This window comes from Chlorobium sp. (assembly GCF_049593655.1).
Taxonomy (GTDB): Bacteria; Bacteroidota; Chlorobiia; order Chlorobiales; family Chlorobiaceae; genus Chlorobium.
Map to the genome: position 1 here is coordinate 1 of NZ_JBAWHG010000014.1, position 91,351 is coordinate 91,351.

85 protein-coding genes, 3 tRNA genes and 1 other RNA gene are annotated in these 91,351 nt (G+C 55.6%); 47 read left to right on the forward strand and 42 right to left on the reverse strand.

The genetic code is table 11. The annotated features are described in order from the left end of the window. Positions 1-15: 15 nt before the first annotated feature. Positions 16-129: a DUF1615 family protein gene (locus WBP50_RS01790; RefSeq protein WP_423931434.1), complete on the forward strand. Its 114-nt coding sequence runs from the start codon at positions 16-18 to the stop codon at positions 127-129. Positions 130-441: 312 nt separating this feature from the next. Here the strand turns inward: WBP50_RS01790 and bchH are convergent, their stop codons facing one another. The 4 genes from bchH to lpdA all read right to left on the reverse strand — a co-directional run bounded on the left by bchH (position 442) and on the right by lpdA (position 9,032). Further along, on the reverse strand, positions 442-4,272 hold the full coding sequence (gene bchH / locus WBP50_RS01795; RefSeq protein ID WP_423931352.1) for a magnesium chelatase subunit H: 3,831 nt from the start codon (positions 4,270-4,272) through the stop codon (positions 442-444). Between the two features lie 136 nt (positions 4,273-4,408). Further along, complete coding sequence (gene bchD, locus WBP50_RS01800) at positions 4,409-6,271, reverse strand: magnesium chelatase ATPase subunit D (protein WP_423931353.1); 1,863 nt, start codon at positions 6,269-6,271, stop codon at positions 4,409-4,411. Beyond that, a complete protein-coding gene (gene bchI, locus WBP50_RS01805) occupies positions 6,271-7,431 on the reverse strand; it encodes a magnesium chelatase ATPase subunit I (RefSeq protein ID WP_423931354.1) in 1,161 nt (386 codons plus the stop codon). Before bchI ends, bchD begins: the two co-directional genes overlap by 1 nt. Before the next feature lie 194 nt (positions 7,432-7,625). Next, positions 7,626-9,032 (reverse strand): dihydrolipoyl dehydrogenase, encoded by a 1,407-nt coding sequence (lpdA, locus tag WBP50_RS01810; RefSeq protein ID WP_423931355.1) that lies wholly within the window; start codon positions 9,030-9,032, stop codon positions 7,626-7,628. Positions 9,033-9,104: 72 nt separating this feature from the next. Here lpdA and WBP50_RS01815 point away from each other — a divergent pair, with 72 nt between their 5' ends. The 4 genes from WBP50_RS01815 to WBP50_RS01830 all read left to right on the forward strand — a co-directional run bounded on the left by WBP50_RS01815 (position 9,105) and on the right by WBP50_RS01830 (position 14,384). Further along, entirely contained in the window at positions 9,105-10,157 is a 1,053-nt protein-coding gene (locus tag WBP50_RS01815) for an RluA family pseudouridine synthase (protein ID WP_423931356.1), read from the forward strand. Positions 10,158-10,438: 281 nt separating this feature from the next. Beyond that, the gene (locus tag WBP50_RS01820) at positions 10,439-11,362 is read left to right on the forward strand and encodes a hypothetical protein (protein WP_423931357.1); all 924 of its coding nucleotides are present in this window, start codon (positions 10,439-10,441) and stop codon (positions 11,360-11,362) included. Between the two features lie 72 nt (positions 11,363-11,434). Then, positions 11,435-11,947 carry a hypothetical protein gene (locus tag WBP50_RS01825; protein WP_423931358.1) on the forward strand — a complete coding sequence of 171 codons (513 nt, stop codon included), beginning with the start codon at positions 11,435-11,437 and terminating at the stop codon, positions 11,945-11,947. A gap of 244 nt (positions 11,948-12,191) precedes the next feature. Continuing rightward, positions 12,192-14,384 carry a prolyl oligopeptidase family serine peptidase gene (locus WBP50_RS01830; RefSeq protein WP_423931359.1) on the forward strand — a complete coding sequence of 731 codons (2,193 nt, stop codon included), beginning with the start codon at positions 12,192-12,194 and terminating at the stop codon, positions 14,382-14,384. Between the two features lie 58 nt (positions 14,385-14,442). Here WBP50_RS01830 and WBP50_RS01835 read toward each other — a convergent pair whose 3' ends face one another. Together WBP50_RS01835 and WBP50_RS01840 are read right to left on the reverse strand one after the other, a co-directional pair. Beyond that, the gene (locus WBP50_RS01835; RefSeq protein WP_423931435.1) at positions 14,443-15,147 is read right to left on the reverse strand and encodes a DNA alkylation repair protein; all 705 of its coding nucleotides are present in this window, start codon (positions 15,145-15,147) and stop codon (positions 14,443-14,445) included. Positions 15,148-15,243: 96 nt separating this feature from the next. Further along, a complete protein-coding gene (locus WBP50_RS01840; RefSeq protein ID WP_423931360.1) occupies positions 15,244-17,136 on the reverse strand; it encodes an ABC-F family ATP-binding cassette domain-containing protein in 1,893 nt (630 codons plus the stop codon). Between the two features lie 225 nt (positions 17,137-17,361). On the opposite strand from WBP50_RS01840, the gene WBP50_RS01845 reads away from it, so the two are divergent. Further along, on the forward strand, positions 17,362-17,916 hold the full coding sequence (locus tag WBP50_RS01845) for a hypothetical protein (protein ID WP_423931361.1): 555 nt from the start codon (positions 17,362-17,364) through the stop codon (positions 17,914-17,916). Positions 17,917-18,136: 220 nt separating this feature from the next. Here the strand turns inward: WBP50_RS01845 and WBP50_RS01850 are convergent, their stop codons facing one another. The 4 genes from WBP50_RS01850 to WBP50_RS01865 all read right to left on the reverse strand — a co-directional run bounded on the left by WBP50_RS01850 (position 18,137) and on the right by WBP50_RS01865 (position 23,860). Further along, a complete protein-coding gene (locus WBP50_RS01850; RefSeq protein ID WP_423931362.1) occupies positions 18,137-19,234 on the reverse strand; it encodes a hypothetical protein in 1,098 nt (365 codons plus the stop codon). Positions 19,235-19,329: 95 nt separating this feature from the next. Continuing rightward, positions 19,330-19,710, reverse strand: a complete 381-nt coding sequence (locus WBP50_RS01855) for a hypothetical protein (protein ID WP_423931363.1) — start codon at positions 19,708-19,710, stop codon at positions 19,330-19,332. 259 nt (positions 19,711-19,969) lie between these two features. After that, positions 19,970-21,028, reverse strand: coding sequence for a cytochrome-c peroxidase (locus tag WBP50_RS01860; RefSeq protein ID WP_423931364.1), 1,059 nt, complete (start codon positions 21,026-21,028; stop codon positions 19,970-19,972). 63 nt (positions 21,029-21,091) lie between these two features. Beyond that, entirely contained in the window at positions 21,092-23,860 is a 2,769-nt protein-coding gene (locus tag WBP50_RS01865; protein ID WP_423931365.1) for a PAS domain S-box protein, read from the reverse strand. Positions 23,861-24,072: 212 nt separating this feature from the next. Here WBP50_RS01865 and WBP50_RS01870 point away from each other — a divergent pair, with 212 nt between their 5' ends. The 11 genes from WBP50_RS01870 (at position 24,073) to WBP50_RS01920 (ending at position 35,274) form a co-directional block, all read left to right on the forward strand. Continuing rightward, positions 24,073-24,774 (forward strand): SDR family oxidoreductase, encoded by a 702-nt coding sequence (locus WBP50_RS01870; RefSeq protein ID WP_423931366.1) that lies wholly within the window; start codon positions 24,073-24,075, stop codon positions 24,772-24,774. Positions 24,775-24,909: 135 nt separating this feature from the next. After that, entirely contained in the window at positions 24,910-25,773 is an 864-nt protein-coding gene (locus tag WBP50_RS01875) for an alpha/beta fold hydrolase (protein WP_423931367.1), read from the forward strand. Then, entirely contained in the window at positions 25,764-26,423 is a 660-nt protein-coding gene (gene tmk / locus WBP50_RS01880) for a dTMP kinase (RefSeq protein WP_423931368.1), read from the forward strand. The genes WBP50_RS01875 and tmk overlap by 10 nt, the downstream gene beginning before the upstream one ends. Positions 26,424-26,559: 136 nt before the next feature. Then, positions 26,560-27,822, forward strand: a complete 1,263-nt coding sequence (locus tag WBP50_RS01885) for a trehalose 6-phosphate synthase (protein WP_423931369.1) — start codon at positions 26,560-26,562, stop codon at positions 27,820-27,822. 43 nt (positions 27,823-27,865) lie between these two features. After that, on the forward strand, positions 27,866-31,027 hold the full coding sequence (locus WBP50_RS01890; protein ID WP_423931370.1) for a beta-phosphoglucomutase family hydrolase: 3,162 nt from the start codon (positions 27,866-27,868) through the stop codon (positions 31,025-31,027). A gap of 117 nt (positions 31,028-31,144) precedes the next feature. Further along, on the forward strand, positions 31,145-32,185 hold the full coding sequence (gene queA / locus WBP50_RS01895) for a tRNA preQ1(34) S-adenosylmethionine ribosyltransferase-isomerase QueA (RefSeq protein WP_423931371.1): 1,041 nt from the start codon (positions 31,145-31,147) through the stop codon (positions 32,183-32,185). 28 nt (positions 32,186-32,213) lie between these two features. Beyond that, positions 32,214-32,963: a 2-C-methyl-D-erythritol 4-phosphate cytidylyltransferase gene (gene ispD, locus WBP50_RS01900; protein WP_423931436.1), complete on the forward strand. Its 750-nt coding sequence runs from the start codon at positions 32,214-32,216 to the stop codon at positions 32,961-32,963. A 57-nt stretch (positions 32,964-33,020) separates the two neighbouring features. Next, a tRNA-Met gene (locus WBP50_RS01905) sits at positions 33,021-33,094 on the forward strand. Between the two features lie 80 nt (positions 33,095-33,174). Next, positions 33,175-33,247 (forward strand) — tRNA-Gly (locus WBP50_RS01910). 52 nt (positions 33,248-33,299) lie between these two features. Further along, the gene (locus WBP50_RS01915) at positions 33,300-33,743 is read left to right on the forward strand and encodes a hotdog fold thioesterase (RefSeq protein ID WP_423931372.1); all 444 of its coding nucleotides are present in this window, start codon (positions 33,300-33,302) and stop codon (positions 33,741-33,743) included. A gap of 121 nt (positions 33,744-33,864) precedes the next feature. Continuing rightward, positions 33,865-35,274, forward strand: a complete 1,410-nt coding sequence (locus tag WBP50_RS01920) for a B12-binding domain-containing radical SAM protein (protein WP_423931373.1) — start codon at positions 33,865-33,867, stop codon at positions 35,272-35,274. Here WBP50_RS01920 and WBP50_RS01925 read toward each other — a convergent pair. Then, positions 35,268-35,726, reverse strand: coding sequence for a thioesterase domain-containing protein (locus WBP50_RS01925; RefSeq protein WP_423931374.1), 459 nt, complete (start codon positions 35,724-35,726; stop codon positions 35,268-35,270). The genes WBP50_RS01920 and WBP50_RS01925 overlap by 7 nt on opposite strands. Before the next feature lie 377 nt (positions 35,727-36,103). On the opposite strand from WBP50_RS01925, the gene WBP50_RS01930 reads away from it, so the two are divergent. Then, entirely contained in the window at positions 36,104-37,324 is a 1,221-nt protein-coding gene (locus tag WBP50_RS01930) for an MFS transporter (protein ID WP_423931375.1), read from the forward strand. A gap of 78 nt (positions 37,325-37,402) precedes the next feature. Here WBP50_RS01930 and aspS read toward each other — a convergent pair whose 3' ends face one another. From aspS to WBP50_RS01985, 11 genes are all read right to left on the reverse strand, one after another. After that, the gene (aspS, locus tag WBP50_RS01935) at positions 37,403-39,223 is read right to left on the reverse strand and encodes an aspartate--tRNA ligase (RefSeq protein WP_423931376.1); all 1,821 of its coding nucleotides are present in this window, start codon (positions 39,221-39,223) and stop codon (positions 37,403-37,405) included. Positions 39,224-39,331: 108 nt separating this feature from the next. Beyond that, a complete protein-coding gene (locus tag WBP50_RS01940; RefSeq protein ID WP_423931377.1) occupies positions 39,332-39,754 on the reverse strand; it encodes a DNA polymerase III subunit gamma/tau in 423 nt (140 codons plus the stop codon). Positions 39,755-39,903: 149 nt separating this feature from the next. Beyond that, positions 39,904-41,088: a DNA polymerase III subunit gamma/tau gene (gene dnaX, locus WBP50_RS01945; protein ID WP_423931378.1), complete on the reverse strand. Its 1,185-nt coding sequence runs from the start codon at positions 41,086-41,088 to the stop codon at positions 39,904-39,906. Continuing rightward, positions 41,085-42,347, reverse strand: a complete 1,263-nt coding sequence (locus tag WBP50_RS01950; RefSeq protein WP_423931379.1) for a YihY family inner membrane protein — start codon at positions 42,345-42,347, stop codon at positions 41,085-41,087. Before WBP50_RS01950 ends, dnaX begins: the two co-directional genes overlap by 4 nt. 53 nt (positions 42,348-42,400) lie before the next feature. Next, a complete protein-coding gene (locus tag WBP50_RS01955) occupies positions 42,401-43,666 on the reverse strand; it encodes an MFS transporter (RefSeq protein ID WP_423931380.1) in 1,266 nt (421 codons plus the stop codon). Between the two features lie 20 nt (positions 43,667-43,686). After that, positions 43,687-44,394, reverse strand: coding sequence for a phosphoribosylformylglycinamidine synthase I (gene purQ / locus WBP50_RS01960; protein WP_423931381.1), 708 nt, complete (start codon positions 44,392-44,394; stop codon positions 43,687-43,689). A 14-nt stretch (positions 44,395-44,408) separates the two neighbouring features. Beyond that, positions 44,409-44,663 (reverse strand): phosphoribosylformylglycinamidine synthase subunit PurS, encoded by a 255-nt coding sequence (gene purS / locus WBP50_RS01965; RefSeq protein ID WP_423931382.1) that lies wholly within the window; start codon positions 44,661-44,663, stop codon positions 44,409-44,411. A 27-nt stretch (positions 44,664-44,690) separates the two neighbouring features. After that, positions 44,691-45,491, reverse strand: a complete 801-nt coding sequence (gene pssA / locus WBP50_RS01970) for a CDP-diacylglycerol--serine O-phosphatidyltransferase (RefSeq protein ID WP_423931383.1) — start codon at positions 45,489-45,491, stop codon at positions 44,691-44,693. A 141-nt stretch (positions 45,492-45,632) separates the two neighbouring features. After that, the gene (gene panB, locus WBP50_RS01975) at positions 45,633-46,466 is read right to left on the reverse strand and encodes a 3-methyl-2-oxobutanoate hydroxymethyltransferase (RefSeq protein ID WP_423931384.1); all 834 of its coding nucleotides are present in this window, start codon (positions 46,464-46,466) and stop codon (positions 45,633-45,635) included. A gap of 15 nt (positions 46,467-46,481) precedes the next feature. After that, the gene (locus tag WBP50_RS01980; protein WP_423931385.1) at positions 46,482-47,291 is read right to left on the reverse strand and encodes a lipoate--protein ligase family protein; all 810 of its coding nucleotides are present in this window, start codon (positions 47,289-47,291) and stop codon (positions 46,482-46,484) included. Between the two features lie 38 nt (positions 47,292-47,329). Then, positions 47,330-47,932 carry a DUF4136 domain-containing protein gene (locus WBP50_RS01985; RefSeq protein WP_423931386.1) on the reverse strand — a complete coding sequence of 201 codons (603 nt, stop codon included), beginning with the start codon at positions 47,930-47,932 and terminating at the stop codon, positions 47,330-47,332. A 345-nt stretch (positions 47,933-48,277) separates the two neighbouring features. Between WBP50_RS01985 and WBP50_RS01990 the strand changes: the two genes are divergently transcribed. The 7 genes from WBP50_RS01990 to WBP50_RS02020 all read left to right on the forward strand — a co-directional run bounded on the left by WBP50_RS01990 (position 48,278) and on the right by WBP50_RS02020 (position 55,983). Continuing rightward, on the forward strand, positions 48,278-49,363 hold the full coding sequence (locus tag WBP50_RS01990; RefSeq protein ID WP_423931387.1) for a D-alanine--D-alanine ligase family protein: 1,086 nt from the start codon (positions 48,278-48,280) through the stop codon (positions 49,361-49,363). Between the two features lie 38 nt (positions 49,364-49,401). Then, positions 49,402-49,977, forward strand: a complete 576-nt coding sequence (locus WBP50_RS01995) for a hypothetical protein (RefSeq protein WP_423931388.1) — start codon at positions 49,402-49,404, stop codon at positions 49,975-49,977. A gap of 109 nt (positions 49,978-50,086) precedes the next feature. Beyond that, positions 50,087-51,508 carry a TolC family protein gene (locus tag WBP50_RS02000; protein ID WP_423931389.1) on the forward strand — a complete coding sequence of 474 codons (1,422 nt, stop codon included), beginning with the start codon at positions 50,087-50,089 and terminating at the stop codon, positions 51,506-51,508. 23 nt (positions 51,509-51,531) lie between these two features. Beyond that, positions 51,532-52,779 carry an efflux RND transporter periplasmic adaptor subunit gene (locus WBP50_RS02005; RefSeq protein ID WP_423931390.1) on the forward strand — a complete coding sequence of 416 codons (1,248 nt, stop codon included), beginning with the start codon at positions 51,532-51,534 and terminating at the stop codon, positions 52,777-52,779. Between the two features lie 9 nt (positions 52,780-52,788). Beyond that, positions 52,789-53,475, forward strand: coding sequence for an ABC transporter ATP-binding protein (locus tag WBP50_RS02010; RefSeq protein WP_423931391.1), 687 nt, complete (start codon positions 52,789-52,791; stop codon positions 53,473-53,475). Then, on the forward strand, positions 53,472-54,737 hold the full coding sequence (locus WBP50_RS02015) for an ABC transporter permease (RefSeq protein WP_423931392.1): 1,266 nt from the start codon (positions 53,472-53,474) through the stop codon (positions 54,735-54,737). Before WBP50_RS02010 ends, WBP50_RS02015 begins: the two co-directional genes overlap by 4 nt. Beyond that, complete coding sequence (locus tag WBP50_RS02020) at positions 54,730-55,983, forward strand: ABC transporter permease (protein WP_423931393.1); 1,254 nt, start codon at positions 54,730-54,732, stop codon at positions 55,981-55,983. Before WBP50_RS02015 ends, WBP50_RS02020 begins: the two co-directional genes overlap by 8 nt. Before the next feature lie 26 nt (positions 55,984-56,009). On the opposite strand, the gene WBP50_RS02025 is transcribed toward WBP50_RS02020, so the two are convergent. Then, positions 56,010-56,951 carry a DUF2515 family protein gene (locus tag WBP50_RS02025; RefSeq protein WP_423931394.1) on the reverse strand — a complete coding sequence of 314 codons (942 nt, stop codon included), beginning with the start codon at positions 56,949-56,951 and terminating at the stop codon, positions 56,010-56,012. A 340-nt stretch (positions 56,952-57,291) separates the two neighbouring features. Here WBP50_RS02025 and WBP50_RS02030 point away from each other — a divergent pair, with 340 nt between their 5' ends. Together WBP50_RS02030 and WBP50_RS02035 are read left to right on the forward strand one after the other, a co-directional pair. Further along, positions 57,292-57,981 (forward strand): OmpA family protein, encoded by a 690-nt coding sequence (locus tag WBP50_RS02030; protein WP_423931395.1) that lies wholly within the window; start codon positions 57,292-57,294, stop codon positions 57,979-57,981. Positions 57,982-58,128: 147 nt separating this feature from the next. Further along, positions 58,129-58,521, forward strand: coding sequence for a DUF4440 domain-containing protein (locus WBP50_RS02035; RefSeq protein ID WP_423931396.1), 393 nt, complete (start codon positions 58,129-58,131; stop codon positions 58,519-58,521). Positions 58,522-58,591: 70 nt separating this feature from the next. Here the strand turns inward: WBP50_RS02035 and lpxD are convergent, their stop codons facing one another. After that, positions 58,592-59,644, reverse strand: a complete 1,053-nt coding sequence (lpxD, locus tag WBP50_RS02040; RefSeq protein WP_423931397.1) for a UDP-3-O-(3-hydroxymyristoyl)glucosamine N-acyltransferase — start codon at positions 59,642-59,644, stop codon at positions 58,592-58,594. Positions 59,645-59,829: 185 nt separating this feature from the next. Between lpxD and WBP50_RS02045 the strand changes: the two genes are divergently transcribed. From WBP50_RS02045 to WBP50_RS02070, 6 genes are all read left to right on the forward strand, one after another. Continuing rightward, positions 59,830-60,801 (forward strand): ribose-phosphate pyrophosphokinase, encoded by a 972-nt coding sequence (locus WBP50_RS02045; RefSeq protein WP_423931398.1) that lies wholly within the window; start codon positions 59,830-59,832, stop codon positions 60,799-60,801. A 31-nt stretch (positions 60,802-60,832) separates the two neighbouring features. Continuing rightward, positions 60,833-61,426, forward strand: a complete 594-nt coding sequence (locus WBP50_RS02050) for a 50S ribosomal protein L25/general stress protein Ctc (RefSeq protein WP_423931399.1) — start codon at positions 60,833-60,835, stop codon at positions 61,424-61,426. Between the two features lie 303 nt (positions 61,427-61,729). After that, positions 61,730-63,175, forward strand: a complete 1,446-nt coding sequence (locus WBP50_RS02055; protein WP_423931400.1) for an ABC transporter permease — start codon at positions 61,730-61,732, stop codon at positions 63,173-63,175. Beyond that, positions 63,172-63,732, forward strand: coding sequence for an NUDIX hydrolase (locus WBP50_RS02060; protein WP_423931401.1), 561 nt, complete (start codon positions 63,172-63,174; stop codon positions 63,730-63,732). Before WBP50_RS02055 ends, WBP50_RS02060 begins: the two co-directional genes overlap by 4 nt. A 24-nt stretch (positions 63,733-63,756) precedes the next feature. Next, positions 63,757-64,032, forward strand: coding sequence for a hypothetical protein (locus WBP50_RS02065; protein WP_423931402.1), 276 nt, complete (start codon positions 63,757-63,759; stop codon positions 64,030-64,032). A gap of 30 nt (positions 64,033-64,062) precedes the next feature. Continuing rightward, positions 64,063-64,440: a hypothetical protein gene (locus WBP50_RS02070; RefSeq protein WP_423931403.1), complete on the forward strand. Its 378-nt coding sequence runs from the start codon at positions 64,063-64,065 to the stop codon at positions 64,438-64,440. Here the strand turns inward: WBP50_RS02070 and WBP50_RS02075 are convergent. Continuing rightward, positions 64,418-64,594 (reverse strand): hypothetical protein, encoded by a 177-nt coding sequence (locus WBP50_RS02075; protein WP_423931404.1) that lies wholly within the window; start codon positions 64,592-64,594, stop codon positions 64,418-64,420. The genes WBP50_RS02070 and WBP50_RS02075 overlap by 23 nt on opposite strands. A gap of 198 nt (positions 64,595-64,792) precedes the next feature. Beyond that, positions 64,793-66,997, reverse strand: a complete 2,205-nt coding sequence (locus WBP50_RS02080; protein WP_423931405.1) for a ComEC/Rec2 family competence protein — start codon at positions 66,995-66,997, stop codon at positions 64,793-64,795. A gap of 110 nt (positions 66,998-67,107) precedes the next feature. On the opposite strand from WBP50_RS02080, the gene metF reads away from it, so the two are divergent. Beyond that, a complete protein-coding gene (gene metF, locus WBP50_RS02085; RefSeq protein WP_423931406.1) occupies positions 67,108-67,980 on the forward strand; it encodes a methylenetetrahydrofolate reductase [NAD(P)H] in 873 nt (290 codons plus the stop codon). A 56-nt stretch (positions 67,981-68,036) separates the two neighbouring features. Here the strand turns inward: metF and lysA are convergent, their stop codons facing one another. Continuing rightward, positions 68,037-69,290 carry a diaminopimelate decarboxylase gene (gene lysA, locus WBP50_RS02090; protein WP_423931407.1) on the reverse strand — a complete coding sequence of 418 codons (1,254 nt, stop codon included), beginning with the start codon at positions 69,288-69,290 and terminating at the stop codon, positions 68,037-68,039. 151 nt (positions 69,291-69,441) lie between these two features. Here lysA and rpmG point away from each other — a divergent pair, with 151 nt between their 5' ends. The 4 genes from rpmG (at position 69,442) to rnpB (ending at position 71,203) form a co-directional block, all read left to right on the forward strand. Beyond that, positions 69,442-69,624 carry a 50S ribosomal protein L33 gene (rpmG, locus tag WBP50_RS02095; RefSeq protein WP_423931408.1) on the forward strand — a complete coding sequence of 61 codons (183 nt, stop codon included), beginning with the start codon at positions 69,442-69,444 and terminating at the stop codon, positions 69,622-69,624. Between the two features lie 66 nt (positions 69,625-69,690). Then, positions 69,691-69,772 (forward strand) — tRNA-Leu (locus tag WBP50_RS02100). A gap of 156 nt (positions 69,773-69,928) precedes the next feature. Beyond that, positions 69,929-70,729: a zinc ribbon domain-containing protein gene (locus WBP50_RS02105; RefSeq protein ID WP_423931409.1), complete on the forward strand. Its 801-nt coding sequence runs from the start codon at positions 69,929-69,931 to the stop codon at positions 70,727-70,729. A gap of 37 nt (positions 70,730-70,766) precedes the next feature. Beyond that, positions 70,767-71,203: RNase P RNA component class A (gene rnpB / locus WBP50_RS02110), an RNA gene on the forward strand. 7 nt (positions 71,204-71,210) lie between these two features. Here the strand turns inward: rnpB and WBP50_RS02115 are convergent. From WBP50_RS02115 to WBP50_RS02135, 5 genes are all read right to left on the reverse strand, one after another. Beyond that, complete coding sequence (locus WBP50_RS02115; RefSeq protein WP_423931410.1) at positions 71,211-71,402, reverse strand: CPXCG motif-containing cysteine-rich protein; 192 nt, start codon at positions 71,400-71,402, stop codon at positions 71,211-71,213. A 45-nt stretch (positions 71,403-71,447) separates the two neighbouring features. Next, positions 71,448-72,272, reverse strand: coding sequence for a hypothetical protein (locus WBP50_RS02120; protein ID WP_423931411.1), 825 nt, complete (start codon positions 72,270-72,272; stop codon positions 71,448-71,450). 112 nt (positions 72,273-72,384) lie between these two features. Next, on the reverse strand, positions 72,385-73,551 hold the full coding sequence (locus WBP50_RS02125) for a pyridoxal phosphate-dependent aminotransferase (protein WP_423931412.1): 1,167 nt from the start codon (positions 73,549-73,551) through the stop codon (positions 72,385-72,387). A 46-nt stretch (positions 73,552-73,597) separates the two neighbouring features. Beyond that, a complete protein-coding gene (locus WBP50_RS02130; RefSeq protein ID WP_423931413.1) occupies positions 73,598-73,825 on the reverse strand; it encodes a hypothetical protein in 228 nt (75 codons plus the stop codon). 72 nt (positions 73,826-73,897) lie between these two features. Next, positions 73,898-74,383: a DUF456 domain-containing protein gene (locus tag WBP50_RS02135; protein WP_423931414.1), complete on the reverse strand. Its 486-nt coding sequence runs from the start codon at positions 74,381-74,383 to the stop codon at positions 73,898-73,900. A 233-nt stretch (positions 74,384-74,616) separates the two neighbouring features. Here WBP50_RS02135 and WBP50_RS02140 point away from each other — a divergent pair, with 233 nt between their 5' ends. Then, positions 74,617-75,228 carry a DUF3793 family protein gene (locus WBP50_RS02140; RefSeq protein WP_423931415.1) on the forward strand — a complete coding sequence of 204 codons (612 nt, stop codon included), beginning with the start codon at positions 74,617-74,619 and terminating at the stop codon, positions 75,226-75,228. Positions 75,229-75,308: 80 nt separating this feature from the next. Here the strand turns inward: WBP50_RS02140 and WBP50_RS02145 are convergent, their stop codons facing one another. From WBP50_RS02145 to hflX, 5 genes are all read right to left on the reverse strand, one after another. Continuing rightward, positions 75,309-76,373, reverse strand: coding sequence for a DUF4332 domain-containing protein (locus WBP50_RS02145; RefSeq protein ID WP_423931416.1), 1,065 nt, complete (start codon positions 76,371-76,373; stop codon positions 75,309-75,311). A 64-nt stretch (positions 76,374-76,437) separates the two neighbouring features. Beyond that, on the reverse strand, positions 76,438-77,271 hold the full coding sequence (locus tag WBP50_RS02150) for a DUF4412 domain-containing protein (protein ID WP_423931417.1): 834 nt from the start codon (positions 77,269-77,271) through the stop codon (positions 76,438-76,440). Positions 77,272-77,316: 45 nt separating this feature from the next. Continuing rightward, positions 77,317-77,889, reverse strand: a complete 573-nt coding sequence (locus WBP50_RS02155; protein WP_423931418.1) for a hypothetical protein — start codon at positions 77,887-77,889, stop codon at positions 77,317-77,319. 20 nt (positions 77,890-77,909) lie between these two features. Next, positions 77,910-78,335 (reverse strand): rRNA maturation RNase YbeY, encoded by a 426-nt coding sequence (gene ybeY, locus WBP50_RS02160; protein WP_423931419.1) that lies wholly within the window; start codon positions 78,333-78,335, stop codon positions 77,910-77,912. Beyond that, positions 78,316-79,620: a GTPase HflX gene (gene hflX / locus WBP50_RS02165; RefSeq protein ID WP_423931420.1), complete on the reverse strand. Its 1,305-nt coding sequence runs from the start codon at positions 79,618-79,620 to the stop codon at positions 78,316-78,318. Before hflX ends, ybeY begins: the two co-directional genes overlap by 20 nt. Positions 79,621-80,042: 422 nt before the next feature. Between hflX and WBP50_RS02170 the strand changes: the two genes are divergently transcribed. Further along, positions 80,043-80,972: a phytoene/squalene synthase family protein gene (locus tag WBP50_RS02170; RefSeq protein WP_423931421.1), complete on the forward strand. Its 930-nt coding sequence runs from the start codon at positions 80,043-80,045 to the stop codon at positions 80,970-80,972. A 69-nt stretch (positions 80,973-81,041) separates the two neighbouring features. Next, positions 81,042-82,562 (forward strand): lysine--tRNA ligase, encoded by a 1,521-nt coding sequence (lysS, locus tag WBP50_RS02175; RefSeq protein WP_423931422.1) that lies wholly within the window; start codon positions 81,042-81,044, stop codon positions 82,560-82,562. Between the two features lie 125 nt (positions 82,563-82,687). Here lysS and WBP50_RS02180 read toward each other — a convergent pair whose 3' ends face one another. Together WBP50_RS02180 and WBP50_RS02185 are read right to left on the reverse strand one after the other, a co-directional pair. Continuing rightward, positions 82,688-82,954: a DUF5763 domain-containing protein gene (locus WBP50_RS02180; RefSeq protein ID WP_423931423.1), complete on the reverse strand. Its 267-nt coding sequence runs from the start codon at positions 82,952-82,954 to the stop codon at positions 82,688-82,690. A gap of 4 nt (positions 82,955-82,958) precedes the next feature. Continuing rightward, positions 82,959-83,294 carry a hypothetical protein gene (locus tag WBP50_RS02185; RefSeq protein ID WP_423931424.1) on the reverse strand — a complete coding sequence of 112 codons (336 nt, stop codon included), beginning with the start codon at positions 83,292-83,294 and terminating at the stop codon, positions 82,959-82,961. Positions 83,295-83,583: 289 nt separating this feature from the next. On the opposite strand from WBP50_RS02185, the gene WBP50_RS02190 reads away from it, so the two are divergent. Further along, entirely contained in the window at positions 83,584-84,273 is a 690-nt protein-coding gene (locus WBP50_RS02190) for a helix-turn-helix domain-containing protein (RefSeq protein WP_423931425.1), read from the forward strand. Here the strand turns inward: WBP50_RS02190 and WBP50_RS02195 are convergent. Then, positions 84,258-85,268, reverse strand: coding sequence for an NAD-dependent epimerase (locus tag WBP50_RS02195; RefSeq protein ID WP_423931426.1), 1,011 nt, complete (start codon positions 85,266-85,268; stop codon positions 84,258-84,260). The genes WBP50_RS02190 and WBP50_RS02195 overlap by 16 nt on opposite strands. Before the next feature lie 246 nt (positions 85,269-85,514). On the opposite strand from WBP50_RS02195, the gene WBP50_RS02200 reads away from it, so the two are divergent. The 3 genes from WBP50_RS02200 (at position 85,515) to rimO (ending at position 88,391) form a co-directional block, all read left to right on the forward strand. Further along, positions 85,515-85,850: a tetratricopeptide repeat protein gene (locus WBP50_RS02200; protein ID WP_423931427.1), complete on the forward strand. Its 336-nt coding sequence runs from the start codon at positions 85,515-85,517 to the stop codon at positions 85,848-85,850. Between the two features lie 109 nt (positions 85,851-85,959). Further along, positions 85,960-87,099, forward strand: a complete 1,140-nt coding sequence (tgt, locus tag WBP50_RS02205; protein ID WP_423931428.1) for a tRNA guanosine(34) transglycosylase Tgt — start codon at positions 85,960-85,962, stop codon at positions 87,097-87,099. A 2-nt stretch (positions 87,100-87,101) separates the two neighbouring features. Further along, positions 87,102-88,391 (forward strand): 30S ribosomal protein S12 methylthiotransferase RimO, encoded by a 1,290-nt coding sequence (rimO, locus tag WBP50_RS02210; RefSeq protein ID WP_423931429.1) that lies wholly within the window; start codon positions 87,102-87,104, stop codon positions 88,389-88,391. A 21-nt stretch (positions 88,392-88,412) separates the two neighbouring features. Here the strand turns inward: rimO and WBP50_RS02215 are convergent, their stop codons facing one another. After that, positions 88,413-88,727, reverse strand: coding sequence for a carboxymuconolactone decarboxylase family protein (locus WBP50_RS02215; RefSeq protein WP_423931430.1), 315 nt, complete (start codon positions 88,725-88,727; stop codon positions 88,413-88,415). Positions 88,728-88,764: 37 nt separating this feature from the next. Next, complete coding sequence (locus WBP50_RS02220; RefSeq protein ID WP_423931431.1) at positions 88,765-89,328, reverse strand: NADPH-dependent FMN reductase; 564 nt, start codon at positions 89,326-89,328, stop codon at positions 88,765-88,767. Between the two features lie 301 nt (positions 89,329-89,629). Here WBP50_RS02220 and WBP50_RS02225 point away from each other — a divergent pair, with 301 nt between their 5' ends. Next, positions 89,630-89,977: a helix-turn-helix domain-containing protein gene (locus WBP50_RS02225; protein WP_423931432.1), complete on the forward strand. Its 348-nt coding sequence runs from the start codon at positions 89,630-89,632 to the stop codon at positions 89,975-89,977. Between the two features lie 3 nt (positions 89,978-89,980). Further along, on the forward strand, positions 89,981-91,285 hold the full coding sequence (locus tag WBP50_RS02230) for a type II toxin-antitoxin system HipA family toxin (protein ID WP_423931433.1): 1,305 nt from the start codon (positions 89,981-89,983) through the stop codon (positions 91,283-91,285). Positions 91,286-91,351 lie beyond the last annotated feature (66 nt).

Sequence of the window (91,351 nt, forward strand, 5' to 3'; positions counted from 1 at the left end):
GCCATCCATGCAGGAATGCCTGAAATCCCCCTGAAAAGCGACAAGTTTTCGGGCAGGAACCTTTCCACGAAGTGGTTCGCAGACAAGGTGAAATCGCGCTTCGAGCGCTGCATGCGCACGAAGTTGTGAAAAGGAGATAAGGGGCTGAGAGGGCAAAAAAAAGCAGGGCGGCCCTGCGCTGCAAAGACAGACACAGAGATCTGCCCTTGCAGGAAACAGGTTCACTCGTAAATGCCGGTGTCGCTAAAACAAGCTCCGTTGAGGAGCGCGAGTGTAAAAAGACATTACATCAGCATGGACGGCTCGTTCCGTTGTCGTGAGCGGTTCGACAGCAAGGCGGATGGAGCGCAGAAACCGGAGCGTACACGAAGTACGTGAGGATTTCGAGCACCACCCAACGCAGCTGACGGATCGCGCAACAAACGGAACGTGCCATACACCTCATTCGTCGTCGGTCATCCCTTCGAGCCTGTCCTCCAGATCGGCGTAGATCTCCTGCAGCTCGTCGATCATGCTCTCGTCGGCCTTCCACATTCCCCTGCCATGCGCCTCGAGCATGCGACCAACGATGTTCTTGATGGCCTGCGGATTGAGCGTGGCAAGCCGTTCGCGCATCTCGGGATCGAGTGCGTAGGTCTCTGCGGTTTTCTTGTACACCCAGTCATCGACGCTCTTGGTCACGGCATCCCATCCGAGCATGTAGGTCACCCTGTTGCTGATTTCGCCGGCGCCGCTGTGGCCATGCTTGAGCATGCCCTCGAACCATTTCGGGTTGAGCAGCTTGGAGCGGTACTCGACACGCAGCGACTTTTCGGCGTCGTCCACCTTGATGTCCGAGGTGAAGGACTCGACATAGTTCAGCTTCACGTCGCTTGTGCGGGTGTTGCGGCGTCTTGCGGCAAGCTGCAGCGAGCCCGAGGATGAGAAGTAGTGGTCGATATCGGAAATGCCGAACTCCGTGGAATCGACCTGATGCACCACCCGATCGACCGATCCGAGCAGGTTTTTGAGAATTTCGGTCTCCTTCTCCCCTTTGCGGCCGCCTCCGTAAGCGCTGCTGTTGCGGCGGATGAAGAGGTCGTCGAGGTCGCTTTCCGACTCCCAGGCGGAATCTTCGATCATATCATCGACATAGGTGCCGTAAGCTCCGGGCGACTGGGTGAACTGCCTGGCGGTAGCGCTGTCGAACTCCACGCCGGTAGCGAGGGCCTCGTCGACATGTTTTTTCACATAGTTCATTTCGATGGACTCGTCGGCTTTCGCGGCTTCCTTGACGAGGCGGTCGAGCTGGTCCATGAGAATGCCGAACGCATCGCGGAAGATCGGACTGAGCTGCATGAGCACGTCGATTCGCGGCCTTCCGAGCCTTTCAAGCGGCACCAGAGAGTAGTGGCTGATCTTGCCTGAACCGTCGTAGGAGGGCTCGCCGCCGAGCAGCCTGATGACAACAGCTACAGCCTCGCCTTTGGTTTTGATGGTATCGAGGCCCCAGAGCACCTGCGCGATGGTTTCAGGATAGTTGCCGTCGTTCTCTTCGAGATGCTTTTTGACGATGCTGTCGGCGATGAGCGTACCGCGCTTGAATGCCAGCTCCGAAGGAATTCTCCACGGATCGATGGAGTGGATGTTGCGGCCCGAAGGGAGCACGTTGATGCCGTCACGCACCAGATCGCCGCCGGGACCTGAAGGGATATAACGTCCCCGAAGCACCTTCATGAGCGACTCCATCTCTCCGGTGTTGTCGCGAAGCGCATGGAGAAGCTGGGAACCCTCGGTGGTGAGGCGTTCGACAAGGGGCGCATACTCGGCAGCAAGCTGGGCTCCGCCGGTTATCGAAGCGAACGACGACGAAACGCTTTTACGGTCGAACAGCACCTGCTGCACGAAATCACGGCAGGCCTGCTCAACCCACTCGCGCAGGCGAATCGCCTCTTCATCGCCCTTTCTGGATCGGCTGGTAAGCTCCTCGTAGCTCCGGTAGTGGCCGTTCCTGCCTGAAGAGGTCATGAGGATATAGGGCAGGGTTTTTCCGTCATCTCCCCGGTTCTTGAGGGTTTCGGTAATGGTGATGATCTGCGATTCCAGCGGGCTGGCCTCGCCGAATACGTGCAGGGAGTTGGAAATCAGCCGGTTCTCCAGCTCCGAAATGTAGATATAGAGCCGGCTGACGTAGTCGCCGAACCCTTCCCCTTCGCGACGGGGACAGTCGTCGGTAAGGTTGAGCAGTTCGGCTTTCTCCATGATCGCCTCCTCCATGCCGGTTCTGTCGTCGTTGCCGTCGGACGAGATGGCCAGATTGCGTTCACGGAAATCCGTAAGCAGGTCCTTGAGAGCGGGAAGCTCCTTGTAGAGGCCTGCACGCGCGAGCGGAGGCACCACATGAGAAACCATGGTGGCCAGTCCCCTTCGTTTTGCAATCGAGGACTCGCTGGGGTTGTTGACCGGATAGATGTAGATATGCGGCACCTCGCCGAGCAGCGCATCGGGCCAGCAGTCACCGGTCAGGCCGGACTGCAGGCCGGGCATCCATTCGACCGATCCGTGCATGCCCACATGCACCAGGGCGTGCGCCTGAAACTCGCGGCTGATCCAGCGGTAAAATGCGATATACTGGTGGTGCGGTGTGTTGGCCTTGTCGAAAAGCAGGCGCATGGGGTCTCCCTGCACGCCGATCCGCGGCTGCACGCCGATAAAGATGTTGCCGAATCTTATGCCGCCGACAAACACCTCCTCGGTGCCGATCGGCACGATTTCGCCGGGAAAACCCTGCCAGCGCTCCTCGATGCGTTCCCGTTCGCGGGCCGAGGTCAGCTCCTTGAACTTCTCGTAATTGACCTTCACGGCGTCGGGGCGCTGCTGCTGTATCTGGTAGTCGGTCGCACGGTCGAGCGCATGGAACAGCTCGTCGGCACTTTCGGGAAGCTGCCCGACGTTGTACCCTTCCTTTTTCAGGCGCTGCAGAATGACGAAAAGCGTTCTCGGCACATCGAGCAGGGCTGCCGTGGCTTTCTTGCCGAGTCCCGGAGGATAGTCGTACACGACAAAAGCGAGTTTCTTGTCGCGGTTGGAAGCCTCCCGCAGACGGAGCCACTGCCTGACGAGCAGGGCAAGCCGCTCGAGGCGTTCCTGAACGGTCTCGATCTTGCCGTCCCTGAGCGCTCCCAGAATGACCGGGCATATCGCTCCGTCCATTTCGGGAATGGAGTAGGTAAAGGTAATCTGCATGGGGGAGACGCCGTAATCCTGCCATGACTCGAAATCCTGGGTCAGCAGCGGCTGCGCCACCATATAGGGCGCATCGAGCTTCGCCATGATCTCCTGACGGGCCTCGGACGCGGTGCCGGGCTTGGTCGAACCTGCCGGACCGCCGACAAGACCGAATCCCATCATGTTCAGAAGCAGGTCCAGATTCTCCCTGAGCAGCCAGTCCCTGACCAGCACGTGTCCCTCGACGCCCATCACGAAAGCGGGAAAAACATGGATTCCCTGTTTTTCGAGCACACGGATCGTGTTGTCGATATAGGTTTTTTCCTGAATGAGGTGCTTGCGGAAAAAGAGAACGCCTATTTTCTGGCCTTTATCGAAGTTGATGCCGCGCTTTTTCGACCAGCTCTTGAAGCTTTTGACATCCTTGAAGTAGGCCGGAGCGTCGGGGTGGTAGAGCCCCATGTTCGGCACGTCCACTATGGCGCCTACCGTCACCGGCTCGTTGTAATACTCCCGGAGAATCAGCCGGAACATGTTGGCGATATTTTCCGGTGTGGGCTGCATCCAGTAGGAATAGACCGTCAGCCAGTTCTTGAAGTCCTTCGCCTTGCTGGGCACGAGCGGCAGAATGGTGCGCATGATCTTCATGAGCTTCATGTAGCCGTAGAGGGCATCCTCGTCGCGCCCCTTGACCAGCATCTTGGCCACCTTTTTCACCATGTCCGGCATGCCGGCTTTCCCGTCGCCGACGGCATAATTGCCGACCTTGGTAAGCGACATGGCTTCGGGCATGGACTCGAAAACAAAAACCGTTTTGTCAGGCTTGCCCTGTTCGAGCTGCAGCTTGAACCAGTCGACCTGTTCCTTGAACTGGATCATGCTCATGAAGACGCAGTCGGCGTCCTGAATGGCCTCGGCCGCTTCAGGGGTCTGCTTTTCAAGATCGACATCACTCAGTTGGGTAAGTTCGGCTTCGTTCTGGAGAAGCCCCTTGATTTTTTTCCAGAGACCGGCATTGTACTGCTCAAGCCCTACAATAGCGGCGATTTTGCGGCGAGTTGACATGATGTAACTGATAGGTGAGCATTAGACGAAATCATCTGCTTTTTCCGGAGAAACTTGTGCATCTAATGTGATTTGAAGGCAAACCATTCCTTTCTGCCTCCTGTATACACAAGATACACAGGAGGCGGAAGAAAAACTAAAAACTGAGTGCGGCTTCGACAATCTGTTCCGCCTTGGCATTGGGGAGGTAGAAGTAACGGCCTCCGAGTTTCTGGGCGAGTTTGGGAGCCTCGCCCCTCGAAAGGTAGTTCATCTGGGTATCCACCACAATTGCCGCGATTCCGTCGGCGCATATGGAACCGGAAAGCGCTTCGATCTCTTTTTCAAGTTCCTCCTTGGAGGGTTTCGGAGCTTCGGGATCGAACGCCGACTGCAGACCGATATTGCCGCGTCCGTCGGTAATGAGTACGAACATGATCTGCGAAATGCCTTTGGTGCGAGCCTGCTTGGCGGTTTCCCAGCCAAGGTAGAGCGCGGAGGCGAGAGGAGTTCCTCCACCCGTAGGCAGCACATCCAGCTCGCGTTTGGCGCGGTCTACGCTCTGCGATGGAGGCAGGAGCACCTGTGCCTGTTTGCCCCGGAACGAGATCAGCGAAACCTGGTCGCGATGCACGTAGGCATTCTGCAGCAGGCTCGCCACGGCGCCCTTGGCCTGCCGCATGCGGTTCAGCGCCATGGAGCCGGAGGCGTCTACCATGAAGATGAAAAGCGTGCCCGATTTGTCGCGGAACCGCTTGATCTTGACGTCGTCCTTGCTGATGATGAGCGCGGTTTTCGGCCTGCCTGCCATTTTCTTGTCGCGCTTCCGGGTCTCCTGCCACGGTGCGGCGGAAATGAGCGTCGGAATAAGGGCAACCTTTCCGCTGCGCATTTCGCCGGGCTGAGCCCGCACGAAACGACCGCGCCGGTTGTTGAGCGCTTCACCCCGGCTGCCGGACTTGCTCTTTTTCTTGGAAGCGAGCGAGATATTGAGAATGTTGTCGGGCAGCTCGGTTTCTACGGCGTCCATCATGAGCTCCTCGATCATGTCGGGAGTATCCTTCTGCTCCTCGTCGGATTCCGCATCCGAATCGGGAGTGTCGGCCGGCGCCTCCTCGTCCTCTGCTTCGGGCTCCTCCTGCGGCGGAGGTTCCTCCTGCGGCGGCATGTCGTCGGCATCGGGCTCCCTTTCAGGCATGCGCGTGGCGCGGGGAATCAGCACGATCTTGATGGCGAGCTTCATGTCCTCCTCCTCGACATCGGTGCGCTGGGCGAGCGCCGCGCTTGCAAGAGCCGCACGGACGGTGAAGATGTCGGACCGGTTTCCCTCGACCCCGAGGCTGAGTGCGGTCTGGATGAGCGCCTTTACCTGATCGCCGGTTATGGAGACGTGCGGAAGCTGCTCCCTTGCGGCCTGGATAAGGCCCTTGAGCATGTTCAGCTCATCCTGCGTATCCTCCGCATCCCGTTTGCCGAGCACGGTATTGACGATTTTCTTGCGCGCCCGGAAATCGTTCTGGGCGGTAAAGGGAACGATGATGCCGATCCGGTCGAGCAGCCCCATGCGCACCTCTCCGTCGCTGGGATCGTAGGTGCCGACCAGCATGAAGTTGGCCGGATGCACCTCGCTGAGGCCCTCGCGTTCGACGAGCACTTCGCCCCGCGACATGGCGTCCATGATGTGCGACACGGCTGAACTGTCGAGCAGGCTGAGCGAATCAACATAGAGGACGCCGCCATGGGCTTTGGAAAGCACCCCGTGCTGGACGACGCGGACGCCCGATGCAAGGGTGGCTTCGAGATCGACACCGCCGATCAGGCGGTCTTCGGTTACATTCAGAGGAAGCTCGACAAATGGAGTTCCTTCAGGAAGGATGCCCGAAAATGCACGGGCAAGCGTTGACTTTCCGGAACCGACCGCCGAGGGAATAACCACCCCTCCGAGTGAAGGATCGACGGCCAGCAGCATGAGCGCCTGCTTGGCCAGATCCATTCCAACTATATCGGTAAAAGCTATCATTATACTGCTTCTGCTTCTCCAAGGACTTTTGCGAGTTCACGTTCGATTTTTTCACCGGCGTCGAGAGTTTCAAGCGGGTCCTTGCGCAGGCGGTGCCGGAGACAGAGTCCTGCAATTTCCCTGACATGCTTCATGGTCACCTCCTTGTCGCCGAGGAAAGCTGCATGGGCGTGGGCGGTGCGGGTAATGGTAAGCTCGCCGCGGTGGCCGTCGATGCCGAGATTCATGCAGAGCCTGGCGATATCGGTCAGCACGCTGTCGTTCATGCTCACCTGGGGAAGCAGTTCCTTGGCCTGCTGGATCTTTTTCTGAAGCTTCAGCTGTTCGCGGTTGTATTTCTTCATGAAAGCGTCCGGATCCTCGTCGTAATCGCGGCGGCGCTTGACGATATCGACACGTTTGGCGACGTCGAGAATGGTGATGATGCGGGCATGCAGACCGAAACGGTCAAGCAGCTGGGGACGAAGCTCGCCCTCTTCGGGGTTGCCGGAACCGACAAGCACGAAACGGGCCGGGTGGCGGATGCTGATACCTTCGCGCTCGACGACGTTCTTGCCGCTGGCGGCAACGTCGAGCAGCACGTCGACCAGGTGGTCGTCAAGCAGGTTGACCTCGTCGATGTAGAGGAAGCCGCGGTTCGCCTGGGCAAGCAGTCCGGGCTCGAAAGCCTTGACGCCGCTGGTGAGGGCCTGTTCGATATCGATGGTTCCGCAGACGCGGTCCTCGGTGGCTCCGAGCGGAAGATCGACGACGGGTACCGGAATTTTTTCGATTTTGATGGATGCCGGATCGATTGCCTTGCGGCCCTTCCTGGCGTCCTCGCCTTCAAGGTACTGCTCGGGAGTGCGGTTGTAGATATCGTCCTTGACCCTGTCGATAAAGGGAAGCACTTCGGCAAGAGCCCTGACGGTGGTACTTTTTCCGGTACCCCTGTGTCCCATGACCAGCACGCCACCAATCCTCGGATCGATAATATTGAGAATCAGACTGAGTTTCATTTCCTCCTGACCGACAATGGCCGTAAACGGAAATGCCAGGCCTGACTTCTTTTTGCCAGCTGGCTTTGTCGCTTTCTTCGGTTCCTGGGTTGCCGGCGCATCCGAACCTGCTTTTGCCTTGGCTGCGGCACTCTTTTTTGCAGCTGTTTCAGTCTGAGTCATAATTGATCTTTTGGTTGTTACTCCGCCTGCTGAAGGGTGAACTTATTCAGAGGAAAAGGCTTACTGTTTTTTTTTAAAACTCAAATAATAAACTCTGAATTTATGCTTTTAAGGAGACAATCGAAAATAGTTCTCGCACTTCGGAAAGGTTTTTGTCGTTCCCTGGCAATTCCCGCGTAAACGGCCCCGAAGGCCTATTGCCCGAGCGCATGTTCGGCAGCCTCCCTGATGGTTTCCGAGAGCGTGGGATGGGCGTGAACGGCATACGCCATATCTTCGGCCGTCGCTTCAAGATGGCGGGCCAGAGCGATTTCGCCGACAAGCTCCACCGCACCGTGGCCGAGAATGTGCGCACCGAGAAGACGATGATTCCCCGCATCGAATACCAGCTTCACCAACCCTTCGAGATGACCGTAGGCGTTGGCTTTGCCCGAGGCGGCAAACATCGAGCGTCCGGTGATGACCCTGTAGCCTGCGGCTGCAGCCTGCGCTTCGGTAAGTCCTACGCTGGCGACTGCCGGCTCGGCATAGACGCATCTCGGAATTTTCGTCTCGTCGAGACCGGGAAGCGGTTTTCCCGCAATGGAGGCAACGGCGATTGCCGCTTCGGCAGATGCCTTGTGGGCAAGCAGCATGCCTCCCCGGACGTCGCCGATGGCATAAATATGGGGAACCCTCGTCCGGCATTGGGCATCGGTGAGGATAAAGCCTCCGGAAATTTCCACGCCCGCCTCCTCGAGTCCCAGCCCTTCGGCATTGCCCGCCACCCCTACGGCAACCAGGAGGCAGTCGGCCTTGACCGGCCGGGGCTCTTCGCCCTCCCTCGTGATGACGCCCTGAACTCCCTCATCACCGCAGACAACCTCCTGAAGCCTTGCCCCGGTGAGTATTTCGATGCCCGCCTTTTCGAACGAACGGGAGAGAGCTTCCGAAATTTCGGTCTCCTCGAGCGGAAGGATACGGGGCATCATTTCAACGATGGTGACCTTCGTGCCGGCTTTTGCGTAAAACCAGGCCATTTCAACCCCTATGGCTCCTCCGCCCAGCACCAGCATCGAACGGGGCGCCTCCTTCAGGGCGAGCGCTTCCCTGCTGGTGATGATGCGCCGTCCGTCGGGCATCAGGCCCGGCAGCTCCCTGGAACGTCCGCCGGTGGCGATGATGATATGCCGGGCGGAAAACGCGGAAGCGGAAGCGTGCTGGCGATTGACCGATATTCCGTGCTCTCCGGAGAGGCGGGCTTCGCCCTGCCGGTACTCGACACCGGCTTTCCTGAGCATGAACTCGATGCCTTTGGAGAGCTTCAGCACCACATTGCGGCTGCGCTTGACGGCCTGCGCCAGATCGAATGAAGCATGTTCAACATGCACGCCGTACACCCCGGCTTTGGGAAGTTCATCGAACAGATCCGCGCTGCGCAGCAGGGCCTTGGTGGGAATGCAGCCCCAGTTCACGCAGACGCCGCCCGGAGCGGCCTTTTCGACAAGAACCACCTTCATGCCGCTGCGGGCGGCCCTGAGGGCGGCCTCGTATCCGCCGGGGCCCGAACCGATAACGGCAACATCGACATCGTAAAGCCCGCTTTCCCTTTGTTCCTGCATATGAAAGAAATCTGCTGGTTTTATTATACCTTATCCGGAACAGAACCCCCGGAGGCCGTCAAGTTTCACAAAATGCAAAATCACTCCATAAAAAACGAATCGTTCCAGCCGGAAGAGGAGAAGGCCGAGCCTAAAAAACTTGCGCTCCAGGTCAGCAAGGTGCAGATACCCATGAGGATCGACAAGTACCTTACCCAGCAGGTTGAAAACGCCACGCGGAACAAGGTGCAGGAGGCTATCGAGGAGGGGCGTGTGCTGGTAAACGGCCGACCGGTCAAATCGAACTACCGCATCAAGTCGTGCGACGCCATCCAGATAACCTTTCTCCGTCCGCCAGCTCCGGAACTTGCCCCTGAAGACATTCCGGTCAGCATCGTTTACGAGGACTGCGATCTTATGGTCGTCAACAAGGAGCCGGGCATGGTGGTGCACCCCGCATTCGGCAACTGGACCGGCACTCTGGCCAACGCCATCCTGCACCACATAGGAAAGGACGCCGGAACGCTCGATCCCTCTGAACTCAGGCCGGGCATCGTCCACAGGCTCGACAAGGACACCTCCGGCCTCATCATTATCGCCAAAAATCCGACGGCCCTGCACCGGCTTGCCCGGCAGTTCGCGCAGCGGCAGGTGGAAAAGAGTTACAAGGCCATTGTCTGGGGAGTGCCCGATCCCGTGTCGGGCACCATCCTGACCAACATCGGAAGATCGAAAAAAAACCGGAAGGTGATGGCCAACTACCCCTACGAAGGGGCTGACGGCAAACATGCCGTTACCGACTACCTTGTCGGGGAGAACCTGCTCTGGTTCTCGGCCGTCTCGCTCACCCTGCATACCGGCCGCACCCACCAGATCCGGGCGCACATGCAGCATATCGGTCATCCGATCCTCGGGGATGAAACTTACGGAGGACGGGTTTTGAGAACACTCGCCTTCAGCCGGAGCGAAAGCTTCGTAAAAAATCTGCTCGAAATCATGCCCCGGCAGGCGCTGCATGCCGAAAAACTGCGTTTCAGCCAGCCCACGACCCATGAAACGCTCTCCTTCAGCGCTCCCCTGCCCATCGACATGCTCCGTACGCTCGACAGGATCAGAACCGTGCTTGCAAGCCAGCTCCACAGCTGACCTCCAATCGCCCGTATTTATCCTTATTCACCCACACCCCTGCTCCCGACCCAATTTCCCTCTTACCGCATACCGCTCACCGCCCACAATCTTTCACCGCCTCCCCGTTCCCGACTCCTTTTCCCGCTCACTGCTCACCGCATACCGCCCACAATCTTTTACTGCCTCCCCGCTCCCGAATTTTTTTCCGCAGGAATCCGGAGGAATTGGACGTCTGAACTGGTAGAAACGATGCAGAACGGAGTCTGAACAACTGATAAAAGCAAATCAGGAGCAAACGAATGAAAAAACAGATATGGGTGGCCGCCGGAATCGCAGGAATGCTGCTCGGCAATACTCCATCCGACGCCCGTGCCGATATCAACGTCAATATCGGAGTCAACAGCCGGCCCCCGATAGCCATCGATGTCTGGCCTGAATTCATCTATGTACCGGATCTCGGATTTTCGGTAGCCGAGGGAAATCAGTGGGATATCGTAAGGTACGACAACTACTACTACGTCTATCGCGACAACTACTGGTACCGGGCTTCCCATCAGCGTGGCCCCTGGGTTATCGTCGAGCGCGACCGGCTGCCCGACAGGGTCCGCAGACACAGCTGGGTGGATATCCGCCGGTTCCGCGACAACGAATACCGGCGTCATCGCGATAGCGGGTGGCGAGAGAGCGCGGAACGGTATGATTTCATCTACATTCCGGCCCTCGGATTCTCCGTCGCTGTGGGAAGCCCCTGGGATATCGTGATGTACGACAACTACTACTACGTCTACCGCAACAACTCCTGGTACCGCTCATCCCATAAACGCGGTCCCTGGATGATCGTGCAGCACGACAGGATACCCGGAAAAATCCGCAGACACAACTGGGTGGATATCCGGCGGTATCGCGATGTCGAATACCGCAAACACGAGAGAAGCCGCCAGTTCAACCAGGGACCCCGCATCGATGACCGGAGGGACAATCGCGATGAACGCCGCTTCGACGACGACCGGAGAAGCGAAGGTGAGCGTCGTCCAGCCAATTACGTCCAGGTTATCGAAAAACGGCGCTCCGACGACAAAGCCGGCAATGGCCGCAACAAAAAAGAGGAGAAACAGGATAGTCGCAGCGACAAACGCAGCCGTGACGACAACGGGCCCGACAGGAACGACCGGAACCGGGACGGCAACAGCTACGACGAATGGCGGGATGGCTACAGAAAATGAACGGAGCAAGCGATCACAATCACGCGGCTCATGTATCTAAAACGCTCAATGTGTAACAAAAGAACTATCACCATGAAAAAACAGATCTGGATAACGGCGGGAATTGCAGGAATGCTGCTTGGCGCAGTGCCTCAGGCTAACGCGGAGGCGGATGTCATCGTACAGGTAAGGACCGCCGACCGGCCGGCATTTGTCATCAACTCCTGGCCGGAGTTCATCTACGTGCCGAAACTCGGTTTTTCGGTATCGACCGGCAACGCCTATGACATTATCCGTTACGGAAACTACTACTACGTCTACAGGCAGGGCTACTGGTACCGGTCATCATCACACCGGGGTCAGTGGGCAGTGGTACGCGAAAACCGGCTGCCCGGCCAACTCAGAAAATACCGCTGGGCCGAGATCAGAAAGCACCGCGACACCGAGTACCGCAAAAAGCACGGGAACCGCTGGGTAAAAAAGGAGATCCGGTCTCCAGAGGACAAAAGGATGGAGAACCGTGACGACCAGCGGTTCGAGGAGAAGCGGAATGACCGGAATGACCGGAATGACAACGGCAACCGGGGCGGAGACGACAGAAGATAGGGAATGATGAATACCCGCCATTACGGCGGGATGTCGCACCGGGTCTGCCGGTCCGGCATCCCGCCGTTCTCTTGTTCGCCACTTTCCGGGGAACCCCCCCGTGAATTGGTCAAAAACGCTGTTTTCGATACCGGAGATCGTATATTCAGGCTTGCAGGGCCGCAAAAACCGGCGTCCTCAAGCACTCCCGTACTGCAGGGGACACTATGCTCCCGACAACACATTTTATTTCATCTGGACCGTTATGACTTTTTGCAAAAACCTGATCTCGCTCTCGATTCTGTTTGTTTTGCCGGGGACTGCCTCCGCCCTTGACCGTTCGGGGTCTCTTTCGAACCCTCCGTCACCGGCACTGGCAACATCCTTTCAGGAAACCCTCTGCGATACCACCCTGGCCGATCCTTACCGCTATATGGAAAAGCCCAGGGCTCCTGAAGTCCTCAAATGGATGAAAGAGCAGTCGGCATTCGCGCGAAAAGTCCTGGACGGCATTCCGGGCCGAAAGGAGCTGCTGAAAAAGATGCAGGAGTTCGACGGACGAAAATCCGCGAAAATCTACAATCTCGCCATTACCGACAACGACCGGTACTTCTACCTGAAACAGACGCCCGGCGATGAAACCGGAAAACTCTGCTGCCGGGACGGATACAACGGAAAGGAAACCCTGCTGTTCGATCCCGGGGTTTACTCGGGCGACAGAAAAGGCAGCTATGTCATCGGTACGATAGCGCCCTCCGACGACGGCTCGAAGGTGGCGTTCACCGTTTACCCCAATGGCTCGGAAAACGCCAGTCTCCTGATCATGGAAACCGGAACCGTTCGGCTCTACCCTGAAACCATAAGCCGCTGCCGTTTCGCTTCGCCCTCATGGACGCCCGACGGCAGTGCGTTTCTGTACAATCGCCTCGAAGCTCCCTCAAAAAAGGAAAACAGTCCCCAGTACGCCAGCAAAACCTGGCTGCACAAGGCAGGAACCGATCCGGCTGCGGACAGGGAAATCTTTTCAAGCACCCTGAACGCCGAGCTTGCCATCAATCCTGACGACATTCCCGAGGTGTCCTACGACAAGGAGAGCGGCTCGCTTTTCGCTTTCGTGTCCAATGTCGACCGGCGTCTGACGGTCTATTACGCGCCGGTCTCCGAACTGGAAAAGGAAAAAATCGCCTGGAAAAGACTTTTCAGGCCTGAAGATGAAATCCACGATTTCGCCGTAACGGAAAAAGATCTTTACCTCTACACCCCGAAAAACGCGCCGGGATTCAGACTGCTGAAAACCTCCCTGCAGAAACCCGACCTGAAAGGTGCTGAAGTCGTCGTACCCGAATTCCGCGGGGCCATGCTGACCGGATTCGTCCTCTCCAGAAGCGGCATTTTCTACACCCTTTCACGGAACGGGGTACAGGAGGAGCTTTACCACCAGAAGTACGGAAGCGTTCTTTCCGAAAAACTCACGCTCCCCTTCGGCGCAGGCACCATAACACTCTCCTCGAAAGGGTTCAGATACCCGGAGGTCTGGGCGGTGCTTGCCGGATGGAACCGCGACTACCGCCGGTTCCGCTTCGACGCCGAAAGCGGTTCATTCGTCAACGAAACCCTCTCCTCTCCGGCAGCCTATCCGGAATACGACGATCTTGCCGTCGAGGAGCTGATGGTGCCGTCGCACGACGGCGTCGAGGTGCCGCTCTCGCTCATCTACCGAAAAGGAGTCCAGCGGAACGGGTCGAATCCCGTCCTGCTTTACGGCTACGGGGCTTACGGTAACTCCATAACCCCGTTTTTCAGTCCGTCGATGCTGCTGTGGACATGGAAAGGGGGCATTCTGGCGGTGCCGCACGTACGGGGAGGAGGAGAACTCGGATACCGGTGGCACACGGCAGGCATGAAAACCACCAAGGCCAACACATGGAAAGATGCCATCAGCATGGCGGAATATCTGGTTAAAAACGCCTACTCTTCGCCCGGCAATATCGTCATCAATGGCGCAAGCGCGGGCGGCATCATGGTCGGCCGGGCAATGACCGAACGCCCCGATCTCTTCGCCGCTGCCATTCCGCAGGTGGGCGCCATGAATCCGCTGCGGGGTGAGACCACCGCCAACGGGCCGGTCAACGTCCCGGAGTTCGGCACCATGAAAATTCCCGCAGAGTGCAGGGCGCTGATTGCCATGGACCCCTATCTCAACCTGCGTCAGGGAGTGAACTACCCGGCAGCGCTTGTTACGGCAGGAATAAACGATCCGAGGGTCATCGCCTGGCAGCCGGCAAAATTCGCAGCACGTCTCCAGAATGCAACCGCTTCAGGCAAACCGGTGCTCCTGTTCACCGATTTCGAAGCCGGTCATGGGATGGGAAACTCGAAAACGAAAAACTTCGAAGCGCTGGCAGACGTCCTGAGTTTCGGGCTGTGGCAGACCGGACATCCGGAATTTCAGCATTGAGACGACAGAGTAGCCGGAGGGAACGGAAGACTTCAGCTCCGCTGGAGCGGCCAGCGGCTCAGATCCGGCCCTTGAGCCAGTCCTGGCGGCGAGGCTCCGGCAGTTTTTCGATAGCATAGCGAAGCATCGTTCTCGGCATGCCTCTGTAATATTCCGAAAGGAACCCTTCCAGCACATCGACGTCCCGTTTGCCGACTTCGCGGAGCATCCAGCCTGTTGCCTTGTGTATCAGATCCTCTGCGTCGCCCATCAGCTTTTCGGCTATGGCAAGCGTATCGCCGAAGTCACCGGCCCTGATGAAATGAAACGTCGAGACGATAGCGATGCGGCGCTCCCAGAGGCTCTCCGAAAGTGCGAAGCGGTACAGCGGCAAGCGGTCGCGCTCCTGCAGGTGGCAACCGACAATCCTCGGACAGGAAAGATCGACGAGATCCCAGTTGTTGATCCTGTCGGTACGGGAACAGTAGTGATTGAAAATCAGGGTTCTCTGTGCTTCATCCGGCTGTTTGTACCGCTCGACGAGCATCAGGAGACCCAGCAGCCGGTCTTCATGCCACCCGGATGCAAGCAGTCCGACGGCATCGTCGACACTCGCATGGGAAAACTCGCGGCACAGCTTGCGAAGCACGGGCACACGGATTCCGCGAAACATGTCCCCTTCTCCATACTCGCCGGGTCCGGTCTTGAAAAACCACCGGAGAATTTCCGCCGTTTTGTGATCGGCAAGCTCTTCGAGCCTTCCGCGTATTTCAGTTCCCAACATATTGGCGATCATTACCTGCTGTTCACCCGGATCCGGAATCCGGAATCTCCCCCATTGCCTTCAACCGGCACTTCTGCCCACACGTCCTCCTTCCCCCTAAAGAAACTCGGCAAGCTCCGTCCAGCGGCGCATCTTGCCGTCCATCTCCTGCTGGATGGTGCGCAGTTCTTCGGTCAGTTTCTGCACCAGCGCGAAGTCGCCGGATGCGGCGTTCAGTTCATCACCGATAGCGGACTGGCGGGCCTCGGCTTTCGCGATCCACTCTTCGAGCTGTTCGAGCTCACGCTTCTCCCTGCTGTTGAGTTTGCGCTGTTTCGACGAGACAGCGACAGCCGGAGCGTCTTTCTTCGGCTCTTTCGCGTCCGTTTTCGGCACAGGTTTTTCCTGGTACTTCGACTTCATTTCAAGATAGACGCTGTAATTGCCGGGGTAGCGTCTGATCCGTCCATTCTCTTCAAAAACGAACACATGCTCGACCGTGCGGTCAAGGAAGTAGCGGTCGTGGCTCACCACGAGAAGACACCCCTGATAGTTGTCGAGATAATCCTCGAGCACCCGGAGGGTCGGAATGTCGAGGTCATTGGTGGGCTCGTCGAGCAGCAGCACGTTTGGCGAGCCGATAAGCTGGCGAAGCAGGTAGAGCCTGCGGCGTTCGCCCCCTGAAAGGGTTCTGATATAGCTGTACTGCGTCGAGGGGCTGAAAAGAAAACGCTCCAGCATTTTCGATGCCGAAAAAACCTGTCCGTCCTTCAGCTTTATCTGTTCGGCCTCCTCCTGGATGAACTCGATCACCCGTTTGTCGTCGTCGAGTTCACGGCTCTCCTGATCGTAGTAGCCGATCTTTACGGTCTTGCCGATATCGATGCGCCCGCTGTCTGGCTCTACCCGACCGGTGATCATGTCGAAAAGCGTCGTCTTTCCCGAACCGTTGGGACCGATAATACCGATACGGTCACCCTTCTGCAGCATATAGTCGAACGAGTGCAGCAGATTTTTCGAGCCGTACGATTTGGAGACCTGATGAAACTCGATAATCATGCCGCCCAGCCGATCCGCGCCGAAACCGATCTCGAGCGCCTTCTGCTGCTCCTTTCCGGGAGCGTAGACCAGCTCTTCAGCCCGCTGCATGCGGGCCTTCTGCTTGGTGGTGCGGGCCTTGCAGCCGGTTCTCATCCAGTCGAGTTCCTGGCGGATCAGCGCCTGCCGCTTGCGATCCTCCCGCTGCTCCTGCTGCTCCAGCTCGTCCTTCTGCTGCAGGTAGCTGGCGTAACCGCCCGAAAAGGTCCGCGCCGTGCGACCATCGAGTTCGAACATGCGGTTGGCGACCCGGTCGAGAAAATACCGGTCGTGCGTGATGAGCAGAACCGCTCCCTGGTAACGGCGGATATAGTTTTCAAGCCACTCGACGCTGTCGGCATCGAGATGGTTGGTGGGTTCGTCGAGAATCAGGGCATCTGAAGGGGTAACAAGCGCATGAGCCAGGGCGGCCCGTTTGCGCTGCCCTCCGGAAAGCTCGCCCATTCTGGCCGTCACGTCGTTCAGTCCGAGTTTGCCGAGCACCACCGTAGCGTTCGATTCGAGATCCCAGGCTCCTGACGCATCGAGTTCATGCGACAGATGGCTGAAACGTTCAAGCAGCCCGGGATCGTCGCTGTGACCGGCTTCAAGTTCCCGGCAGGCGAGCTCGTAATCGAGAATGAGCTGCATGACGTTGTCGCCCGATTTCAGAACGGCCTCGAGCACCGTATCCTCGGGGTTATAGGGCGACTCCTGCGGCAGATAGGCGATTTTCCGGTTATTGGTCACCGTCACCCGGCCCGTATCGGGTGTTTCAACCCCTGCAAGAATTTTAAGGAGCGTGCTCTTGCCGCTGCCGTTAGCCCCGATAATACCGATCTTGTCCTTGTCGTCTATTCCGAACGAGACATCTTCGAAAAGCTTCTTGAGGCCATACTGTTTGCTGAGACCTTCCACCGTTAAGAGCACCATACCGTTCCACCTGTTATGTTATTCGGGGCATCACATCCGCGCGATAATCTTCACATCCAAAAACCGCTCAATATAGCCAATCAACCCATGGTTTTTCGTTGTTCATTGCCGTTTTAATCCTGAAGAGACCCAAGGGGTTCATTCTTCGGTTTTTTTTTGATAAACTGCAGGTTCTATCTCAAACTGCAAACCCGAAAACGGCGACGTCTTAAAGAGTACAATCCCATGAGTGAACTGCAGGAAGCGCTGGCATGGACCGACATTCCCGTACCCGAAGATCTCCGTCATCTGCCGGCAAACCAGCAGCAGAGCGTTGCCGCCTATGTCAGGGCGGTGGTAAGCCGTAAAACCGACGGCTTCGAAGATCTCTACCATGCCATCGGCATGATCGTGAAATACATCCCGCATTTCGTGGTGATCCCGCTCATGGTCGAGCATATCAAACCCCCCATCGCCGCTGGTGTCTGCCGGAAAATGGGCGTTGACCAGGCCACCGGCTACGCCAACGACCTTCCGCTCGAGTATTTCAGCGAGGTTTCCCGCCACATCGAGCCCTCCATGATGGCCGAACTGCTCGCCAGGATGAAAAAGCATCATGCCGAAAAGTTCATTCACTACGAACTGCAGCACCATCTCACCCATATACTCGACATCGCCGAGCATCTCGAAAAGCGCATGCTCGAAGTGGTTGCCCGGCACGTCACCCTGCCGGAACACGACGACGACCTCCTGAAGCACCCGCATCACAACATCATCGAAAAGATCCGGGCCCTGCAGTAAAAAAACCATACGCTCCCCCGTACCGCTGAAAACCGGCACCGGAAAAACGCATCTATGCTGCCGTCTGCAAAAAGCGCCGGATCGTGGCAGCGGGGCGCGGCGCGCAAGCGATGCCGCCTGTTGCGAAAGGATGGAAGATGTGGCCGTTGCCGGCTGAAAACCGGTTCCGGCCTGCCCTGTATCGGCAGACCGGAACGGCTGAAAGAAAAGAAAATGCGGATCAGAACGTCATGGTGCTGTAGAGCTCCACTCGCAGACGGCTGTTGTCGATGTCCGAACTGCCTGCTTCACGCGAGGTAGTCAGATAGCGGACCGTCGGAGTCAGGTTGAACGTGCCGGCAGCGGATTCGTAGACCGGAATCCGGTACTGCGCCCAGAGAAAGGTATTGCTGTAATCGACATCCACCGAAGAGCTTTTGTCCGTTGCCGCACTGTAGTCGAACCATGCCGTAAAAGGACCTTTTTCGGCCTTGATACGAAGCAGATAGCCGCTGTAGTCGACATTCTCGTTGGTGTTCGGAACCTTGTCGTCGGCCCTGGTGTAAAAGGCGCTCAGCCCGATGGTGGCGTCGTCGAGAGGAACCGACACATTTGCGCCGAAAGCCATCGGGGTTACCGACTGCTTGAAAACCGTACCGTACTCGTTGACCGGCGAACAGTTTGTCAGAAGCGTGACGAACTCCGGTTCGATGACAACTTTTCCGATATGCGTCTTGTATGCGGCCAGGAAAGCATAGCCGTCGTTGAAGATACCGTCGCCTTCAGCGGCGCTGTCGTCCCGGGAGTTGTTGTCGATCACGACGAGGGTGGTGCTGAACATGCCGGGACCTATTTTCGTCTTGTAATTGCCGCCGAAGAAACGGTCGAGATTGTAGGTCGCAACGGGAATATCCGAAGGGAGCGTAGGATAGAGCAGCACGTCGTAAATCGGGTTTTCCACACTGCTGAGGGGAAGGCGTCCCAGGATGTACATGCTGTTTTCAAGAGCGCGCCCGAAAATGAAATTCGACACATCGAGCCCGTAGGACTCGGTGTTGTTCTCCCCTACGGTCTGCCAGCCGCCCGACATTCCGGCCTCGTTCTGGATCAACGCCTTGAAAAAATATCCCGAACCGAGATCTGCTGCGGCATGAAGACCGATACGGTACTGGAAGCTCAGATCGTCCTCACTGTCCTTGAAACCGTTGAAATCGGTGTCGGTGAATTCGCCTCTCAGACGGAGGCCGACTTCACCGCCGAAACGAAGTTCCGCAGCGGCGGGAGCCGAAGGAGCCAGCAGAACAAGCGCAACCGCCAGCAAAAGATTTTTTTTCTTCATGGTGTTGAATTGATATGATTTTGATGATGCTGTGTCAACGAAAAACAAAAACAGAACGGCCGGTACTCCCTTCTGCGGATACCGGCCCCGAAACTTCAGAACGATGCAGCCCGGCAAGAGCAGACCGTCAGAAAAAAAACGCCCCCATTTCTGCGGAAAACCATGAAAAACAAAACAGCCGTTCCCGCGATCAATGCCCCAGCATGATCGGCGGGTACGCTGAACCATGTACCGAAAGGCACCTCTGTTAAAAACCGCATTGATATCATGGAGGGGGTACCATGAAAAGCGAAGAAAATTAGTATTACAGCTATTCTCAAGCTAACTGCATGTAAAATAATCAAATGACCGATCAAAAAAAGCCAGCCTCCCGAAAAACGGCAGGAAGGGATAACAAACAGGGAAAAAATACAAACCGCTGCAAAATGGGCAATTCCTGCCTGAGCGACGAAGAGTGCCGCTTTCCGCGCAAACATCCGGATCCGCTCGCCCCTTCGAACCCCTCTGCCACCGGCGCAGCAACTGCTCAGAAAGAAGCCGGAGGATATCTTCCTGTTCGGCTATGCGCTCTGCCAGGACTCTGTTTTGCCCGTTGACGGGGTCCCGAAGAGCCGCGAAGTCAGGCATGACGAATCATTCCCTCCCGATGGGCGCATATTTCATGCGTTAAAAAAAAAGGCGCACCTACAGATGTGCGCCCTTGGCCGATTTCCGTGAAGAAACGATATGGGGGCATCATTTCCCGAAAGGCTCCGGAGCCGGGGTTCTGTCTGAAGAGGGAGGAAGAATCGGCAGTTCGAAGACAGGCTGGATTCCGGTAAGCGTTTTCATGAAGGCCACGATTTTGGCATTCTCTTCAGGGGAAAACTTCTTTCCAAGCTGTATCTGTCCCATCACGTCGATGGCTTCGGCAAGCGTAGCGGCTTCACCATCATGAAAATAGGGATAGGTCAACTCGACATTGCGCAGCGTGGGCACCTTGAAGTTGAATCGGTCGGCGTCCTTGCCGGTTACTGCCGAACGTCCCTCTGCGGAACTCGTTGCCCTGTATGGCTCGACGACACCCATTTTCTGATAGGAATTGCCGCCGAGAGCGGGTCCGTTGTGACAGGCAGTACAGCCGCTCGACTTGAAGAGTGCATACCCGTCAAGCTCCTCTTTCGTTATGGCGGCGTCATCTCCCAGAAGCCATTTGTCAAAACGGGATCCGGGAGTGACAAGCGTTTCCTCGAAAGCCGCTATTGCCCGGGTGACCTGGTCGATGGTTATGGAATCGGTCCCGAATACCTTTCTGAACTCCCCGACATAGCCGGGGATTGACTGCAGCATGCCGACGGCAAGCTCGTGGGTGAATGCCATTTCGCCCGGATTTGCGATAGGGCCGCCCGCCTGTTCCTGGAGGTCTTTGGCCCTGCCGTCCCAGAACTGGGCGAGGTTCATCGACGAGTTCAGCACCGTCGGCGAGTTTACAGGTCCCTTGTTCCATTTGTGACCCACCGAGGATTTCAGGTTGTCGCTGCCCCCCATGCTGAGATTGTGGCAGGAGTTGCAGGAGATGATGCCGGATTTTGAAAGCCGGGGGTCAAAAAAAAGTTTCTTACCGAGTTCGGCCATAGCGGGACTGGAGACCGATCCCGCTGCAATGGGCGCAACGGGTTCTCCCTGCCTCGGCTGGAGTGGTTCGACGATCAGGGTTTCAGCCGGCTGGCTTTCCTTGCCCGCCTGCGGCGCAGGTGCGCAGGATGCGGATGCTGCAAGCAGGAGTGTTCCGGCAATCAGGATTTTGAGCTGCATGGATTGCTCCTTTGGCTTCGGTTTGTAAAGGAAATACGTGCTGTTAACGGCCATACTGAAAGTTCATTCCGTGAAACGGCGAATCAGACCAAACAGCTCATCGATATTGACCGGTTTTGTAAGAAACGCGTCAAAACCGGCATCCAGCGCGTTTTTTTTATCTTCGGGCAAAGCAAAGGCCGTATGGGCGATAACCGGCAGTTCCGGCCTGGCCCCCTTGATCTCCCGCAGCGCTTCATATCCGTCCATGCCCGGCATGCGGATGTCCATAAGCACAAGATTTATCCGGGGGTTTTGCCGAACCTCCCGAACGGCCTGGCAGCCGTCGACCGTTGCAACGACATCGATATGTTTGCCGCCGAGCACTTTCTCAAGCAATATCCGGTTGACGTTGTCGTCTTCGGCAACCAGAATGCACAGGTCTTGTTTGAATTTTTGTCCGGGTGGCGCCGAGAGAGGCTTCCGCTCTTTCTCCTGACGCCGGACCTTTCGGTAGGGGTGCGTGAAGTAAAAGACGCATCCCTTCCCTTCGGAAGATTCAAGCCGGATCGACCCTTCGAGCAGTTCCACAAGCGATTTTGAAATGCTCAGGCCAAGACCTACGCCGTCATGCTTGCAAGCGACATCGGCATGCCCTTGGAGAAACCGGTCGAAAATCCTCTCTTTCAGATGGTCGGGAACGCCGATGCCGGTATCCCTGACATAAAATTCGAGCTGGTCGTTTTTTTTCGTGCAGCCGAACTCGATGCCTCCGGAAAGGGTGTATTTGAGGGCATTCTGCAGGAGATTGGTCAGTATCTGGGTAAGGCGGACCCGGTCGGTCTCGATATGAAAGTCGGAAAAATCGAGCTGCTTGCCGCAACGCAGATAGAGGCCCTTCCGGGTAGCCTGCGGTTCGAAAAAAGCCTGCAGGTCATGAAAAACTTCATTGAGACATACGTCCGTATACTGCAGGGTAATCTCCCCTGCCTCTATTTTTGAAATATCGATAAGGTCGTTCAGAATGCAGAGCATTCTCCTTCCGCTCTGGCCTATAAGCTCGATATATTCGTCTTTCTTGCTGCCGCTGAGCAGCGGATCTTTCAGCAGTTCCGAAAAACCCAGTATCCCGTTCATGGGTGTACGGATCTCATGGCTCATATTGGCAAGAAACGCCGTTTTCAGCCGGTCGCTCTCCTCGGCTTTTTCCTTGGCGGCAACAAGTTCGCTCCAGAGCCTTTTCTGTTCGGTGATATCCTCGGCCAGTGCGACATAGTTGGCAATGACCCCCTGATCGTTTTTTACCGGCGCGATAATGATGTTTTCCCAGTAGGGTTCACCGCTTTTTTTCCTGTCGAGCAGCTCTCCCCGCCATACCCTTCCCCTTTTGAGGGTCTTCCACATCCGGTTGTACTGATCACGGGGTATCATACCTGCCTGCATAATGGCGGGATATTTCCCTAAAACCTCACTGGCTCTGTAACCGGTCAATTCCGTATATCTCGGATTGACATACTCGATTTCGGCCTCGGCGTTCATCATGACGACAACCGTGGGACTCTGCTGCACTGCGGTTGCGATCTTCCTCAGCTCTTCATGGGAGCGTTTTCTGCCGGTTATGTCGCGAACTGTTGAAATGGTGCACTCCCTGCCTGAAAGTTCTATTCTCGATGTCCTGACCTCGACAGGTACCCTTGTGCCGTTTTTGTGAACCAGAACCGCTTCGAATAACTGGCTTCCGGAATGGTCGAGAAGGCTCATCTCAAGGGCGATGCCGGCATCCGGAGAGACCGGGGCATAGATATCTTCAGGGAACATCCCGAGCAGTTCCTGCTCGCTGTAGCCGAGAATCTCCGATGCCGACCGGTTGACCATTTCAAAAACGCCATGCGATCCGCTATCGGTCACGGCATGAACGAACAGTCCGTCCCGGATATTGTCGAACAGTTTTTTCAGCTTCTCGCCGCTCTCGAGCAGCTCTTCTTCGGCATATTTCCTTTCGCTGATATCGACCATGACGGTCTGCGTCGCAGGAGCCCCCTCATAGAAAATGGTGGTTCCGAACAGCTCGACCCAGCGCACCTGGCCGTTTTTGTGGATCATCCTGAACTCCCGGCGAATCTGCTGCAGCCGACCGGCAATCCGTTCGCGAAAGGTCCTGTAATAGATCTCCCGCTCGTCAGGATGAACCATGGAGAGCAGCTCCTCGGAAGAAAAGGCCATAAGCTCGCCGGGGGTATAGCCGATAATGGATTCCATGGGCTTGCTTGCAAAACAGATGCGCGGCGGATTGTCCCGGCCGATGATCATCCCCTGTATCGATTGCTCGACAAGACTGCGGTATTTCTCCTCGCTCTCGCGAAGCCGTATTTCAGCCTGTTTGCCTGCGGTAATATCGAGAACGGTGAAGGTGACGCCTTTGAGAAGATCGCTGCTATCGATGGGGGAAGAGCTGAGCAGCACGTCGATGACGCGGCCATCCCTGCACTGCATGCGGGTTTCGACGGTTCCGGTACCGTATTCGGCTATCTGGCGGTATTTTTCGCGGCCGACATACCGGTAATCCTCGTCGGACGCGTAGAGTATCCGGGAGTTCCTGCCCAGAAGCTCCTGGCGACGGTAGCCGAGAATATCGCAGAGTCGAGGATTGACATCCCTTATGACCCTGTTGACGACCACACCGATACCTACGGGTACGGCGCGAAGGACGCTTTGCTGATAAGCTTCACGCTCCCCGTCCAAGGGACTTCCGGCATGGGCAAAGTCCGATCCGGGCTTCCCGGCGTGATGCGCCTGTTTTTCGGGAAGCTGTTGACCGGCGTCTTCCAGCCAGGATTCTTCTGAGTCTTTCATTATTCAGCCAAGATGTTTTAGCGAAACAACCCGAATTTTCCGTCAATAGAGGAGAAAAACCCCAAGGCTTGCGCCGAACAACCCGCTTCATGAAAAACGAAAAACAACTGCCGCATAGCAATCCTGCCCGGATTATCTCAGTTTAAGGAAAAATTCTGCAATTATTTCTATGTTTACAAGTACTTTTCTTTTAACGCAAGAACACAGAAACCATGGCTGAGAACAGGGTATTTCTCATTACCGGAGCATCGACCGGAATCGGGGCGGCGACGGCGCGACTGGCTGCAGATGCCGGGTACCGCGTCGTACTGGCCGCACGCTCCATCGCAAAACTCGACCTGCTTGCCGGAGAAATCGGTCCGGAGCGGGCTTTCGCCGTTCACTGCGACGTTGCGGACTGGTCGTCGCAGGAGCGTATGATCGCCGCGACCCTTGACCGGTTCGGCCGTATCGACGCCGTGTTCGCCAATGCGGGGTTCTCGAAAGGTTCGCCATTTCTGGGGGGGGAGGACAGACCGGATGAATGGCGGGAAATGGTAATGGTCAACGTGTTCGGTGCCGCAGCAACAGCCCGACTGTCGCTGCCGGAACTGGTAAAAACGAAGGGCCATTTTCTGCTGACGGGTTCCGTGGTCGGCAGGGTCACCTCGATCAGGAACCTCTACTCGGCCACAAAATGGGCGGTTACCGGAATGGCGCAGGCCATACGCAACGAAATGGCCGGAACCGGAGTACGCGTTACCCTCGTAGAACCGGGAGTGGTCGATACCCCGTTCTGGGACCATCTGAAAAAACCCGGCACGCCGGAACTTCAACCGGAAGATGTCGCCGGAGCTGTACTTTACGCACTTTCACAACCGCCTCATGTCGATGTTAATGAAATCGTCATCCGGCCATCGGGACAGCCGCACTGAATTCCCCGAAGAGGAAAAAACAGCACACGATCGAGGAAAAAAACGGTTCACGGCGATATTTTTGCCTGCGGATATTATTTTAGTCGGGATATGATGAGTATTTCCCGCAATCGCCTGTAAACCCATTCCCCGGTCATGGCTCCTCAAAACAGGTATATCACCCTTGGAGGTCACCGTCACCACTATATCGAAACCGGGCGTTCCGGACACACCATGCTGCTCCTGCACGGGCTCTCGTCCTCGCTCGATTTTTACGAGCAGGTCATTCCATCCCTGGCGCGCTCTTTCAGGGTTCTCGCCCTTGACTTTCTCGGTTTCGGACTTTCCGACAAACCGCGCAATACGGATTACAGCCTCGAGCTCTACGCCTCGCTGATCCGCGAATTTCTTGAAAAGACCGACAGCATCGGCGAACCCCTCTACGCCACGGGACACTCCATGGGCGGCAAATACCTGCTTGCCTCGGCGCTGCTCTACCCCGGCACATTCCGGAAGCTGGTGCTCAGCAATACGGACGGGTTCATCCACGTCCCTGCCCTGGTCCGAGGCATAAGCCTTCCCGGCGTGCGGCAGATTCTCAAAAAGATCCTGACCGGAGAAAAAATGGCTGAAAAAATGTTCTCCTCGGCATTTTACCGTACAGAGAACGTCGATCCCCTCTCGTTCCGCAAAAATCTCGCAGCCGTCAGAGACGGCGAGGCTTTCGACACGGTCATGAGCCTGAACCGGAACCTCGTGAAACTCGATATGAACCGCACCGGCCTGCGCAAACGCCTCGGAGAGCTTCGCATACCTGTTCTGGTCATCTGGGGCGACCGCGACCGTTACTTTTCTCCGAAAATAGCCGAATCGGTAAAAAGAGAGCTCCCCTGTTCCGACCTGGTCATGTTTGCAGAGTGCGGCCACGCGCCGATGCTTGAATACCCTGAAAAATTTTCAGAAACCGTCAGGGAGTTCATTCTTTCTGAACATCCTTATCCTGGAACACCATGCTCATAACTTTCGAAGGCATCGACGGCGCCGGCAAGTCCACACAGATCAGAAAACTGCAGAAGCTGCTTGCCGGGAAAAAGTGCGAACCGATCGTGCTGCGAGAACCGGGAGGGACCGAAATCGCGGAAAAAATCCGGCACATCCTGCTGGAAAGCCGCCACGACATCAGCCCGGTCGGCGAACTGCTGCTCTTTTCGGCCAGCCGGGCCGAACTGGTGCAGCAGGTCATCCTTCCGGCTATCGCCGAAGGAAAAACCGTAATCCTCGACCGTTTTTTCGACTCCACGACGGCATATCAGGGTTACGGCAGAGGTCTCGACGCCGAAATGCTCCAGTCCATCATCAGGCTCTCCACCTTTTCGCTGCGCCCCGACGTCACCTTCTATCTGGATATTTCGCCGGAGGACGCCCTGTTGCGGAAATTTTCCGAAAAATCGCTCCCGCTGGCTTTCGACGAAAACGAACTTGACCGGATGGAACGGTCGGGATCGGATTTCTACCGGAGAGTGCGGGAGGGGTACCGCCGTATCATCGAAAAGGAAAAAAACCGTTTCGTCGTGCTCGATGCGCTCGACGATCCCGAAAAGCTGCACAAAGCGATTGTGGCCTCGCTCGGTGAACGGTTTCCGGCGTTCTCGGCCATCGGAAAATCCTGATACGGAAAAGCTTCGGGAAGCGGGAACTGCCGGAGGATATTCAGGCGTTAATAGAAAAGTTTTTTCAAGCTTTTATTGCGTTTTTGCTTAGATTGGTTATCGACCTACTCTATCCACATCTCCTTACCGGCTACGCATGCACGAAACGATTCTCAAAGAGCACCAACTCACCACCTGCATCTCTCCGATCACGCTGCAGGATATCCGGACTCTGAAGGAACTCTACCGTCTGAAAGCTGAAACACGGGAACTGCGGGAACCGATTGTCAGAAACATCATCAAGCAGCGGGTCGTCGGCCGCTCCTGCGTGGAATCGCTTAAAAACGCGCTCTACTCCCTCGAAACCATCTACATCGACGACGACACCGGACAGCGGCTTCTGCGCATCGACGGCATGAGAGAGATCGAGGTCGATCTGACCTACGAAATACGCGAGCTCCAGAAAGACATCTACTATCTGGAATACGGCGAAGACAAGTTCATCGACTATCTGGCCAAATTCATTCCCGGCTTCCGCGGTTATGTCAACCACGGCATCGACATGTTCCGGGGAAAACGGTTCAACGCCTTCGTGACCGACCGCGACGGAACGACCAACAACTACTGCGGCCGTTACCGCTCTTCGGTGCAGCCGATCTACAACTCCGTCTTCATCACCCGGTTCGCAAAAAACTGCTGCCGCTTTCCGATTTTCATCACCTCTGCGCCGCTGAAGGATTTCGGTATTCTCAACGTATCGATCAATCCAAGCAACACCTTTGTGTATGCCGGTTCCAAGGGTCGAGAGTTCATCGACCTCGATGAGCATTTCAACAGTTATCCCATCGAGGAAAACAAGCAGAAGATGATCCGTCTGCTGAACGACCGTCTTCACGTGCTGCTCCAGGATCCGAATTTCGAAAAGTTCAACTTTATCGGATCGGCCATGCAGATCAAGTTCGGGCAGACAACGGTAGCCCGGCAGGACATAAGCAAATCCATCAGGGACGATGAATCCTCGGCATTTCTTGAAAAAGTAAAAAGCATTGTCAGGGAAATCGACCCGCAAGGCCGTAATTTCCGCATCGAGGACACCGGACTGGATATCGAGATCATTCTCACCATAGACGTCAACCGCGACAGCTCCTCCATCAAGGATTTCGACAAGGGGGACGGTCTTGCCTTCATCAGCGGCAAGCTCGGCATCGACACCGCAACAGGACCCAACCTTGTCTGCGGCGATACCGCATCGGACATTCCCATGCTGAAGAAAGCCGTGGAAATGTACGAAGATGTCTGGGCGGTCTTTGTAACGCGGGATGAAAAACTGAAAAAACAGGTGGAAGAGATCTGTCCCAACAGCTACACCGTTCCTTCTCCCGATATTCTCCTGACCATTCTCGGCCTTCTGTCACTGTAAAAACATAGTTCGGCAAACTCTCGCAAACATTTAATGTGTAGTAATGAGCAACGTATTTAAAGGCGCAATATTCGATCTCGACGGAGTAATCACAGGTACGGCCAAAGTGCACAGCCTTGCCTGGGAATCGATGTTCAACTCCTTCCTGAAAAGTTATGCTGAAGTGAACAACGAACCGTTTGTGCCTTTCGATCCGGTTCACGACTATCACAAATATGTTGACGGAAAACCACGCATGGAGGGAGTCAAAAGCTTTCTTGCATCCAGGGATATAGAACTGCCCTTCGGAGAGCTTGACGACACTCCCGAAAAAGAGACCGTCTGCGGTCTCGGCAACCGGAAAAACACGCTCTTCACCGAAATCCTCGTCAGGGAGGGGCCCGATGTGTATACAACCTCGGTTGAACTGATCGAAAAACTCATAGCCAAAGGCATCCGGATCGGCATAGCCTCATCGAGCCGCAACTGCCAGGTGATCCTTCAGCTTGCCGAACTGGAGCATCTTTTCGAAACCAGGGTCGACGGAGAGGTTTCCATCGAAATGAACCTTAAAGGCAAACCCAACCCGGACATTTTCATCACCGCAGCTCACAATCTCGGGCTGGAACCACATGAGTGCGTCGTGGTCGAGGATGCCATTTCGGGCGTTCAGGCCGGCTCACGGGGTAATTTCGGCCTGGTCCTCGGCATTGCACGCGAAATCGAAGGCTCGAAACTCAGGGATGAGGGCGCCGATATCGTCGTCCGGGACCTCGGGGAAATCACGATTGAGGATATCGAGGCATGGTTCAGTGAGGGACTCGAAAAAGAGGGCTGGAACCTGACCTACAACAGCTTCTCCGCCCGGGACGAAAAACTCAGGGAGGCGCTCACTTCGTCGGGAAACGGCTATCTCGGCGTCAGAGGAACCTATGAAGGCTCGAAAAACTCCCGGCATCACTACCCTGGCACCTATATCGCAGGAATTTACAACCGTCTCCCGTCGGATGTGCACGGCCAGACCGTATTCAACAACGATTTCGTGAACTGCCCGAACTGGCTGCCGCTGGAGTTCAGTATCGGTGGCGGCGAGTTCACCGACCCTTTCGCCGAGAAAATTCTCAGCTACCGGCAGAACCTCGATCTCCGGAACGGCGTCATGGAACGGGAGATGGTCATACAGGACAATCTCGGAAGAATAAGCAGAATCAGCAGCCGGCGTTTTGCAAGCATGGCCAACCCGCACCGCTGCGCCCTCCGCTTCAACCTCCGCCCGGTCAACTACACCGCATCGGTTGCATTCCGTTCGGCAATCGACGGCACCATTGAAAACAAGGGGGTCGCCCGATACAGCGAGCTGGCCTCCGATCATCTCGAGCATATCGAGGCATGCAGCGACAATGAAACGATCTTTCTTCATGTCCGCACCAGCCATTCGCATTACGGCATCGCAACCGGAGCCCGGACAAGGGTGGTCTGCCACGGGCAGCCTCTCGAGGCGGACCGGACGCTTACATCCACGGAGCGCTTCATCGGGCAATCCTTCAGCATGCTGCTGAGCCCGGAGAAAAGCTGCACCATCGAAAAACTTGTAGCCATCCACACCTCACTCGACAGCGATGGCGTCGGCAACCCGCTCGAAGCGGCAAAAGCCTCCCTGCAGCAGGAGGAGACCTTCGACGGACTGCTTCAGGCGCATACCGAAGCGTGGGAAACTATCTGGAGGAAAAACGGCCTCGTCATCGAGGGCGACCGGTTCAGCCTGAAGGTGCTGCGCCTGCACATCTACCACCTGATGGGTACGGCATCGCCGCACAACACCGGCATCGATGCCGGTATCACGGCAAGAGGCCTCAACGGAGAGGCTTACCGGGGACACATCTTCTGGGATGAAATTTTCATTCTTCCGTTCTTCAACAGAACCTTCCCGGATATCTCCAGAGCCCTGCTCATGTACCGCTACAACCGGCTCAATGCGGCAAGGAACTACGCAAGGGAGAATGGTTACCGGGGAGCGATGTTCCCCTGGCAGACCGCCGACGACGGAGAGGAGGACACCCAGGTCATCCATTTCAATCCGACAAGCGGCTCCTGGGGCCCCGATCTCAGCCGCAAGCAGCGGCATGTCTCCATTGCGGTATTCTACAATACCTGGCGATACATCTATGACTCGGGCGATACCCGGTTCCTCAACGAATACGGAACGGAAATGATGTTCGAAATTGCTCGATTCTGGGCAAGCATCGCCTCGCTCTCTCCGGAAACCGGCAAATACCATATCGAAGGGGTCATGGGCCCCGACGAGTTCCATGAAACGCTCCCCGGCAGCGGCATGGAAGGAGTAAAGGACAATGCCTACACCAACATCATGGCTGCCTGGCTTTTCGAAAAAGCCGTCGAAATCAGCGAAACCATTGATGAGGCTGTTTTGAGGAACCTGCTCGAAAAAATCCACCTCGGATTCGACGAACTGCAGAAATGGCGGGATATCAGCAGCTCCATGAATATTCCGTTCGGCAGCAAGGATATTCTGGAACAGTTCGAAGGATACATGTCGCTCCAGGAACTCGACTGGACGCACTACCGCTCGAAATACGGCAATATCCACCGGATGGACCGCATTCTCAAGGCTGAAGGAGACTCTCCCGACTATTACAAGGTTGCAAAACAGGCCGACGTGCTGATGACCTTCTACACGCTTTCGCCTGCGGAAGTGGCCCGGATCCTCGAAAAAAACGGTTATGCCGTACCCGACCCGGTAAAGCTGGTGCGCGACAACTACGCATACTACGAACCGAGAACGAGCCACGGCTCGACACTGAGCAAGGTTGTCCACTCGATTATTTCGAGTTACCTCGACGACGGCCACGAAACGGCATGGAAATGGTTCATGGAAGCCCTGAAAAGCGATATAGGCGACACCCAGGGCGGCACGACACAGGAAGGCATCCACTGCGGTGTGATGGCCGGCACGCTCGATACCGTGGTCCGGTATTTTGCCGGAATTTCGTTCGACAACGCCATGCTCAACGTGCATCCGAACCTGCCCCCTCACTGGAAAAAGCTTGAACTCAACGTCAGCTTCCGCAGGAACAACTACAGGGTTTCCCTTGCCCCCGGCAGCGTAACGGTCACACTCGACGCTTCCGAGGAGGATGAAACTCCGGCATGCATCAACGGGCACATGGTCACGCTTCCAAAAGGCATCGCCGTGGAAATGGCATGAATCCCTGAACCGCTGCACCGGCAACGCTCCGGCGTGCCGGCGTATTGTTCTTTTAGATGGAAAAGCGTATTATTTTTATTTTTTTACTTTTTCTGACGACCTATTGCATCACCGCTTATGCGCCTGTCCAATTTCAGATACAATCTGCCCAAAACAAAAATCGCCGATCATCCGGTTTCGCCCCGCGACAAGTGCAAGCTCATGGTGCTCAACAGGCGGAAAAAAGAGATCGAGCACAAGGTTTTTGAGGATATCGCTTCGTATTTCAAAAAAGGAGATCTGCTTGTCGTCAACAACAGCAGGGTATTCCCTGCCAAGATTTTCGGACAGAAAGAGAAAACCGATGCCAAAATCGAGGTATTTCTCCTGCGGGTGCTCAACAAGGAGGCCGGATTGTGGGATGTACTGGTCGACCCCGCCCGAAAGGTCCGTGTTGGCAATAAAATCTACTTCGAAGAGGATGTTGTCGCCGAAGTGGTTGACAACACCACCTCAAGAGGCAGAACCATCCGGTTCCTGAACCCGGAAATCGATGTATTCTCCCTGGTCGAACGGATCGGTCATGTACCGCTTCCCCCCTACTTCCTGAGAAAACCCAAGGAAGTCGACAAGGAGGACTACCAGACGGTTTACGCATCCCAGACCGGTGCAGTCGTCGCCCCGATGGCCGGGATGCATTTCACGATGCCCCTCCTCCAGAAAATCCAGAAAATGGGCGTCAAGATCCTTCCGATCACCCTCCATCCGAGCCTGAGCACCTTCAGCGCCATCGAAGTTGAGGATGTATCGAAGCACAAAATGGATTCGGAATACTTCAATATTCCCTACCAGACCGCAATGGAGATCAACGAAACCAAGGTCAACAAGTCCGGAAGGGTGATCGCCGTGGGCACGACGACCTGCAGGGTGCTTGAAGCCAACGCCACCGTAGACGGAAAAATCAAGTTCGGCCGGGGCTGGACGGACAAGTTCATCTACCCTCCCTACCAGTTCAAGGTAACCGATGCGCTCATCACCAACTTTCAGCAGCCCGAAACAACGCTGCTCATGGTCGTCAGCGCTTTCGCCGAACACCGTCTTCTCATGGAAGCCTATAAAATGGCCCTGAAAAGCGACTACCAGTTCCTTGCGTACGGTGATGCCATGCTCATTCATTAAATCAACAGCCGTTTTCTCCCCTATGACCATCAATGCCTGTGCCATCATTGCCGCCAGCGGTATCGGTAAACGCATGCAGCTCTCCGACGGCCGCAGCAAGCAGCTGCTCGAGATCGGCGGGCTGCCGGTGATCTATCATACGCTCAGGGCTTTCGAGTGTGCATCCACGATTCAGGAGGTCTACATCGCCACCCGGCAGGAAAACATCGCCACCCTCTGCGCCATGGCCGAAGCGTTCGGATTCAGCAAGGTCAAGGGAGTCATCGAAGGGGGAAAGGAACGGCAGGACTCGATCAGGAACTGCATCCGCGCCATCGAAAACGAAATGGCAGAAAGGGAGAGCAGGCCCGACATCATCATGGTGCACGACGGAGCCCGACCGTTTATCCGGCCCTCGGAAATCGACGACATCTCCCGGCTCACCATGCAGTACGGAGCATGTGTGCCGGCGACAAAACCCAAGGACACCATCAAATTCATAGCAAGCGATCCGGGATTTTTCGGAGAAACTCCCGACAGGAATCGCCTCCTTCAGGTTCAGACTCCCCAGAGCTTCATGAGCGCCCTGCTCATCCAGGCTCACGAACAGGCCGAACTGGAGCAGTGGTACGGTACCGACGATGCTTCGCTGGTCGAACGGTTTTTTCCCGAACAGCCGGTCAGGGTTTATGAAACCGGCTATCACAACATCAAGATAACCACTCCGGAAGACATTGCGGTGGCCGAAGCGATCTACCGGAAACTCCAGGCCGGTGAAGAGATGGCCAGCGAAAAATAAATTGTGAACCCGGTTGTTTTTTTTTCAATAGTTTCCTATACTTACAGCCCGTTAACTGGTGAGGTAGCTCAGTTGGTTAGAGCACAGGATTCATAACCCTGAGGTCGAGGGTTCAACTCCCTCTCTCACCACTTCCGAGTGAAGCTCTGTTGATGGTCGCAGGAAGCGACCCGGAATTCCATGGTGCATCAATAGAGCTTCGCTTGTTCACGCGGGTGTAACTCAGTTGGTAGAGTGTTTGCTTCCCAAGCAAAATGTCGCGAGTTCGAATCTCGTCACCCGCTCTCAAGTCACTACCGGACCACTATCGGAAACACCCTTCCATCAATCCCGCTCATGCAAACATCTTCGATTTTTTCCATCGCCATTTCACCTGAAGAGATCAACGAAACCCAGATTATCGACGGCCAGATGGCGCGCCATCTCGGAATCGAAATGACCGAGGTCGGCCCCGATTACATGACGGCAAAGATGCCGGTAGATCATCGTACGATCCAGCGCATCGGCATCCTGCACGGAGGCGCCTCGCTCGCACTTGCCGAAACGGTAGGGAGCATCGCAGCCTCCTACTGCGTCGACCGGGAACGCAGCTACATTGTCGGCCAGGAGATCAATGCCAACCATATACGGCCGGTCCGGGAGGGCTTCGTCTACGCTACGGCAACCCCGCTGCATCTCGGAAAAAGCTCGCAGGTCTGGGACATAAAAATCCGCAACGAAGAAAATAAACTCGTCTGCGTCAGCCGCTTTACGGTAGCCGTTCTGCGGAAACCCGACTGAAATCCGGAGGTCGCCGGGGAAACTCGTTTTTTCGAATCAGCCGGACGTTTTTTTTTGAAAACTTTTCATACCTTGTTCTTTCGCAGTTTCAGTTTTAAACATTTTTGCCGTCCACAAGGGTATGCAGACAGAACAATCCGACGCTGTGATATCAACGTTTGCCCCCGCCGCAGGTTATTCCGAAGAACTTCTGCAGCAGCTCGCTTCCCGTCAGAAATCAAGAAAGAAATGGCTGCTGGTTCAGCCGGTGAGCAATACCAGCATGATGGTGGACTCGGGAACGGTCAGCATGCCGCTCAACCTCATCATGGTCGCCACGATTGTCGGAAAGCTTTTCGATGTCACCTTTATCGATGAACGGCTCGGCGAAAGTGTTCCCGAAGACCTTTCAGGCTTCGACGTCATCGCCATCACCTCGCGCACGCTGAACGCAAAGAAGGCTTACCGGATCGGCGATACGGCGCTCAAACAGGGGAAAACCGTCATTCTCGGCGGCGTTCACCCCACCATGCTGCACGACGAAGCCTCACAGCACTGCACCAGCGTGGTATACGGCGAAATAGAGTCGATCTGGACGGAACTGGCAACCGATGTGCTCAACGGCAGGATGCAGCCCGTCTACCGGGCAAAGATGCTCAAGCCGATGGGCGACATGCACCGCCCGGATTTCAGTTATGCCCTCAACTCCGGAAATGCGAAAAAGTACAGTTCGCTGATCCCCATCCTTGCAACAAAGGGGTGCCCGGTCGGCTGCAACTTCTGTACGACGCCGACCATATACGGCAAGAACTACCGGTATCGTGAACTCGATCTGGTGCTCGACGAGATGCGCTACCATCAGGAGAGGCTGGGAAAGCGGAAGATCAACTTCTCCTTCATGGACGACAACATCAGCTTCAGGCCGAAGTATTTCATGACGCTGCTCGAAGAGATGGCAAAGCTCGGCGTGCACTGGAATGCCAACATCTCCATGAACTTCCTCGACAAGCCGGAAGTGGCCGAACTGGCCGGACGCTCGGGCTGCGACCTCCTGAGCATCGGCTTCGAATCGCTCAATCCGGAAACCCTGAAAAGCGTCCAGAAGGGCTCCAACCGCCTCGGCAGCTACGAGAAGGTGGTCAGCAACCTGCACAACAACGGCATAGCGATCCAGGGCTACTTCATGTTCGGTTTCGACAACGATACCGAAGAGAGCTTCCAGCTCACCTACGACTTCATCATGAAAAACCGCATCGAGTTCCCGGTTTTCTCGCTGGTGACGCCGTTCCCCGGCACGCCCTACTTCGACGAGATGAAGTCGCGCGTGCGCCACTTCGACTGGGACAAGTACGACACTTACCACTACATGTTCGAGCCCAGCAGGATGAGCGGAGAGAAACTGCTCGAAAACTTCGTGAAGCTGCAGAAGGAGGTCTACAGGGGCCGTTCGATCATGCAGCGCATGAAGGGAAAGCCGCTGAACTGGGTCTGGTTCGTGAACTACATGATGCACCGCTTCACCAAAAAGCTCTCGCCCGAATACTACTACTGAGAGGATTGCGGCATCCGCACCAGCGCGAACTCGCCCTCGAACCTCACTGCAGGACCTCCGCCTGCGGCCTCGATAACCGAACGGAGGGTGATTTTCGCCTTGCCTTTGACGCTGTAGCTGTCGAGAAAACGGCTGAACTCCTCTTCCGGAGGCATCGTCCCGGTGGCGATAATATCGCCCGTAACCGGACTGAGGTATTCGACACACCCCTTTCCTATGACGATACTCCCCTTCACCCCTTTCTCCCGAAGCCTCAGATAGAGCAGACCCCAGCAGGAGAGCACGCAGGCAATGTAGAGACTGCCACCGAACGCCGTTCCGAGATGGTTGAAGTTATTGGCAAGCGGCGCCAGAATCGTCAGTTCCCTTCCACTGTAGCGCTCGACGGTGATGCCCATCGCCTGCGTCAGCGGAATGGCTTTGGTGAGAATATCCTGCAGTTTCTTTTCCATACCTGATCATCTTTCGTTGACAAGAGCCCGGTTCAGGGCGGCCCCGGCGGTTTTCGCGAAACGCGCCTTCTCCAGTAACATACTGCTTTCGGCAAAAGAAACGACCCTCAGGGCACAGCAATGCCGGGATATCTGAAGAATGTGCCGAAAAAAGGCTTTGCCTGTCGGACATTTCGTTATTTTGAAAGACATTCTTTCGAAAATGTCAGCCTTATTTCGATGAAAAGCACGGATTCTTTACGAACTTGCGGCACATTTTCCAACAAGCCTGACACCCATACCCTCGAGACGGGAAACGACGTCAAGGCGCATCGGCGCAAATGCAGGACAATCCGCCCCGCCGTCACAGCCGGAAAAAGAGAGCATATCCTGTATACATGATCCAGCCGCATTCAAGCAAGAACAGTTCATTTTCACGTCTGCTGGCCTTCCGCATTCTCGTTGTACTGGCCTATCAGGTAATTGCCGTCGTTGCCGGATGGCACATCTACGAACTCTCGCGGGATCCTCTCTCGCTGGGACTTGTCGGACTGGCCGAGATCGTACCTTACTTCTGCATGGCCCTCTTCGCCGGCCATGCCATCGACCGTCATTCCAGAAAACTTTTCGGAGTGGCGTCCTGCCTGCTCATCGTCCTCAACGCCCTCATGCTGGCAGGCGTTTCCGACGGGATAATCCGGGGCAACCCGGTCATATGGATCTACGGAGCTATCGCCATAGGCGGTGTTGCCCGGGCGTTCATCGGCCCGACCTACAGCGCCATGTTCGCCCAGGTCCTGCCGAGAAGCGGCTATGCCCGTGGCGCGGCTGCAGGGAGTACCGTATTTCAGCTCGGCCTCGTCGCAGGACCTGCCCTCGGAGGCATCATGACGGCCAGCATCGGAAAAACCGCCAGCTATGCCGTAGCAGCCGTTTTCGGCCTCGGCGCGGCGGCGGTACTGCTCTCCATCAGGACCGAAGCCAGGGCGCCCGCTGAAAATTCTCCGATGATCAGCAGCATTGTCGAAGGCCTTCGGTTCGTGCGCAACAACCGCATCGTTCTTGGCGCCCAGATGCTCGACATGTTTGCCGTGCTCTTCGGAGGCGCGGTCTCGCTGCTGCCGGCTTTCGTCCAGGATGTCTTCAGCACTGGTCCGGAAACGCTCGGATTGCTGCGTGCGGCGCCGGCGCTCGGCGGTATGGCAACCGGTATCATGCTTTCTCGTTGCCCGATCAGCAGGAACAACGGACATTGGATGCTCGGAACCGTCGCCGGTTTCGGGATATGTATCATCGGATTCGCCCTGTCGGGTGATCTTCTGACGGCAGCGATGTTCCTGCTCCTTTCGGGAATTTGCGACGGCGTATCGATGGTCACCAGGACAACGATCATCCAGCTCGTCACTCCGGATGCCATGCGCGGACGTGTGGCAGCAATCAACGGCATCTTCATCGGTTCATCGAACGAGCTCGGCGCGTTCGAGTCGGGGCTTGCCGCAAGGTTCCTGGGGCTGGTGCCCTCGGTGGTGTTCGGAGGGGTGATGACGCTGATCGTAGTGGGCGTAACCGGCTGGTTTGCGCCGGAACTGCGACGCTTCGATCTGAAGCAGCTCGACTGATCACCCCTTCAAAACGCAAAAAGAGGCCTGAAAGCCTCTTTTTGTCACCGTAACTATTCGGGCCCTCTCGCGATGTCCCTACTTTTTCTCCTCTTTTGCGGGCGGAAGCTCGATCTTCAGGCAGAGCTCCTTCAACTGCTGCTCCATGACCTCCGAAGGTGCGGACATCATAAGATCCTGGGCTGACTGGTTCATCGGGAAAGCGATCACCTCGCGGATGTTCTGCTCGTCGCGCAGGATCATGACGAGACGGTCGAGGCCGGGAGCTATGCCTCCGTGCGGCGGAGCGCCAAGTTTGAAAGCATCGATCATGTGCCCGAAACGGCTGTTGACCTCATCTTTCGAATACCCGGCTATCTCGAAGGCGCGGTACATGATGTCGGGGCGGTGGTTGCGGATCGCGCCGCTGGAAAGTTCGATACCGTTGCAGACGATGTCGTACTGGTAGGCCAGGATGTCGAGCGGCTGCATGGTGTCGAGCGCCTCCATCTCGCCCTGCGGCATGGAGAAGGGGTTGTGCGAAAAGTCGATCTTTTTGGACTCTTCGTTGTACTCGTACATGGGAAAATCCACGATCCAGCAGAAGGAGAGCTCGTCGCGATCGAGTTCGAAAAGGTCCCCGAAATACGTGCGCATGCCCCCCATGATCCTGCAGGTTGATTCCCACTTGCCGGCTCCGAAAAACACCACATCGCCGGTCTCCAGGCCGAGCTCGGTTTTCAGGCGCTCCATCTCCTCCTCGCCGAGAAACTTCACCACGGGGCCTTTCGGGCCTTCCTCCCTGAACTGGATGTAGGCAAGACCTGCCGAACCGAGCTCACGGGCGCGTTTTTCTGCCTTGTCGTAGAACAGCCTCGATTCGCCGCCGCGACCCTTGAGCACCAGCGCCTTGACGCACGAACCCTCCCGGGTGTTGGAAGCGAACACCTTGAACGACGAGTTGACAAAAAGCGATGTCACATCCCTGATTTCAAGCGGTATTCTCAGATCCGGCTTGTCGGTTCCGAACCGGTTCATCACATCCTTGTAGCTGATGCGGGGAAACGGATACGCTGTGATCCGCTTCTTCGACATGGTTTCGGTGAGGTGCCGGAACATCCCTTCGAGAATCTCGAAAAGATCATCCTGCTCGATAAAGGCCATTTCCATATCGATCTGGTAAAACTCGCCGGGACTGCGGTCGGCACGGGCGTCTTCGTCCCTGAAACAGGGCGCTATCTGGAAATAGCGGGGAAAGCCCGCAACCATGAGCAGCTGCTTGAACTGCTGGGGAGCCTGCGGCAGCGCATAGAACTTGCCCGGGTGCAGACGGCTCGGCACCAGAAAATCCCTTGCGCCTTCGGGAGAACTCGATGTAAGAATGGGAGTCTGGATTTCGATGAAGCCGCGCTCGACGAGGTAGCTGCGCACTTCGGCAGTGAGGCTGCTGCGGAAAATGATGTTTTCGTGGAGTTTTTCGCGGCGAAGGTCGATAAAGCGGTACTTCAGCCGGAGCTCCTCGGAAGTCTGCACATCGTCGGCTACGGGAAAAGGGAGTGGCTGGGCTTCGCCCTCGAGGCTCAGCGCGCTGACCACAACTTCGATCTGGCCCGATGCGAGACGCGAATTGACGGTTTCGGCGCTGCGCCGGACAACCGTGCCTTCCACGCAGATCACCGACTCCGAGTGCAGATGCCCGGCCGCATCGAACAGGTCCTGCTGCTCGGGCTGGATGACAAGCTGACAGATTCCGGAATGGTCCCTGAGATCGATAAATATCAGCCCGCCATGGTCCCTCTTCCGGTGAACCCATCCCCCGAGCCTGACGGAACGGTTTTCACACTCGGGGCCAAGCTGGCCGCAGTAGTCCGTTCGAAACCTGTTTTGAAGAGTTATCGCCTTCTCTGCAGCTCTATGCATAACTTCTGTTCTCTTTGATAATGATGAATGAATTGTCTGAATGGATAGCCGGAAAAGTCTGAATATCGGGAATTTTTGCTGATTTATAAAACCGGGAGCCTCTCCTGCTCAGTAGATCAGCTCCCCTCCGAACTCCCTGATGATGAACTGGACGACACTGTTGCTGCGCGAGAGCTCGTCGAAAAGCGTGAAAACGGTTTTCTCTTTCGTGCAGGCGTCCTTTTCGGCGTCATAGACAAGACGCAGGTTCAGGGGCAGACGGTAAAACGCGGCAAGCTCCTTCTGCAGCGCCGGAAGTTCCTGCTGAAGCTCTTCGTAGGAAAACTTCCTGCAGCATGAAACCGTCAAAACGCCCCGTCCGGTGCAGGATACGGGCTCACAGGAATTCAGGTGCGCGGAGAGAACGCTGTGATCGGCACGGGCGACCGCTTCGAGAAACTGGTGCCACTCCACCTTCAGCGACTCGATATCGGGTATGGAGCCGGTCAGATCCTCGGCATCCTCAGCCACTCCGGCTGGCGGGGCTGGCATATTCCTGGGGTGCGGCGTAAAACCCGAAGCAAAACCGGAAAGCTTTTTCTGCCAGGAACCGAGATCGATATCGGTGTTTATCGGTTTGGGGACACCCGGCGCCGCTTTGGCGGGAGGCGGCGGTTCGGCCGGCGACGGCACACTGCTTTTCAGTGCTGCATTACGGGCTTTTTTTTTTGCTGCCCGCCGGGAGATTCTGCCGGAGAAACGGATGCGAGATCGATGAGTTTCAGGAGCGCGAGCTCGAAACGGAACCGGTACTCGAACTGGAATTTAAGCTCCCTGGAGGTATTGAGCAGAAGATCGATCATCTGCATGACCACAGCGGGAGAAAACCTCCCTGCATCGCGCAGATAGCGCTCCCGGACCGCATCGGGCCTTTCTACAAGCCTCGGGGAGCGGAGATTCTGAACCATGAGGATGTTGCGCAGGTGCTCGATAAGCTTTTCAAGAAAATCCTGTTCGTCATACCCGTTCTCGATGACAAACTGGGCGGTATCGATCATCGCTGCCGGATTGCGTTCGAGCACGGCGTCGGTTACGGCAAAGAAATGATCGTCGTCAACGTAGTTGAGCAGTTCGGCAACCTTGCTGTAGCTGACACCCCCTTCGCTCTTCCGGTCTACCGAAAAAGCGATGACCTGGTCGAGAATGCTCTGGGCATCGCGCATGGAGCCGTGGGCCTTGCGGCCGACAAGCTGGAGGGCGTCCGGCTCAACCGTTATCCCTTCGGCATCGCAGATCATCTGCAGCTGCTTCTGAATCTCCTCCAGAGGTATCCGCTTGAAGTTGAAACGCTGGCAGCGGGATGCTATCGTAGCCGGAATCTTGTGAAGTTCGGTGGTGGCGAAAATGAAAATCGCATGCGCGGGGGGCTCTTCCAGCGTTTTCAGGAACGCGTTGAAAGCCGCAATCGAGAGCATGTGCACCTCGTCGATGATGTACACCCTGTAGCGGCCTTTCTGCGGACCGTAACGGACATTTTCGCGAAGCGTGCGGATGTCGTCAACGCTGTTGTTCGATGCGGCATCGAATTCCGCAATGTTCAGGCTGGTTCCGGCATCGAAATCCCTGCAGCTTTCGCACTCTCCGCAAGGCTCGGTTACCGTTCTGAGATACTCCGGATCCTCTATGATTTTCTGGCAGTTTACCGCTTTTGCGAAAACCCTCGCCGCCGTGGTTTTGCCTACTCCCCTCAAACCCGAAAAAATATAGCCGTGACCGACCCGGCCCATGCGAAGAGAGTTCTGGATCGTCCTGGTGATATGCTCCTGCGCCGTTATGTCCTCAAATGTTTTCGGACGGTATTTGCGCGCAATGACCTGATAACTCATGATTTGTCAATAAATGAATCCTCCAATAGTGAAGCGAGCGGCACAGCCATAAGTCTTTTCAGGCAAACCGTCACCTCCTCCTCGATCGGGGCAAGAGCCCCGAAAGCAGCGTCGAGGGAATCAGCAGAAGCATCATCCCGGACCAAATCCCCGGGCATGAGCCTGTAGAGATCGAAAAGGGTTGTCCTGTACAAATCAAGACTCACGGCAAGCTCCCCTTTTGCGGTTTCATGGATCACCCCTTTTTCAAGCAGCAGATCGATAATCCTTTCCTGTCCGGCCAACTCCCGTTTACCCGTATGGAGCGGCCAACCTGCCTGCTGCGCCTGCCGGAGAGCACCGAGCACCGAAAGCACCGGAGCCAGACCCTGCAGCGTCCTTGTAACCGTCTCTGCCTGCGGGCCCTTCCTCATCGCCCCAAGGGTGAAAACAAGTTCGGCTCCGGTCAACACCACCAGCCAGCCGAGATAAATCCAGAAAAACAGCATCGGTACAGCCGAAAGCGCACCGTAGATATGTTCAAATGTAGCAAAGCGGCTGACATAAAACACAAACCATTTTTTTGAAAGTTCGAAAAGCAGCGCGGCTGCCGCTGCACCGGAGAGCGCATGCAGAAATTTAACCCGGCAGTTCGGAACCAGAACGTAAAGCAGAAAAAAAGCCGCAAGGGAGTTCATGAACGGAAGGAACGAGATCAGGCGCATTTTCATCTCGAGCAGAGGGCCTTCGGTGAACACGGTAAACCATACGTACGAACTTGCCGCAAGGCTGCCGCCTATAAGCACCGGGCCGAGAGTCAGCACCGTCCAGTAGAGCGTGAAGGCCTGCATCGGTTTTCTGGAAGCACGCACCTTCCAGATATCGTTGAAGATGCTGTCGATGGTTGAAATCAGGGAGAGGGCAATGATGAACAGCAGCATGCCTCCAACAAGCGGCACGCTGGAGGTTTTTGCGATAAACTCCTCGAAATAGCGTTGAAACAGCTCGCCGGAGGAGGGTACGAAATTCTGGAGGATGAACTCTTCGACATAGCGCTTCAATGCCGCAAAAAAAGGAAACACCCTGAGCACCGAAAGCGTCACGGCAAGAAACGGCACCATGGAAAGCAGCGTCTGAAAGGCAAGCGATGCCGCACTGAGAAAAAGCCTGTCGGCAAGAAGATTTTTCAGAAAAAAAGGGCCCATCCGGCGAAAGTAAGCCGGAATGCCGGCAGGATTGAACGTGCCGGAAACAGGAGGTTCCATCATATTTTTTCCCATTGCTGTTCTCCCGCAGATACTGACCGCCGGTTCACCCGTCCCTGCAATCGCGGTCAGCTTTTCTGCACGGCCGGCCGGCCGGATACGCTCGAACTCCTGACCCGGAGCATCAGGAGAAGACCTGCGCCGAAAAACACCAGCAGTGAGGCGAGCGCAACTTTCTGGCTCGAGGCCTGGGCCGATACCATGCCGAATACCAGGGGACCCGCTATTGCCGATGACTTACCGAAGGTCCCGTCATAAAAACCGAAAAACTCCGCAACATGTTCACGAGGCGTCAGTTTGGCCATCATGGAGCGCGAGGCGGCCTGCGAGGAGCCCATGGCCATACCGGCAAGCATGCCCGCCGAAAAAAACAGCTCCTTGCTGTCGGCGAAAACTGCAAGCAGCACAACGCCGAACCAGATCATCAGGGTAAGAACAATGGTTCGTTTCGGACCTATCCTGTCGGTTATGAATCCGAAAACAAGCGAGCCGAAAATGGCGGTGGTCTGCACCAGCATGAAAAAGACCATCAGTTCTCCGGTAGTGAAACCAAGGGTATTCTGGGCGTAGATCGATGAGAAGGCGATAATGGTGAGAATGGCGTCGTTGTAGAAAAAGTATGCCAGAAGAAAGCGGGCGAGGTCGGGATAGCTCATGATGTGGCGGACGGTGTGCTTCACCTCTTTGATGGAGTGCAGGATCAGCTTCAGGGAAATCGCCCGGCCGTCACGCTTCTTCTCGTCGCGGAGCACCAGAAAAAGGGGCAGCGAAAAGATGAGGAAAAAGAGCGCCGTTATGAAAAAACCGGAACGAACGTTGACTGCGTTTTCCGGAACGATGCCCCCGGCGAGAAGCGGACGCATGAGCAGAAGAATGGAAAGCGAACCCAGGTAACCCATGGCGAAGCCATAACCGGACACCCTGCCGATGCTTGTCTCTGAAGTGATCTCCTTCAGATAGGCATCGTAAAAAACAAGTCCTCCTTCAAAGCCCATATTGGCGAGCACAAACAGCATGATTGCCGAAATGGCCATGCCGGTGCCCGAAAAACCCAGCAGCGCCGTTGCGGCCACCGAGAGCATGGTAAAGAAAAAGAGATACCGTTTCCTTTTGCCGGAATAATCCGAAGCTGCACCCAGCACCGGAGAAATGAGGGCGACAAGCAGCATGGAGAGGCTGACCCCGGCCCCCCAGAGAATGTCTCCAAAGGGATCCCCGCTGCAGATTACATTCTTGAAATACAGGGGAAAGGCAAACGTAACCATCATGACGCTGAACGAGGTGTTGGCGAAATCAAACAGCAGCCATGAAAATACTTTATGTTTCTGGGTCACGACATTCAGGATTTATCCCGTTACCGCCGGCCGACGATGCTGCCGAAAACCGATTCGAAAAGCCGCCGTCCGTCGCCCGACCCGAGCAGCGGTTCACTGGCCCTTTCGGGGTGCGGCATGAGCCCCAGCACATTGCCCTCCCTGTTGACAATGCCGGCGATGTTGCCGACGGAACCGTTGGGATTCGATTCGGGAGTGACGTTTCCATCCGGGTCACAGTAACGGAAAGCGATCTGGTCGTTGTCCTCAAGCCTCCGGATAACCTCGGGCGGAGCGAAGTAGTTGCCTTCACCGTGCGCAATCGGGACGGAAAGCACCTCTCCCTGCCGGTAGAGACCGGTAAAAATGGTTGCGGTATTGACCACGCTGATTGCCGTCGGGGAGCAGATGAATTTCTTGTCGCGGTTTCTCGATAGCGCGCCTTCGAGCAGGCCGCTTTCAAGCAGCACCTGAAAGCCGTTGCAGATACCGAGTACCGGATAGCCTTTGCGGGCGAACTCGATCACCTCCAGCATGATCGGCGAAAAACGGGCTATCGCCCCCGCACGCAGATAGTCGCCATAGGAAAAGCCTCCCGGAAGGATGATGACATCCGCATCCTGCAGATCGCGGTCATTGTGCCAGAGCATGACCGGTTTTACGCCGCTGAAGGACGCGACGGCATATTCGGTATCGTGATCGCAGTTGGAGCCGGGAAAAACAACAATTCCTGCAGTTATATCAGCCATAATCGGATTCTAATTTAATTGACTTGTTCCAGCTCGAAAGCGTAGTTTTCCATAACGGGATTCGAGAGAAGTTTCTGGCAGATTTCGTTGCATATCCGCTCGGCCTCCTGGCGGTCCGCCTCGTTGATGCTTACTTCGATGTATTTGCCGATCCTTGCCGAATCGACGGTGGTATATCCCAGATTTTTCAGGGCATGCTCTACAGCTTTTCCCTGCACATCGAGAATGGACTGGCGCAGGGTAACCTTTATTTTAGCGTTGAATGGCATTGTGCGTTCAGGATAGATTGAAAAAAATCAAGTCTGCCACTGCCGGATAAAAAGCCCGAGCGAGCGGATAACCCCGAGCAGAATATACAACAACATGGCAAGAAAAAAAGCCTTCGCCTGAAAGAGAAGTACGCAGAAAATCGCTATCAGATAGAGACTTAGCTGCACCGGCTGCTTCCTGAACGTTTCAACCGTAGGTTTCGGGAGGGCATCGTAATTCACCTTGCTGACCATCAGAATCGAAAGGATGACCGACAACCATCCGAGCACGGATTGAAGCGATTGCGCCGGAAGCATGCGTTCGGAACCCATCCAGAGCACAAAACCGGCAACCGTAAGTGCCTGGGCCGGAGAGGGAAGGCCCGAGAACGACTCCTTGCGGTATCCGATCAGATTGATATTGAAGCGGGCCAGACGAAGACCGCTGCCCACCATGACGAGGGAACTCAGAAAAATACCGGTATAGCCGTCCATGCCCTCCAGCGCAAACCGGTAGACAAGATATGCCGGTGCGGCCCCGAACGAGACCAGATCGGAAAGCGAATCGAGCTCGATACCGAAATCCGACGTCCCGTTTGTCACCCTGGCGACAAATCCGTCGATGGTGTCGAAAAAAGCCGCAAAAATAATGAACCAGCAGGCTGCGGTAAAACTCCCCTCTCCCGACATGACAATGGCGATATAACCGCAGACCATGTTCATGACGGTAAAAACCGATGGCACGAACGAACGGGATACGAAAGGAAGTAAACGGGAACGGCCCTCCGGATCGCTCCGGAGAACGGGCGGATAGCGCTTGCGGGATGTCTGTTTTTCAGCGTCTGCCATAGGTCGTGCTACCGGTTGCCGGGATCTCTGCATCCCGGCATGTCCGAGCGGTTGCCTTCAGGGATCCTCAGTGAAATTTGACCTTAAAGGTACAATCTTTCAGGCGGCTTTGAAAGCATCATCCGGAGAAGAAAACGCTTTTCAGTAGCTCTCGTCGGCGGAAGGAAAACTCCCGGAACGGACATCCTCGACATAGCGCATGACTGCATTTTCAATAACCTCGTCGAGATCCGCATAACGGCGCACAAAACGGGGATGAAACTCGCGGTTGAGACCGAGAATGTCGTTGATCACCAGTACCTGACCGTCACAGGAACCACCGGCGCCGATCCCGATGGTCGGAATGCTCAGTTGCCGGGTCACGGTTTCGGCCAGTTTCGACGGGATTTTTTCGAGTACGATGGCGAAAGCGCCAGCCTCCTCGATCAGGCGGGCATCCTCGAGCAGCTGCTCGGCTTCCCGCTCCTCCTGCGCCCGAACCTTGTAACTGCCGTACTTGTAGATCGACTGAGGCATGAGCCCGAGATGGCCCATGACGGGGATGCCGACATCGGTAATACGTTTGACCGTTTCGGCTATGACATACCCGCCCTCCAGTTTCACGGCATCGCACTCATGCTCCTTCATGATTTTGCCGGCATTGCGAAGCGCCTCCTCGCCGGAAAGCTGATAACTCATGAACGGCATGTCGATAACCACCATGGCCCGGCTTGTTTCGGCCTGCACGCCCTTGACCACCGCCCTGGCATGGTAGATCATCTCGTCGATGGTGATGGGCAGCGTAGTGTTGTGGCCTGAAAAAACATTGCTCGCCGAATCTCCCACAAGAATCACATCGACCCCGGCACGGTCGAGAATGCGCGCCATGGTGAAATCGTAGGCCGTCAGCACGGAAATCTTCTCCCCCTTTTCTTTCATGTCGAGGAGCCTTCTGGTGGTGACATGCGCCGGCTTCTGCTGATTGCCTCGGTTCATTGCTGTCTGTTTTTTTTAGCTGTTTGACGTCACCGGCCCGCAGTCGAGAAAATCTTCAAGCTCATGGCGCTCAAGCATGACCATTTCGAAGCCGTTAAGCCTGAAGAATGCATCCCGCATCAATCCGACCAGCGTGCCGTAACGGGGAATATAACCCAGAACTTCCTGGAGTGAAACTGTTTTCCTTTCCATCTCCCGCAGGGTCGAAGCCGCAGCTTCCCTGCCACCCCCGGCGAGAAGCCCGCTGAGCTCCTTGTGCTTTCCGGTGAGGGGAAGGGAGCCGTGCTGCAGCAGTACCCGACGGGTACGGCGCTGCGCCGAACCGACCAGTTTCCGGCCATCCACCTGAAGCTCGTTGCGGGCCGAAGCCGTAAAGCAGGTTACGGGAGCACCTTTTCCACTCGATTCGCCGAGGGTGGAGCGGCAGAATTCAGCGTCGATGCCGAGAGCTTCGAGGGCGTGCCTGATCACCTCGTGAACCAGACGGTAGATAACGGCGTTCGGCTCGTCGGTTTCCGCAAAAAAGCTGTAGGTAAACTCATCGGCATGAAAAACAGCCCTCCCGCCGGTCGGTCTGCGGACGATATCGATCCCCTCCCTGGCGCAACGCAGGGTATCGATAGCGGAACTATCCTGATTGTACCCAAGCGTCACGGCATGGGGCTGCCAGCCGTAAAAACGCCATAAACAGCTCCCCGAACCGTACCGGCGGTAAAAACGTCCATCGCCAAAGGCCTCCATGAGCATGCAATCGACCTCCATATTGCGTGCGCCGGTCTGCGGGCCGGTATCGACTCCGTATACTGTTGAAAAAAGCCTCTTCACGGATAACCACCTTTTTTTCTGCTTGTAGCGAAGCCCCCCTACTTCCGGACTGCTTTCTGCAGAGGAAAATCGGAAAAGATTTCCGATACCGCAAAATCGATATCTTTCTGCATGGCTTCACCGGTTCTGTACCGTTTCAGCAGACCTCTTGCCGAACCGTTCCAGACCATGCGCCTTCCCGTCTGGTCGGTCATGTCGATCAGAAGCAGAAACTCGTCGTAATGGTAGAGAACAGGCACTCCTTCGAACGGATCAAACCAGGGGTAATACCGGAAACCCTTCCCCCACCAGTAGAGACGAGGGTAGAAGGGCGCGGGCTCACGCCTGATCATGCTCTTCTCACTTATATAGGCACGTACGGCGATCTCCAGACCGGCCGCAGACGAACCCCGGGCTGCAGGAAATCCCCTTGCGGCGAGTTCCCTGTCGATTGCCGACTGCACGCGGTTCTTCAGGAGCGGGTTGACCGAAAGGACATCGCTGCTGTCACGGCCGGAATCCGTAACCCACCGGTAGGTTCGCTGCCGGGTGAAATCGTAATCGCGGTCATAATCGCTCATGACGGACAGTCCGGAACACGAGGTAGCCAGAAACATGAACAGTATGGCCGCGACACGCATAAAACCGGTTTTTTCCTTCATATGAACACCTCGCAGGATTTGTGGCTGAGTTCCCTTCAGCTCGAACCGGGCTTCAGGGAGACAACAAAACGGCTCTTTTATTGACATAACGACTGTGCCTTACGGTAAGTTTCCCCGGCCGGATCCTGACAAAAAGCAAACGAAATGATTTTTTCCGGGATTGCGGGTTGTTAGTCTCGATACAGTCGGGTATTTTCCCAAATTATGCCAGAAGGGTTCCCCCACTGTCCAAAGACCGGCTTTCGAGAATGTACCGTTCCGGTAATCCGGCATAAACCTCGGGCAGGATGAACGACGCTGACCTGGCTGTTTCAACCATATTGACACCTTAGTAACGGAATCGCGATGTCAAAGACAACCGTAGCCCTTCTTTTCGGGGGAAAATCAACCGAACATGAAATATCCATCATATCGGCACGTTCGATTGCCCGGACCATCAACTCCGAACACTACCGTATCATCCCCTTCTACATAACCCGTGACGGCCAGTGGTATGCCGGAGGGCTTGCCGGCGAGATTCTGGAGCTCGACCTCTCTTCGCTCATGCGCTCCAGGTCAAGGGAGGAGGCTGAAAAGCTTCTGGAAAGGAAAACTCTCGATTCCGGCCAGAAACCCTTCGATTTCAATTTTACGGGCATGGGTGTCGATGTGGCCTTCATTGTCCTTCACGGAAGTTACGGAGAGGATGGCAGAATACAGGGATTTCTTGATACCGTGGGCATTCCCTATACCGGATGCGGTGTAGCGGCGTCTGCCGTTGCCATGGACAAGGCCCTGACAAAGCTGTGCGCTGCCGACGCAGGAGTGGCAACTGCCCCGTCGATCACCCTTGTCGCACAGGACTACGAGGCCTCAGCCGAGAGCATCCATGAGCTCATAGTCCGGAAATTCGATTTCCCGGTTTTCGTCAAACCCGCAAGTCTGGGCTCTTCGGTAGGCATATCGAAGGTCCACCTTGCCGGAGATCTCCGCAATGCGCTGCAGACTGCCTTCGGCCTCGACCGCAAGGTGCTCGTCGAAGCTGCGGTAAGCGGCAGGGAGATCGAAGTCGCCGTGCTCGGCAACGACCGGCCGGTAGCGTCGGTTCCCGGAGAAATCCAGCCTGGAAGCGATTTTTACGATTTCCAGGACAAGTACATCCACAACAGCGCAAAAACATTCATTCCGGCCCGCCTTCCCGACAAACTGCTCGAAGAGGTCCGCCTGAGCGCCATAACCGTCTATAAGGCTCTCGGCTGCAGGGGCATGTCGAGGGTAGATTTTTTCGTGAACGAAGCGACAGGTTCGATCGTCCTGAACGAAATCAATACCATACCCGGATTTACCGATATCAGCATGTATCCGCAGCTTTTTGAAGCTTCAGGAATCACCTTTTCCGGGCTTATCGACAAGCTGCTGCTCTGCGCCATGGAAACAACGCAATTGACCTGAGACCGGATCCACAGCCTTTCATTTTTAGCCTTTGAACCATGCTTTCTGAACCTCATCTTTTTTTTGCGGAGGTCTCTCTCGATCTCTCCAGAGGGGAATACCGGGCAGGGCTGAACAAACTCCAGCCGCTGCTGGAACGGTATCCGGACTCGTACCTCTTCAACCTGCTCTTCGCAAGAGCCCTGAAAGGCCTGAAGAGCTACGGCTCCGCACTGGGACATCTCGAAAAGTGCTGCCATTTGGCGCCGGCAAACCAGATTGCATGGAAGGAACTGATCGAACTGCAGTCACTTCCTCCTCTGGAAAAAACCTGCGAAGAAGAAAAACGTTTCGATCCGGTAACGGACGAGCTTGAGCAGCTCTCGGCTGCATTGCAGGAGTTCCAGCCGGACTGTTCAACGGAAAGTTTTGATCCCACTCCCATTCTGGAACAGAAACAGCCCTTCCCCGACGATGCGCCAATTGCCGTTCCTACGGAAACCCTTGCAAACCTGTTTACCCAGCAGGGTGCCTATAAAAAAGCCATCAGGATCTACACCTCCCTTATCCAGCTGAAACCGGAACAGGCCGATCACTATCGGAAAAGAATCGACATCCTGCTCGAACAACTGTAGGCGCGTTCATCCGGGCCGAACGATTCATCTTCAGAAAATGAAACTATTTATGCACGTTGAAGCTTATGAGGTGAGTATCTGTCGATCCCAGCAGACAAACGAGTAAAAGATGACCACGCGTTTACAAACCTTCATATTGAACCGCAGCCAGCTTCCGGGAATCCTTATCGCCTCGTTGCTGCTGCTTCTCTTTTCCGACCTGTCTGCTGCAGAACCTCCGCAAAGGCGACTCTCGCTCCGGGAGTCAATCTCGATTGCGCTGGAAAACGCATCATCCCTCAAAAAAGCCGATAATCTCGTCCGGCTGCAAGGCGCGGACGTATTGCGGAGCTATGGGAGTTTTCTTCCGAAACTTTCGGCATCTGCAGGCTATATGCCCTATTCCGTCAGCCGTTCCTACAGCCAGCTTTCCACATTTGGCACTGAAACCGTGAAACTGAAAAGTGAACGGGAAACGCTCGATCTGACCCTGACGACCAGCCTTAACCTGTTCAACGGTTTCGGGGATTACGCCGCTCTCCAGGCTGCCCTGAAAAAAGAGGAGGGTGCTGAATTTTCACTCGCGCGCGCCAGGCAGGCCGTAGTCTTCGACGTCACGCAGAACTACTGCCAGGTGCTGCTCAACCAGGAAATACTTGCCATCGCCCGCGAAAACCTGCTGACCGCAAAAGATCAGCTGAAACTCAGCGAACGGCAGTTCGAGATCGGACTGAAATCGATGCCCGATCTCTATCAGCAGCAGGCCGAAACCGCCAGCAGCGAGCTTTCCGTCAACAGGGCCGAAGCACAGCTTGAAAGAAGCCGGCTTGAACTCCTCCGGAGGCTTCGCATCGATCCCCGCTCCGGCTTCTCGCTGGAACCGCTCCCGAAAGAGATGCTGTCGGCCGATCTCCGGAAACCCGATATCGACAGCCTTATCGCACTTGCGGGCAAAAACCGGAACGACCTGCAAAGCCAAAAACTTGAATCCGATGCCGCCAGATGGCAGATCCGGCAGGCTGCATCATCCTGGTATCCGAAGCTCGACCTGAATTTCAACGTCAGCACCAGCGGCGTGGAGTCGCTCCGCCAGACTTACAGCGGCTTTACCGTCGATTACCCCTATCCTCCGATGGCCGAGCAGCTGGAAAACTCGATCGGTTATTCGGTTGTGCTGAATCTGAGCTGGGCAATATTTGACGGATTCCAGACCCGCTTCAACGTCGAGCAGGCGAAAATCAACCATATCAACCAGAAGCTCGATTACGAAGACCTGCAGTCGGATATCGCCCTCGACCTGCAGCAGGCGGCAGCCGAGTATCATGCCGCGGTGGCGAGCATCTCATCGGCAAAAGCCGGTCTGAAGGCCGCAAAAGCGGCCTACGAGGGCATCAAGAGAAAGTATGATCTCGGCGCGGCAGGGTTCATTGAGCTGAGCTCTGCCAGGGCGGCGCTTTTCAATGCCATGTCGACCCTCAGCCAGGCAACCTACAGCCTTGCCCTGCAGAAAAACGTGCTCGACTTCACCTCAGGAACTCTGTCAACCCAATGACCCGGTCGGGGTCTCAACCGCTCATGAAGAAAAAACAACCGCTGCAAAACCGGAAATCCCTCCTGATAGTCCTGTCGGTTCTCATCCTCGGCGTCACGCTTCTCGCCTCTTTTTTCATCTTCCGGGAAAAACCCGTCGAGGTCACCATCGAGAAATCATTCAGAAAGGAGGTGGTGCATGTTGTCACCGCTACAGGGAAAATCGAACCGGAGACCGATGTCGCCATGTCACCGGACGTTTCCGGAGAGATTATCGAACTGCCCATCAAAGACGGAATGGATGTCAGAAAAGGAGATCTGCTCTTCAAGATCCAGCCTGACGTCTACATCAACCAGGTCGAGCAGAGCCAGGCACAGCTTAACCTGGCAAAAGCACAGAGTCTCGAGACAAAGTCAAGAAAAATCAAGGCTGAAGATGATTTCCGGAAAGCGGCCCTGCTTTTCAGGGAAAAACTGATCTCCCAGACCGACTACCTTGCCGCTAAAACCAATGCCGAAGCAGCCAAGGCGTCCTGGGAAGCATCGAACTATTCCATCGAGCAGTACCGGAGCCTTCTCGACCAGAATGAGGAACGCATGAAAAAAACCGTTGTGCGGGCGCCCATCGACGGCACCATCATCAAGCTGAACAACAAAAGCGGCGAACGCGTCGTCGGAACCGGACAGTTTCCCGGAACCGAAGTACTCCGGCTTGCAAATCTCGACAGCATGCAGGTAGAAGTTGAGGTCAATGAAAACGACATCATCAACGTCAGAAAAGGCAACCCGGTCTCCATTACCGTCGATGCTTTCGGAGAACGTATTTTCAGGGGTATCGTGCACGAAATATCGAATTCGGCGGTTTCACAGGCTGCCGGCACCCAGGAGGAGGTCACGAATTTTTCGGTCAAGATCCATATTTTCAACCATATGCGTCTGCTGAAACCGGGCATGAGCGCAACCGCGGACATCGAGTCCATACGGGTCAGAAACGCCATTGTCGTTCCCATCCAGTGCGTGACGGTAAGAACGCCGGACGGATCGAAAACCGCACCGAAAGAGTCGGAAGACCCCGACAGAAAACAGAACCGTGAAGCCGCTTCCGTTGAAGGCGTTTTTGTCGTGGAAAACGGAAAGGCGCGATTCCGGAAGGTAAAGACCGGAACGACCGACAACACCCACATCGTCATCCTCTCCGGCCTCAGAGCGGGCGAGAATGTGGTATCCGGCAGCTACAGTGCGATCACGAACCAGCTTTACGACGGTTGCAGCGTCAAAATCCCGAAACGGTAAGCAGGCGACATGGAACCCGTAATCATCCGCATGGCATCACTCTGCCGGCACTACGAAATGGGAGAGCAGATCGTCAAGGCGCTCGACTCGATCGATATGGAGTTCCGGCGCAACGACTATGCCGCGATCATGGGTCCTTCCGGCAGCGGAAAATCGACCCTCATGAACATTATCGGGTGCCTGGACACGCCGACATCGGGCATCTATGAGCTCAACGGCATTAATGTTGCCGAAATGGATGACGATGAACTGGCCAGGGTCAGAAACCGGGAGATCGGTTTCGTCTTTCAGACCTTCAATCTGCTGCCGCGCATGAACTGTCTGAAAAACGTCGAACTGCCGCTGATCTACTCGGGCGTTCCGCCCGAAGAGCGCAAGGAACGTGCCGAGCAGGCGCTGCTGAGCGTAGGACTTGGTGACCGGATTCTGCACAAGCCTGCGGAATTGTCGGGCGGTCAGATCCAGAGAGTCGCCATTGCAAGGGCACTGGTAAACAGGCCATCCATCATTCTTGCCGACGAGCCGACCGGCAACCTCGACACCGCAACAAGCCACGACATCATGGATATGTTCGGCAAGCTCTCCGATCTGGGCAATACCATCATCCTCATCACCCATGAAGAGGACATCGCCCGCTTTACCCGCAGGATTATCCGCCTGCGGGACGGAAGAATCGAAAGCGATGAAAAGCAATGAACGGAAATCTGCAGCAGTTCCGGTATGAAACCGCTGAAAGCCTGAAAATCGCGCTGTTTCAGATCAGCTCGAATAAAATCCGTTCGTTTCTTACCGCTCTCGGGGTCATTATCGGCATTGTATCCATCACCATGATGGGCACGGCCATCAACGGTATCGACATGGGATTCGAAAAAAGCCTCTCCATGATCGGCTACGACGTGATCTATATCCAGAAAAGCTCCTGGAGCACCATGGGCGAGTGGTGGCGCTACCGCAACCGCCCCGATCTGAAAACGGAATATGCCGCCCGGATCAACCGGATCATTGCCGATAACCCCGATACGGAGCTGCTCATTGCCGTACCGCAGATGTCGACCTATCAGGCAACTGCCAGCTACAAGGACCGGGTCCTTGAACAGATTTTCTCGCTCGGCACCAACCATGAGTACCTGAAAACCGCATCCGGCGATCTTGCCTCCGGGCGATTCTTCACCCCCGGGGAATCCGCGGGCAGTGAAATGGTCTGCGTAGTCGGAGACGACATCGCTTCGGGACTGTTTCCGAATGAAAACGCGCTGGGAAAATCCATAAGCCTGAAAAACCGCAAGTTCCGGATTGTCGGGGTTTTTAAAAAACAGGGGAAGTTTCTGGGTCTCTTCAGCTTCGACAATCAGGTCATCATGCCGCTCGGCGCTTTTGAAAAGGTGTACGGGCGAAACATGTTCGTTACCATACGGGTTAAAATCAGGGACCAGGCAAGAATTGCCGAAGCCAAAGAGGAGCTGCTCGGCCTGATGCGCCGGATCCGCAGAATAGCGCCGGGAAAAGAGGAGGATTTTTCCATAAACGAGCAGAAAGCCTTCAAAAGCCAGCTTGACCCGATCAAGAACGGCATTGCAGCCGCAGGCATCTTCATTACCGGCATGTCGCTCTTTGTGGGAGCTATCGGCATCATGAACATAACGTTCGTCAGCGTCAGGGAGAGGACCCGGGAGATCGGCCTGCGAAAAGCCCTGGGGGCGAAACGGAGAACCATCCTCCTGCAGTTTCTCATCGAATCGGTCATGATCTGCCTTCTGGGAGGAGTTGTCGGTCTGGTGACCGCGCTCTCCATCACGTTCGTCATCGAAAAAGCCATTCCCGACTTTCCGGTACAGTTCTCGTTCACCCTGGTACTGGCAAGTCTCGGCGTTTCGGTGCTTACCGGCATCATTTCCGGTCTGGCTCCTGCGGTGAACGCCTCGAAACTCGATCCCGCCGATTCGCTGCGCTATGAGTAAACAGAACACCATACAGTCGCGGGATATCTTCCTGCAGGCGCTCTCATCGCTTGCGGTCAACCGGCTCCGCTCCTGGCTGACCACCATGGGTGTCGCCGTCGGTGTCTTTTCGATCATTGCCGTCATGACCGCGCTTGACGCCATCGACAAAAGTGTGGAATCGGGACTCACCAGCCTCGGAGCGAATACCTTCCAGATCCAGAAATATCCCGCAACGGTTTTCGGAGGGGGACACAGCCGGAACCGTTACGCAAACCGGGAGGACATCACCTATAAGCAGGGAGTGTTTTTCCGCAAAATCATGGAATCGAAGGCCAGGAACATCGGCTTCATCATCACTTCGGCGGGAAACCAGGCGAGGTACGCAAACCGCTCTACCAATCCGGATGTAACCCTGTCAGGGGGAGACGAGAATTTCGCCCCTGCAAACGGCTTTACCATCAGCACTGGAAGAAACCTCAGCGGCGGCGATATCCAGTATGCCAGAAACATCGCTGTTCTGGGAGGAGAACTGGCCGAAAAACTCTTTCCGGCCGGAGAGAATCCCCTGAACAGGACAATACGGGTCAACGGGCAGGTCTATACGGTGGCCGGAGTATTTGAAAAGAAAGGTGCGGCATTCGGTCAAAGTCAGGATAACCTCGCTGTCATTCCCATCACCCGTTACCTCGACCATATCAACGAAAAGAGCACACTCAGCATAACCATTGAGGCTTTTTCACAGGAGGAGTACCGGAAAACCATCGACCAGGCCGTAGGCGCCATGCGCCTGGCAAGAGGTCTTACCATACAGGAACCCAACGATTTCGAGATCAGAACCAACGACTCCCTGATCGATTCGTTCCGCGATATTCAGCGCATCATCAGCATCGGGGCATTCATTATCAGCTTCATGGCCCTGCTTACCGCAGGAGTGGGCATCATGAACATCATGCTGGTCAGCGTGACCGAAAGAACCAGGGAAATCGGCATCCGCAAGTCCATCGGAGCGCCCCGCACAAGCATCCGCAACCAGTTCCTGCTCGAGGCCCTTATTCTTTCACTGACAGGAGGCTTCATCGGTATTCTCGCCGGGGTCGGCGCGGGCAACATCATTGCCGTAAACCTCAACCTCCCGCTCATCTTTCCCCTGCTCTGGATAACCGTGTCGCTCATGGTCTGTTCGATCATCGGCATGGCGTTCGGCATCTTTCCGGCATGGAAGGCCGCCGGTCTCGATCCCGTCGAGGCGCTCCGTCCGAAATAAGTGCCCCCGTCCCTGCAGCGTCAGGCTCAACCGAAACTGAACCTGCGGCAGAAGTTGCCAGTCGTCATGGTGACGAAGCGAAGCGGATCGCTCTCTTTTGCAGCCATCTGCCTAAGCTGCCGCTCGATGGCCGAACCGCTGCAGAAAGAGCCTTCGGCAGCCTCCCAGGCCGGAAGCACCTCCCGCTCTATCCACGCCCACCGGTCTTTCTCGACCGTAACGCTCCGGATGCCTGTTGCGGTTTCGAGGTATCCGGCAAAGCCTGCGAACGAAGCCCTGCGATCCCTGCCCTCTTCGGTTCCGCATGAAAAATCGAGTTCGCTGCCAAACGACACCACGACCCTCCCGGCAGGCGATACGGTTTCGAACAAAGGCTGCAGGGTATGCTGCTGTTCATGCCGCAGCAGCAGGATGTTTCCCTCCCTGACACGGCTGCAGGCGGCCATGCTGCCGGAATCATCGGCAAACCCCCGCCGGCCTTCGTCGATCAGACGAAAGCCTTCGAGCATGAGATCATCCTCCCTGCCGCACCCCGCCTCTACCTCATCGACGCCGCCATGCAGGTACGCAGCATGAGCCCAGGCGATGTCCCGGTAGATGCCGTTATTGCCCCTGCGTATGACATCAAAATCGGAAAAAAGCAGCCGGTCGGCGGCAAACGTATGCAGAGAGGATGCCAGAGAGAGCGGGGCCCGCAGCAATGCACCGAAAAGGTCGCCACTGCCGGCCCCCGTTCCGCCTGTCCGCCGGGCGTCCACCGATGGAGCATGCATCAGTTCGAACAGGACAAGAGCGAGGCCTACCTGCCTCGACGCAAACGCGGCCATTCCCGCCCACTTGAACAGTTCGGGCTTTTCAAGATACCACGACGCATACGCGGAGGTAATGGCCAGATTGCGTTCCACGGCCTGCACTTCCCCCGGAAGCCGCTCTTCAAGCATGGCGATCCAGACCTCTCGTTCCGGCATAAGGCATACTCCCGTTCGTTATATTTGCTCGATCTCCCTTCCGGAAAAGAACGAAATCCCACTGCAAAAAATTTACGGAGCGGTGTACGCAACGGCACAGGGGGCAGCCTCATACAACCATAAAAAATCCGAAGAAAAAAAAACAGCTGCCTGGGGACTTATCTTGAGAAAACGGGAACTTAAGAACAGGTGCAGGTATTTTATAAAATCATTGCTGGTAATATATTAGCATTGTATATATACACACAGGTACACGTTTATTGTTCCGGTTCCAGGATAAGGACCCGTGTCCATTTTTTTTTATGACCGCAGATTTCCAAACGTTAAACCCATTGTAACCATGACACATCTGCAAAAACTTACCAAACCGGTGGCACTGATTCTGATTATTGCCATGACCTCTCTTACCTGGGGATGCCAGACCACGACCAATGCCGGCCGGGGAGCCGGGTACGGAGCTGCCGCAGGCGGACTTCTGGGCGGCATTATCGGCAGCAGATCGGGAAGCTGGGCCAAAGGCGCCATTCTCGGCGCAGTTATCGGTGGTGCAGCCGGAGCACTTATCGGCAACTACATGGACAAGCAGGCTGCCGAAATCGACCGTAATGTCGAGGGAGCAACCGTGGAACGTGTAGGAGAAGGTATCCGGGTCGTGTTCGATTCGGGAATTCTTTTCTCCACCGCTTCATCGACCATCACCTCCACCAGCCGGTACAATCTCGAGAAGCTCGCACGCATTCTCAACAATTATGACGACACCAACGTGGTGATCGAGGGCCATACCGACAGCGTCGGCAACGAACAGAGCAACCAGCTGCTCTCCGAGCGCCGTGCACAGGCCGTTTCCAGCCTTCTGAGAGCCTATGGAGTATCCGGAAACAGACTCTCTGCCGTAGGTTTCGGTGAAACCAGACCGGTTGCAACCAACGAAACCGAGTCCGGCCGCCGCCTGAACCGCCGGGTTGAAGTCCTTATTTACGCCAATAACGATCTGAAACGTCAGGCACAGACCGGCGAACTGAGGATGTAAGCCTCTCCGCAGCATCACAACGGGCAGCCTAAAAAAAAGCCTGAACGCCACGGTGGCGTTCAGGCTTTTTTTTATTCTTGCGCCGAAAAAAACTCGCGCTATATTTGGGACAAGTCAACTGTACTGTTTCCAAAAACATTTTTCACCATGCTATTCAACAATCCTGAAGAAGTGCTGTTCCAGTGGGTTTCACGGGTATGCTGCGGAAACCCCGAGGATATCGCCGCCCTTTACCATGAAGATGCCGTCCTGATTCCAACATTTTCTCCCCATACGGTTACATCCCCGGATGGAGTAAAAGGCTATTTCGAACAGCTTGCGACAAGAGACGGCCTCGGCGTAAGGCTCCACAACAAAGCCGTGAGAAAACAGCCCCTGAGCGAAACCCTGCATACCATCAGCGGTATCTACTCCTTTGAATTCGAAGTCGATCAGGTGCTGCTGAGTTTTCCCTCCCGGTTCAGCTTCGTTATCGATATAACCTTCGACAGGCCTATCGTGCACCACCACTCCTCGCAGGTGCCGAGAAACCTCTCATAAAGGAAAAAGCTCCCTGAGCGGGAAACACAAATCCGCTCAGGGAGCACGTCGGGATGACGAAAACGGGAGTTCAGCCCTCCTGCAGCCGGCGAAGTTCGGCCTCAAGCCGCTCAAGCCGCTCCTTCATCGAGCCGAGGTTCCTCACCAGCGCTTCCTGCTTCAGCTGTTCGCGCATGGGTTGTGCAGGAGTGCCTCGCAATGAAATACCGGCGTCGGGAAACGACTTGGAAAGACCGGATTTCGCGGCCACCTGAATACGATCGGCAAGTTCAAGATGACCTGCAAATCCGGCCTGCCCGCCGATCATGCAGCATTTGCCGAGGATGACGCTGCCGGAAATTCCTGCCTGAGCGGCGATGACGGTATGATCCCCGATGCGGCAGTTGTGAGCCACCTGAACGAGATTGTCGATTTTCACCCCTTTGCCTATCACCGTGCTCCCCATCGTCGCCCGGTCGATTGTGGTATTTGCACCGATTTCGGTATCGTCACCGATCTCGACAATGCCGAGCTGCGGTATTTTCAGATATGAACCATCCTCCTGGGGGGCAAAACCGAACCCGTCGGCTCCGATGACGCTTCCGGAGTGTATGATTACCCGATTGCCGATAACGGAGCCATCATAACAGGTGACATTCGTGCTGATAACCGTTCCGCTGCCTACGGAAACGTCATGAAAAAGTACCGAATGAGGCCCGATCACCGAGTTGTCGCCAATCGAACAGCCGTCGCCGACAACTGCATAATCCCCTATCGACACGCCGGTTCCGAGCCGCACATCCTTTCCGATCACGGCCGTATGGGCTATGCCCGGTGCGGCAATCTTTCTTGGCCTGCTGAACTTCTGAAGCAGAAGCATGAACGCCGTATAGGGATCGCGGACCCTGATAAATGCCGAGCGTTCGCGATAGCGATCGACATCGACGCCTTGAGCGACAATCACCAGAGAAGCCTCCGTCGTGTCAAGAAACCTGAGATATTTTTCATTCGACACAAAGGTGACCTGGCCAGGCTGCGCGTCTTCGATTTTTGCCGGGCCTGAAATTACACCATCGCTGCCGCCATGCAGTTCGACACTTCCGAAAAACTGCCCAAGGTAGTCCCTGATTTCGCTTATTAACATATTTTATAAGTAGATAACAATACGGTGCAAAGAGGAAAAAATTAATTAATTTTTAAGCCTTTTTCATTATATTCGAAGTCCTGTGACGGCCTGATCAAGGGAGCGGAATAAATGGTCCGGCCATCCGGGAGATGAAAAAATACTGCCATAATATAACCCGTTTCATAGTGAAAATGCAGGACGCAATGGCAAAACCAATTAAAATTTTTGCAGGGCGCAGCAACCCGGCTATCGCAGAGAAAATAGCACGTTATCTCGGCATGCCGCTGTGCAACGCAAAAGTCGAAAATTTCTCCGACGGGGAAATTTCAGTAAACTATTTCGAATCGGTCAGGGGATCGGATCTGTTCATCATCCAGTCCACCAATCCACCTGCCGACAGCCTCATGGAGCTGCTGATCATGATCGACGCAGCCCGGCGTTCCTCTGCAGCACGAATCACGGCGGTTCTTCCCTACTACGGCTATGCCCGGCAGGACAGAAAGGACAAGCCGAGGGTCGCCATCACAGCCAAACTTGTCGCCAACCTGCTTACCGAAGCCGGAGCGAACCGCATTCTGACCATGGATCTGCACGCTCCGCAGATACAGGGATTTTTCGATATTCCGTTTGACCACCTTTATTCGAGCGTCGTACTCATCGACCATATCCGCCACAGAGAGTTCCGCGACAACCTCGTTGTCGCCTCACCGGACGTAGGCGGCGTCAAACTCGCAAGAAAATTCGCCGAAGAGCTTGGCACCGATCTGGTGATTGTCGACAAACGGCGTCCAAAGGCAAACGTAGCCGAAGTGATGAACATCATCGGCGATGTGAGCGGAAGAAACGTCCTGCTTGTCGATGACATGATCGACACGGCCGGCACGCTGGTCAATGCAGCAAAAGCCATCCGCGAAGCAGGCGGCCTGAACATCTATGCAGCAGCAACGCACCCGATCCTTTCCGGTCCGGCCATCGAGCGTATCGATGCCTCGGTTATCGAAAAGGTAATCGTTACCGATTCGGTGGTCACCAAACACGCATATTCGCCTAAAATCGAAACCGTATCGGTCAGCGGTCTGTTCGGCGAAGCCATCAAGCGCATTTATGAAGACGATTCGGTCAGCTGCCTGTTCGACAGCAAAAATATCAGCGAAAAAATCACGAACAATCACTAAATCACAAGCAGAAAAGATATAAAGGAAGAGCATGGAAACAATTGCATTAGGGGTAGAACCCCGCGTTGTCAGGAAAAACGAAGCCGCCAGACTGCGCAAGAGCGGTATCGTCCCTGCAGTTATCTATCATAAAGGTGAAGAGACCGTCGCAGTCAGTATCAATGAGATCGCTCTCAACAAGCTCGTTCACTCGGCTGAATCGCACATTATCGACCTCCAGTTTCCGGATGGCAAAACAATGCGCTCCTTCATCAAGGACGTACAGTTCGACCCGGTAACCGACCGTGTCATTCATACCGATTTCCAGCTGTTCGCAGCCGACGAAATCATTGAACTTGAAGTTCCCGTAGCCGTAAGCGGCAACGCCGTCGGTGTTGAAAAAGGCGGGAAAATCCAGATTATCCGTCACGCACTGACCATCAAGGGGCTGCCTGCCGATATGCCGGATCACCTCACCATCGACGTCACCGCTCTGGAAATCGGCCATATCATTCACGTGAAAGAGATTCCGATGAGCGGCTATTCCGGACTCAGCATCATGGATGACCCCGATACTCCGGTTGTGAGTGTTCTTGCACCGAAAAAGGAAGCCGAGGCAACAGACGAAGCCACTGCCGAAGCCTGAAACACGCTCCTTCCTTTTCACTGAAAAGAGAACATGCATTCGAAAAGCAGCTTTCCCCTGATCGGAAAGCTGCTTTTTTTGTTCGCCGGAGGGTTTTCGGGCTGCATGTATTGTTTTTTCCGGTAATTGAAACAATATTGGCAGTAAACCGCTTCACAGGACTGCACCGTTAAGCGCTATTGCCGGGTTCAGGCGTTTTTTCGCCCGCCGCTCCGGAGCGTGATAATTTCCTGGAGACCCGAAGCGAAAAACACAATTGCCCGTCAAAGCAGCAGCGACCACCATAAATCAGATACTTGAGCATTGCCGCTTCTTCATCGTATCCCCGGACTCGGTCTTATCCGCCGTCAGAGAAAAGGACAAGGCATTTTTCTGCTCTGCTCCTTTCTTGCCTATCTCCTCATCCTGATCCTGCAGTGGGATCTGGTGCTCATCAGTCTCCGTTCACTTGCCGTCGCATCGGCGCTGCTGGTGAGGGCGCCCCACAGACTTCGGGAAATTTTCAGCATCGAGATCATCGAATTCTGGGTTGCCGCAATCGTGCTTCTGGCCATGCTCCCGACCCTCGCTCTCATTTCAGAAAAATCAGCGGCAAAGGCCGCCCGGCAAAATTCCGATGAAAGCCGCAACGAATCCAGCCTCGGAAGCATCAGCCTGCAGGCGTTCATGCGCAACACCATCGCCCAGAGTGCGGCAGCGGTGGTTTTCGTCCTGTACTCCGTTGCATGCCTTGCTCCGCTCCTCGCGCCATTCAGTCCTTACGACCAGCAGGATTTTCTCGTTACCGCCTATAAACCGCCGTTGACCCGCCTGCAGGCGCTGGTGCTCCTGCAGCCTAAAATTCAGGCGATGCCGGTGACAAGGGCCGGCAACATCGAAGACCGCATGGCAGCATCTCTGATCGGCGATCTCAGGACCCTGAAAACCCGGAACGAGCCAAACGCATTGAAATTTGTCGACGGCTACCGTATCGAAAACGGCACGGTCACCTATCTTCAGGGCATGCGAACAAGAACCATGCCGGTTGAAGAACTTGCCGACCGCGGTGGAAAAACGCCGGAAGTCACCAGAACCTTCGTGCTCGGAACCGATCAGTACGGACGGGATATTCTCAGCCGGGTGATCTACGGGTCACGCATTTCCCTCTCGATCGGGTTTCTCGTCGTGCTCATCTCGGTTACGCTCGGAACCGTTATCGGCATATCGTCGGGCTATTTCGGCGGATGGATCGATGCCGTACTGATGAGAATCGTCGATGTGCTGATCGCATTTCCCGCACTCTTCCTGATTCTCATCATCATAGCCGCATTCGGCAACTCGATCTACCTGATCGTCATCACGCTCTCCTTCACCGGATGGATGGGTGTCGCCCGTATCGTCAGAAGCCAGGTACTCTCCCTCAAGGAGCAGGAGTTCATTCTTGCGGCCAAAGCGCTCGGACTCTCCAGTATGAGAATCATTTTCCGCCACCTCGCACCGAACACCCTGACACCGGTCATCATTGCCGCAACCCTCCGGATCGGCAGCATCATCCTTACCGAAGCCGGACTCTCCTTCCTCGGCCTCGGCGTACAGCCGCCCACCCCGAGCTGGGGAAACATCATCAACGAAGGCCGCGACAGCCTGTTGAACCACTGGTGGATATCGACCTTTCCCGGCATTGCGATTCTCACCACGGTGATCTGCTTCAATCTTATCGGCGACGGCGTTCGGGACGCCCTCGATCCCCGAATGCGCGGACAGTCATGAACGGCGAGCATGAGCCGGGTGCATGGGAGAGGCTCGACACCCGGTACCTCTACCGGTACCCCTGGCTCACCATGCGGCAGGACAGGGTCAGACTACCGAACGGCAGGGTTATCGACGACTACTACATCTGGGAGTACCCGCCATGGACAAACGTGCTGGCCCTGACCACGGAAGGCCAGGCGGTGCTGATCCGGCAGTACCGGCACGGTATCGGAGGCGTTTACTGGGAACTTCCCGCAGGCGTTCACGACAAGCCCGGTGAGTCGCTGCTCGAAGCCGCCAAACGGGAACTGCTCGAGGAGACCGGATTCGGGGGCGGAACGTGGACACCCTGGATGGAGCTGTCGGCGAACCCCGCACTGCAGAACAATCTCACCTGCACCTTTCTTGCTGAAGGTGTGGAACCCCTGGGACCAAGGCAACTCGACGCCACGGAGGAAATATCCGTTCATCTGGTAAGTATCGGGGAACTGCGTACAATCGTACTCCAGGGAGAGATGCGTCAATCACTTCATGCGGCGCCAATCCTGAAATATCTTCTGATGCTGAACCGCTGACACCATTACCGGGACCCGGCCGTCATGAAAAAAACCGCACAGCTCACCCTGCTTGAAAAAACCGTAAAGGAACTCGGCTTCGGCCTGCGGTACGAAAAAGGAAATTTTCTCGGCGGCGAATGCCGCCTGAGGGAAGACAAGGTCGTGGTGGTCAACAAGTTCCTTCCCCTGGAAGGCAAGATCTACACCCTTGCCCAGGTGATCAGCCGCATCAACCCTCCCGGCCTCTCGCCGGACGTCACGAAAATCATCGACAAGCTCGTCGTAAACAACCTCTTCAGCGGCGGCAACGACGCCTGACTTAAAAAAAGCAGCAAACCTGCACCAACCATGAGTATCCGGTACACCACGAAAATCGACGGAGAGACCCTTTTCGTGACGGCCTCGGGTTCCGATGAGAGTATCGAGGATGTTGAAGGTTATGCTCTCGGGGTAATCGAGGCCTGTCTTCGATCCGGAGCCACCCGCGTGCTCTGCGACGAAACCGGCATCGAATACCGGCTGGGCACCGTCGATACCTACGAAGCGGGCAAATTTCTGGCTTCGCACGTTCCACGGGCAGTCAGGATCGCAATCGTATGCAATCCGGCATTCGTTGCCGATGCGCGTTTCTTCGAAAACGTCGTCGTCAACCGGGGCCTCATCCTCCGCATGTTCACCGACCCCGAATCGGCCGGACGGTGGCTCATGGAATCCGGCTGGCACTGATGGTTTTCAGGGAGTTATTTGTAACCCGGCTGATACAGGTTATCGTCACGATCTCTCCTGTCGTTCTGATCGCGGCGGCCATCCCTGTCGTCAGAATCGCTGCGCCCATCTTTCCGAGGATAATCCCGGTCGTTGCGACGGTCATCGCGGTCATGCATGTAAGGAGCACAACCGGATACCAGAAGAATCAACCCTGTCATAATGATTTTTTTCATCGTCTCCTCCCTTTAGTTGAAATACCAGAATAAACCTGACGCATTCATGGAATCTGACTTATAGCCAACGTTTCATGCAAGTGAACCATCAACAACAGCGAACCTGCATTGGTTCCTGAAGAGCTGCCGTCATGCGGCTAACGAATCACGATCTGGCGGTCGGGCCGACGGATCTCGATGTTCGGCCTCTGTCCGGCAAAACGGCAGAGCGCGGCCTTGTCCTGCTGCGGGAGAAACGAGCCGGCCAGGAAAATGCAGCGCTTCGGCTGCGCATAATTCAGCCATCGGGTTAGCTGCCGTTCCTGCTTTTCGCGGAAACGGTAGACCGCGATAATCGCAATATCGGCTTTCCAGGCGAGTTCTTCCCGCAGGCGGCTGGAACCCGATACATAGAGCAGCGAGCGGTCACGGCTCCGGATGGAGAGCACCTTCTCCATCGGGCGGCTGATAACCATCGAGGAGAGCACCATACGATCCTGTTCGGCCGGCATGTGCAGCCGAACAGGAAGCGCCATGAAAAGCGAATCCTTCGAATGGAACTGAAGCGCTGCAGCAGGCGGCGGAAGATGGTACTCTTCTATCTGGCGCATGATGCGCAAGGCATCACGGGCATTTTTGCCCGCATCGACGATCACGGTTTCGCTGCCTGTAGCGTAGAGCAGGGCGAGATTCCGGCCGAGATTCACCGTCACCACTCCTTTTCCCGGTTGCGTCCGGTCCGCCATCCCATACCACAGAAAAGCATTGCAGCCCAGCAGGAAAGCTATGGCGAGCCTGCCCCACGCTTTCCGGTAGAAAAACCAGGCAACCGCTCCGGCTGTAGCATAGTAGATCAGCACCTGGGGAAGATCGGGTTTCAGCGGTACGGAAGCGTAGGGCATCCGGCTGAAAAAAAGCGCCGAATCGAGGGTCAGACGGGCAAAAAACCAGCCGCTCATACCGAACAGCGAGGCCGGAAAGGGAGCGAAAAGATTGAACAGGAGCATCGGCATGAGCGCGTACATCATCACCGTCGAAAAAAACACCACCGGCAGGTTTGCGGCAAGACTCACGAGGGAGAAGGTGCCGAAATAGTAGGCGATGACCGGTGAAACTCCGATGATGGCCGCAAGACTCACGAAAAAACTGCCGAGAAAGAACCTGACGGCAGCCCGCAGCATCCCCTCCTCCTGATGCCCTGGAGGATACAGCAGCGGATAGATCAGCAGAATGGCCAGCACGGCGGCGTTGGTCATGAGGAAGCCCGGATTGAAAAGATCGAAGGGGTCGAAAAGGAGAATGATGATGTCGGAGACGGCCAGAGAGTTCAGACCGTAGGCCCTTCTGCCGAGCGCTTCACCGCCGAAGAGCACGATCGACATGATTGCCGCACGTTTTACCGAAGGCGAGTTTCCGGTGACGTAACTGAAGGTCACAAGGATAAATGCGATCAGGATGAACGAAAACCAGCGGCCCGCAGCACTGATCTTGAAGCGCTGCAGAAGAAGATGGATACCGAATGCGAGAAGACCGACATTGAGACCGGAAACGGCAAGCACATGGGCGGTTCCGGTTGTCTTGAATGCATCGAACACCTCCCTGTCGAGCACCTCCCTTTCACCGAGCAGTACTCCTCTTACCAGCTTCCGCTCACCGCCATCTGGAATCAGGCGGTCGACGGAGGCCACAATGTAGCTGTAGAGCGGAGCGACCACATAGCTCTCGAACAGATCGAGCGAACGTTCTCCATCCTGCTGCAGATGCCAGGGACCGGCGCAGTAGAGCTGCACGAAGATACCCTGCATCCTTGCGTGGCGCCGGGGATCAAATTCTCCCCGATTTGCCGCGCCCGGTATCGGGCGAATTGTCCCCTTCACCCGCACCATGTCGCCGTGACGAAGCTCCACAGGCTCCCCGGTTCCGGTTCTCATAAAGATTTTAGCCCGATCGGAAAGCCGTTCGGTCCTTCCGTGCTCGAAAACCTCATGCACCGTCATCGTCCAGGAAAGCCCCTTTTCGGTGCGCGATGGACGCCCCTCTATCTTGCCGTAGAGCAGCACCTGGCGGCCGGTATAGTGCAACAGGTTCCGCTCTGGCACCATATTGAACCGGTAGTGGCTTCCCGCCGCAAAGGACGAGAAAACGAACAGCAGATAGGCTATGGCTGTCACTGCATGAGGAAACGGACGGTGTCGCAGCCGGACCGCTTCAAAAACGAACGCGCCGTTCAGAAGAAGAAAAAAGAGCAGACTCAGAAGAAGCCATGCATCGAGCTGCAGCAAAGAGGCCGTTCCGGCGAGAATTCCGGCAACCACGAACAGCAGCAGGCGCACGGCAGGATATGGAGCAATGATATCCTTCATGGCAACAGGACTGAAGTACCCCTTACAGTATCCTCAATTAATTAACTTACGCAAATCATTGTTTTTGTATATTCTTTTCTTTGAAAAACCCGTAAACGCCCATTCCCTACATGCTTGTCAGAGAGATCCTGAACTCCGCGAGTGAACCCGTATTCAGTTTTGAATTCTTTCCGCCGAAAAAAGACGAAGATTGGGATACGCTCTTTGAAACCATCGCAAACCTGAACCACCTGCACCCGTCTTACGTCAGCGTCACCTATGGCGCCGGAGGATCAACACGATCAAGAACCCACGATCTTGTCACCAAAATCCAGAAGGAAACCGGACTGACCGTGGTATCGCATCTGACCTGCATCTGTTCGGACAGCAAGGAAACCGCTTCCATCCTTGAGCACTACCTTGAACACGGCATCACCAACGTTCTGGCTCTCAGGGGCGACAAACCGGCCGGAGTGGCCACGCTGGCCGAAGCAATCAGGGATTTTCCCCATGCCATCGACCTGGTCCGCTTCATCAGGCGGGACTTCCCGTCCATCGGCGTCGGTGTCGCCGGATTTCCTGAGGGGCACCCTGAAACCCCGAACCGTCTCAAAGAGATCGAGCACCTCAAGGAAAAAGTGGATGCCGGAGCCGATTACATCGTGACCCAGCTCTTTTTCGACAACCGTGACTATTTCGATTTCGAGGAACGCTGCCGGATAGCGGGCATCGACGTGCCGATCATTGCCGGCATCATGCCGGTCACCACGAAAAAAGGCATGATCAGGATGTCGGAGCTGGCTCTGGGCGCACGCATTCCCTCGCCCCTGCTCAAAAGGGTGCTCGAAGCCGAAAACGACAGCGATGTGGCAAAAATAGGAATTGACTGGGCAACCGCGCAGGTGCAGGAGCTGATCGACCGGCAGGTCCGGGGTATTCACTTCTACACCCTGAACCTTGCCGATGCGACAATGAAGATATTCAAAAATATCAGCCGGAGCTGACCTCACCGACAGGATCTATATTCAGGCATGGCAGACGAAGCGCCATCGCCGCGTACTCAGAACACCTCGTTTGCGATAAGCTGCTCTAACGTTTCACGCCGGCGGATCACCTGCACATCATCTCCATCCACCATAACCTCGGCAGGACGCAGACGCCCGTTGTAGTTGCTGCCCATCACCGCAGCATAGGCGCCGGAGGACATCACGGCAAGCAACTCCCCTTCCCCCGCATCATCGATGGTGCGCTGGCGGGCAAAAAAATCGCTCGACTCGCAGATAGGACCGACAACATCCGCCTCAACGGAGCTCTCATGCCGGGTAACGGCAAGCACTTCATGGTGCGACTGGTAGAGCGCCGGACGAATGAGCTCCGTCATACCGGCATCGACAATGAAAAACCGCTTTCCGGTGTGGTTGCGCTTTTTGTAGAGAATCCTGGTAAGCAGCACCGAAGCATTGGCCACAAGAAACCGGCCCGGCTCGAAAATAACCTTCACACCGGTCGGAGCGAGCAGGGGAACAAGTTTATCAGCAAAATGCGAAATCGGGGTTGCCGGCTTGCGGGCGTCGTAGGTAACAGGAAAACCACCGCCAATATCGAGAAATTCGATGGCAAAGCCCATGGACTTAGCCGTTTCGAAAATATCGAGCAGCACGGTTGTCGCCGCAACATAGTATTCAGGATCGAAAATCTGGGAACCGATATGCATGTCGAGCGCGACAAGGCGGACATGCTTCAGACGGTGCAGCAGCGAAAAAGCATCTTCAAGACCGGCCTCATCGATGCCGAACTTCTCCTTGCTGTCGCCGGTGGTGATATAGGGATGCGTCTCGGCGGTAACGTTGGGATTGATTCTCAGGGCAACAGGCGCCTTCATCCCCTTCTCTCCGGCTATACGGTCGATAGCTTCGAGTTCTGCCAGCGACTCGACCTTCAGCATAAGCACGCCGGCATCGAGCGCATAGGCTATCTCGTCGGCCCGCTTTCCAACTCCGGCAAAAATGATCTTTTCGGCAGAAACGCCCGCCTTGAGAGCGCGGAACAGTTCACCTCCGGAATTGACGTCGCAGCCGTATCCCATCCGGGCAAAGGTGCTTATGACGGTGAGATTGAAATTTGCTTTTACCGAATAACAGGTAAAATGATCGAGAGAGGAAAAAGCAGATTCGAACTCCCGGCAGCTTTCCACAAGACTTCTCTTCGAGGTGACGAAAAGCGGTGTCCCGTAGGTTGAGGCAAGTTCGTCGAGGCGGACCGCCTCACAGGAGAGGACATCGTCCCGGTATTGAAAAACAGTACGTTCGCTCAAAGCTTCAACTGGTATGGTTATCGTATATGGAAAGGTTTATAGTATAGCGTTTCTCCCGGAAGAAGAGAAACAAAAAACCTGAACTTGCAAAATCCTTACTGAAGCCTTATATTCATGCCTCTTAACTAAATATATATTACTGAGGTTTCTGATGGCAAAAGGAAAAGAAAACAGGATTGTTGTAACAATCGAGTGCACCGAAGCGAAAAAAGAAGGCAAAACCGTTTCGCGCTACACAACGACAAAAAACAAGAAGAACACCACCGAAAGGCTGCTGCTGAAAAAGTACAATCCGAACATGCAGCGCCACACGGTGCATAAAGAGATTAAGTAACTTTGTTTTTTGACAATACATCGAAAAAAGGTTTATTGTAATCTGGTCTGGTTTTAATTCTGCGAAGCCCGAATGGCGGAACTGGTAGACGCACTCGTTTCAGGGACGAGCGCCGCAAGGTGTAGGAGTTCGAATCTCCTTTCGGGCACTAAAAAGCTTCCACGGCAAGATGCAGACGACAGCAGGTAATAATCGCAGCGAAGGATACGAATCCGGACTGTTTACACATAGCTAAATCAAGGTATGCACCTTTTCCAGAGAAGGTGCTTTTTTTATGCTTCAATAATCCAAAACAAAGGCAATAGTGGATCATACAAAAATCAACCTTCTTGTCAGGCTTCAGCACCTTGACAACCAGATCGAGAACATTATCAGCCTTCAGAAAGGTTTACCGGAAGAGATCACTGCCCTTGACGAAGACCTGGCATTCACCAAACGTCAGATAGAGGCCCGCAAAAAAATTGCTGACGATCACCTGAAACTCCGGCAAAAACTGAATGAAACCATCAACGAGTGCCGGGAGAAAATCAGAACCTTCAAGGAAAAGCAGACCCTTGCCCGCAACAACAAGGAGTATGACGCGCTTTCCAAACAGATAGAGTACGAAGAAAAAGAGATCTCCCAGGCGGAAATACAGCTTCAGGACATCGCTCATGCTGAGCAGCGAACCCTGGAAACCCAGCAGAAAGGACGCCAGCTCATCGATGAAAACCGTTATGACGAGATAACAGAAGAGATGATGCCCGACGATGTGCTTATGCAGCAGCTCGAAGATCTCAGCCGGCAGGTCGGACAGAAAAAAGAGGAACTGCAGGGCATTGTCATTGAAACCGCCGACGAAGTCGATGCGCTGAACAAAAAAATCAGCGAGCAACGCGAGCTCATCATGAGTGAAGCCAAACGCCTTCTCGACAAATACGATCATCTCAGAAGCGGCGTGCTGCAGAACGCTGTTGTAAAACTGAATCGAAACGCCTGTTCCGGATGCAACACCAGGGTTCCCACCAACCGGCACACCATGATTGTGCAGGGCGGATTTTACCTGTGTGAATCGTGCGGAAGGATTGTCGTTCACGAAAGGCTGTTCGATGAAGCGGCCGATTGAATTTTTTCCGTCTCTCTTCAGTTCTTTTTACTTGCTGAAACCGCAAGCGTGCAGTCGCTGCATAACTTTCAGGTTACGCAGAGGAAAGTCCGAACTTCACAGGGCAGGGTGCCGGTCGAGAGTTCAGGAGCTGCCGGTGTAAACCGGAGCATCCGCGATTCAAGCCCGGGGAGAGCGGGGAAAACCCGCTTTCACAGACAGTGCAACAGAAAACAGACCGCTCCGGGAAACCGGAGTAAGGGTGAAACGGCGGTGTAAGAGACCACCGGATGTTCCGGCAACGGGATATGCCTGGCAAACCTCCCCGAAGCAAGGCTAAATAGGAAAACTTTTCCCCTCCGGGGGAAAAAGAGCGGCCCGTTCAATTCCCTTTACCGGGAGAGTTTTCGGGTAAGCCGCATCAGATAAATGGCTGCAGTTTCACCTTCTGCGGAAGGCGATTCACAGAATTCGGCTTACAGCTTCGGTTTCGGCTTTTTTTTTATTCATCCTCGCCATGGACTTCGGCGTGAGCCGTACCCTCTTCATCGAAGGTCATCACGATCGTAAGCGGACGGCAGCAGACAGCACAATCCTCCACGAACTCCTGCCGGAAGTCGTACGATTCGACGGCAACCGTGAAAACCGATCCGCAATACGGGCACTGTACGTCTACATCATCGGAAACGTTCATAGCGACTGCCCTCCCCTGATACGTTGATTTTCCCCAAGGCTGCCCTCAGTTGAACAGAACTGTGACCTCGCGTCCGGTTTCGCCACGCACTCCAGGAACACGGTTCAGCATATCCCGAACGGAATCGGGCGACGAACCGTAACCGGTCAGATTCAGAAGCGCCGGGGCCTGATTTTCATCACCGAGCAGCCGGTCGAAATCCACCTCGGCAAGGATAATGCGCGATCCCTCCCGGCAAACCGCGCTGGTGCTCACCAGGCGTCCCTCAACTCCGACGGAAAGCGTCATGCGGGTACCCTTGAAAACCTCCCTGATAATGGCAAGCGAAAGCTTCTGCTGTTCGGGAGTCGGGGGCGCAGACGGTGGGTCGCTCTTTGCCGCCGGCTTCAGGAGGCTCTCCTCCTCCGGCATCACAATCACAAGCTTTGAGGGCGTACCTTTGCTGAAGCGGAAAAGAATCGGCTCTCTGGATGAAGTCCCCCCTTTTGCAGGAGCATCACGCTCGACGCCCTCGTCGGGACGGCCTGAAACCCTCAGTCGATTGATGTCGCTGAACGAATAAACCGCCTCATAGCCTTCAAAATCACCCTCACGGTAGTGGCGGAAACTCTCGACACGTACACCTTCACCCATCGCGGAGGCATTTCTCTCAAGCGTCTTCCGGTCGGGAGACGAGGTTTTCTCCATTTTGCCCTGCACATCTCCCGAACCGGCCATCATGGTCTTCATATAAGCCATGTTCATCAGCACCCGTTCGGTCACACGACCTCCGCCGTCTGGACGGACCGCAACATGGGTGGAAACCCTGATGCATCCGCCCAGAGCGGCACCCAGAAGCAGGACGACAAAAAAAGAGACCGCATGACGCATCCGAGGCAGCTCCTTATCATTAACCGGTTGATGAGGCATGATACGAACACTCCTACCGATTGCTAACAATGGAAAACCCTCAGGGTGTTCCCCCGGAGCACAAAAAAATGCCTCAGGACCCCTGCCGGAGAAGCGCAAGGCGTCGGCAGGCCTCATCGAGAACCGCATCCTCCTTGGCAAAGCAGAAACGCACCAGATCATCACCCCGCCCCTCGCTGAAAAAAGCGCTGCCGGGGACACTGGCAAGCCCGGTTTTTTCAAGAATGTACATGGCTTTCCGCGTAGCGCTCCGCCCCGGCAGATCTCCTGTATCGGCAAGAACGTAATATGCACCCTCCGGCACATGAGGAGAGAGCCCTGCCTGACGGAGGGCATCACAGAAGCGATCCCGTTTCTTCACGTATTCCCGGGAGAGCGCGCGGTAGTAGCTGTCATCGAGCAGCCGCATGCCTTCAGCGACCGCAGCCTGGAGGGGCGAAGGGGCGCAGACATAGACAAGATCGTTGAAATAGCCGATTGCACTGGCCCAGCGGGCGTCACAGATCGCATAACCCAGCCTCCAGCCGGTAATACTGAAGGTTTTCGAGAAACCGGAAACCGTTATCGTACGGGCTTTCATTCCCGGCAGGGATGCGAACGAAGTGTGACGATGCCCGTCATAGAGGAAATGTTCGTAAATCTCGTCGGTAAACACAAACAGATCGTACCGTTCGGCAAAAGCGGCAATCACCTCGAGATCCTCACGGCTGAATACCTTGCCTGAAGGGTTTGCCGGGGTGTTGACGATAATGCCCCGTGTTCTGGAGGTAACGGCGCGTTCGAGATCGTGCGCAGTGAAGCTCCATCCCGGCAAGGCAAGCGGCACGGATACCGGCACCGCCTCGGCGGCGACAAGCGTACTGACATGATAGCCGTAAAACGGCTCGAACACGATCACTTCGTCCCCAGGGCTGAGCAGCGCCTGAAAAGCGCAGTACATGGCCCCTGTTGCCCCCGCACTGACAATGACCTCGCTCTCGGGATCGACATCCTGACCGGAAAAACGCTTCTGTTTGAGGGCAATGGCTTCGCGCAGGGCTTTCAGACCGGCATAGTGCGTGTAGGTATTGCATCCTTCGGCTACAGCCCTGGCCACACTGCCGGACACCTCCCGAGGAACCGGAGTATCGCAGACTCCCTGCGAAAGATTGATGCCTCCGGCTTTCGCGCAGGCTATGGACATGGTCCTGATCTCCGACTGCATCACGCAGCCGTGGCGGGTGCCGAGAGCAAGGCTCATATGCATGCACTCCTCATGGGTGGTGTTCCATTAAAAAGGAAAGGTTTCAGAACGAAGGAGCGCCCTGTTCGAACATGCTGTGCATGTGCCACCACATCGATCCGGTCATGGCCGCGACGACAAGCATGAGGATACTCATGATCACCGACAGGATAATCATTGCCGGAATGCTCGCAAATACCCATTTTATCATGAACACAACCATCGACCAGAACGGCATGCGGATATCGGTGACAACAACCCTCTCTGCTTCCTGTGCGCTCTTCTCTTCCATTTCGGTATCCTGTTTAGCTTTATTAATAACCCGTGAATCGACACGTACAGCTCCCGTCGCATTACCGGAAACTTACAAAAAACGAACAAAAACAAACACGCCGGCCATAGCAACGGCAATGGCGATTTTTACGGCCCCTCCTGCGGCAAGACCGAGCCAGGCGCCCACTCCTGCCAGACCGGCCGAACGAAGGTTTCTGCAGGCCAGAAGCTCTCCAGCCACGGCTCCGAGAAACGGGCCGGCAAGAAGCCCGGGAATTCCAAAAAACATACCGGCAAAGGTGCCTGCCGCCGCCCCGGCAAGACCGGAGCGCCCGGCTCCGAAACGCTTTGCCCCCACAAGCCCGGCCACTGCATCAAGCAGGAAGGCAAGCCCCGCGAGCAAACCGAGAACGCTGATGGTTCCCCATCCGACATACACGAAGTTCTCGGCCCATGCCGCCGTCAGAAATCCGGCAAAAATAAATACGATACCCGGCAGTGCCGGGATCACAAGCCCGGCATAACCCGTTACGATCAATACGAGTGATACGATCCAGAGAAACGTCGAAGTCTCCATAGGTTATCCGGTTTATACCCTTTTCTGCTCCGCACCTGACGATTCACCGCAAAAAAGACGGGGCCCGCCTCCGGCGGCAACCAGTGATGAAGCTGCCTTTACGTGACGATAAATGCAAGGCGGACTTGCGCAAAAAACGAAAAGCAAATTATTTTAATCTTGTCTAATTAATATTATTTATATATTAAATAACGCAGACAGGTAATTACAGACAGATCAACAATCCGGAAACCATGAGGGACTGTTTTTCAAAAGCAGATCAGGTAAAGCTCGAAAACTGGGAACATAAACTCCGACATTGCCTCGGCTCCAGAGCTCTGCTGGAAAAATGGATATTCGTCCATGCAGCAGGGGTACTGTTCGCCAAAAAACCAGGCGAACTGATCATCATGAAAAAAGACATGTTCGGATTGAACGCTCCTGCATGCCAGGCGATCACGGCGTCATTCTGCCGTTCCTGGAATCTTGAACACCTGCTGCTTTACGATAACGGACACTCTCTGAAAATCATTCTTTACCGCGCCGCTGACGTTGACCGGCGCATTGACACGGCATCGAAAAAGATCCTGCATTGCGTCCTGAAATATCCGTTTGGCCTTGACAGCGCCGCATTTCTCGCAGAAGTGGCAAGGCGCTGGCATGCATCGGGCTCCATTCCCCATGAAATCGGCATCGCTCTCGGCTATCCACTCAAGGATGTATGGGGTTTCATGGGCATCAGCGCCGATTCCTGCAGCGGAAGCTGCGGCTGGAAAATTTTCGGTGATCCCGAACCCTCCATGAAAAAAAAGCATCGCTACGAAAAAGCCCGCGCACTGGCTTCACATTACATCCATGCCGCGTGAACATCTAACCAGAAGGCCCCCGCTTGCGCGGAGGCCTCTTGAAAAAACAGCCGATAACCGGCTTCAGAGCATAACGATGTTCAGTAGGTAACGATGCGGGCGAGCGATTTTGCCTGATCGACCCACTCCCTGACCTGTACCGGAGAAGGGAGTTGCTGAACCAGTTTCCTTTTCATATTGACCTCCTGGATTTTCGCATGCAGGTTTGCCGGGTTGCGCTGGGCAAGTTCGGGAACGGTATCGACGCCGGCTGCCTCAAGCAGTTCGGAATAGGATGCTCCGACCCCCTTGATCCTTGCCAGATCGGCACGGTTCACAAGGGTCAGTACGACCTCTTCGTCCAGGCCTGTCGAGGCAGAAAGCGATCTGCGCCCGGCCCTGTCGCGGCCTTGCAGGAGCAGGTCGTCGAAGCTTTTGACGCCTGCTCCGATAAGCTTCAATGCCTGGGCTTCCGGCACACCTTCGAATGAAGCCACTTCCGGCAGCGCTGAAGCCAGGGAAGCGGGAGCGGACGGAACAGCTTCGGGAGCTTTCGCACTGACCTTCAGAGAGATCAATTCAGGTTTTGCCGCAGGCTGTTGCAAGGCAAGAAACGGCACCTTAACGGGAAGCGCCCCAAGAAGGGCAATGATCTGCTCCCGGAACGGCATCATTTTCGGACCTTCGCTGAGAACGAGCTGGACCGCGGCCCCTGCAGACTCAAGAAGATCACCGAGCGCCCCGGGTCCTCCAAGTTCGCCTCTCTGTACCCGTCCTGCAAGATTGGCGACACCGGGCACGATACGCGATGCGACATCCCTGCCCATTTCGGCCCCGTAGGCGAACAGTGCCGGCGGATTAGACAGAAGAAGACGCTTGACCTCCTCGGGACGCGAGAGCGCCCTGATGGTGCCATCTCCGATGATGGTAGCCTGACAGGCAAGCCGTCCCCCTGCCGCTATCTGACGTTCGGAAAGAAACGCCTTTTCGACGTCGGAGAGTGCGGAGAGCCTGTCGCCGCCCTCCTGCACCGTCACGTAACAGGCCTGGCAGATGCCGTGCCCTCCGCACACATAGCCGACATGGCTGTGGTTGAGCCGGGCTGCCTTGCCGAGGGTCTGCCCGGTTGCCGCCTGGCAAGGCTGGTCGTTGATATACAGGTTCATGGTGTCGATATTGTTGGTTGTTGGATAGCAATCGAGCTGTACGATAATCCGGCAGCGGCAACCCTTACCGGCCCTGCTGCGCCTTCATCTTCTCCCTCATCTGTTTCATCATCGCCTCCACCTCTTCGCGCTGTTTTGGAGCGGTTTCGTAATTCATGGTCGGCAACTCGGTTTTCGTGTAGCCTGCAGGTACCTCGAAAAGCGATGCTTCGAGGCTCTGTCTGTCGACCTTTACCAGCTCGGTGGTGACGCCGGAGGGCGACTGCACCATTTTCACCGGAAACCCGTCATAACCGGCTGCTTTCATGCGCTTGGCGAATTCCGGCATATCCTTGTCGCGGGTGCTCTGCATTCTTGCGTAGGTGGCGTAATCGAGCACATCCTTGGAAACCCACATATCCGAAACGTTTTCACCGTTGGTCACCCGGACGTGCGTGCAGGAGTAGCCGTTGACGCTCTCCTTTCCGAGATTTTCGATTTTCGCATCCTTGTAAAAATCGGAGTACCCCTCTTCGGCGGCCTCTTTTTTCATCTCGTCGGTATCGATAAGCGTATAGGTTTTGTTGCTCTCGTTGATGAGATAGACCAGATTGGGGGTTTCTGAGGGCGAAACGATCACCATCTGCAGACCTGCGGGCATGTTTTTTATGTTCGATTTCGTCTCCATGCGCACCCCTTCTTTGGCGATGAACATTTTCGTCTCGGTGGTTCCCGCTTCGGGAATGGTGGTTTTCATGGTAAGCAAACCCTCGAACTCACGTGAAAACGAGAGGAGTGAACCACCCGGTTTGCCGCTTTCAGCGGAAGGCTTTTCTCCGTCTTTTGAACTGTTGCCGCACGCTCCCACAAAGAGAACGGTAAACAGTGCCAGGATAACGACAGAAAACAGTTTACGCATGGCCGTAAAATGGTTATGGTTGAAAAAAGTGACGAAAAAAATCCATCAGGGACGGGAAAGCTGCTCGAACGAGTAGACAAAGGCGATGGTGCCGATCCTCGCGTTCAGCCCCATGACCGGGACCAGAAACAGGCTGCTTCCCTCGGAGAGGGAGTAGGAAACGATCTCCTCCGAAGCCGCATTCATGCCGGGATAGAGCCCTGAAAACGCAAGGCCCTGGAGTTTCCTGTCGGTAGATACCCTGACCGTTCCGTCCGGATCGAGCAGCATGAGCACGCCGAACTGCTTTTTTGCGATCAGTTCGCTGAAATACTCGTCGATCTGCCCGTAATTCTGCTGCATCAGTTCACGGCGGACCGCCCAGGCGAGCGGAACGGCAAAGAGCCTGACGTCCGAGCGCTGCAGGGCAAGCGAACGCTCATCGAGGAGTTTTTCATATCGCAGCTTTTCGGACGAAGCCTTCTCAGCGGCGTCCCTGAGCCGGAATTCACCGAGATAGTAGACGAGAGCTATGCTTCCGGCAAGAAGAAGCACGGCGACCGGCAGGGCAACCGAGAAAAAACGTTTCAGGGGAGAGCGCTTTTCGACCGGTGATTCGGAAAAATCCTGAGCGTCCATTGGTTTACCGGATTTCTGGTTTACGGGTTTACGGCATCACGCAAACGATTGAGATAGAGTTCCTCCTTCTCCTGGATATGGAACCGTTCCTCGGGTGTTCCATCTTCGTAGCCGATCAGATGAAGCGCAGAATGGATGGTCACGCGCAGGAGTTCCATGAGAAAATCCGTACCGAAACGGCGGGCGTTCTCCCCGATCACATCGAGTGAAATGTAGAATTCCCCCTCCACCTCGCTTCCCTCGTTGTAGCGGAAGGTTATGGTATCGGTAGCGTAGTCGTGCTGCAGGAACTCCCGGTTGATGCTTCTGATCAACCTGCGTCCGCAGTAGACCGCAACAATCTCCTCCACACTGAACCCCTCGGAAGCGAGAACGTCTTTGACGGCGAGTTCAAGGAGATCTTCGGGAAGGGCTTTCCTTGTGGTGTTAAATATCTGCAGCGGCATGCTCCATTTCCCGGAAAGCGTTGATGTGCGCGTCGATATGCTTGATACTGTTTTTGTGCACTCTGTAGGTCAGTTCGATCTCTTCATCAAGATAATGCTTTTCGATCACTTCCGCATGTTCGTAGAGATAGCCGATCAGCTTGTAGTTCGACACATGGGTACGGATTTTCCGCTCCCTGAAATCCTTTGCCAGGTGGTCGCCGACTTTTTCCTTCAGGGAGGAAAGATTGATTCCGCGCGCCGCCGATATGAAAACCGCATCGGGATAGCTCGTGCGCAGCTCCCGGAGTACTGCCGTATCATCGAGCGCGTCGATCTTGTTGAAAACCTCGATAATGTTGTCGTGCTGCACGCCTATCTCCTTCAGGGTCAGGCGCACCACCTGCATCTGCTCCTCGAAACCCGGATGGCTCACATCGATCACGTGCAGAAGAAAATCGGCCTGCAGCACCTCGTCGAGCGTAGACTTGAAGCTCTCCACAAGGTTGTGCGGCAGCTTTCTGATGAATCCTACCGTATCGGAGAGCAGCACAAGCTTGTTGATTTTCAGCTCCAGACGCCTTGTTTTCGTATCGAGCGTGGCAAACAGCCTGTTTTCGGCAAAAGCCCCGGCTTCGGGACAGAGCGCATTCATCAGCGTGGACTTGCCGGCATTGGTGTAGCCCACCAGGGCGACCCCGGGGATCGACCGGCGTCCCTGCGTCTGGGTACTGTGCTGCAGCGAAACATCGCGCAGCTTTTTCTTCAGCCACGAAATACGGTTGCGCACCAGCCGCCGGTCGGTTTCGATCTGCGTTTCTCCGGGACCTTTGGTGCCGATGCCTCCCTTCTGTTTCGACAGATGGGTCCACTGGCCGGAAAGGCGCGGAAGCATGTACTCGAGCTGGGCAAGCTCGACCTGCATTTTAGCCCGGGCGGATTTTGCCCTGATGGCGAAAATCTGCAGGATCAGACCGGTGCGGTCGATCACCTTGCATTCAAAAGCCCGTTCGAGATTTCTTGCCTGGCCAGGAGAGAGATCATCATCGACAATAACGATGTCGATCTGCTCCTCCCTGATATATCCGGTAAGTTCATCGACCTTGCCTTTGCCGATATAATGGGCCGGATCGCGCAGCTTGCGCTCCTGGATGATCGTATCGAGCACATCCGCTCCCGCGGTATCGGCAAGAAAAGCAAGTTCCGAGAGATACTCCTCCACCTGCTGTCGCGGTATCTCGGGAGGAGAGCACAACCCTATAAGCACCGCCCGTTCCCTGGGCCGGTCAAGTACATATGTATTCAATATATCTGGTACCTGTTACGTAACTGAATGAATTACAACACGCTGCCCCGTGGGCATTTTGCGATATTTGACGCATTGTTTTATCTTGCCACAACATGAGGAAACCTTGAATAAATTCCATTGCGCCTCTGAACGGCTCCACGGACTGTGTCCGCAACCCCCATGTTCCGGAATTGCACTCTGCACCGGCGAAATGCCCGTTCGGCTTTCGGGAGTCTCGAAAACAGGCCCGATAGTCGATAAACGGATATTCCAGTCAGAAAAACGTTTCTCTATCTTTAAAAGTTACACATTTTTGCGCTCATAAGCATCCGGGAAAACCGCCGTCAGTACCTCGTCCAGACCGGCAGACGGAAAAGGTTTTTCGCCGCACCCTCAGGGGACCGGGAAGTGGAGTCTGAATAGTAAAGTACGCATGTTACATGAATTACCGTTATAATGGACAGACTACCATGCAGGGAACCGAAAAAACGCTCACCCTCGACAACGCATACCGGTACTGCAGGGAGATATCGAAACATCACGCCAAGACCTTCTATCTGGCGACTCTTTTCCTGCCAAAACGCCAGCAGAACCCTATTTTTGCTATCTACGCCCTGCTCAGAACGGTTGACGATCTTGTCGATCTGGCCGAGGACAAGCTCACCAACGGGCAGATTACCCGGCAGGAGATCAACAGCCTGCTTGAAAACTGGAAAACAAGGCTGAAAAGCTGCTATCGTGGGGAGGTCGATCACGACCCGATCATGATGGCGTGGCACGACACCCTGAAAACCTATCCCATCGCCATGGAACTGCCGCTGGATCTTATGGATGGCGTGGCCATGGATATCGAGTTCAGGAAGTTCGAAACCTTCGACGAGCTCTACGTCTACTGTTACAAGGTCGCCTCGGTCGTCGGGCTCATGACTTCCGAAATTTTCGGCTACAGCGACCGGCAGGCGCTGCAGCATGCCATCGAACTCGGCATCGCCATGCAGCTCACCAACATCCTGCGTGATATCGGCGAGGATATCGACCGCGGAAGAATTTACCTTCCCATGGAGGATCTGAAGCGGTTCAACTACAGCGAGGAGGAGTTCATGAAAAAAACCATGAACGACAACTTCCTCGAACTGATGAAGTTCCAGATCGAACGGGCAAGAAGCTACTACCGTTCCGCCGAAAAAGGCATTCCCATGCTTGAAAAAGAGAGCCGGTTCGCCGTCATGGTCAGCAGCAGGAACTACTGCAACATCCTCAAGGCCATCGAAAAGAACGGCTACGACGTCTTCTCCCGCAGGGCATACCGTTCGTTCTTCCAGAAAATCCGTACCATTCCGGGAATCTGGTACAAAACAAGCGTATCATAGCGGCGCCGACCATCGGAGTGCCGGAGTCTTCAGCACAGCAAAACACCTTTATTCATTTCAACCGCCATCATGCCGAAAGAGAACCAGAACCAGGAACAACCGCAGCTTTCCCTCAACGACCAGATGCAGCGCCGTTACGACGAGCGTCTGCACCTCATGGAATCAGGGGTCAATCCCTACCCCTGCCAATTCGACGTAACGGCCGCTTCGACCGATATCATTGAAACCTTCCGCGAGGAAGAACAGCGGCCGGTATCGGTAGCTGGAAGGATCATGACCATCCGCAAGATGGGCAAAGCATCGTTTTTCCACCTGCAGGATTCGAAAGGCCGCATCCAGATCTATCTGAAAAAAGACGAAGTGGGAGAGAGTGCCTACAGCACCTTCAAACTGCTCGACATCGGCGACATCGTGGGAGTCGAAGGCTACAGCTTCAGAACAAAAACGGGAGAGGTTTCCGTGCACGCCCGTCAGTTCGAACTGCTCAGCAAATCGCTTCGCCCCATCCCGGTCGCCAAGGAGAAAGAGGTAGATGGCCAGAAAGTTGTGTACGACGCCTTCAGCGACAAGGAACTTCGCTACCGGCAGCGTTACGTCGATCTGATCGTCAACCCCGAAGTCCGCGACACCTTCATCCGGCGCTCGGCGATCGTGAGCTTCATGCGCCAGTTCTTCTCCGCGAAGGGGTGGCTCGAAGTCGAAACCCCGATTCTGCAGCCGATCTACGGAGGAGCCGCGGCAAGGCCGTTCACGACCCATCACAACGCGCTCGACATGCAGCTCTACCTGCGCATCGCCAACGAGCTCTACCTCAAACGGCTGATCGTGGGCGGCTTCGACGGTGTTTTCGAGTTCGCCAAGGATTTCCGCAACGAAGGCATCGACCGGTTCCACAACCCCGAATTCACCCAGGTCGAACTCTACGTGGCCTACAAGGACTACAACTGGATGATGGAGCTTGTCGAGGAGCTGCTCTACCGCACAGCCCTCAGTGTCAACGGAACGCACGTAACGAGCTTCCTCGGCAACGACATATCCCTTGAACCGCCCTTCAGGCGGCTGAGCATCGTCGACGCCATAAAGGAGTACTGCAATGTGGACGTCAGCGGCAAAAACGAAAGCGAGCTGCGTTCGGCGGCCAAGGATCTCGGTCTGGAACTCGATCCGAAAATCGGCGCAGGAAAAATCATCGATGAAATCTTCGGCGAATTTGTCGAGCCGAAGCTCATCCAGCCGACCTTCATTACCGACTACCCTACCGAAATGTCGCCGCTCGCCAAGGAACACCGCTCGAAACCAGGCTTCGTCGAGCGGTTCGAGCTGATCGCCGGCGGCAAGGAACTCTGCAACTCCTTTTCGGAACTGAACGACCCGGTCATCCAGCGCGAGCGCCTCGAAGCGCAGGCGAAACTGCGTCTTCGCGGCGACGAAGAGGCCATGGTGGTGGACGAGGACTTCCTCCGCGCGCTGGAATACGGCATGCCCCCCTGCGCCGGACTCGGCATCGGCATCGACCGCATGGTTATGCTGATCACCGGACAGGAATCGATCCGCGACGTCATTTTCTTCCCGCACCTGAAGCCGGAATGAGCCGAAGGATATTCCACAGACAAATCAAAAAAACCCCGACGCATACCGGGGTTTTTTTGATTTGTGGTTTTCAGTTTTCCGCTGCCTGACCGGAAAAGCACGCTCAGCAGCGCCTCGATCAGGCCTTACCAGCCCAGCAATTTTCCTATTTCACTCCAATCCCCGGTTGCCGCCCCGTACAGCACAGCCAGAACAATGATAAGCAGCAACCAGCCTGTTGTAGCGCTGGCACGCACCGGACTCTGTTCCTGCTTCATGTTCGTCTGATTTGCAGCAGGCTTCCGTCTGCTTGCCCTGCCGGATGGCTTGCCGCCATGAAGACGACAATATCCGTTTGCTCCAGCCTCATTGCGACACGGCTTTCCGGATTTCGTGTGTCCGCGACACTGCATTGTATCAACCAGCTAATCTTTTGGGAAATCCCCGGACATTCCGGGCATAACGGCCCCGGCAATCCTTCCAGGGCCACAACGGTTCCGGAGCGTTGTCAGGGTCCGGTTCAGGAACATCGTCAGGGCTGCCAGGCTCCGGCGCATCATCAGGATTCGGCTCAGGAGCATCGTCAGGGTTGCCTGGCTCCGGCGCATCGTCGGGATTCGGTTCAGGAGCATCGACAGGATTGCCAGGCTCCGGCGCATCATCGGGATCAGGCATGGGAAAAACCATGACCGGAACATGCTTTTCGAAACAAGTACGTGATACCCTCATATCCGGGATGCTGACAAGGTTCATGAAAGGATACCCTCGGGATGCCGCGTAATACGGTAAAGGTAAGGATAATTCCGGATTACACACGAAACCGGCTGACGAATCAGGAGACATGCACGGATACCGGGGAAAATGTTGCAAAACCGCAAAAAAACACCGCTCCACAACTGTCCTGACACGCTGAATCCATACTTTCATGATTATATTGAGACGTGGTTCAACGCAGTACACGGGGATTCCAAACGTCGCGCGATGCATCAGTCGGGATGCAAAAAGGCAGACGGTCTCCCCTCAACATCCTGACCCGGACCTCATGACCCCTATCCGCAGCCGTTTCCAGCAGCTCTCCCTCTCCGAACTCGTAGCGGAGGGTGAAAACGGGCAGACCGAGTTCAAAAGGCTCGTGCACTCGCCCTCAAAAATCGCCAAACCCATTACGGCTTTCGCCAATACCGCAGGAGGCGTCATTCTCATCGGCGTGGATGACGACAAACGGATCGTTGGCATCCACAGCGAAAAAGAGATCCTTGAAATAGTCGATGAAGGGGTTAAACTGCACATCGATCCGGAACCGGAAATCGAGATCTACCACGAGGAGTTCAAGCGAAGGCTGGTACTCATGGTGCTGGTTCCCGAAAGCCCCGACAAACCGCACTCCCACATCGAACAGACCAGGGACCCGCACACCGGAAAGTCCGTGACGGAAAAGCGGGTCTATATCCGCGAAGGGAGCCGCAACCGGGCGCTGTGCGACGACCGGATAACCCTGATGCAGTCGAAAAAAAATCCGCTGAAGCTCTCGTTCGGCGTCGCCGAGAAAATGCTGCTCGGCTACCTGCAGCAGAACCGGCAGATCACCGCTGGCGAATACGGAGAGATGGCGGGAATCCCGCTGGCGGAAGCCAGGGAGCGACTTATAGCCCTGGTTCGCTCAGGTGCGCTCGCTCTGAGGACCGAGGGCCCTTCGAGCAGCTATACCCTTTCCGTTCAGGCGATGCCGTAGTAGTCGCGGTACCACGCCACGAACCGCCGCACCCCTTCCTCGACGGGCGTTTCGGGCTTGTAGTGCACATCCTGCATGAGCTGCTCGACATCGGCATAGGTATCGGGCACATCGCCCGGCTGCATGGGAAGAAACTCCTTTTCCGCTGTCCTGCCGAGCTGCCGTTCGAGCGCTCCGATGTAGTCCATCAGGTTGACGGGTTTGCTGTTGCCGATATTGTACACCTTCCAGGGCGCACGGCTCGAACCGGGATCGGGATGCAGCCCCGACCAATCCGGATTGCTTTCGGCATTGTGATCGAGCGTGCGGATCACTCCCTCGACGATGTCGTCGATGTAGGTGAAATCGCGCCGGTGGTTGCCATAGTTGAACACCTTGATCGGGCGGTTGTTCAGGATGGCGTCGGTAAAAAGAAAAAGCGCCATATCAGGGCGTCCCCAGGGACCGTAGACGGTAAAGAAGCGAAGTCCGGTTGCTGGAATATTGTAGAGATGGCTGTAGGTGTGCGCCATCAGCTCGTTGGCTTTCTTGCTGGCCGCATAGAGAGAGAGCGGGTGATCGACATTGTCATGCACGGAAAACGGCATGGTTTCGTTGGCCCCGTACACCGAACTCGACGAAGCGTACACAAGATGGGCGACGTCGTTGTGGCGGCATCCTTCGAGAATGTTCAGAAAACCCAGCAGATTGCTTTCGACATAGGCGTGAGGATTCTGCAGCGAGTAGCGCACTCCTGCCTGGGCCGCAAGGTTGATCACTTTATCGAACTTACCCGTACGGAAAAGCTCTTCGATGCCCTGCCGGTCTGCAAGATCGGTTTTCACGAACCGGAAATTCGCGTGCGGCTCGAGAAGCCTGAGCCGGGCCTCTTTCAGGCTCACATCGTAGTAGTCGTTGAGATTGTCGAGACCTGTGACGGTATCCCCTCTTCCGAGAAGACGCTGGCAGACATGGAATCCGATAAAACCCGCAGCTCCGGTAACCAGAACGTTCATCGATACATGATTTAAGGTTGATACGGGCCGCCATAACGACACGCAGATGATTTCAGGGAAAATAAGAAAAGAACCTTGCTTTCCCGGCATTGAAAAGAACCTTCCGGGCGGCGTATTACATCGGGGCACTGCCCCTGAAGGTTCAGGAAATGCAATAAAAGCGCGTAATGATCCAGAAAAATAACCTTTTGTCAATGTTGAACGATACGTATCATTAAGAAAAGCCATAGAGACGACCGGACCGCCATGATGAATCATACAGGAACCCGCATACCGGTCATTATCCTCCTGCTCAGCTTTCTGCTCTCGGCCGCCGACGGCGCCGGAGGGCCGAAAACATCGGAAGATTACTACTGGAGCGGCAAGGACAAATACCACAGCGGCGACTATCAGGGCGCCATCGAGGATTACAACAATGCCGCCGAACTGGCGCCCGGCGTAGCGAAAATCTTCGGCAGCAGAGCCGCGGCCAAACGCAAGATCGGCGACAGGGAAGGAGCGCTCAACGATGCCCGCACCGCCGCCCGGCTTGGCGACAAGGACGCCCAGCGCATTCTGCGCATGCTCGGCTACGACTGGTAGCCTATCTTTTCGGCTCTTCGGTGCTATCCGGGCGCCTCCGTTTTTTTCTTCCCGCAAAAAGTCGTTAGATTGGCGGTTTCAACCCTTTCGGGTACCACTTAAAACCGTCATGAGCGTGCAATTCAGCGTCACCGCCACCGATCCGCAATCCGCCGCGCGATGCGGGGTACTCCATACGGATCACGGCACCATCCCGACCCCGATCTTCATGCCGGTAGGTACGAGGGCCAGCGTGAAGTCCGTGCCGACCGATCTTCTTGAAGGCCTCAACGTCCGCATCATTCTGGCCAACACCTACCACCTCTACCTGAAGCCAGGCAACGATATCATCCGCAAGGCCGGCGGCGTGCACCGGTTCATGAACTGGAACGGCCCGCTCCTGACCGACAGCGGCGGCTACCAGGTCTACTCGCTCTCCGACCTTCGCAAGATCACCGAGGAAGGGGTCACCTTCAAGTCGCACATAGACGGCTCGAAGCTGCAGTTCACACCGGAAAACGTTGTGGATACGCAGCGCATCATCGGCAGCGACATCATGATGCCGCTCGATGAGTGCCCCCCATCCACCGCGGAGCGCAGCTATGTGGAAAAGTCCGGGGAGCTCACCCTGCGATGGGCCGAACGCGCCAGAAAACACTTTCTCGGGACCTCACCGCTTTACGGGCATGAGCAGTATCAGTTCGGCATCACGCAGGGAGGCGTGCATGCGGATTTGCGCACCATATCCTCGAAGGCGCTCGTGGATCTCGACTTCGACGGTTACGCGGTGGGCGGCATGGCGGTAGGAGAACCCGCCGAAGCGATGTATCGGGTGCTCGAACTCTCGCACACCCTGCTTCCGGAGCACAAGCCCCGATATCTGATGGGCGTGGGCACGCCGGAAAACATCCTCAACGCCATCGAACGAGGCATCGACATGTTCGACTGCGTGATCCCCACCCGCGAAGGGCGCAACGGCCGGGTCTACACCCGCAAAGGCGCCATGAACCTCCGCTCCGCGAAATACGCCGAGGATTTCCGGTCCATCGACGAAGGCTTCCCGAACGATGTGTGCCGCAGCTACTCCCGCGCCTACATCCGCCACCTCCTGAACGTTGGGGAAATTTTCGGACTCACGCTCTGCACCATGCAGAATATCTCCTTCTTCATGTGGCTCACGGCCACCGCCCGGTCAGCGATACAGAACGGCGCCTTCACGGCATGGAAGGAGGAATTTCTCCGCGAGTTCAACGGCAACACCCAGAGTTAACCATGCGAAACATCTTTCTCCTGAGCCTCGGCTGCTCGAAAAACACCGTCGATTCCGAACGGCTGATGGCCCAGGCCGCCGCAAGCGGCATGACCTTTACAGAGGTTGCCGACGACGCCGAAATCATCCTCATCAACACCTGCGGTTTCATCCAGGACGCCAAGGAGGAGTCCATAGCCGAAACCCTCGCTGCCATCCGGAAAAAGCAGGATGGAGCGGTGCAAAAGGTTTTCGTGATGGGATGCCTGCCGGAGCTTTACCGGAAAGAACTGGGGGAGGAGATGCCCGAGGTGGACGGGTTCTTCGGCACCCGCGAACTTCCCGAAGTGCTCCAGGCTATCGGAGCCGGGTACCGCGAGGAGCTGCTCGACCGGCGCATGCTGCTTACACCGCCCCACTACGCGTTTCTGAAGATCGCCGAAGGGTGCAACCGGCAGTGCTCCTTCTGCTCGATCCCGAAAATCCGGGGTCGCTACCGGAGCCAGCCGCTGGAACAGCTTCTGCGCGAAGCCGCGCTCCTGAAGGAGGCGGGAGTGCGTGAGCTGAACCTCATAGCTCAGGACATCAGCGTCTACGGTTGCGACCTCGGGGGCAAGCCGCTCCTGAACGATCTCGTGCTCCGCCTCTCCGATATGGAGTTCCGGCACATCCGCCTGCTCTACGCCTACCCGCTGAACTTTCCGATGGAGGTGATCGACACCATGCGCGAGCGCGAGAACGTGTGCAACTATCTTGACATGCCGCTGCAGCACTGCAACGACCGCATCCTTCGCTCGATGAACCGGGGTATCGACAAGAAAGAAACCATTCGGCTGCTCGAAGAGATCCGTCGACGCAACCCTGACATCCGGCTCCGCACCACCATGATCGCCGGCTACCCCGGCGAAACCAGGGAGGAGTTCGAGGAACTGCTGCGGTTCGTCGAAGAGACCCGCTTCGAGCGGCTCGGCTGCTTCCCCTACTGCCACGAGGAGTACTCGCCCGCATTCCGGCTCGAAGACGATGTAAGCCCCGAAGAGAAGCAGGATCGCGTGGCCGAACTGATGGAATTGCAGGAAGCCATTTCGCAGGAGAAGAACCGGGAGTTCGAAGGCAGGGAAATCGTGGTGCTCGTCGATCAGGTGGACGAGGATATGGCCGTCGGCCGCACCCAGTACGACGCCCCGGAAGTGGATAACGAATGCATACTCGAAACCGCCGGTTTCGACGTCCGGCCCGGCATGTTCTGCCGCGCGATGATTACCGACTCGACGCCCTACGATCTGGAGGGCGCGGTAACCGGAATCGAGTAAAAGACCCGGTCACCGGGGCCGCTACCGCCCCTCCCCGTCGTAAGCCTCCAGCGCTGGAGGAAGTGCGCCTATCACCACCGCTCCTGCGGCAGGCAGGCCTATAAGAACCGCGCTCACCACCTCCTCACGCGAGGCGCCGTGAGATTTGGCGGAAAGCACATGGAAGGGGATCCCCGATGTATTGCCGGTAGCGGCAAGAACCGCCACATATGCCAGTTCCTCCGTCTTCCTGTCGAGCGCGCTGGCGGCATCCAGCGCCTTTGCCGCCTGCATCCAGGCTTCGGCATGCGCCGGAGCTTCCTGCATGAACAGGGCAAACGCCTTTGAAACACTCATCGAACCCCCCTCTTTACGTTTTCTTTTCCTGAAAAACTCACTTGCTGCCGGTGCCGGTTTCAACCCAGGCCGCGAACGCCTGCATGAACTTCACGGCGAACTCCCTGAACGAGTCGCTCGCAAGATTGCCGCTCTCGTCGAACAGGTTCGCGACGTTGCCGATATACGCCTCGGGCTGCTGCATGGCAGGGACGTTCAGGAACACCAGCGACTGGCGCAGGTGATGGTTCGCGCCGAACCCGCCGATCGCTCCCGGCGAAACACTCATCACCGCCCCCGGCTTGCCGTTCCAGACGCTCTTGCCGTATGGGCGCGACCCCACGTCGATGGCATTTTTCAACGCGGCAGGCACCGACCGGTTGTACTCCGGCGTAACGAAGAGTACCCCGTCGCTAGCCGCAATCTGTGCACGGAATGCATTCCATGCCACAGGTGGCGGGTCGGTTTCGATGTCCTCGTTGTAAAGCGGAAGCCCGGCGATCTCTATTACCTCAAGCTTCAGCGAAGCGGGCGCAAGCGCTGCGAGAGCCTTGGCCATTTTTCTGTTGAAAGAGTCCCTCCGCAGACTCCCAACGATAACCGCAATCTTTTTCTCTGTCATAGCCGCTACTCCTTTCAGGTGTTCAACAATCGTCATTATATAATCATAACGCTATCCGGAGACATTTCGTGGAGAAAAAAAAGGGGTTTCAAAAAAAAATCCCCGAAGCACCCGGAAGCATTCCGATGAATGGCCTGATCAGAAAACAGACAATTAACCGGTTATTATGAATTAAAAATCACGCATAGAGATCATTTCAACACAATAGCGAATGAAAAAACGTTCAAACATTATACTTTCAAGCGGAAAAACAATACATTACGAATGACGACTCATGCATTACCAATAAAAAAGCAACGTTATGACTGATTATTCGCTCACAAAATGGCCGTCAATGAGCGACAAGGCGCTGGTCGGACATATCGGGGCTTTTGTAAGGCACCACCGCATGGAGCAGAATAAAACCCAGGACGAACTGGCTCATGCCGCCGGCATCAGCCGCTCGACCCTGAGCCTGCTGGAAAGAGGCGAAGCGGTTACCCTCGGCACCCTGATTCAGGTGCTCCGGGTACTGGACCAGCTGCAGGTAATGGAGGCGTTTGTGGTGGAGCAGCGCATCAGCCCGCTCGCGATGGCCAGAATGCAGAAAGAGAAACGGCAGCGGGCGCGAGGAAAAAAAGGCGGAAATGCAGCGGAACATGAATGGTGAAACATGAACGTAGCGGAAGTGAGCATATGGGGAGAGCTGGCCGGCGCGGTGGCATGGAACGATGCCGCAGGACTGGCTGCGTTTGAATATGATCCCGGCTTCAAATCGAAGGGATGGGATATCGCTCCCCTGCAAATGCCGGTTTCGGGTACCAGAAACATCTACAGTTTTCCGGCCCTGCGCAAAAAGGCCGAACCTGCCCTGGACTCCTTCAGGGGCTTGCCCGGCTTACTGGCGGACGTGCTGCCGGACCGGTACGGAAACGAACTGATCAACCAGTGGCTTGCCCGGCAGGGCCGTCCGCAGGACAGCATGAATCCGGTGGAGATGCTCTGCTTCATCGGAACCCGGGGTATGGGCGCCCTTGAGTTTCAGCCCGCCACCATGAAAGAGAGCAAACGCACCTTCGCCGTCGAGATAGAGAGTCTGGTGGACATGGCAAAAAAAATGCTCTCCGGAAAAGAGGCTTTTGCCGCCAACTTCAGGACGGACGAGGAAAAAGCCATACCGGAACTGCTCCGTATCGGCACGTCTGCCGGCGGAGCAAGGCCGAAGGCCGTCATTGCGTACAACGAAAAAACAGGGGAGGTCCGATCAGGTCAGGCCTCTGCCCCCAAAGGCTTCGAGCACTGGCTCGTCAAGCTGGACGGAGTGAGCGACATACAGTTGGGCGCGAGCCACGGCTATGGAAGGGTTGAAATGGCGTATTGCAACATGGCCACAGCCTGCGGCATAACCATGATGCCGTCACGATTGCTGGAAGAAAACGGCCGGGCCCACTTTATGACCAAACGCTTCGACCGGGAAGGCGGTTCAACGAAACATCACATACAGACCTTCAGCGCACTGAAGCACTTCGACTACAACTCGGTAACGAGTTTCAGCTATGAGCAGCTTTTTCAGACCATGCGCGAACTGAAACTGACCTATCCCGAAGCCGAGCAGATGTTCAGAAGAATGGTTTTCAACGTGGCGGCCCGGAACTGCGACGACCACACCAAAAACTTTTCGTTCCGGCTGAAAAAGGATGCCCGGTGGGAACTGGCTCCGGCCTATGACCTCTGCCACGCATACCAGCCCGATCATCGATGGGTAAGCCAGCATGCCCTGAGCATCAACGGAAAACGGACGGACATTACCAGAGAGGACCTTCTTGAAATCGGCAGATCAATCAAAAACAAAAAGGCATCGGAAGTAATCGACGAAATCAATGCAACGGTAGCACAATGGAAACAATATGCCGACGAAACAGCCGTCTCGCCCGGCCTGCGCGACCGGATCGCCAAAACCCTTGTCCATCTGAAATAATCGACCGGCCTGCGGAGGAAACCTGATTGCTCGAATCTTTCGATCCTTTCCACCACCATCCTGCGA

What these genes read in the sequence shown, in the direction of transcription:
- WBP50_RS01790 (WP_423931434.1), top strand. Translation starts at nt 16, where the DNA reads ATGCCTGAAATCCCCCTGAAAAGCGACAAGTTTTCGGGCAGGAACCTT.
- bchH (WP_423931352.1), bottom strand. Translation starts at nt 4,272, where the DNA reads ATGTCAACTCGCCGCAAAATCGCCGCTATTGTAGGGCTTGAGCAGTAC.
- bchD (WP_423931353.1), bottom strand. Translation starts at nt 6,271, where the DNA reads ATGATAGCTTTTACCGATATAGTTGGAATGGATCTGGCCAAGCAGGCG.
- bchI (WP_423931354.1), bottom strand. Translation starts at nt 7,431, where the DNA reads ATGACTCAGACTGAAACAGCTGCAAAAAAGAGTGCCGCAGCCAAGGCA.
- lpdA (WP_423931355.1), bottom strand. Translation starts at nt 9,032, where the DNA reads ATGCAGGAACAAAGGGAAAGCGGGCTTTACGATGTCGATGTTGCCGTT.
- WBP50_RS01815 (WP_423931356.1), top strand. Translation starts at nt 9,105, where the DNA reads ATGCAAAATCACTCCATAAAAAACGAATCGTTCCAGCCGGAAGAGGAG.
- WBP50_RS01820 (WP_423931357.1), top strand. Translation starts at nt 10,439, where the DNA reads ATGAAAAAACAGATATGGGTGGCCGCCGGAATCGCAGGAATGCTGCTC.
- WBP50_RS01825 (WP_423931358.1), top strand. Translation starts at nt 11,435, where the DNA reads ATGAAAAAACAGATCTGGATAACGGCGGGAATTGCAGGAATGCTGCTT.
- WBP50_RS01830 (WP_423931359.1), top strand. Translation starts at nt 12,192, where the DNA reads ATGACTTTTTGCAAAAACCTGATCTCGCTCTCGATTCTGTTTGTTTTG.
- WBP50_RS01835 (WP_423931435.1), bottom strand. Translation starts at nt 15,147, where the DNA reads ATGTTGGGAACTGAAATACGCGGAAGGCTCGAAGAGCTTGCCGATCAC.
- WBP50_RS01840 (WP_423931360.1), bottom strand. Translation starts at nt 17,136, where the DNA reads ATGGTGCTCTTAACGGTGGAAGGTCTCAGCAAACAGTATGGCCTCAAG.
- WBP50_RS01845 (WP_423931361.1), top strand. Translation starts at nt 17,362, where the DNA reads ATGAGTGAACTGCAGGAAGCGCTGGCATGGACCGACATTCCCGTACCC.
- WBP50_RS01850 (WP_423931362.1), bottom strand. Translation starts at nt 19,234, where the DNA reads ATGAAGAAAAAAAATCTTTTGCTGGCGGTTGCGCTTGTTCTGCTGGCT.
- WBP50_RS01855 (WP_423931363.1), bottom strand. Translation starts at nt 19,710, where the DNA reads ATGTTTGCGCGGAAAGCGGCACTCTTCGTCGCTCAGGCAGGAATTGCC.
- WBP50_RS01860 (WP_423931364.1), bottom strand. Translation starts at nt 21,028, where the DNA reads ATGCAGCTCAAAATCCTGATTGCCGGAACACTCCTGCTTGCAGCATCC.
- WBP50_RS01865 (WP_423931365.1), bottom strand. Translation starts at nt 23,860, where the DNA reads ATGAAAGACTCAGAAGAATCCTGGCTGGAAGACGCCGGTCAACAGCTT.
- WBP50_RS01870 (WP_423931366.1), top strand. Translation starts at nt 24,073, where the DNA reads ATGGCTGAGAACAGGGTATTTCTCATTACCGGAGCATCGACCGGAATC.
- WBP50_RS01875 (WP_423931367.1), top strand. Translation starts at nt 24,910, where the DNA reads ATGGCTCCTCAAAACAGGTATATCACCCTTGGAGGTCACCGTCACCAC.
- tmk (WP_423931368.1), top strand. Translation starts at nt 25,764, where the DNA reads ATGCTCATAACTTTCGAAGGCATCGACGGCGCCGGCAAGTCCACACAG.
- WBP50_RS01885 (WP_423931369.1), top strand. Translation starts at nt 26,560, where the DNA reads ATGCACGAAACGATTCTCAAAGAGCACCAACTCACCACCTGCATCTCT.
- WBP50_RS01890 (WP_423931370.1), top strand. Translation starts at nt 27,866, where the DNA reads ATGAGCAACGTATTTAAAGGCGCAATATTCGATCTCGACGGAGTAATC.
- queA (WP_423931371.1), top strand. Translation starts at nt 31,145, where the DNA reads ATGCGCCTGTCCAATTTCAGATACAATCTGCCCAAAACAAAAATCGCC.
- WBP50_RS01915 (WP_423931372.1), top strand. Translation starts at nt 33,300, where the DNA reads ATGCAAACATCTTCGATTTTTTCCATCGCCATTTCACCTGAAGAGATC.
- WBP50_RS01920 (WP_423931373.1), top strand. Translation starts at nt 33,865, where the DNA reads ATGCAGACAGAACAATCCGACGCTGTGATATCAACGTTTGCCCCCGCC.
- WBP50_RS01925 (WP_423931374.1), bottom strand. Translation starts at nt 35,726, where the DNA reads ATGGAAAAGAAACTGCAGGATATTCTCACCAAAGCCATTCCGCTGACG.
- WBP50_RS01930 (WP_423931375.1), top strand. Translation starts at nt 36,104, where the DNA reads ATGATCCAGCCGCATTCAAGCAAGAACAGTTCATTTTCACGTCTGCTG.
- aspS (WP_423931376.1), bottom strand. Translation starts at nt 39,223, where the DNA reads ATGCATAGAGCTGCAGAGAAGGCGATAACTCTTCAAAACAGGTTTCGA.
- WBP50_RS01940 (WP_423931377.1), bottom strand. Translation starts at nt 39,754, where the DNA reads ATGCCAGCCCCGCCAGCCGGAGTGGCTGAGGATGCCGAGGATCTGACC.
- dnaX (WP_423931378.1), bottom strand. Translation starts at nt 41,088, where the DNA reads ATGAGTTATCAGGTCATTGCGCGCAAATACCGTCCGAAAACATTTGAG.
- WBP50_RS01950 (WP_423931379.1), bottom strand. Translation starts at nt 42,347, where the DNA reads ATGGGAAAAAATATGATGGAACCTCCTGTTTCCGGCACGTTCAATCCT.
- purQ (WP_423931381.1), bottom strand. Translation starts at nt 44,394, where the DNA reads ATGGCTGATATAACTGCAGGAATTGTTGTTTTTCCCGGCTCCAACTGC.
- purS (WP_423931382.1), bottom strand. Translation starts at nt 44,663, where the DNA reads ATGCCATTCAACGCTAAAATAAAGGTTACCCTGCGCCAGTCCATTCTC.
- pssA (WP_423931383.1), bottom strand. Translation starts at nt 45,491, where the DNA reads ATGGCAGACGCTGAAAAACAGACATCCCGCAAGCGCTATCCGCCCGTT.
- panB (WP_423931384.1), bottom strand. Translation starts at nt 46,466, where the DNA reads ATGAACCGAGGCAATCAGCAGAAGCCGGCGCATGTCACCACCAGAAGG.
- WBP50_RS01985 (WP_423931386.1), bottom strand. Translation starts at nt 47,932, where the DNA reads ATGAAGGAAAAAACCGGTTTTATGCGTGTCGCGGCCATACTGTTCATG.
- WBP50_RS01990 (WP_423931387.1), top strand. Translation starts at nt 48,278, where the DNA reads ATGTCAAAGACAACCGTAGCCCTTCTTTTCGGGGGAAAATCAACCGAA.
- WBP50_RS01995 (WP_423931388.1), top strand. Translation starts at nt 49,402, where the DNA reads ATGCTTTCTGAACCTCATCTTTTTTTTGCGGAGGTCTCTCTCGATCTC.
- WBP50_RS02000 (WP_423931389.1), top strand. Translation starts at nt 50,087, where the DNA reads ATGACCACGCGTTTACAAACCTTCATATTGAACCGCAGCCAGCTTCCG.
- WBP50_RS02005 (WP_423931390.1), top strand. Translation starts at nt 51,532, where the DNA reads ATGAAGAAAAAACAACCGCTGCAAAACCGGAAATCCCTCCTGATAGTC.
- WBP50_RS02010 (WP_423931391.1), top strand. Translation starts at nt 52,789, where the DNA reads ATGGAACCCGTAATCATCCGCATGGCATCACTCTGCCGGCACTACGAA.
- WBP50_RS02015 (WP_423931392.1), top strand. Translation starts at nt 53,472, where the DNA reads ATGAACGGAAATCTGCAGCAGTTCCGGTATGAAACCGCTGAAAGCCTG.
- WBP50_RS02020 (WP_423931393.1), top strand. Translation starts at nt 54,730, where the DNA reads ATGAGTAAACAGAACACCATACAGTCGCGGGATATCTTCCTGCAGGCG.
- WBP50_RS02025 (WP_423931394.1), bottom strand. Translation starts at nt 56,951, where the DNA reads ATGCCGGAACGAGAGGTCTGGATCGCCATGCTTGAAGAGCGGCTTCCG.
- WBP50_RS02030 (WP_423931395.1), top strand. Translation starts at nt 57,292, where the DNA reads ATGACACATCTGCAAAAACTTACCAAACCGGTGGCACTGATTCTGATT.
- WBP50_RS02035 (WP_423931396.1), top strand. Translation starts at nt 58,129, where the DNA reads ATGCTATTCAACAATCCTGAAGAAGTGCTGTTCCAGTGGGTTTCACGG.
- lpxD (WP_423931397.1), bottom strand. Translation starts at nt 59,644, where the DNA reads ATGTTAATAAGCGAAATCAGGGACTACCTTGGGCAGTTTTTCGGAAGT.
- WBP50_RS02045 (WP_423931398.1), top strand. Translation starts at nt 59,830, where the DNA reads ATGGCAAAACCAATTAAAATTTTTGCAGGGCGCAGCAACCCGGCTATC.
- WBP50_RS02050 (WP_423931399.1), top strand. Translation starts at nt 60,833, where the DNA reads ATGGAAACAATTGCATTAGGGGTAGAACCCCGCGTTGTCAGGAAAAAC.
- WBP50_RS02060 (WP_423931401.1), top strand. Translation starts at nt 63,172, where the DNA reads ATGAACGGCGAGCATGAGCCGGGTGCATGGGAGAGGCTCGACACCCGG.
- WBP50_RS02065 (WP_423931402.1), top strand. Translation starts at nt 63,757, where the DNA reads ATGAAAAAAACCGCACAGCTCACCCTGCTTGAAAAAACCGTAAAGGAA.
- WBP50_RS02070 (WP_423931403.1), top strand. Translation starts at nt 64,063, where the DNA reads ATGAGTATCCGGTACACCACGAAAATCGACGGAGAGACCCTTTTCGTG.
- WBP50_RS02075 (WP_423931404.1), bottom strand. Translation starts at nt 64,594, where the DNA reads ATGACCGCGATGACCGTCGCAACGACCGGGATTATCCTCGGAAAGATG.
- WBP50_RS02080 (WP_423931405.1), bottom strand. Translation starts at nt 66,997, where the DNA reads ATGAAGGATATCATTGCTCCATATCCTGCCGTGCGCCTGCTGCTGTTC.
- metF (WP_423931406.1), top strand. Translation starts at nt 67,108, where the DNA reads ATGCTTGTCAGAGAGATCCTGAACTCCGCGAGTGAACCCGTATTCAGT.
- rpmG (WP_423931408.1), top strand. Translation starts at nt 69,442, where the DNA reads ATGGCAAAAGGAAAAGAAAACAGGATTGTTGTAACAATCGAGTGCACC.
- WBP50_RS02115 (WP_423931410.1), bottom strand. Translation starts at nt 71,402, where the DNA reads ATGAACGTTTCCGATGATGTAGACGTACAGTGCCCGTATTGCGGATCG.
- WBP50_RS02120 (WP_423931411.1), bottom strand. Translation starts at nt 72,272, where the DNA reads ATGCGTCATGCGGTCTCTTTTTTTGTCGTCCTGCTTCTGGGTGCCGCT.
- WBP50_RS02125 (WP_423931412.1), bottom strand. Translation starts at nt 73,551, where the DNA reads ATGAGCCTTGCTCTCGGCACCCGCCACGGCTGCGTGATGCAGTCGGAG.
- WBP50_RS02130 (WP_423931413.1), bottom strand. Translation starts at nt 73,825, where the DNA reads ATGGAAGAGAAGAGCGCACAGGAAGCAGAGAGGGTTGTTGTCACCGAT.
- WBP50_RS02135 (WP_423931414.1), bottom strand. Translation starts at nt 74,383, where the DNA reads ATGGAGACTTCGACGTTTCTCTGGATCGTATCACTCGTATTGATCGTA.
- WBP50_RS02140 (WP_423931415.1), top strand. Translation starts at nt 74,617, where the DNA reads ATGAGGGACTGTTTTTCAAAAGCAGATCAGGTAAAGCTCGAAAACTGG.
- WBP50_RS02145 (WP_423931416.1), bottom strand. Translation starts at nt 76,373, where the DNA reads ATGAACCTGTATATCAACGACCAGCCTTGCCAGGCGGCAACCGGGCAG.
- WBP50_RS02150 (WP_423931417.1), bottom strand. Translation starts at nt 77,271, where the DNA reads ATGCGTAAACTGTTTTCTGTCGTTATCCTGGCACTGTTTACCGTTCTC.
- WBP50_RS02155 (WP_423931418.1), bottom strand. Translation starts at nt 77,889, where the DNA reads ATGGACGCTCAGGATTTTTCCGAATCACCGGTCGAAAAGCGCTCTCCC.
- ybeY (WP_423931419.1), bottom strand. Translation starts at nt 78,335, where the DNA reads ATGCCGCTGCAGATATTTAACACCACAAGGAAAGCCCTTCCCGAAGAT.
- WBP50_RS02170 (WP_423931421.1), top strand. Translation starts at nt 80,043, where the DNA reads ATGAATTACCGTTATAATGGACAGACTACCATGCAGGGAACCGAAAAA.
- lysS (WP_423931422.1), top strand. Translation starts at nt 81,042, where the DNA reads ATGCCGAAAGAGAACCAGAACCAGGAACAACCGCAGCTTTCCCTCAAC.
- WBP50_RS02180 (WP_423931423.1), bottom strand. Translation starts at nt 82,954, where the DNA reads ATGCAGTGTCGCGGACACACGAAATCCGGAAAGCCGTGTCGCAATGAG.
- WBP50_RS02185 (WP_423931424.1), bottom strand. Translation starts at nt 83,294, where the DNA reads ATGAACCTTGTCAGCATCCCGGATATGAGGGTATCACGTACTTGTTTC.
- WBP50_RS02190 (WP_423931425.1), top strand. Translation starts at nt 83,584, where the DNA reads ATGACCCCTATCCGCAGCCGTTTCCAGCAGCTCTCCCTCTCCGAACTC.
- WBP50_RS02195 (WP_423931426.1), bottom strand. Translation starts at nt 85,268, where the DNA reads ATGAACGTTCTGGTTACCGGAGCTGCGGGTTTTATCGGATTCCATGTC.
- WBP50_RS02200 (WP_423931427.1), top strand. Translation starts at nt 85,515, where the DNA reads ATGATGAATCATACAGGAACCCGCATACCGGTCATTATCCTCCTGCTC.
- tgt (WP_423931428.1), top strand. Translation starts at nt 85,960, where the DNA reads ATGAGCGTGCAATTCAGCGTCACCGCCACCGATCCGCAATCCGCCGCG.
- rimO (WP_423931429.1), top strand. Translation starts at nt 87,102, where the DNA reads ATGCGAAACATCTTTCTCCTGAGCCTCGGCTGCTCGAAAAACACCGTC.
- WBP50_RS02215 (WP_423931430.1), bottom strand. Translation starts at nt 88,727, where the DNA reads ATGAGTGTTTCAAAGGCGTTTGCCCTGTTCATGCAGGAAGCTCCGGCG.
- WBP50_RS02220 (WP_423931431.1), bottom strand. Translation starts at nt 89,328, where the DNA reads ATGACAGAGAAAAAGATTGCGGTTATCGTTGGGAGTCTGCGGAGGGAC.
- WBP50_RS02225 (WP_423931432.1), top strand. Translation starts at nt 89,630, where the DNA reads ATGACTGATTATTCGCTCACAAAATGGCCGTCAATGAGCGACAAGGCG.
- WBP50_RS02230 (WP_423931433.1), top strand. Translation starts at nt 89,981, where the DNA reads ATGAACGTAGCGGAAGTGAGCATATGGGGAGAGCTGGCCGGCGCGGTG.